The sequence below is a fragment of the Actinomadura kijaniata genome, assembly GCF_014138665.1.
Taxonomy (GTDB): Bacteria; Actinomycetota; Actinomycetes; order Streptosporangiales; family Streptosporangiaceae; genus Spirillospora; species Spirillospora kijaniata.
Genome location: NZ_JACJIA010000011.1, coordinates 58,949 through 169,868, shown reverse-complemented (window position 1 = coordinate 169,868; position 110,920 = coordinate 58,949). Strand labels below are relative to the sequence as shown.

General features: G+C 73.7%; 112 protein-coding genes, 2 pseudogenes and 1 riboswitch (2 of these 115 cut by a window edge). Of the genes and pseudogenes, 51 read left to right on the top strand and 63 right to left on the bottom strand.

The genetic code is table 11. The features are described from left to right. Nucleotides 1-1,341 carry the 5' portion of an ABC-F family ATP-binding cassette domain-containing protein gene (locus tag HNR61_RS34220; RefSeq protein WP_182847277.1) on the bottom strand. Its footprint begins 258 nt before the window's first position, so 1,341 of the gene's 1,599 nt are visible here — the first part of the coding sequence; it begins with the start codon at nt 1,339-1,341; its stop codon lies beyond the left edge, outside the window. A gap of 333 nt (nt 1,342-1,674) precedes the next feature. Between HNR61_RS34220 and HNR61_RS34215 the strand changes: the two genes are divergently transcribed. Then, nucleotides 1,675-2,445, top strand: coding sequence for a VOC family protein (locus HNR61_RS34215; protein ID WP_182847276.1), 771 nt, complete (start codon nt 1,675-1,677; stop codon nt 2,443-2,445). A gap of 65 nt (nt 2,446-2,510) precedes the next feature. Here the strand turns inward: HNR61_RS34215 and HNR61_RS34210 are convergent, their stop codons facing one another. Genes HNR61_RS34210 through HNR61_RS34200 form a run of 3 tightly spaced genes read right to left on the bottom strand, consistent with a single transcriptional unit; the run spans nt 2,511 to nt 4,554 of the window. Then, complete coding sequence (locus tag HNR61_RS34210; RefSeq protein ID WP_182847275.1) at nt 2,511-3,263, bottom strand: AIM24 family protein; 753 nt, start codon at nt 3,261-3,263, stop codon at nt 2,511-2,513. A 2-nt stretch (nt 3,264-3,265) separates the two neighbouring features. Beyond that, nucleotides 3,266-3,916, bottom strand: a complete 651-nt coding sequence (locus HNR61_RS34205) for an AIM24 family protein (RefSeq protein WP_182847274.1) — start codon at nt 3,914-3,916, stop codon at nt 3,266-3,268. Then, nucleotides 3,916-4,554 (bottom strand): AIM24 family protein, encoded by a 639-nt coding sequence (locus HNR61_RS34200; RefSeq protein WP_312898238.1) that lies wholly within the window; start codon nt 4,552-4,554, stop codon nt 3,916-3,918. Before HNR61_RS34200 ends, HNR61_RS34205 begins: the two co-directional genes overlap by 1 nt. An 86-nt stretch (nt 4,555-4,640) precedes the next feature. Here HNR61_RS34200 and HNR61_RS34195 point away from each other — a divergent pair, with 86 nt between their 5' ends. Together HNR61_RS34195 and HNR61_RS34190 are read left to right on the top strand one after the other, a co-directional pair. After that, nucleotides 4,641-5,033, top strand: coding sequence for an ABC transporter permease (locus HNR61_RS34195; protein WP_182847273.1), 393 nt, complete (start codon nt 4,641-4,643; stop codon nt 5,031-5,033). Nucleotides 5,034-5,138: 105 nt separating this feature from the next. Next, a complete protein-coding gene (locus HNR61_RS34190) occupies nt 5,139-6,287 on the top strand; it encodes an EAL domain-containing protein (protein WP_312898237.1) in 1,149 nt (382 codons plus the stop codon). A 16-nt stretch (nt 6,288-6,303) separates the two neighbouring features. Here HNR61_RS34190 and HNR61_RS34185 read toward each other — a convergent pair whose 3' ends face one another. Next, nucleotides 6,304-6,984 (bottom strand): response regulator, encoded by a 681-nt coding sequence (locus tag HNR61_RS34185; RefSeq protein WP_182847272.1) that lies wholly within the window; start codon nt 6,982-6,984, stop codon nt 6,304-6,306. Next, on the bottom strand, nt 6,981-8,201 hold the full coding sequence (locus tag HNR61_RS34180) for a sensor histidine kinase (RefSeq protein ID WP_312898236.1): 1,221 nt from the start codon (nt 8,199-8,201) through the stop codon (nt 6,981-6,983). The genes HNR61_RS34185 and HNR61_RS34180 overlap by 4 nt, the downstream gene beginning before the upstream one ends. Nucleotides 8,202-8,327: 126 nt before the next feature. Between HNR61_RS34180 and HNR61_RS34175 the strand changes: the two genes are divergently transcribed. Together HNR61_RS34175 and HNR61_RS34170 are read left to right on the top strand one after the other, a co-directional pair. Beyond that, on the top strand, nt 8,328-8,939 hold the full coding sequence (locus tag HNR61_RS34175) for a hypothetical protein (RefSeq protein WP_220510131.1): 612 nt from the start codon (nt 8,328-8,330) through the stop codon (nt 8,937-8,939). Between the two features lie 572 nt (nt 8,940-9,511). After that, nucleotides 9,512-10,210: a Crp/Fnr family transcriptional regulator gene (locus HNR61_RS34170; protein WP_182847271.1), complete on the top strand. Its 699-nt coding sequence runs from the start codon at nt 9,512-9,514 to the stop codon at nt 10,208-10,210. 166 nt (nt 10,211-10,376) lie between these two features. On the opposite strand, the gene HNR61_RS34165 is transcribed toward HNR61_RS34170, so the two are convergent. The 16 genes from HNR61_RS34165 to HNR61_RS34090 all read right to left on the bottom strand — a co-directional run bounded on the left by HNR61_RS34165 (nt 10,377) and on the right by HNR61_RS34090 (nt 26,348). After that, the gene (locus HNR61_RS34165) at nt 10,377-10,820 is read right to left on the bottom strand and encodes a metal-sulfur cluster assembly factor (RefSeq protein ID WP_182847270.1); all 444 of its coding nucleotides are present in this window, start codon (nt 10,818-10,820) and stop codon (nt 10,377-10,379) included. After that, the gene (gene sufU / locus HNR61_RS34160) at nt 10,817-11,275 is read right to left on the bottom strand and encodes a Fe-S cluster assembly sulfur transfer protein SufU (RefSeq protein ID WP_182847269.1); all 459 of its coding nucleotides are present in this window, start codon (nt 11,273-11,275) and stop codon (nt 10,817-10,819) included. The genes HNR61_RS34165 and sufU overlap by 4 nt, the downstream gene beginning before the upstream one ends. A gap of 59 nt (nt 11,276-11,334) precedes the next feature. Next, nucleotides 11,335-12,597, bottom strand: coding sequence for a cysteine desulfurase (locus HNR61_RS34155; RefSeq protein WP_182847268.1), 1,263 nt, complete (start codon nt 12,595-12,597; stop codon nt 11,335-11,337). Nucleotides 12,598-12,600: 3 nt separating this feature from the next. After that, nucleotides 12,601-13,359 carry a Fe-S cluster assembly ATPase SufC gene (sufC, locus tag HNR61_RS34150; RefSeq protein WP_067812039.1) on the bottom strand — a complete coding sequence of 253 codons (759 nt, stop codon included), beginning with the start codon at nt 13,357-13,359 and terminating at the stop codon, nt 12,601-12,603. 33 nt (nt 13,360-13,392) lie between these two features. Further along, a complete protein-coding gene (locus HNR61_RS34145) occupies nt 13,393-13,713 on the bottom strand; it encodes a non-heme iron oxygenase ferredoxin subunit (protein WP_067812038.1) in 321 nt (106 codons plus the stop codon). Further along, a complete protein-coding gene (gene sufD, locus HNR61_RS34140) occupies nt 13,710-14,834 on the bottom strand; it encodes a Fe-S cluster assembly protein SufD (RefSeq protein ID WP_182847267.1) in 1,125 nt (374 codons plus the stop codon). Before sufD ends, HNR61_RS34145 begins: the two co-directional genes overlap by 4 nt. Next, the gene (gene sufB / locus HNR61_RS34135; protein ID WP_182847266.1) at nt 14,834-16,246 is read right to left on the bottom strand and encodes a Fe-S cluster assembly protein SufB; all 1,413 of its coding nucleotides are present in this window, start codon (nt 16,244-16,246) and stop codon (nt 14,834-14,836) included. The genes sufD and sufB overlap by 1 nt, the downstream gene beginning before the upstream one ends. Beyond that, nucleotides 16,243-16,968: a helix-turn-helix transcriptional regulator gene (locus tag HNR61_RS34130; RefSeq protein WP_067812183.1), complete on the bottom strand. Its 726-nt coding sequence runs from the start codon at nt 16,966-16,968 to the stop codon at nt 16,243-16,245. The genes sufB and HNR61_RS34130 overlap by 4 nt, the downstream gene beginning before the upstream one ends. A 131-nt stretch (nt 16,969-17,099) precedes the next feature. Continuing rightward, the gene (locus HNR61_RS34125) at nt 17,100-18,530 is read right to left on the bottom strand and encodes an amino acid permease (protein ID WP_182847265.1); all 1,431 of its coding nucleotides are present in this window, start codon (nt 18,528-18,530) and stop codon (nt 17,100-17,102) included. Beyond that, nucleotides 18,514-19,422 (bottom strand): universal stress protein, encoded by a 909-nt coding sequence (locus HNR61_RS34120; protein ID WP_182847264.1) that lies wholly within the window; start codon nt 19,420-19,422, stop codon nt 18,514-18,516. Before HNR61_RS34120 ends, HNR61_RS34125 begins: the two co-directional genes overlap by 17 nt. Further along, on the bottom strand, nt 19,419-20,849 hold the full coding sequence (locus HNR61_RS34115; RefSeq protein WP_312898235.1) for an amino acid permease: 1,431 nt from the start codon (nt 20,847-20,849) through the stop codon (nt 19,419-19,421). Before HNR61_RS34115 ends, HNR61_RS34120 begins: the two co-directional genes overlap by 4 nt. 204 nt (nt 20,850-21,053) lie before the next feature. Beyond that, nucleotides 21,054-21,989: a carbamate kinase gene (arcC, locus tag HNR61_RS34110; protein ID WP_182847263.1), complete on the bottom strand. Its 936-nt coding sequence runs from the start codon at nt 21,987-21,989 to the stop codon at nt 21,054-21,056. A 38-nt stretch (nt 21,990-22,027) separates the two neighbouring features. Then, the gene (gene argF / locus HNR61_RS34105) at nt 22,028-23,029 is read right to left on the bottom strand and encodes an ornithine carbamoyltransferase (protein ID WP_182847262.1); all 1,002 of its coding nucleotides are present in this window, start codon (nt 23,027-23,029) and stop codon (nt 22,028-22,030) included. Between the two features lie 52 nt (nt 23,030-23,081). Further along, nucleotides 23,082-24,323, bottom strand: coding sequence for an arginine deiminase (locus tag HNR61_RS34100; protein WP_182847261.1), 1,242 nt, complete (start codon nt 24,321-24,323; stop codon nt 23,082-23,084). A 60-nt stretch (nt 24,324-24,383) separates the two neighbouring features. Beyond that, complete coding sequence (locus HNR61_RS34095) at nt 24,384-25,808, bottom strand: amino acid permease (protein WP_182847260.1); 1,425 nt, start codon at nt 25,806-25,808, stop codon at nt 24,384-24,386. Nucleotides 25,809-26,081: 273 nt separating this feature from the next. Continuing rightward, nucleotides 26,082-26,348 (bottom strand): DUF3040 domain-containing protein, encoded by a 267-nt coding sequence (locus tag HNR61_RS34090; protein ID WP_182847259.1) that lies wholly within the window; start codon nt 26,346-26,348, stop codon nt 26,082-26,084. Between the two features lie 202 nt (nt 26,349-26,550). Between HNR61_RS34090 and HNR61_RS34085 the strand changes: the two genes are divergently transcribed. From HNR61_RS34085 to HNR61_RS34060, 6 genes are all read left to right on the top strand, one after another. Beyond that, on the top strand, nt 26,551-27,477 hold the full coding sequence (locus tag HNR61_RS34085; protein ID WP_182847258.1) for an ABC transporter ATP-binding protein: 927 nt from the start codon (nt 26,551-26,553) through the stop codon (nt 27,475-27,477). 65 nt (nt 27,478-27,542) lie between these two features. Beyond that, complete coding sequence (locus tag HNR61_RS34080; RefSeq protein ID WP_182847437.1) at nt 27,543-28,259, top strand: ABC transporter permease; 717 nt, start codon at nt 27,543-27,545, stop codon at nt 28,257-28,259. 3 nt (nt 28,260-28,262) lie between these two features. Next, nucleotides 28,263-29,195, top strand: a complete 933-nt coding sequence (locus tag HNR61_RS34075) for an EamA family transporter (RefSeq protein ID WP_182847257.1) — start codon at nt 28,263-28,265, stop codon at nt 29,193-29,195. Between the two features lie 115 nt (nt 29,196-29,310). Continuing rightward, complete coding sequence (gene prcB, locus HNR61_RS34070; RefSeq protein WP_312898233.1) at nt 29,311-30,150, top strand: proteasome subunit beta; 840 nt, start codon at nt 29,311-29,313, stop codon at nt 30,148-30,150. Nucleotides 30,151-30,185: 35 nt separating this feature from the next. Next, a complete protein-coding gene (gene polX, locus HNR61_RS34065; protein ID WP_182847256.1) occupies nt 30,186-31,907 on the top strand; it encodes a DNA polymerase/3'-5' exonuclease PolX in 1,722 nt (573 codons plus the stop codon). Between the two features lie 168 nt (nt 31,908-32,075). Continuing rightward, nucleotides 32,076-32,657, top strand: coding sequence for a Uma2 family endonuclease (locus tag HNR61_RS34060; protein WP_182847255.1), 582 nt, complete (start codon nt 32,076-32,078; stop codon nt 32,655-32,657). A gap of 13 nt (nt 32,658-32,670) precedes the next feature. On the opposite strand, the gene HNR61_RS34055 is transcribed toward HNR61_RS34060, so the two are convergent. The 3 genes from HNR61_RS34055 to HNR61_RS34045 form a co-directional block, all read right to left on the bottom strand. Next, nucleotides 32,671-33,693 carry a COX15/CtaA family protein gene (locus HNR61_RS34055; protein ID WP_312898232.1) on the bottom strand — a complete coding sequence of 341 codons (1,023 nt, stop codon included), beginning with the start codon at nt 33,691-33,693 and terminating at the stop codon, nt 32,671-32,673. 62 nt (nt 33,694-33,755) lie between these two features. Beyond that, entirely contained in the window at nt 33,756-34,964 is a 1,209-nt protein-coding gene (locus tag HNR61_RS34050) for a PrsW family intramembrane metalloprotease (RefSeq protein WP_182847253.1), read from the bottom strand. A 92-nt stretch (nt 34,965-35,056) separates the two neighbouring features. Beyond that, a complete protein-coding gene (locus HNR61_RS34045; protein ID WP_083998801.1) occupies nt 35,057-36,034 on the bottom strand; it encodes a heme o synthase in 978 nt (325 codons plus the stop codon). A 719-nt stretch (nt 36,035-36,753) separates the two neighbouring features. Here HNR61_RS34045 and tkt point away from each other — a divergent pair. The 9 genes from tkt to HNR61_RS34000 all read left to right on the top strand — a co-directional run bounded on the left by tkt (nt 36,754) and on the right by HNR61_RS34000 (nt 50,014). Continuing rightward, complete coding sequence (gene tkt, locus HNR61_RS34040) at nt 36,754-38,823, top strand: transketolase (RefSeq protein WP_220510164.1); 2,070 nt, start codon at nt 36,754-36,756, stop codon at nt 38,821-38,823. Nucleotides 38,824-38,862: 39 nt separating this feature from the next. Next, nucleotides 38,863-39,990, top strand: a complete 1,128-nt coding sequence (tal, locus tag HNR61_RS34035) for a transaldolase (RefSeq protein WP_182847251.1) — start codon at nt 38,863-38,865, stop codon at nt 39,988-39,990. Then, complete coding sequence (locus tag HNR61_RS46995) at nt 39,987-41,648, top strand: glucose-6-phosphate isomerase (RefSeq protein ID WP_220510193.1); 1,662 nt, start codon at nt 39,987-39,989, stop codon at nt 41,646-41,648. Before tal ends, HNR61_RS46995 begins: the two co-directional genes overlap by 4 nt. A 182-nt stretch (nt 41,649-41,830) precedes the next feature. Then, nucleotides 41,831-43,567: a phosphoheptose isomerase gene (locus tag HNR61_RS34025; protein WP_182847250.1), complete on the top strand. Its 1,737-nt coding sequence runs from the start codon at nt 41,831-41,833 to the stop codon at nt 43,565-43,567. Between the two features lie 10 nt (nt 43,568-43,577). Next, on the top strand, nt 43,578-45,191 hold the full coding sequence (locus HNR61_RS34020; protein ID WP_182847249.1) for a hypothetical protein: 1,614 nt from the start codon (nt 43,578-43,580) through the stop codon (nt 45,189-45,191). Nucleotides 45,192-45,306: 115 nt separating this feature from the next. Continuing rightward, nucleotides 45,307-46,839, top strand: a complete 1,533-nt coding sequence (gene zwf, locus HNR61_RS34015) for a glucose-6-phosphate dehydrogenase (RefSeq protein ID WP_182847248.1) — start codon at nt 45,307-45,309, stop codon at nt 46,837-46,839. Between the two features lie 2 nt (nt 46,840-46,841). Further along, the gene (opcA, locus tag HNR61_RS34010) at nt 46,842-47,906 is read left to right on the top strand and encodes a glucose-6-phosphate dehydrogenase assembly protein OpcA (protein WP_182847247.1); all 1,065 of its coding nucleotides are present in this window, start codon (nt 46,842-46,844) and stop codon (nt 47,904-47,906) included. Then, nucleotides 47,903-48,694 carry a 6-phosphogluconolactonase gene (gene pgl / locus HNR61_RS34005; protein ID WP_182847246.1) on the top strand — a complete coding sequence of 264 codons (792 nt, stop codon included), beginning with the start codon at nt 47,903-47,905 and terminating at the stop codon, nt 48,692-48,694. Before opcA ends, pgl begins: the two co-directional genes overlap by 4 nt. Nucleotides 48,695-48,829: 135 nt before the next feature. Then, nucleotides 48,830-50,014 carry a L,D-transpeptidase gene (locus tag HNR61_RS34000; RefSeq protein ID WP_312898231.1) on the top strand — a complete coding sequence of 395 codons (1,185 nt, stop codon included), beginning with the start codon at nt 48,830-48,832 and terminating at the stop codon, nt 50,012-50,014. Between the two features lie 9 nt (nt 50,015-50,023). Here the strand turns inward: HNR61_RS34000 and HNR61_RS33995 are convergent, their stop codons facing one another. After that, the gene (locus tag HNR61_RS33995; RefSeq protein ID WP_220510129.1) at nt 50,024-51,541 is read right to left on the bottom strand and encodes an alpha/beta hydrolase; all 1,518 of its coding nucleotides are present in this window, start codon (nt 51,539-51,541) and stop codon (nt 50,024-50,026) included. Continuing rightward, nucleotides 51,538-51,939: a serine hydrolase gene (locus HNR61_RS33990; RefSeq protein WP_182847433.1), complete on the bottom strand. Its 402-nt coding sequence runs from the start codon at nt 51,937-51,939 to the stop codon at nt 51,538-51,540. The genes HNR61_RS33995 and HNR61_RS33990 overlap by 4 nt, the downstream gene beginning before the upstream one ends. A gap of 257 nt (nt 51,940-52,196) precedes the next feature. Here HNR61_RS33990 and HNR61_RS33985 point away from each other — a divergent pair, with 257 nt between their 5' ends. From HNR61_RS33985 to HNR61_RS33965, 5 genes are all read left to right on the top strand, one after another. Then, entirely contained in the window at nt 52,197-53,360 is a 1,164-nt protein-coding gene (locus tag HNR61_RS33985) for a histidine kinase (protein ID WP_182847245.1), read from the top strand. A gap of 104 nt (nt 53,361-53,464) precedes the next feature. Continuing rightward, nucleotides 53,465-54,136, top strand: coding sequence for a response regulator transcription factor (locus HNR61_RS33980; protein ID WP_182847244.1), 672 nt, complete (start codon nt 53,465-53,467; stop codon nt 54,134-54,136). Nucleotides 54,137-54,294: 158 nt separating this feature from the next. Further along, a complete protein-coding gene (locus HNR61_RS33975) occupies nt 54,295-55,188 on the top strand; it encodes an ABC transporter ATP-binding protein (RefSeq protein ID WP_182847243.1) in 894 nt (297 codons plus the stop codon). After that, the gene (locus tag HNR61_RS33970; RefSeq protein WP_182847242.1) at nt 55,185-55,979 is read left to right on the top strand and encodes an ABC transporter permease; all 795 of its coding nucleotides are present in this window, start codon (nt 55,185-55,187) and stop codon (nt 55,977-55,979) included. Before HNR61_RS33975 ends, HNR61_RS33970 begins: the two co-directional genes overlap by 4 nt. Nucleotides 55,980-56,057: 78 nt before the next feature. Next, nucleotides 56,058-56,936: an alpha/beta fold hydrolase gene (locus HNR61_RS33965; protein WP_182847241.1), complete on the top strand. Its 879-nt coding sequence runs from the start codon at nt 56,058-56,060 to the stop codon at nt 56,934-56,936. Here the strand turns inward: HNR61_RS33965 and HNR61_RS33960 are convergent. Next, nucleotides 56,895-58,331, bottom strand: a complete 1,437-nt coding sequence (locus HNR61_RS33960) for a cytochrome P450 (RefSeq protein ID WP_220510126.1) — start codon at nt 58,329-58,331, stop codon at nt 56,895-56,897. The genes HNR61_RS33965 and HNR61_RS33960 overlap by 42 nt on opposite strands. An 85-nt stretch (nt 58,332-58,416) precedes the next feature. Here HNR61_RS33960 and HNR61_RS33955 point away from each other — a divergent pair, with 85 nt between their 5' ends. The 4 genes from HNR61_RS33955 (at nt 58,417) to HNR61_RS33940 (ending at nt 61,294) form a co-directional block, all read left to right on the top strand. Then, nucleotides 58,417-58,989 carry a TetR/AcrR family transcriptional regulator gene (locus HNR61_RS33955; protein ID WP_182847239.1) on the top strand — a complete coding sequence of 191 codons (573 nt, stop codon included), beginning with the start codon at nt 58,417-58,419 and terminating at the stop codon, nt 58,987-58,989. A 31-nt stretch (nt 58,990-59,020) separates the two neighbouring features. Next, nucleotides 59,021-59,428, top strand: coding sequence for a hypothetical protein (locus HNR61_RS33950; RefSeq protein ID WP_182847238.1), 408 nt, complete (start codon nt 59,021-59,023; stop codon nt 59,426-59,428). 82 nt (nt 59,429-59,510) lie between these two features. Beyond that, nucleotides 59,511-60,311, top strand: a complete 801-nt coding sequence (locus HNR61_RS33945) for a pentapeptide repeat-containing protein (protein WP_182847237.1) — start codon at nt 59,511-59,513, stop codon at nt 60,309-60,311. Between the two features lie 8 nt (nt 60,312-60,319). Then, nucleotides 60,320-61,294 (top strand): ankyrin repeat domain-containing protein, encoded by a 975-nt coding sequence (locus HNR61_RS33940; RefSeq protein WP_182847236.1) that lies wholly within the window; start codon nt 60,320-60,322, stop codon nt 61,292-61,294. Here HNR61_RS33940 and HNR61_RS33935 read toward each other — a convergent pair. After that, complete coding sequence (locus HNR61_RS33935; protein WP_182847235.1) at nt 61,269-62,387, bottom strand: serine hydrolase domain-containing protein; 1,119 nt, start codon at nt 62,385-62,387, stop codon at nt 61,269-61,271. The two genes, HNR61_RS33940 and HNR61_RS33935, sit on opposite strands and share 26 nt — an antisense overlap. Between HNR61_RS33935 and HNR61_RS50560 the strand changes: the two are divergent. Both HNR61_RS50560 and HNR61_RS48530 read left to right on the top strand, forming a co-directional pair. Beyond that, a pseudogene (locus HNR61_RS50560) lies at nt 62,386-62,778 on the top strand (hypothetical protein); the annotation flags it as partial. The gene HNR61_RS33935 and the pseudogene HNR61_RS50560 sit on opposite strands and share 2 nt — an antisense overlap. A gap of 5 nt (nt 62,779-62,783) precedes the next feature. Further along, complete coding sequence (locus HNR61_RS48530; protein WP_376770293.1) at nt 62,784-63,086, top strand: GNAT family N-acetyltransferase; 303 nt, start codon at nt 62,784-62,786, stop codon at nt 63,084-63,086. Here HNR61_RS48530 and HNR61_RS33925 read toward each other — a convergent pair. After that, nucleotides 63,064-63,687, bottom strand: coding sequence for a Maf family protein (locus HNR61_RS33925; protein ID WP_182847234.1), 624 nt, complete (start codon nt 63,685-63,687; stop codon nt 63,064-63,066). The two genes, HNR61_RS48530 and HNR61_RS33925, sit on opposite strands and share 23 nt — an antisense overlap. 49 nt (nt 63,688-63,736) lie before the next feature. Here HNR61_RS33925 and HNR61_RS33920 point away from each other — a divergent pair, with 49 nt between their 5' ends. Further along, nucleotides 63,737-64,270, top strand: a complete 534-nt coding sequence (locus HNR61_RS33920) for a DUF7822 domain-containing protein (RefSeq protein WP_182847233.1) — start codon at nt 63,737-63,739, stop codon at nt 64,268-64,270. Here the strand turns inward: HNR61_RS33920 and HNR61_RS33915 are convergent. Continuing rightward, on the bottom strand, nt 64,246-65,022 hold the full coding sequence (locus HNR61_RS33915; protein WP_182847232.1) for an alpha/beta fold hydrolase: 777 nt from the start codon (nt 65,020-65,022) through the stop codon (nt 64,246-64,248). The genes HNR61_RS33920 and HNR61_RS33915 overlap by 25 nt on opposite strands. Before the next feature lie 86 nt (nt 65,023-65,108). On the opposite strand from HNR61_RS33915, the gene HNR61_RS33910 reads away from it, so the two are divergent. Then, nucleotides 65,109-65,504 (top strand): winged helix-turn-helix transcriptional regulator, encoded by a 396-nt coding sequence (locus HNR61_RS33910; protein ID WP_182847231.1) that lies wholly within the window; start codon nt 65,109-65,111, stop codon nt 65,502-65,504. On the opposite strand, the gene HNR61_RS33905 is transcribed toward HNR61_RS33910, so the two are convergent. From HNR61_RS33905 to HNR61_RS33895, 3 genes are read right to left on the bottom strand one after another with little or no spacing between them, the layout of a single operon-like run. Next, nucleotides 65,488-65,667, bottom strand: a complete 180-nt coding sequence (locus tag HNR61_RS33905) for a DUF397 domain-containing protein (protein WP_220510159.1) — start codon at nt 65,665-65,667, stop codon at nt 65,488-65,490. The genes HNR61_RS33910 and HNR61_RS33905 overlap by 17 nt on opposite strands. Nucleotides 65,668-65,687: 20 nt before the next feature. Beyond that, complete coding sequence (locus HNR61_RS33900) at nt 65,688-65,873, bottom strand: DUF397 domain-containing protein (protein ID WP_312898253.1); 186 nt, start codon at nt 65,871-65,873, stop codon at nt 65,688-65,690. Nucleotides 65,874-65,883: 10 nt separating this feature from the next. Continuing rightward, entirely contained in the window at nt 65,884-66,747 is an 864-nt protein-coding gene (locus HNR61_RS33895) for a helix-turn-helix domain-containing protein (RefSeq protein WP_182847230.1), read from the bottom strand. Nucleotides 66,748-66,909: 162 nt separating this feature from the next. Here HNR61_RS33895 and HNR61_RS33890 point away from each other — a divergent pair, with 162 nt between their 5' ends. From HNR61_RS33890 to HNR61_RS33880, 3 genes are all read left to right on the top strand, one after another. After that, the gene (locus HNR61_RS33890; protein WP_182847229.1) at nt 66,910-67,167 is read left to right on the top strand and encodes a hypothetical protein; all 258 of its coding nucleotides are present in this window, start codon (nt 66,910-66,912) and stop codon (nt 67,165-67,167) included. Then, a complete protein-coding gene (locus tag HNR61_RS33885) occupies nt 67,164-67,589 on the top strand; it encodes an ATP-binding protein (protein WP_182847228.1) in 426 nt (141 codons plus the stop codon). Before HNR61_RS33890 ends, HNR61_RS33885 begins: the two co-directional genes overlap by 4 nt. Before the next feature lie 207 nt (nt 67,590-67,796). Continuing rightward, nucleotides 67,797-68,195: a hypothetical protein gene (locus tag HNR61_RS33880; protein WP_067824522.1), complete on the top strand. Its 399-nt coding sequence runs from the start codon at nt 67,797-67,799 to the stop codon at nt 68,193-68,195. Nucleotides 68,196-68,273: 78 nt separating this feature from the next. On the opposite strand, the gene HNR61_RS33875 is transcribed toward HNR61_RS33880, so the two are convergent. From HNR61_RS33875 to HNR61_RS33865, 3 genes are read right to left on the bottom strand one after another with little or no spacing between them, the layout of a single operon-like run. After that, entirely contained in the window at nt 68,274-69,200 is a 927-nt protein-coding gene (locus HNR61_RS33875) for a zinc-binding dehydrogenase (protein ID WP_182847227.1), read from the bottom strand. Then, complete coding sequence (locus HNR61_RS33870) at nt 69,201-70,232, bottom strand: NADP-dependent oxidoreductase (protein WP_182847226.1); 1,032 nt, start codon at nt 70,230-70,232, stop codon at nt 69,201-69,203. After that, nucleotides 70,229-71,326, bottom strand: a complete 1,098-nt coding sequence (locus HNR61_RS33865) for an alkene reductase (protein WP_182847225.1) — start codon at nt 71,324-71,326, stop codon at nt 70,229-70,231. The genes HNR61_RS33870 and HNR61_RS33865 overlap by 4 nt, the downstream gene beginning before the upstream one ends. 156 nt (nt 71,327-71,482) lie before the next feature. Between HNR61_RS33865 and HNR61_RS33860 the strand changes: the two genes are divergently transcribed. Further along, on the top strand, nt 71,483-72,328 hold the full coding sequence (locus HNR61_RS33860) for a helix-turn-helix domain-containing protein (RefSeq protein WP_182847224.1): 846 nt from the start codon (nt 71,483-71,485) through the stop codon (nt 72,326-72,328). Between the two features lie 9 nt (nt 72,329-72,337). Here HNR61_RS33860 and HNR61_RS33855 read toward each other — a convergent pair whose 3' ends face one another. The 3 genes from HNR61_RS33855 to HNR61_RS33845 are packed head-to-tail and all read right to left on the bottom strand — an operon-like array spanning nt 72,338 to nt 75,086. Next, nucleotides 72,338-72,829, bottom strand: a complete 492-nt coding sequence (locus HNR61_RS33855) for a hypothetical protein (protein ID WP_182847223.1) — start codon at nt 72,827-72,829, stop codon at nt 72,338-72,340. Continuing rightward, the gene (locus HNR61_RS33850; RefSeq protein WP_182847222.1) at nt 72,826-73,602 is read right to left on the bottom strand and encodes an alpha/beta hydrolase fold domain-containing protein; all 777 of its coding nucleotides are present in this window, start codon (nt 73,600-73,602) and stop codon (nt 72,826-72,828) included. The genes HNR61_RS33855 and HNR61_RS33850 overlap by 4 nt, the downstream gene beginning before the upstream one ends. Nucleotides 73,603-73,631: 29 nt before the next feature. Continuing rightward, on the bottom strand, nt 73,632-75,086 hold the full coding sequence (locus tag HNR61_RS33845; RefSeq protein ID WP_220510124.1) for an MFS transporter: 1,455 nt from the start codon (nt 75,084-75,086) through the stop codon (nt 73,632-73,634). A 98-nt stretch (nt 75,087-75,184) separates the two neighbouring features. Between HNR61_RS33845 and HNR61_RS33840 the strand changes: the two genes are divergently transcribed. Beyond that, on the top strand, nt 75,185-75,796 hold the full coding sequence (locus tag HNR61_RS33840) for a TetR/AcrR family transcriptional regulator (RefSeq protein ID WP_182847221.1): 612 nt from the start codon (nt 75,185-75,187) through the stop codon (nt 75,794-75,796). A 19-nt stretch (nt 75,797-75,815) separates the two neighbouring features. Here HNR61_RS33840 and HNR61_RS33835 read toward each other — a convergent pair whose 3' ends face one another. From HNR61_RS33835 to HNR61_RS33820, 4 genes are all read right to left on the bottom strand, one after another. Next, entirely contained in the window at nt 75,816-78,026 is a 2,211-nt protein-coding gene (locus tag HNR61_RS33835) for a xanthine dehydrogenase family protein molybdopterin-binding subunit (RefSeq protein WP_246444385.1), read from the bottom strand. Nucleotides 78,027-78,028: 2 nt separating this feature from the next. Further along, nucleotides 78,029-78,997, bottom strand: coding sequence for an FAD binding domain-containing protein (locus HNR61_RS33830; protein ID WP_182847219.1), 969 nt, complete (start codon nt 78,995-78,997; stop codon nt 78,029-78,031). Continuing rightward, nucleotides 78,997-79,611 carry a (2Fe-2S)-binding protein gene (locus HNR61_RS33825; RefSeq protein WP_182847218.1) on the bottom strand — a complete coding sequence of 205 codons (615 nt, stop codon included), beginning with the start codon at nt 79,609-79,611 and terminating at the stop codon, nt 78,997-78,999. The genes HNR61_RS33830 and HNR61_RS33825 overlap by 1 nt, the downstream gene beginning before the upstream one ends. 114 nt (nt 79,612-79,725) lie before the next feature. After that, nucleotides 79,726-80,703, bottom strand: a complete 978-nt coding sequence (locus tag HNR61_RS33820) for an ArsR/SmtB family transcription factor (RefSeq protein ID WP_182847217.1) — start codon at nt 80,701-80,703, stop codon at nt 79,726-79,728. A gap of 78 nt (nt 80,704-80,781) precedes the next feature. Between HNR61_RS33820 and HNR61_RS33815 the strand changes: the two genes are divergently transcribed. Next, nucleotides 80,782-82,020 carry an MFS transporter gene (locus HNR61_RS33815; protein ID WP_182847216.1) on the top strand — a complete coding sequence of 413 codons (1,239 nt, stop codon included), beginning with the start codon at nt 80,782-80,784 and terminating at the stop codon, nt 82,018-82,020. Nucleotides 82,021-82,042: 22 nt separating this feature from the next. Here HNR61_RS33815 and HNR61_RS33810 read toward each other — a convergent pair whose 3' ends face one another. Both HNR61_RS33810 and HNR61_RS33805 read right to left on the bottom strand, forming a co-directional pair. Continuing rightward, nucleotides 82,043-83,197 carry an MFS transporter gene (locus tag HNR61_RS33810; RefSeq protein WP_220510123.1) on the bottom strand — a complete coding sequence of 385 codons (1,155 nt, stop codon included), beginning with the start codon at nt 83,195-83,197 and terminating at the stop codon, nt 82,043-82,045. 83 nt (nt 83,198-83,280) lie between these two features. Continuing rightward, nucleotides 83,281-83,685, bottom strand: coding sequence for a hypothetical protein (locus HNR61_RS33805; RefSeq protein ID WP_182847214.1), 405 nt, complete (start codon nt 83,683-83,685; stop codon nt 83,281-83,283). Between the two features lie 197 nt (nt 83,686-83,882). Here HNR61_RS33805 and HNR61_RS33800 point away from each other — a divergent pair, with 197 nt between their 5' ends. The 5 genes from HNR61_RS33800 (at nt 83,883) to HNR61_RS33780 (ending at nt 87,022) form a co-directional block, all read left to right on the top strand. Then, entirely contained in the window at nt 83,883-84,773 is an 891-nt protein-coding gene (locus HNR61_RS33800) for a LysR family transcriptional regulator (protein WP_182847213.1), read from the top strand. 33 nt (nt 84,774-84,806) lie between these two features. After that, on the top strand, nt 84,807-85,298 hold the full coding sequence (locus HNR61_RS33795; RefSeq protein WP_182847212.1) for a DUF6624 domain-containing protein: 492 nt from the start codon (nt 84,807-84,809) through the stop codon (nt 85,296-85,298). 103 nt (nt 85,299-85,401) lie between these two features. Continuing rightward, nucleotides 85,402-85,821: a helix-turn-helix domain-containing protein gene (locus tag HNR61_RS33790; RefSeq protein ID WP_182847211.1), complete on the top strand. Its 420-nt coding sequence runs from the start codon at nt 85,402-85,404 to the stop codon at nt 85,819-85,821. Further along, entirely contained in the window at nt 85,818-86,666 is an 849-nt protein-coding gene (locus HNR61_RS33785) for an alpha/beta fold hydrolase (RefSeq protein ID WP_182847210.1), read from the top strand. Before HNR61_RS33790 ends, HNR61_RS33785 begins: the two co-directional genes overlap by 4 nt. Further along, a complete protein-coding gene (locus HNR61_RS33780; protein ID WP_182847209.1) occupies nt 86,663-87,022 on the top strand; it encodes a DUF4180 domain-containing protein in 360 nt (119 codons plus the stop codon). The genes HNR61_RS33785 and HNR61_RS33780 overlap by 4 nt, the downstream gene beginning before the upstream one ends. Here HNR61_RS33780 and HNR61_RS33775 read toward each other — a convergent pair. The 3 genes from HNR61_RS33775 to HNR61_RS33765 are packed head-to-tail and all read right to left on the bottom strand — an operon-like array spanning nt 87,016 to nt 89,687. Then, a complete protein-coding gene (locus HNR61_RS33775) occupies nt 87,016-88,422 on the bottom strand; it encodes an NAD(P)/FAD-dependent oxidoreductase (RefSeq protein WP_182847208.1) in 1,407 nt (468 codons plus the stop codon). The genes HNR61_RS33780 and HNR61_RS33775 overlap by 7 nt on opposite strands. A gap of 34 nt (nt 88,423-88,456) precedes the next feature. Continuing rightward, nucleotides 88,457-89,071 (bottom strand): GNAT family N-acetyltransferase, encoded by a 615-nt coding sequence (locus tag HNR61_RS33770; protein ID WP_182847207.1) that lies wholly within the window; start codon nt 89,069-89,071, stop codon nt 88,457-88,459. Continuing rightward, nucleotides 89,052-89,687: a carboxymuconolactone decarboxylase family protein gene (locus tag HNR61_RS33765; protein ID WP_312898230.1), complete on the bottom strand. Its 636-nt coding sequence runs from the start codon at nt 89,685-89,687 to the stop codon at nt 89,052-89,054. Before HNR61_RS33765 ends, HNR61_RS33770 begins: the two co-directional genes overlap by 20 nt. Nucleotides 89,688-89,832: 145 nt before the next feature. Between HNR61_RS33765 and HNR61_RS33760 the strand changes: the two genes are divergently transcribed. The 3 genes from HNR61_RS33760 to HNR61_RS33750 all read left to right on the top strand — a co-directional run bounded on the left by HNR61_RS33760 (nt 89,833) and on the right by HNR61_RS33750 (nt 92,664). Beyond that, complete coding sequence (locus HNR61_RS33760) at nt 89,833-90,906, top strand: GNAT family N-acetyltransferase (RefSeq protein ID WP_182847206.1); 1,074 nt, start codon at nt 89,833-89,835, stop codon at nt 90,904-90,906. A 6-nt stretch (nt 90,907-90,912) separates the two neighbouring features. Next, nucleotides 90,913-91,698, top strand: coding sequence for a class I SAM-dependent methyltransferase (locus tag HNR61_RS33755; RefSeq protein WP_182847205.1), 786 nt, complete (start codon nt 90,913-90,915; stop codon nt 91,696-91,698). A 75-nt stretch (nt 91,699-91,773) separates the two neighbouring features. After that, a complete protein-coding gene (locus HNR61_RS33750; RefSeq protein WP_182847204.1) occupies nt 91,774-92,664 on the top strand; it encodes a M23 family metallopeptidase in 891 nt (296 codons plus the stop codon). On the opposite strand, the gene glyA is transcribed toward HNR61_RS33750, so the two are convergent. The 6 genes from glyA to gap form a co-directional block, all read right to left on the bottom strand. Next, on the bottom strand, nt 92,631-93,902 hold the full coding sequence (gene glyA / locus HNR61_RS33745) for a serine hydroxymethyltransferase (protein ID WP_182847203.1): 1,272 nt from the start codon (nt 93,900-93,902) through the stop codon (nt 92,631-92,633). The two genes, HNR61_RS33750 and glyA, sit on opposite strands and share 34 nt — an antisense overlap. Before the next feature lie 58 nt (nt 93,903-93,960). After that, nucleotides 93,961-94,046, bottom strand: a riboswitch (ZMP/ZTP riboswitch). A gap of 91 nt (nt 94,047-94,137) precedes the next feature. Then, nucleotides 94,138-94,509 carry an RNA polymerase-binding protein RbpA gene (locus HNR61_RS33740; RefSeq protein ID WP_083999976.1) on the bottom strand — a complete coding sequence of 124 codons (372 nt, stop codon included), beginning with the start codon at nt 94,507-94,509 and terminating at the stop codon, nt 94,138-94,140. A gap of 120 nt (nt 94,510-94,629) precedes the next feature. Beyond that, nucleotides 94,630-94,860 carry a preprotein translocase subunit SecG gene (secG, locus tag HNR61_RS33735; RefSeq protein WP_182847202.1) on the bottom strand — a complete coding sequence of 77 codons (231 nt, stop codon included), beginning with the start codon at nt 94,858-94,860 and terminating at the stop codon, nt 94,630-94,632. Nucleotides 94,861-95,022: 162 nt separating this feature from the next. After that, on the bottom strand, nt 95,023-95,817 hold the full coding sequence (tpiA, locus tag HNR61_RS33730; protein ID WP_182847201.1) for a triose-phosphate isomerase: 795 nt from the start codon (nt 95,815-95,817) through the stop codon (nt 95,023-95,025). A gap of 5 nt (nt 95,818-95,822) precedes the next feature. Beyond that, the gene (locus HNR61_RS33725) at nt 95,823-97,010 is read right to left on the bottom strand and encodes a phosphoglycerate kinase (protein WP_182847200.1); all 1,188 of its coding nucleotides are present in this window, start codon (nt 97,008-97,010) and stop codon (nt 95,823-95,825) included. An 84-nt stretch (nt 97,011-97,094) separates the two neighbouring features. Then, entirely contained in the window at nt 97,095-98,099 is a 1,005-nt protein-coding gene (gap, locus tag HNR61_RS33720; RefSeq protein ID WP_182847199.1) for a type I glyceraldehyde-3-phosphate dehydrogenase, read from the bottom strand. A gap of 470 nt (nt 98,100-98,569) precedes the next feature. Between gap and HNR61_RS33715 the strand changes: the two genes are divergently transcribed. Beyond that, the gene (locus HNR61_RS33715; RefSeq protein WP_182847198.1) at nt 98,570-99,079 is read left to right on the top strand and encodes a hypothetical protein; all 510 of its coding nucleotides are present in this window, start codon (nt 98,570-98,572) and stop codon (nt 99,077-99,079) included. Between the two features lie 151 nt (nt 99,080-99,230). Beyond that, nucleotides 99,231-99,542 (top strand): hypothetical protein, encoded by a 312-nt coding sequence (locus HNR61_RS33710; RefSeq protein WP_182847197.1) that lies wholly within the window; start codon nt 99,231-99,233, stop codon nt 99,540-99,542. Between the two features lie 19 nt (nt 99,543-99,561). Here HNR61_RS33710 and whiA read toward each other — a convergent pair whose 3' ends face one another. From whiA to uvrC, 4 genes are all read right to left on the bottom strand, one after another. Further along, the gene (whiA, locus tag HNR61_RS33705) at nt 99,562-100,542 is read right to left on the bottom strand and encodes a DNA-binding protein WhiA (protein ID WP_067820622.1); all 981 of its coding nucleotides are present in this window, start codon (nt 100,540-100,542) and stop codon (nt 99,562-99,564) included. Between the two features lie 60 nt (nt 100,543-100,602). Continuing rightward, nucleotides 100,603-101,565, bottom strand: coding sequence for a gluconeogenesis factor YvcK family protein (locus HNR61_RS33700; protein ID WP_182847196.1), 963 nt, complete (start codon nt 101,563-101,565; stop codon nt 100,603-100,605). Nucleotides 101,566-101,656: 91 nt separating this feature from the next. Continuing rightward, on the bottom strand, nt 101,657-102,490 hold the full coding sequence (gene rapZ / locus HNR61_RS33695) for an RNase adapter RapZ (RefSeq protein ID WP_220510150.1): 834 nt from the start codon (nt 102,488-102,490) through the stop codon (nt 101,657-101,659). 41 nt (nt 102,491-102,531) lie between these two features. After that, nucleotides 102,532-104,520: an excinuclease ABC subunit UvrC gene (uvrC, locus tag HNR61_RS33690; protein ID WP_182847194.1), complete on the bottom strand. Its 1,989-nt coding sequence runs from the start codon at nt 104,518-104,520 to the stop codon at nt 102,532-102,534. A gap of 147 nt (nt 104,521-104,667) precedes the next feature. On the opposite strand from uvrC, the gene HNR61_RS33685 reads away from it, so the two are divergent. Next, a complete protein-coding gene (locus tag HNR61_RS33685) occupies nt 104,668-105,765 on the top strand; it encodes a mechanosensitive ion channel family protein (RefSeq protein ID WP_312898229.1) in 1,098 nt (365 codons plus the stop codon). Nucleotides 105,766-105,789: 24 nt separating this feature from the next. Here HNR61_RS33685 and HNR61_RS33680 read toward each other — a convergent pair whose 3' ends face one another. The 4 genes and pseudogenes from HNR61_RS33680 to HNR61_RS33665 form a co-directional block, all read right to left on the bottom strand. Then, nucleotides 105,790-106,314, bottom strand: coding sequence for a Rieske (2Fe-2S) protein (locus tag HNR61_RS33680; protein WP_182847193.1), 525 nt, complete (start codon nt 106,312-106,314; stop codon nt 105,790-105,792). A gap of 109 nt (nt 106,315-106,423) precedes the next feature. Then, nucleotides 106,424-106,846, bottom strand: a complete 423-nt coding sequence (locus tag HNR61_RS33675) for a Rieske (2Fe-2S) protein (RefSeq protein ID WP_182847192.1) — start codon at nt 106,844-106,846, stop codon at nt 106,424-106,426. 1,494 nt (nt 106,847-108,340) lie between these two features. Further along, nucleotides 108,341-108,868: pseudogene (locus HNR61_RS50720) on the bottom strand (TerD family protein); the annotation flags it as partial. Nucleotides 108,869-109,089: 221 nt separating this feature from the next. Continuing rightward, entirely contained in the window at nt 109,090-109,578 is a 489-nt protein-coding gene (locus HNR61_RS33665; protein ID WP_182847190.1) for a hypothetical protein, read from the bottom strand. Nucleotides 109,579-110,592: 1,014 nt separating this feature from the next. On the opposite strand from HNR61_RS33665, the gene HNR61_RS33660 reads away from it, so the two are divergent. Next, nucleotides 110,593-110,920: the start of an NAD(P)/FAD-dependent oxidoreductase gene (locus HNR61_RS33660; RefSeq protein WP_182847189.1), read on the top strand. Its footprint extends 872 nt past the window's final position; only the first 328 of its 1,200 coding nucleotides appear in the window; its start codon is at nt 110,593-110,595; its stop codon lies beyond the right edge, outside the window.

Below are 110,920 nucleotides of genomic sequence, written 5' to 3'. Positions count from 1 at the left end.
CTCGCCGCCCGACAGCACCCCGGCGGGCTTGTCGACGTCGTCGCCGGAGAACAGGAACGACCCCAGGATCTTGCGGACCTCCACCGGCGCCAGGTCCGGCGCGGCCGACTGCATGTTCTCCAGCACCGAGCGCTCGGTGTCGAGGGTCTCGTGCTCCTGGGCGTAGTAGCCGATGCGCAGCCCGTGCCCGGCGACCACGCCGCCGGTGTCGGGCTTGTCGACGCCCGCCAGGATGCGCAGCAGGGTGGTCTTGCCGGCGCCGTTCAGGCCGAGGATGACGACCCGGCTGCCCCGGTCGATGGCCAGGTCCACATCGGTGAAGATCTCCAAGGATCCGTACGATTTCGACAAACCCGTAGCGGTGAGGGGGGTTTTGCCGCACGGCGCCGGATCCGGGAACCGGATCTTGGCCACCTTGTCGGACTGCCGCTCCCCCTCGACCCCGGCCAGCAGCTGGCGGGCGCGGCGGTCCATCTGCTGGGCGGCCTTGGCCTTGGTGGCCTTGGCGCGCATCTTGTCGGCCTGGCTCAGCAGCGCCGACGCCTGCCGCTGGGCGTTGGCGGACTCGCGCTTGCGGCGGCGCTCGTCGGTCTCGCGCTGCTCCAGGTACTTCTTCCAGCCGACGTTGTAGATGTCGATCACCGAGCGGTTGGCGTCCAGGTGGAACACCCGGTTGACGACGGCGTCCAGCAGCTCCACGTCGTGGCTGATCACGACCAGGCCGCCCTGGTGCGACTTCAGGTAGTCGCGCAGCCACACGACCGAGTCGGCGTCCAGGTGGTTGGTGGGCTCGTCCAGCAGCAGCGTGTCGGCGTCGGAGAACAGGATCCGCGCCAGCTCGACGCGGCGGCGCTGGCCGCCCGACAGCGTGCCCAGCGGCTGGCCCAGCACCCGGTCGGGCAGGCCGAGGCTGGAGGCGATCGAGGCGGCCTCGGCCTCGGCGGCGTAGCCGCCGAGGATGTGCAGCCGCTCCTCCAGGCGGCCGTACTTGCGCACGGCCTTGTCGCGTTCGGTCCCGGTGGCGGTGGCCATCCGCTCCTCGGCCGCGCGCAGCTTGCGCATCACCTCGTCCAGGCCGCGCGCCGACAGGATGCGGTCGCGCGCCAGCTCCTCCAGGTCCACCCCGCGCGGGTCCTGCGGCAGGTAGCCGATGGTGCCCGAGCGGGTGACGCCGCCCTGCGCGGGCGTGGCCTCCCCGGCCAGGACCTTGGTGAGGGTGGTCTTACCGGCCCCGTTGCGGCCGACGAAGCCGACCCGGTCGCCGGGGTTGACCCGGAAGGTGGCGCCTTCGATCAGCAGCCGGGATCCGGCGCGCAGCTCGATGTCGTTGGCAATGATCACGGTGACGGAGCTCCCTGACGGACGGCTCGGCGGCGGACAGGCGGCCCGCGGGCGGCGCGGCCGCCGGGGGTCGGCGGCGCGGCGGGCACAAAACAGCGCGCCACGGGCCCATGGCCGCGACGCGCTCGAAGCCCTGTCAGCACAGGAGCGAAATCATCTGATCAGTGTACGTGACGCGGGCCGGGGCTCGGCCGGGTCCGGCCACATCGAATTTACTCGAACAACAGTGCGAACGGAGGGTGCCCGCGAGAGGATGGAACCGGCGAACACGCAGGTAGGAGACACGGGCAAGGCACGCAGACACGACGCGAGCGCGACAAAGGAGTGTGCGCAATGGTCCGGAACACGAGCAACGCGCCGGAGGGCACCCCCACCTGGCTGGACCTCGGGATCCCCGACATCGAGCGGGCCCGGCGGTTCTACGGGGGGCTGTTCGGCTGGGAGTTCCACGACGTGGGCCCCGAGGGCGGCCACTACCGGCTGTGCCTGAAGGACGGCCAGCAGGTCGCCGGGGTGATACGCAACGACGAGCCGGACGCCGACTACTGGTGGCAGATGTACTTCGCCACCGACGACTGCGACGGGACGCTCAAGCGCGTCACCGACGCGGGCGGCACCGTGGTGGCGCCCGCCGACGACGTGCTGGAGCAGGGCCGCATGGCGGTCGTGAAGGACCCGACCGGGGCGCAGTTCGGGCTGTGGCAGGGCCGCGCGCACATCGGCTCGGCGATCGTCAACGAGCACGGCTCGCTGCTGTGGAACGAGCTGCACACCGCCCGGGGGGAGCAGGCCCGGGAGTTCTACCGGGCGGTCTTCGGCCTCCAGGCGGAGCCGGTGGCCGAGGCGCCGGGCTTCGTGGTGCTCAGGCGGCCCGACGGGCGCTCCATCGGGGGCATCCAGGACGACCCGCGGGCGGCCCGGTCGACGTGGGTCACCTACTTCGCGGTCGACGACGTGGACGCGGCGCTGCGCGCGGTCCGGGACGGCGGCGGATCGCAGGTGAGCGAGCCGCTCGACACCCCGTGGGGTCGGTGGGCGACGGTCCGCGACCCGTTCGGGACGGAGTTCCGCGTGATGACCCCGGCCCCGGAGCCCGAGGGCTGACCCAGGGCCTCCGGGGACCGATCCGGATGTCCGGGAGGCGGCCGGGGCCGGTCGCCTCCCGGCCGTCACTCCTGGCGTTCGGCCGCCAGGCGCTGGGAGATCGTCTGGTTGAGGCGCTGGAGGCCGCCGACGCCGAGCATGCCGAGCTGGCCCTCCAGGTCGCGCAGCAGCGTGTCCTCGTTGGTGACGACCTCCGAGGACTGCATCAGCACGGTGCCCTGGCCGGTGAAGTCGAACTGGTGCTCCTCGCCGGAGGTCCCGCCGATCCCGAACAGGCCGCGCGCCATGCCGAGCACGCCGCGCATGTAGGAGTGGTCGTAGTGGTGGCACGGCGACGGGCAGTCGGCCCAGCCCAGCAGCGCCTGCGGGTCGACGCGGATCGGCGGCTCGACGAAGTGGACCGGGCCGTTGGAGGCGGCCACGAACCGGCCGGTGCCGATCAGGGTGAGGAACCCCGGGATGATCGACTGCTTGAGCTCCAGGCCCGGCTCGAACGCCAGCAGGTTGCCCGCGCGGATCGTCAGGTTGCCGTTGTCGAGGTCGAAGGAGTTGACGTCGAAGCCGCGGTCGGCCAGCACGAGCTTGCCCCGCCCCTGGGCGACGATCCAGTCGTGGGCGTACAGCGGGGAGTGGAAGTGGGCGCGCACCAGCTGGTCCAGCGGGCCCGCCGACAGGTTCTCGAAGTGGATGCGCCCGTAGTAGGCGATCATCTTGCCCTTCTGGGCGAACCACTGGCCGTCGAGGTCCACGCTGAAGGCGTAGGGGTTGACGTTGTCGTTGGACGGCAGCGTCGTCGCGTTGAACGTCGGGGTGCTCACGGTCAGATCTTCCTCTCACTGGCCTGCACGTAGACGACGCCCTGGCCGCTCAGCTGGAGCTGGAACGCCTCGCCCGAGCCGCGCCCGACCAGGTCCCGCAGGCCCACCGCCGTGGTGAGCTTGTTCTGCACCTGGCCGCGGTGGGCGACGTAGGCCTGCGGGTCCACGTGGACGGGCCGCTGCGGGGTGATGGGCAGCTCCATGACGCCGCCGTGCGACAGCAGCGCGCACGAGCCGCTGCCGGTGAGGGTGGTGGTGAACAGCCCCTGCCCGCTGACGGCGCCGCGCACGATGCCGCCGATGCCGCCCTGCTCGCCCATGAACATGGTGCCGACCTTCAGGGAGGCGTCGTGCACCAGGAGCCGGTCGGCCTCGACGTAGAGGGTGTCGCCGTGCAGGTCGATGACCTGCACGTGCAGCCCGGCGTGCCCGAACATCGCCGTGCCGTGCCCGGTGACGTGCATCATCACGGTGTGCTCGCCCGCCATCGCGCGGCCGATCGTGCCGGTGACGCCCTGCCCGGCCGTGGTCGTGGGCGCGAAGTTCACCTGGCCGGTGTAGGCGAGCATCGCGCCGCGCTTGCTGTAGACCTCCTGGCCCGGTGCGATCGGGACCTGGAGCATCTTCGAGTTGATCGACTGGTAACCGGGCATCAGATCTCCAGGATTCCGGTGCGTTCGGCGGGCTGCACGTAGACGATCCCGTGGCCCTGGTACCGGAACTGCACGCTCTCGCCCGACCCCTGGCCGAGCACGGTCCGCCAGTTCACGTCGGTGACCACGTCCTGCTGGAGCTGTCCCAGGTGGCCGACGTAGGCGTGCGGGTCGACGCACAGCGGCGTCTGGGGGGTGACCTCCAGGGCGATGGCCGGCCCGTGCGACAGGATCGCGGCGGTGCCGTGGCCCTGGACCTTGGTGGTGGCCAGTCCCTGGCCGGTGCCCATGCCGCGCAGGCCGACGAACTGCACGCCGGTCTGCAACTGCCCGTCCAGGGCCAGCAGGCTCTCGGACTCGGCGAACAGGGTGTCGCCGTTCAGGGGCACCAGGGTGACCTCGGTGGCCTCGCTGGCCAGGTAGACGGTGCCCTGGCCGGTGATCTCCATCAGCGTGATGCCCTCGCCCGCGATGCGGCGTTTGAGCGCGCCGCGCAGGCCCTCGCCGCCGGTCATTCCCTGCCGTTTGAAAGTCATCTGGCCCTCGTAGGCGACCATGGAGCCGTTCAGCGCCCTGATCGTCTCGCCGGCCAGATCGACGGCCAGCATCTTGGAGCCGTTCAATCGAAATTGCGCCACGGTCCAGAAACATACCCGTCGATCATGACGGCGGTCCGGCGCGCCGCGCTGTCCGCCTCCCCCGTCCGTCGGAGAGGATGTCGACCATGTGGATCGCGCCCGAACGCCGCAGTGCCAGCCGTTGGATCGTGCCCGGGCTCATCCTGGTCACCGGCGTCGCCGTGGCCGCCGTGCTGGCGGTCGACGACCGGATGACGACCGGGCTGATCGCGGGCGGGGTGCTGGCGGGGTACGCGCTGCTGCTGAGCACCCGCCGCAACGAGACGGGCAGGTCGTCCGGCGGGGCCTACGGCGGGCACCGCTCGCGCGCCCAGCTTCGGGCCGCGGCGGTGGCCGGGGACCTGGTGACGGTCGCGCTGGTCGGCGCGGTGGTGGTGGAGGCGCTGCGGGGCGGGGAGATCCTGCCGTACGCGTGGCCCGCGGCGCTGGCGGGCGTGGTGTACGGGGTCACCGCACTGTTCGGTGACAGCGGTCTGTGACGATCATGACCGGACGCTGTCGAAACGGTCCCCGCTCCGGGGAACACCGTGTGAATTCCACCTGACGACGGCCTTTGCGCCGGTTTTTTGGCGCATGATGCGGCTGTGTCAGCAGCCGTAGATGCCCTGGTTCCGGCGCGGGCGGCCTTCCGGCCGGTCGTCGATCTCGGCACCGGCGCGGTCGTGGCCGTCGAGGCGCACGCCGTTCCGCTGGACCCCCTCCCGGCCGACCCGGTCGCGCGGGACGTGCGGGCGGCGGTGGAGGCCGCGCACGCGGCCGCCGACCTCGGCACCCGGCTGCCGGTGCAGATCGGGGTGCGCGCCGAGACCCTGGCGCAGGGCGATCCGGTGCTGGCCGAGCTCCACCAGGGGCTGACCGCGACGGGCCGCCGGCCGCACGAGGTGATCCTGTCGGCGGGCGGCGGGTTCCCGCCGGCGCTGCGGCTCCCGGTGACGGCGGCGCTGCACGGGCTGCGGCGCGCCGGCTACCTGGTGGCGCTGGACGGGGTCGGCGCGGTGCACGCCCCGCTGGACCTGCTGGTGGACGTGGTCCCCTACCTGGTGCGGCTGGACGGGGAGCTGGCGCGCCGGGCGGGGGCGGACCCGCGCCGGGCGGCGCTGGTGACGGCGGTGGCGGAGCTGGCCGGCCGGATCGGCGCGCACCTGCTGGCGCCCGGCCTGACCGCCGAGGAGCACGTGCTGCGCGCCCGCGACCTGGGGGTGCGGCTGGTGCAGGGCACGGCGCTGGCGCCGCCGGAGTGGCGGCCGGGGATGCCGGTGACCGTCCCGGTGGCGGCGCGGGAGGAGCCGCGCGGGCCGCGGCCGGAGACGACGCTCGGGCCGCGGGTGTCGGAGTTCACGCTCCCGGCGGTCACGATGCCCGACACCGCCACCGCCGACGAGGTCCTGGCGGTGCTGACCGCCGAGGAGGGCGTGAGCGGCGTGGTGCTGGTGGACGAGCGGCGGCGGCCGGTCGCGACCGTGGACCGGGGCCGGTTCCTGCTGCGGCTGTCGGGGGCCTACGGGCACGCCCTGCACGCCCACAAGCCCGCCGCGCGGCTGGCCGACCCGCCCCGGACGGTGCCGCACACCGTCCCGGCGATCGCGGCGCTGCGGGCGGCGGGCAGCTCGGCCGGCGGCGCCACGGGCGGGGAGGGCGACCGGGTCTACGACGACCTGGTGGTGACCGACGAGGTGGGCCGGTGCGCGGGGATCGTCCGGGTCGCCGACCTGATCCGGGGCCTGACGCGCTGAGAGGGCCGTGAGGCGATCAACGCCCGCCCGGCGAGTCCGAGGTCGGGGACGCCCCGGAACGGCCGCCTGCGGCCACCTCCTGCGCGAGGATGGCCGCCTGGACGCGGCTGCGCAGCCCCAGCTTGGCCAGGATCCGGCTGACATGCGTCTTGGTGGTGGTCTCGGCCATGTCGAGGCGGCGCGCGATCTGCCCGTTGGACAGGCCCTCCCCCAGGCAGGCGAACACCTCGCGCTCGCGCGGGGTCAGCTCCGCCAGGCCCGGCGGGGCGGCGGGCGTGGCGGCGGGACGGCCCGCGAACTCGCCGATCAGGCGGCGGGTCACCTGCGGGGCGATCACCCCGTCCCCGGCCGCGACGGTGCGGACCGCCTCGACCAGGCGGTCGGCCTCGACGTCCTTGAGCAGGAACCCCGCCGCCCCGGCGCGCAGCGCCCCGAACACGTACTCGTCCACGTCGAAGGTGGTCAGCACCAGCACGTCGGCGACGCCCACCAGCTCCCGGGTCGCGGAGATCCCGTCCAGGTTCGGCATGCGGATGTCCATCAGCACCACGTCGGGCCGCAGGTGCCGGGTCAGCGCGACGGCCTCCTCGCCGTCGGCGGCCTCGGCCACCACCTGGACGTCGGGGGCGGCGTTGAGGATCAGGACCAGCCCGGCCCGCACCGCGGCCTGGTCGTCGGCCACCAACACCTTGATCATGCGCTCTCCGTCTCCCTCTCCGCCGGAGCCGGCACCGGCTCCACCGGCAGCTCCGCGCGCACCCGCCAGTGGCCGCCGTCGGGTCCCGCCGTGAACGTCCCGCCCAGCACCGACGCCCGTTCCCGCATCCCGATCAGCCCGGCGCCCGAGCCGGGCAGCCGGGCCCCGTCCCGCCCGAGCGGGCTGTCCACCGAGAGCGCGACCCGGTCGGGACGATACTCCAGCAGCACCCGGACGCGGCCGGGACCGGCGTGCTTGAGCGCGTTGGTCAGCGACTCCTGGACGATGCGGTAGGCCGCCAGCTCCACGGCGGCGGGCAGGTCCGGGGGCGTCCCCGCCACCTCCAGGCGGGCCGACAGGTCCGACCGGGCGGTGTGCGCGACCAGCCGTTCCAGCCCCGACAGGCGGGGCGCGGAGGGGGCGTCGGCGTCGGCCCCGTCGCCCTCCCGCAGCAGGGTGATCATGCGGCGCATCTCGGCGAGCCCCTGGACGCTGTTCTCCCGGATCACCTCCATGGCGCGGGTGACGCTCGCGCGGTCCATGTCGGGCAGCTTCAGCACCGCCGAGGAGTGCAGGGCCACGGCGCTGAGGTGGTTGGCGATGACGTCGTGCAGCTCGCGGGCCATGCGCGCGCGTTCGGCGTTGACGGCGCCGCGCCGGTCCAGCTCGGCCAGCCGCGCCACCTGCTGGGCGCGCAGCCGCTCGGCCCGCGCCCGGTCCCGGTGCTCCACCACGATCAGGCCGGTGAGCACCGGCGAGACCCAGGTGGTGCCCGCGACCGCGCCGACGATGACGCCGACCTTGTAGTCGCCGATGAGGGCCCAGCAGGTGACCGCCGTCAGGAGCCCGGCCGCCACGGTTCCCGCCAGCAGGCCCCGGTGCGCCCGGCGCGGGCCGTAGACGGTGCCGGCGTACAGGGCGTCGCTGTAGATGATCGCGCCGCCGAGGCTGGGGCCGACGTACAGCTCCAGCAGGTTGGCGGCGCTGGAGATCCCCAGCCCGGTCGCCGGGGCGGTGCGGCGCAGCAGCATGCCGACGCACAGCCCGGCCAGCGGGAGCAGCCGGACCTGCAGGGAGGGCGCGTGGTCCCGGTCCCAGGTGACGTAGCCGGACGCGAGCAGCAGCAGCACGCCCCCCACGAAGGCGCCCGACGCCAGCAGGGCGTCCTTGCCGGTGGTGAGGCGGCCGAGGGCCTCTCGGCGGATGGTGATGCGCACGGTCCCATCTCAGCATCCTCCGAACGCGCCACGCCTCCGCCGGGTGAAGGGGGGACGCCTACATCGTTCGAAGGACCCCCGATCTCGACGCCGGGGACGATGCCCCGGCCGGGCCCGCGTCCGACGATGGAACCGACGGTCAAGACGAGGGAGAACACCGTGCTGCTCGGCGTCATCGCCGCCTGTGAGGTCGGCTTCTGGATCATCCTGTTCGCCGGGCTGGCGGTCCGCTACCTGCTGCGGCGGCCCCGGCTGGGCGGGCTCCTGCTGCTGTGCGTGCCGCTGGTGGACGTGGTGCTGCTGACCACGACGGTCCTCGACCTGCGCGGCGGCGCGACGGCGAACTTCACCCACGGCCTGTCGGCGGCCTACCTGGGGTACTCGGTGGCGTTCGGCCACTCCTGGGTCAGGTGGGCCGACGCCAGGTTCGCGCACCGCTACGCGGGCGGCCCGCCGCCCACGCCCAAGCCGAAGCACGGCAGGGCCCGGATCCGCTACGAGTGGGTGGAGTTCGGCAAGGCGACGATCGCGTGGGCGATCGGCTGCGGCGTCCTGCTCGCCATGATCGTGATGGTGGGCGACCCGGAGCGCACCCGGGAGCTGATGGGCTGGGCGGCCCGCCTGACGGTGGTGCTGGCGATCTGGGCGATCTGGCCGGTCTCCTGGACGTTCTGGCCGTCCCGGTCCAAGGGGGACGAGCAGGCCCCCACCCCCGGGCCGCCCGCGTCGCGACGGTGACGACCGGCAGGTCGAACTCCCCGTCGCGGGCCTCGCCAGGACCAGGACGCGGGAGTGGGTGCCGGCGGTCGCGGTCGTCGAGGCGGCCGTGCGGCGCTGGGCGTGGGGGAACCCGGCCCGCTCCACCCCCGGGAACCAGTCGGCGGCAGGCCCCTGGGCCGCCACCGCTCGAACGGGACGCCGCTGCGGGCGGCCTCCCTCATCCCGGCGACCCACGGGACGCGGTCGTCGTCCAGGTTCCACGGCCCGGCGAGCACCCCGCCCGGGGCGAGCACCCGGTAGATCTCGGGAAGGGGTCTCCTCCGCGGCGCCGGGCGCGGCGGGGACGTCCGGGAGGCGGCGGCTCGGCTCGGCGGGCGTCCCGCCGCGCAGCAGGACCCGGTGAGCCTGCCGGTCCCGGCCCCGAGGTCGAGGACACGGCGGCCGGGGGCCGCCTCCAGGCACCAGCGCACAGCCGCCGCCGGGTAGTCGGGACGCTCCTCGGCGTACTGCGCCCCCGCCCGCCGGACGACCCGGCCCGGGCGACACAGGCATCTTCCGCTCATGGTCGATAAACGTTACGTTTCCGGCAAATGCCCTCGCCTTCCCCTCGTCCCACGTTCTGGGGCACGCTCGGACCGCCGGAACGGGCCGCGCTGCGCGAGCGCGGCCGGGACCAGAGCTTTCCGAGCCGTTCCGTGCTGGTCCACGAGGGCGACTCCTCCGACCATGTGATGATCATCATGGCCGGGTGGGCGAAGGTGTCCTCGGCGGCCTCCGACGGGCACGACGTCGTGCTCGCCGTGCGCGGCCCCGGCGATCTGGTGGCCGAGTCGGCGCTGCTGAGCGGGCGCCGCCGGTCGGCGACGATCACCGCGCTCGGCCCCGTCCTGGCGCTGGTGCTGACCGCCGAGCGGTTCGCGGCCTTCCTGGAGCGCCACCCGGCGGCCTGGCAGCGGGTCAGCGACACCTTCATCCGGCGCCTCGGGGACGCCGACCACCGCCTCCAGGCGCACGTGAGCGCGAGCGGCGGCCAACGGCTGGCGGCGCTGCTGGCCGACCTGGCCGAGCTGTCGGCCTACCACCGCCCGCCCGGCCCGAACGGCGCGATCGAGATCGGCCCCCCGCTGTCGCAGGAGGAGCTGGGCAGCTGGACCGACACCTCGCGGGAGACGGTCGCGCGTTCGCTGGCGGTGCTGCGCAGGCGCGGCCTGATCCACACCGGCTGGCGGCGCATCACCGTGCTGGACGTGGCGGGCCTGCGCACCTACGCCGCGTCCGACCTCGACTGACCCGGGCGGGGCCGTCGTGGGCCGGGCGGCCGAGCTTCCCCTCTCGGCCGCCCGACTCCCCCAGCCTAACGCGCCGGGCGCCCCGCCGCCCTCCGGTGCCGGGGAACGCGACGAGGCCGCGCCCCGGGCGGGGTGCGGCCTCGTGCGGCGTCGGGCGAGTGCCGGATCAGACGTTGAAGCCGAGGGCGCGCAGCTGGTCGCGGCCCTCGTCGGTGATCTTGTCGGGGCCCCACGGCGGCAGCCAGACCCAGTTGATCTTGACGTCCTGCACCAGGCCCTCCAGCGCGCTGTGCGCCTGGTCCTCGATCACGTCGGTGAGCGGGCAGGCGGCGCTGGTCAGGGTCATGTCCAGGGTCGCCACGCCGTCGCTGATGTCGACGCCGTAGACCAGGCCGAGATCGACGACGTTGATGCCGAGCTCGGGGTCGACGACGTCCTTCAGCGCCTCCATGACCTCCTCCTCGGGCGTGGCGTCGTCCTCCAGGCCCGGGGTGACGGCCGCGTCGGCCGTGTCAGCCGTCTCGGCCGTGTCAGCCGTCGGGGACTGCTGCTCGACCTGCTCGGTCTGCTCCTCCGCCTTCGCGGCGTCGGTGGCGGTGGTGTCGGTCATGATGCCTCTCCGAGAGCGCGGGCGGTCGCGTCCTTCCACGCCATCCAGGCGAGCAGGGCGCACTTGATCCGGGCGGGGTACTTGGAGACCCCGGCGAAGGCGATGGCGTCCTCCAGGACGTCCTCGTTCGGCTCGACGTCCTGGCCGCGTGACTGCATCAGCGCCAGGAACTCGTCGCCGACCTCCATCGCCTCCTTGACGGACTTGCCGATGACCAGGTCGGACATCACCGAGGCGCTGGCCTGGCTGATGGAGCAGCCCATGGCGTCGTACGAGACGTCGGCGACGGTGGCGTCCCGTCCCTCGCCCTCCAGGTGCACGCGCAGCGTCACCTCGTCGCCGCACGTCGGGTTGACGTGGTGCGCCTCGCCCTCGAACGGCTCCCGCAGCCCCTTGTTCAGGGGGTTGCGGTAATGATCCAGGATGACCTCCTGGTACATCGCCTCGAGCTGCATGGACTTCCTTTCTCACGCGGTCCCCCGAACTACAACCGGGGGACCGCCCGGGCTGTTCCTCAGGCGGTGCCGAAGAACTTCTGGGCCTGGCGGACGCCGTCGGCGAGGGCGTCGATGTCGGCCAGGGTGTTGTGCACGTAGAAGCTGGCGCGGGTGGTCGCCGGGATGGAGTACCGGCGGCAGATCGGCCACGCGCAGTGGTGGCCGACCCGGACCTCCACGCCCAGCTCGTCCAGGACCTGGCCGACGTCGTGCGGGTGGATGTCGTCGACGGTGAACGACACCGCCCCGCCCCGCGCCTCGGTGGTGCCCGGACCGATGATCCGTACACCCGCGATGTCCGACAGCCGCTCCAGCGCGTACCCGGTCAGGGCCAGCTCGTGGTCGTGGACGCGGTCCATGCCGATCTCCGACAGGTAGTCCACGGCCGCGCCGAGCCCGACGACCTGGGCGACGTTCGGGGAGCCCGCCTCGAACCGCTGCGGCGGCGGCATGAAGGTGGAGCCCTCCATCCGCACGACCTCGATCATCGAGCCGCCGGTGATGAACGGCGGCATCGCCTCCAGCAGCTCGCGGCGGCCCCACAGCACGCCGACGCCGGTCGGGCCGAGCATCTTGTGCCCCGAGAAGACCAGGAAGTCCACGCCGAGGGCGGTCACGTCGACCGGCATGTGCGGCACCGACTGCGCGGCGTCCACGATCACCAGCGCGCCGACCTCGCGGGCCCGCCGGGCGATCAGCTCGACCGGCGGGACGGTGCCCAGCACGTTGGACTGGTGGGTGAGCGCCACCAGCCTGGTGCGCTCGTTGACCAGCTCGTCCAGGCCGTCCAGGTCGAGGCGGCCGTCGTCGGTGAGGCCGAACCAGCGCAGCGTCGCGCCGGTGCGCAGGCACAGCTGCTGCCAGGGCACCAGGTTGGCGTGGTGCTCCATCTCGGTCACGACGATCTCGTCGCCGGGACCGACCTTGAAGCGCTCGGCCTCGGGGCCCGCGGTGGCGGCGTTGCTCATCGCGTACGCCACCAGGTTGATGCCCTCGGTCGCGTTCTTGGTGAACACGATCTCGCCGGGGACCGCCCCGACGAACGTGGCGATCCTCGTGCGGGCGCCCTCGAACGCGTCGGTGGCCTCCTCGGCCAGCAGGTGCGCCCCGCGGTGCACGGCGGCGTTGTGCCGTTCGTAGAACTCCCGCTCGGCGTCCAGCACCGCCCGCGGCTTCTGCGAGGTGGCGCCGGAGTCGAGGTAGATCAGCGGGCGGCCGCCACGGACGGTCCGCTGAAGGAGCGGGAAGTCCTTCTTGATCTCCTCGGGCAGCAAGGTCATCGGCTACACGCCCGCCTTCACGTACTTCTCGTAGCCCTCGTTCTCCAGCTCCTCGGCCAGCTCGGGGCCGCCCTGGGCCACCACGCGGCCGCCGGCGAACACGTGCACGAAGTCCGGCTTCACGTAGCGCAGGATGCGGGTGTAGTGCGTGATCAGCAGGACGCCGGTGTCGCCGGTGCCCGAGAACCGGTTGACGCCCTCGGAGACGACCTTCAGCGCGTCCACGTCCAGGCCGGAGTCGGTCTCGTCCAGCACCGCGATCTTCGGCTTGAGCATCTCCAGCTGGAGGATCTCGTGGCGCTTCTTCTCACCGCCGGAGAAGCCCTCGTTCAGGGAGCGCTGGGCGAACGCCGGGTCGATGGACAGCGCGTCCATCGCGGCCTTCATCTCCTTGGAGAACTCGCGCAGCTTCGGGGCCTCGCCGCGCACGGCGGTCACGGCCGAGCGCAGGAAGTTCGACACCGACACGCCCGGGACCTCGACGGGGTACTGCATCGCCAGGAACAGGCCGGCGCGGGCGCGCTCGTCGACGCTCATCTCCAGGACGTCCTCGCCGTCCAGGGTGACCGAGCCCGAGGTGATGGTGTACTTCGGGTGCCCGGCGATGGCGTAGGCGAGGGTGGACTTGCCGGAGCCGTTCGGCCCCATGATCGCGTGGGTCTCGCCCGCCTTCACGGTCAGGTCGACCCCGCGCAGGATCTCCTTGGTCTCTTCGCCGTCGCCGACGGAGACGTGGAGGTCGCGGATCTCAAGCGTGGCCATATCTGTAACGCTCTCTCGTATGTCTCTCGGGTGTCAGTCTTCGGAGCCGAGCGAGACGTAGACGTCGCCGTCCTCGACCTTCACCCGGTAGGTGGCGACCGGCTGCGTCGCCGGCGGGTTGGTGGGCTTGCCCGTGCGCAGGTCGAAGCAGGACCCGTGCAGCCAGCACTCGATGGTGCCGTTGTAGATCTCGCCCTCGGACAGCGAGACCTCGGCGTGCGAGCAGATGTCGTTGACCGCGAACACGTCGTCGCCGGTGCGCACCAGCGCGACGGGGGTGTCGTCGACCTCCACGGCCAGCGCCCCCTCGGCGGGGATCTCGGCCAGCGGGCACACCTTCACGAACTCGCTCATCGGGACAGCTCCGCCTCGATCGCCTCTTCGACCTTGACGCGCACGTCCTCGACCTCGATGCGCTCGATGAGCTGGCCGAGGAACCCGCGCACCACCATGCGCTTGGCCTCGTCGGCGGGGATGCCGCGGGCCTGCAGGTAGAACAGGTGGTCGTCGTCCAGGCGGCCGGACGCCGAGGCGTGGCCGGCGCCGGCGACCTCACCGGTCAGGATCTCCAGGTTCGGCACCGAGTCGACCCGCGTGCCGTCGGTGAGGACGAGGTTGCGGTTCAGCTCGTAGGTGTCGGTGCCCTCGGCCTCGGCGCGGATGATCACGTCGCCGATCCAGACCGCGTGGGCGTCCTGGTCCTGCAGCGCGCCCCGGTAGTCGACCCGGCTGCGGCAGTGGGGACCGGTGTGGTCCACCAGCAGGCGGTGCTCCAGGTGCTGGCCGCCGTCGGCGAAGTACACGCCGTACAGCTCGGCGTCGCCGCCGGGCGCGGTGTAGGCCACCGACGGGGAGATGCGCACCAGGTCGCCGCCCAGGCTGATGTTGTGCGACACGAAGCGCGCGTCGCGGCCCAGCCTGGCGTGCTGGTGGGACACGTGCACCGCGTCGTCGGCCCAGTCCTGGAGGCTGATCACCGACAGGGAGGCGCCGTCGCCGACGACGAACTCGACGTTGTCGGCGTAGGTCGCCGAGCCGCGGTGGCTCAGCACGACGGTGGCGCGGGCGTGCCGCTCCACCACGATCGTGGTGTGGCCGTAGGAGGCGCCCTCGACGGACTCGCCGCGGCGGCGGATCACGACCGGGGCCGCGACCTCGGTCTCCTTCGGCACCGTCACCACGACGGCCTCGGTGAACGCGCTCCACGCCTGCGCGCTGACGCGGTCGGCGGGCACGTACGCCTTGCCGAGGCGCTCGTCGTCGCGGCCGACCGTCTCGACGGTCACCTCGCCCGGCGCGTCGACCTCGACGAGGATCTTGCCGTTGGCCTCCGCGGTGCCGTTGTGCAGGCCGCGCAGCCGGCGCAGCGGGGTGAACCGCCACTCCTCCTCGCGGCCGGTGGGCACCTCGAAGTCGGCCACCTCGTACGACGCCTTCTCGTGCAGCGTCGAGAGAGGCTTGGTCTCCAGCCCCATCAGCCGACGGCTCCTTCCATCTGCAGCTCGATGAGCCGGTTCAGCTCAAGGGCGTATTCCATGGGCAGCTCGCGAGCGATCGGCTCGACGAAGCCGCGGACGATCATCGCCATGGCCTCGTCCTCGTTGAGGCCGCGGCTCATCAGGTAGAACAGCTGGTCCTCCGACACCTTGGAGACGGTCGCCTCGTGGCCCATCTCCACGTCGTCCTCGCGGACGTCGACGTAGGGGTAGGTGTCGGACCGGCTGATCTGGTCGACCAGCAGGGCGTCGCACTTGACGGTGGACTTGGAGCCCGCCGCGCCCTCCTGGATCTGGATCAGACCCCGGTAGGAGGTGCGGCCGCCGCCGCGCGCCACCGACTTGGACACGATGGTCGAGGAGGTGTTGGGCGCCGCGTGCACCATCTTGGCGCCGGCGTCCTGGTGCTGGCCCTCGCCCGCGAACGCGATCGACAGCGTCTCGCCCTTGGCGTGCTCGCCCAGCAGGTACACCGCCGGGTACTTCATGGTGACCTTGGAGCCGATGTTGCCGTCGACCCACTCCATGGTCGCGCCCTCGTAGGCGACGGCGCGCTTGGTCACCAGGTTGTAGACGTTGTTCGACCAGTTCTGGATGGTCGTGTAGCGGACGCGGGCGTCCTTCTTCACGACGATCTCGACCACGGCCGAGTGCAGCGAGTCCGACTTGTAGATCGGCGCGGTACAGCCCTCGACGTAGTGCACGTACGAGCCCTCGTCGGCGATGATCAGGGTCCGCTCGAACTGGCCCATGTTCTCGGTGTTGATCCGGAAGTAGGCCTGGAGCGGGATCTCCACGTGGACGCCCGGCGGGACGTAGATGAACGAGCCGCCCGACCACACCGCGGTGTTCAGCGCGGCGAACTTGTTGTCGCCGACCGGGATCACCGTGCCGAAGTACTCCTGGAAGATCTCCGGGTGCTCGCGCAGGCCGGTGTCGGTGTCGACGAAGATGACACCCTTCTCCTCAAGGTCCTCACGGATCTTGTGGTAGACGACCTCGGACTCGTACTGGGCGGCGACACCGGCGACCAGGCGCTGCTTCTCGGCCTCGGGGATGCCGAGCTTGTCGTAGGTGTTCTTGATGTCCTCGGGGAGTTCCTCCCAGGACGCCGCCTGCTTCTCCGTGGAGCGCACGAAGTACTTGATGTTCTCGAAGTCGATGTCCGACAGGTCCGAGCCCCAGGCGGGCATGGGCTTCTTGTCGAACAGCCGCAGCCCCTTGAGGCGCAGGTCGAGCATCCACTCAGGCTCGTTCTTCTTGGCCGAGATGTCGCGGACGACGTCCTCGTTCAGGCCGCGCTTGGCCGAGGCGCCCGCGGTGTCAGGGTCGGCCCAGCCGAACTTGTACCTGTCGAGCCCTTCCAGCTCAGGGTGGGCTGCAGTAGTCATAGGGAGGTCCTCCCGGACTCCTCGTCATCAGTGTTCTGACCGTCGGCCGCGTGCCCCTCGCACAGGGAACGCGAACTGACGTGGGTGGTGCAGATGCCGTCGCCGTGCGCGATCGTGGCCAGCCGCTGGACGGGGAGTCCCAGCAGCCGGCTGAACGCCTCGGTCTCGGCCTCGCACAGCTGCGGGAACTCCGCGGCCACGTGCGCGACCGGGCAGTGGTGCTGGCACAGCTGTTCGCCGCCGCCCGGCTGGGGGGCCTTGGCGGCGGCGGCCGCGTAGCCGTCGCCGGACAGGGCCTCGGCCAGGGTGCGGACCCGCTGGTGGGGCGGGGCCGCCTGGACGACCGGATGGTAGCGGCGTTCGAGGTCGGCGATCTGGCGCCGGGCGAACTCGGCGACCGCCTGCTCCCCTGCCGTCTCGGCCAGGAAGCGCAGGGCGCTGGTCGCCAGGTCGTCGTAGGCGTGCACGAAGGCGCTGCGCCCGGCGTCGGTGATGGCGAACCACTTGGCCGGACGGCCTCGGCCCCGCTGGGCCTGCGGCCGGGCCCGCCGCACCTCGATCATGCCCTCGGCGAGCAGGGCGTCCAGGTGGCGGCGGATCGCGGCGGGGGTCAGCCCGACGCGGTCGCCCAGCGCGGAGGCGGTGATCGGTCCGTGTTCGAGAATGAGCCGGGCCACGCGCGCGCGGGTGTCCCGCTCGCCCTGGCCGGCGACCGACGGCAGGCCGACCGGCCGCGCGGGGGCGGCGGTGGCACGCGTCGGGTTCTCGCTCACGTTTTTCACAACATCAGTGTGCCGTAATTCCTTCCCGGCCACCAACCGAATGACGATGTCGTACCTCACGCAGGTAAGCCTTACCTAACCTGCGGTTTCGTCTCCCCCGAAGCGTCAACGGCGCCGTTTCCCATCCCATTCCGGGCACCGTGCCAGCGCATCCACACATACACCGGAATTCCCGCCAGCAACAGCAGCACCCCCTGGTACACCGCCGCGTATCCGGCCCCGGCGACCAGCCAGAACGTGAACGCCATCGCGACCAGCGTGACGGCCAGATCGCGGCCGAGCCGGGCGGGCGCCACCGGCGTCCCCCGCGGCTCCCGGTCGGTCAGCAGCCACAGCAGTTGCGCCGCGGCCGAGAACACGTACGGGATCGCGGCGGTGAACGTGGTCAGCAGCGCCAGCGCGGTGAACGCGGCCCGCAGCCCGCCGGTGTAGTTGGCGAGCGTGATCAGCGAGGCCAGCGCCCCGGAGGCCACCACCCCGATCCACGGCACGCCGCGGCCGTTGCGGCGGGCGAACACCGCCGGGAACAGCCCGTCCCGCGCGGCGGCGTAGGGCATCTGCGCGCTGATCAGGGTCCAGCCGACCAGGGTGCCCGCGCCGGAGACCACGGCGGCGGCCGCCATCAGCGTCCCGGCGGCCTCTCCCCCGCCGAAGATGGCGCGGACGGCGTCGGCGTAGGGCGCGGTGGAGTGCACCAGCCGCTCGTGCGGCACCAGCCCGAACACCGCGACGGTGCCGAGCAGGTAGACCAGCGCGGCGGCCAGGGTGCCCGCGACGGTGGCGCGCATGATGGTGCGGCGCGGGTTCTCGACCTCCCCGGCGGCGACGGCGGCCGACTCCACGCCGAGGAAGCTGAACATCAGCACCGCGCCCGCCGCCGTCAGCGCGCCGACCGCCGAGCCGCCCTGCCCGGTCGTGAACGGCCCGAAGTTGTCGGCCCGGACGAAGAACAGCCCGACGACGGCGACCAGCACCAGCGGCACGAACTTCAGGACGGTGGTGACGACGGCGACCGCGCCCGCGCCGCGCGCCCCGGCCAGGTTGCACACGACCGCCAGCCACAGCGCGCCGACGGTGACGGCCAGGGCGGGGCCGGTGCCGCGCAGCGGGACCAGCACGTTCACATAGCCCGCCCAGGCCACGACCAGGGCGGCGTTGCTGGCCCACGCGGTGATCCAGTACGACCAGGCGGTGAGGAACCCGGCCAGCTCGCCGAACGCCTCGCGCGCGTAGACGTAGGGGCCGCCGGTGTGCGGCATCCGCTGACCCAGCCACCCGAACACCACCGCCAGCAGCAGCGAGCACACGCTGACCACGGCGAACGCCAGGATGCCGACGGTGCCGTACCCGGCGACGGCGGCGGGCAGCTGGAAGACGCCGACCCCGATGACGTTGCCCATCACCAGGGCGGTGGCGGCGAGCGGCCCGAGCCCTCCGCGCCGCGCGGCGCGGGCCCCGGGCCGGCCTCCGCCGGCGGGCCCGGCGTCAGCGGGTGCGGCCACGGACGCTTCCGCGGGGCAGCACCACGACGGGGCAGGGCGCGGCGCGCAGGATCTTGCCGGAGCTCTCGCCCAGGAACACCTTGCGCAGCGGGCCCTGGTGGCTGGACATCAGCGCCAGCACCTCGCCGGGCCGCATGTCGACGGTGCCGAGGGTCTTGGCGATCCCGGCGCCCTGCACGGCCTCGGTGGTCACCTCCATGTGCGGGGCGAGCAGCCCGGCGGCGTGCGCCAGGTCCTTCTCGGCCTGCTCGTACTGGCGCTGCACGACGTCGTCGGCGCCGAGGAAGCGGGCGGGCAGGCCCGGCGGGCGCAGCACCAGGGTGACCAGCCGCACCGGCAGTCCCAGCGAGGTGGCGATGCGGGCCGCCACCTGGAGCGGCGCCTCGACGTCGCGGCGGCGCCAGTAGGCGACGGTGAGCCGTTCGAACGCGCCGGGCGCGCTGCCGGCGTAGCCGCGCGGGGCGAGCATGACCGGCACCGGCGAGCCGTGCAGCAGCTGGTCGGCGGTGCTGCCGATGGCGATGCGGTCGCGGCGTCCGCGCGGCGCGGAGCCGATGACGATCAGGTCGGCCTCGACCTGCCTCGCCACGTCGATCAGGCCGCGCCCGCTGCCCCGGTGGGCGTGCACCCGGAACTCGACGTCCCTGCCGGGGACCTTCAGCCCGGCGATCCGCTCCTCCGCCTGCCGGAGCGCGGCGGCCGACTGCTCGCGCAGGTAGGCCACCCACTCGGTGTCCACGGCGCCGGGGCCGCGCGAGGGCCAGGCGGGCGGGTGGACGTTGGCGACGGTCATCGGCACCTTCGCGGCGCGCGCGACGAGGCTCGCCAGCGCGAGGGCGTCGTCGCCGCGGTCGTCGGGCGAGTAGCCGACGAGGACGCGCAGGTCGCTCATGACACCTCCTTGGCGGTGGACGCGGTCCGCCCCAGCACGGAGTGGCGGCGGCCGTAGGCGAAGTAGACGGCGAGCCCGAACGCCGTCCAGATGAGGAAGACGACCCAGGTGATGCCGTCCAGGCCCGCCATGAGGCCGATGCAGAACAGCACGCCGAGGATCGGGGTGAGCGGGAACAGCGGGACGCGGAAGCTGCGTTCGAGGCCGGGGCTGGTGCGGCGCAGCACGATGACGCCGACGTTGACCAGCGCGAACGCGAACAGGGTGCCGATGCTGGTGGCCTCGGCGAGCTGGCCCAGCGGGACGACGGCCGCCAGCAGCGCCACGAACGTCGACACGATGACGGTGTTGGCGACCGGGACCGAGCCGCGGCTGACCCTCTGGAACACCCGGGGCACCAGGCCGTCGCGGGACATGGCGAACAGGATGCGGGTCTGCCCGTACAGCACCGTCAGCACCACGGTGCCCATGGAGATCACCACGCCGAACGACAGGACCAGCGCGGGCCAGGTGGTGCCGCCGGTGGCGGCGTTCAGCACGTCGGCCAGGGAGGTCTCGGAGTCGAACTCCCGCCAGGCCAGCGCGCCGACCGCCGCCAGGCCGACGACGACGTAGACGGCGGTGACGATGGCCAGCGACAGCAGGATCGCCAGCGGCAGGTCCCGCTTGGGGTTCTTGGCCTCCTCCCCGGCGGTGGAGGCGGCGTCGAAGCCGATGTAGGAGAAGAACACCTTCGATCCGGCGGCGGCGATCCCGGCCGCGCCCATCGGCGCGAAGTCGGCGAAGTTGCCGGTGCGGAACGCGGTGAAGGCGATCACGCAGAAGAACGCCAGCACCGCGACCTTCAGGAACACCATGATCGTGTTGGCGGTGGCCGACTCGGACGCGCCGCGCAGCAGCAGCAGGGTGACCAGGAAGACGATCAGGACGGCGGGCAGGTTGACCATGCCGCCCTCGCTGCCCGGCGAGGCGCTGATCGCGGCGGGCAGCCGGGAACCGAACGCCGACTCCAGGAAGCTGTTGAGGTAGCCGCCCCAGCTGGAGGCGACCGCCGACACCGACACCGCGTACTCCAGCAGCAGGCACCAGCCGCAGACCCAGGCGACCAGCTCGCCCATGGTGGCGTAGGCGTAGGAGTAGGACGAGCCCGACACCGGGATGGTCCCGGCCAGCTCGGCGTAGGACAGCGCCGAGAACAGGGCGGTGACCGCGGCCAGCACGAAGCCCAGCACGGCCGCCGGCCCCGCCACCGGGACCGCCTCGCCCAGCACGAAGAAGATGCCGGTGCCCAGGGTGGCGCCGACGCTGAACAGCGTGAGCTGGAGCAGGCCCATCGTCCGCTTCAGCTCGCCGCCCTCGCCGTGGCCGCCCTCGGCGGCGATCCGCTCGGCCGGTTTCCTCCGGGTCAGGCTTTGCAGCAGCGACACCGATGATGAGCCTGCCTGCACGGCTGTTACCCCGCTTCCGTTGGTGGGTTCGGTTGTGGCGGGTCCCTGGGCCCCGCCGGAGACGGCGGCGACCGGCGGGCGGAGGCCCTGCGGGTCCGCGCGCCGGTCGGCGTGCCCAGTTTCCCAGCACCGCCTACCCGCTTGCGTCCCGATGACGCAGGTCAGTGAGGATTCGGAGGAAGATCACAGAGTGCTGGCCAGCGGCCAGGTCGCGTTCGGGGTGACGATCGTGCCGGCCTCGCCCTCCAGGATCCGGTGGCACTGGTCCAGCCGCCCGATCGCGGCCATGTCGCCGGTGCGCTCCACGAACCCGGCCACCGCCTCGACCTTGGGGCCCATCGACCCGGCCGGGAAGTCCTCCGAGCGCAGCTCCCAGGGCGTGGTGTGGAAGATCTCCTCCTGCTGCGGGGTGCCGAAGTGCCGCATCACGCGCGGCACGTCGGTGAGGATGAGGAAGGCGTCCGCCTCCAGGGTCTCGGCCAGCATCGACGCGGTCAGGTCCTTGTCGATCACCGCCTCGACGCCCTCCAGCTGACCCCGGTCGTTGCGGACGACGGGGATGCCGCCGCCGCCCGCGCAGACCACGACGGTGCCGTTGCGGACCAGCGTGCGGATCAGCCGGGTCTCGATGACCCGCTGCGGCGCGGGCGAGGGCACCACCCGCCGCCAGTGGTCGCCGTCGGGCCGGACGGTCCAGCCGTACTCCTGGGCGTGCTTCTCGGCCTCCTCCCGGGTGTAGACCTGGCCGACGAACTTGGTCGGCTCGTCGAAGGCCGGGTCCACCGCCGACACCAGCGTCTGGTTGATCATCGCCATGACCTGGCGGCCGGGCAGGGCGTTCTGCAGGGCCTGGAGCATCCAGTACCCGATCATGCCCTGGGTCTCGGCGCCGATGGTGTCCAGCGGGTAGGGCCGGGACAGGTTGGGGTCGTTGACGCTCTCCAGGGCCAGCACCCCGACCTGCGGGCCGTTGCCGTGCGTGATGATCAGTTCGTGCCGTTCGGCCAGCGGCGCCAGCGACTTGACGGCCGTCGCCACGTTGGTCCGCTGGGTGACGGCGTCGGGCCGTTCGCCGCGCCGCATCAGCGCGTTGCCGCCGAGCGCCACTACGACGCGCATGTGTCTCGTCCCCCCGGTTCGTGTCGCCGTGCGCGCGCTCAGCCGAGCGTGGCGACCATGACGGCCTTGATGGTGTGCATGCGGTTCTCGGCCTCGTCGAAGACGATCGAGGCGTCGGACTCGAAGACCTCGTCGGTGACCTCCAGGGCCTCCATGCCGGTCTTCTGGTAGATGTCCTCGCCGACGGTGGTGTGGCGGTCGTGGAACGCCGGCAGGCAGTGCATGAACTTCGCGTCCGGGTTGCCGGTGGCCTTCATGACGTCGGCGTTGACCTGGTAGGGCCGCAGCAGCCGGATGCGCTCGTCCCAGACCTCCTTGGGCTCTCCCATGGAGACCCACACGTCGGTGAGCACGAAGTCGGCGCCCTGGACGCCCTCGGTGACGTCCTCGGTGATGGTGATGGTCGCGCCGGTCCGGTGGGCGACCTCCCGGGCGGGCTTGACGACCATGTCCGCGTCGGGCCACAGCGACCTCGGCGCCGCGATCCGCACGTTCATGCCGAGCAGCGCGCCCATCGCCACGTAGGAGTGGCCCATGTTGTTGCGGGCGTCGCCGAGGTAGGCGAACGTGATCTGGTTGAACGGCCGGTCGCGGTGCTCGCGCATGGTGAGCGCGTCGGCGAGCATCTGGGTGGGGTGCCACTCGTCGGTCAGGCCGTTCCAGACCGGCACGCCCGCGTGCTCGGCCAGCTCCTCCACCAGCCGCTGCTCGGAGCCCCGGTACTCGATGCCGTCGAACATGCGGCCCAGCACGCGCGCGGTGTCCTTCATCGACTCCTTGTGGCCGATCTGCGAGCCGCCGGGGTCGAGGTAGGTGACGTGGGCGCCCTGGTCGTGGGCGGCGACCTCGAACGCGCAGCGGGTGCGGGTGGAGGTCTTCTCGAAGATCAGGGCGATGTTCCTGCCCCGCAGGTGCTGCCGCTCGGTGCCGGTGTACTTGGCGCGCTTCAGGTCCGCCGCCAGGTCGATCAGGAAGCGGAACTCCCTGGGGGTGAAGTCCAGCTCCTTGAGGAAGCTGCGGCCGCGCAGGTTGAACGCCATGGTCGTCTCGTCTCCTTGGAAGTCGTCGCGGGGGCCGGTCCGGGGCGGCCGGTCAGGCGTCCCGCTCCAGCGGGCAGCTCATGCAGCGGGGCCCGCCGCGGCCGCGGCCGAGCTCGCTGCCCCGGATGGTCAGCACCTCGACGCCGTTGGCGCGCAGGTGGTTGTTGGTGGTGGTGTTGCGCTCGTAGGCGATGACGACGCCGGGCTCGACGGCCAGCACGTTGGAGCCGTCGTCCCACTGCTCGCGCTCGGCGGCGAACACGTCCTGGGTGGCGGTGAGGACCCTGATGTCGTCCAGGTCCAGGGCCGCCGCGATCGCCCGGTGCATGTCCTCGGGGGCGTGGTCGGTGAGCTTCAGCTCCTTCTCGTTGTCGCCGGGCTCGACGGTGAACGACGGGAGCATGCCCATGCCGGCGTACTTGGTGAAGGTGCTGTGGTCGACCATGGTCATCACGGTGTCCAGGTGCATGAACGCGCGCTTCTGCGGCATCCGCAGCGCCACGATCCGCCGGGCCGATCCCTGCGCGAACAGCGACTTGGCCAGCATCTCCACCGCCTGGGGCTGGGTGCGCTCGCTCATGCCGACCAGCACCGCGCCCCCGCCGATGACGAGCACGTCGCCGCCCTCGATGGTGGCGGGGGCCATGGCGGTGCCCCGGTTCCAGACGTTGAAGCCGCCGGAGTCGGGGGCGTCGTAGCCGTCGGCGAACAGCGGGTGCCACCGGTAGATGGCCTCGTAGTTCACGGTCTCGCGCATGCGGGCCTTCTTGCGCATGGCGTTGACCGACACCCCGTCGTAGATCCAGCAGGAGGTGTCCCGGGTGAACAGGTGGTTGGGCAGCGGCGGCAGGACGAAGTCGTCGAGGCCGATGGAGTGGAAGGCGATCGACTTGGGCTCCTCCATGCGCTCCAGCAGCTCGCGCTTGGTGATGCCGCCGATCAGGAACGACCCCAGCTCCTCGCGCTGCATGGCGTCGAAGGCGTTGCGGATCGCGTCGGTGGCCAGCGGGCCGAACCACTTGGGGTCGACCGCGTGGTCGAGGATGTGCTTCTTGGCCTCGGGGATCTCGATGGTCTCGCGCAGCAGGTCCAGCAGCAGGTGGACCCGCACGCCGCGGTCGCGCAGGACCCGCTGGAACTCCTCGTGCTCCTCCCCGGCCCGCTGCACCCACAGCACGTCGTCGAACAGCAGGTCGGCGGCGTTGGACGGGGTGAGCCGCTTCAGGGACAGCTCCGGCCTGTGCAGCAGGACCTGGCGCAGCCGGCCGACCTCGGAGTCGACATGGAAGGGCATGGCCTACCTCCTCGTAGGGCAGTGGGTGGTGCGGCGTGGGCGGCGTGGGCGGCGCGGGCGTCAGCCGCCGGGTCCGGCGGGCAGGGCGGGCTGCTGGTCGCGGCTGCCGTACTCGCCGCGCCTGGCCTTGGCCCAGATGAAGACCGGGACTCCGACCAGCATCGCGAGGATGCCGAGCATGACGGCCTGCTCGCCGGAGGCGTAGACGATGGCGAAGGAGAAGACCAGGGCGACGACCGCCACCGTCAGGTCCTTGGCCATCCGCGCCCGGCTGACCGCGCGGCCCCCGGTGACCAGCCAGAACAGCTGGGCGGCGGCGGAGAAGAAGTACGGGATCGCGGTGGTGAAGGACGCGAACAGCAGGATCGTGTTGAAGGTGTTCTCCGACAGGTAGGCGAACACCAGCATCAGCGTGGTCAGCACCGCGCCGACCAGGATGCCGGTGACCGGCGCCCCCCGCCGGGACAGGCGGGCGAAGGCGGCGGGGAACAGGCCGTCGCGGGCGGCGGCCATCGGCATCTCGGCGACGAGCATGGTCCAGCCGTTGAGGGCGCCGATGCCGGAGATGATCGCGCAGACGGCCATGGCGTGGCCGGCCCAGGTCCCGCCGAACATGTTGTTCAGCGAGTCGGCGAACGGGGCGGTGGACCTGGCCAGCTCGCCGTGCGGCACGGTGCCGAAGACCGCCACGGTGGCGAGGATGTACAGGATCCCGCAGGCGAGCACGCCGGAGACGCTGGCCCGGCCGACGTTCCTCGCGGGGTCCTTGACGCGCTCGGCGACGATCGTCACCGACTCCATTCCGGAGTAGATGAACAGGATGAGGCCGAGGGCGAGGGCGACGGCGCTCCAGGCCGAGCCGCCGGTGGCGTTGAACGGGCCGAAGTTCTCGGACCGGACGAAGAACAGGCCGACGATGGCGACGAAGATGAGCGGCACGAACTTCAGCACGGTGGTGACGGTCTGGAACAGCCCGATGTTCCGCACGCCGGTGAGGTTGATCAGCACGGGAATCCAGACGCCGACCAGGCCGATGGCCGTTTTCCCGGCGGTGCTGTCCCAGTGCAGGAAATGGTTGACGTAGCCGACCCAGGCGACCGCGATCCCCGCGTTGCCGCCCCAGGCGGTCAGCCAGAACGACCAGGCGCTCCAGAAACCCATGAATTCGCCGAACGCGTTGCGCGCGTAGGCGTAGGGGCCGCCGGACGTCGGAATGCGCGCGCCCAGTTTCCCGAAGACCAGCGCCAGCGCGATGGCGCCGAGGGTGGTGCCGGCCATCACCGGGAAGCTGATGGTGCCGATCGCCGCGAGCGAGGCCGGCAGCAGGAAGATGCCGGTGCCCACGATGTTGCCCACCACCAGGGCGGTGGACTGCGGGAGCCCCAGTTTCCCCGCGGCGCCCAGGTCGGTGTCGGCCCGGGGGCGCGGATCACCCGTCCGCGTCCGGCCCTTGGCGTGCCGGGGCACCGTGTGAGGCCTTCCCATTCCCGTCCCCCCGACCGAGTGTGAAGCCCGTGAAGCATCGCCGAGCGGCGCGCGACATGCAGGGAATTCCCCTGCGGCTTTCCGCCGAAACTTGATCCGCCGATGACCGCGCCGCGCCGATTCGCGAAGTACGCCCGAACCGTTTTCGCCTTTCCTTCGCGCCTGGCGGGGATTTGGCGCGCACTTGACGGTGATTTGCTTCCGGGATTGTCCGGCGGCGCGAAAAGGGCGGTGGACCCGAGGGGTCCACCGCCCGGCCCGGGTCCCGTGGGGTCAGGGGCGCAGCAGCACGTGCGGGGCGCGGCGGGCCGGCTCCCCGCCGTCCCGGCGCGCGGTCGCGACCGCGAAGGCGGCGAAGGAGGCCGCCAGCAGCACGCCGACCAGCACGACCGGCAGCAGGGAGCGGCGCGCGGGCAGCCCGAGCGCGCCGGCCTCGTGGCCGCCGAACGCCGACAGGCGGCGGGCGTACTCGGGATCCTCGGCGGCGACCCGCCGGGCGATCTCGTCCAGGGTCCGCCTCTCGGCCCGCGACAGCGCCATCGGTCCCCCCGCGCTCGACGACTCGTGCGGAAACGGTTTAACCGATTTGATGCTGACTGTCCAGTTTCTTGACCGGATCCTTGCCCTGCGGCCGGGCGGGTGCCGGCCGGGCGCCGGCCACCGGGGGCCGGGGCGCCCCCGCCCGGGGCCTGCGGGGAGGGTCCGCGCTGATCCCCCGCCACCCCGGCCTAAACTCGACTCCATGACACCCCCCGAGGACAGCGCCGTCGCACTCGACGCGTTGGTCAAGCGTTACGGAGCGACCACCGCCGTGGACGGACTGTCGCTGACCGCCGGGCGGGAACGGGTGACCGCGCTGCTCGGCCCCAACGGGGCGGGCAAGACCACCACGATCGAGATCTGCGAGGGCTTCCGGCGCGCCGACGGCGGCACCGTCCGCGTGCTCGGCCTCGACCCGGTCGCCGACGCCCGCGCGCTGAAGCCCCGGGTCGGCGTCATGCCGCAGTCGGGCGGCGTGCCCGGCACCGCCCGGGCGGGCGAGTTCCTGAGGCTGGTGGCCTCCCTGCACGCCCGCCCGCTGGACCCGGCGGCGCTGCTGGACCGGCTCGGGCTCGCCGAGCACGCGCGCACGCCGTTCCGGCGGCTGTCGGGCGGGCAGCAGCAGCGGCTGTCGCTGGCCGTCGCCCTCGTCGGGCGGCCCGAGCTGGTGTTCCTGGACGAGCCGACCACCGGGCTGGACCCGCAGGCCCGGCACGCCACCTGGGAGCTGGTGGAGGACCTGCGCGCCGCCGGGGTGTCGGTGGTGCTCACCACCCACCACATGGACGAGGCCGAACGGCTCGCCGACCACGTCGTGATCGTCGATCACGGCCGGGTGGTGGCCGAGGGCTCCCCCGCCGAGCTCACCGGCGCCGAACGCCAGCTGCGCTTCCGCGCCCGGCCCGGCCTCGGCCTGGACGAGCTGCTGGCCGCGCTCCCGGCGGGCAGCGCCGCCAAGGAGTCCCCGGCCGGGCACTACCTGGTCGAGGGCGACGTGCGGCCCGAGCTGCTGGCCACCGTCACCGCCTGGTGCGCCTCGCACGGCGTGCTCACCGAGGACCTGCGGATCGAGCGGCGCACCCTGGAGGACGTCTTCCTGGAACTCACCGGACGGGAGCTTCGCTCGTGACCGCCTCCTCCCCCGCCCCCCGGCTGGACCTGACCCCCGCCCCGGGCGCGGCGCCGCCGGCCAGGATGATCGCGGCGCAGACCCGGTACGAGCTGGCGGCGCTGCTGCGCAACGGCGAGCAGCTCCTCCTGACGATCATCATTCCGGTGGTGCTGCTCACCCTGTTCTCGGCGACCTCGCTGCTGGACCTCGGGCCCGGTGAGCGCGTGGACTTCCTCGCCCCGGGCGTGCTGGCCCTGGCCGTGATGTCCACCGCGTTCACCGGGCAGGCCATCGGCACCGGCTTCGAGCGCCGCTACGGGGTGCTCAAGCGCCTGGGCGCCACCCCCCTGCCGCGGTCCGGCCTGATCGTCGCCAAGACCCTCACGGTCGTGCTGGTGGAGGCGTTGCAGGCCGTGGTGATCTGCGCGGTGGCGCTGGCGCTCGGCTGGAGCCCGCACGGCGACCCGCTGTCGGTGCTGGCGCTGCTGCTGGCCGGGACGGCCGCGTTCAGCGGGTTCGGGCTGCTGATGGCCGGGACGCTGCGCGCCGAGGCGACCCTGGCCGCCGCCAACCTGGTCTACGTCCTGCTGCTGGCGGTCGGCGGCGTGATATTCCCGTTGGACGGCTTTCCCGGCCCGGTACGCTCCGCCCTGGAGCTGCTGCCGATCTCGGCGCTGGCCGACGGGCTGCGGCAGGTCCTCCAGCACGGCGCGGCCCTGCCCGGCAAGCCACTGCTGGTGCTGGCCGTCTGGGCGGTCGCCGGACTGGTGCTGGCCGCCCGCTTCTTCAGGTGGGAGTGACCCTTGGCCCTCGCTCAGGCCCCCGGTTCGTTCGGTGACGCGGGGCGGCCGCGCCGCGCCGTCGCCCTGTCGCTGGGGTCGGTGCCGCCCCCGGCGCTGATCCTGCTCGGCATCCTGTCGGTGCAGCTCGGCGCGGGCGTCGCCAAGCACCTGTTCGACCGGCTGCCGCCCACCGGCGTGGTGACGCTGCGGCTGCTGACCTCGGCGATCGTGCTGGCGTTCATCGCCCGCCGGGCGCTGCGGACGGTGCTGCGCGACCACTCGCCGCGCTCGCTGGCGGTGGCGGCCGGGCTGGGCGTGGTCCTGGCGGGCATGAACCTGTGCATCTACCTGTCGTTCTCCCGGATCCCGCTGGGCGTCGCGGTGACGATCGAGTTCCTCGGCCCCCTGGCGGTGTCGATCATCGGTTCGCGCCGCCCCCGCGACCTGGCGTGGGCGGCGCTGGCGGGCGCCGGGGTGCTGTTGCTGGCCCGGGGCGGCGGCGATCTGGACCTGGTCGGCGTCGGCCTGGCGGCGCTGGCCGGGGTCGGCTGGGCCGCCTACATCCTGCTGACCGCCGCGACCGGCAAGAGCTTCTCCGGCTCCACCGGCCTGGCGCTGGCCAGCCTCGTCGCCGGGGTGGTGCTGCTGCCGGTGGGCGCGGCCAGCGGCGGGACCGGGCTGCTGGACCCCCAGGTCCTGCTGCTCGGCCTGGGCATCGGCCTGCTGTCGTCGGTGATCCCCTACTCGCTGGAGATGGAGGCGCTGCGGCGCATGCCCGCCCGCGTGTTCGGCATCCTGATGAGCCTGGAGCCCGCCGTGGCCGCGCTGATCGGCCTCCTGCTGCTGAACGAGGTGCTGTCGGGCCGCCAGTGGGTCGCGGTCGTGTGCGTCATGGTCGCCTGCGCCGGGGTGACGCTCAGCGCCAGGGAGCCGACCGGGGCCCCCGAGGTGTGACCGGGCCTCCGCGGCGCCGGGCGCGGTGCGAGGTGGCGACCGCACCTTCGGGCGTGGAAGGATCGAACGCGTTGCGAGACCAGGGCCAGTGGACGATGCGGGGAGGGGACGCGCCGTGACCGGAACGTTCGAGGACCAGGGGCTGCCGCCCGAGTACTTCGAGGCGGGCGCGCCGTCGTTCGTGGACTTCCTGCGCGTCCACTCGCCGGACCTGCTGCCCGTCAACCGCCTCCCCGAGCGCGAGCTGACGATGGAGCTGCCGCACGGCACCACCATCCTGGCGCTGACCTACCCGGGCGGGGTCATGATGGCCGGGGACCGGCGCGCCACCCAGGGCAACCGGATCGCCTACCGGGAGCTGGACAAGGTCGCCCGCGGCGACGAGTACTCGGCGGTCGCGTTCGCCGGGACGGTCGGGCTGGCGATGGAGATGGTCCGGCTGTTCCAGGTCGAGCTGGAGCACTACGAGAAGATGGAGTCCGCGCCGCTGTCGCTGCCCGGCAAGGCCCGCCGCCTCGGCGCGGTCGTGCAGGCCAACCTGGGCGCGGCGCTGCAGGGCCTCGCCGTGGTGCCGATGCTGGCGGGCTACGACCCGGGCGAGGGCGTCGGCCGGATCTACGGCTACGACATCACCGGCGCGCCGCAGGAGGCGCGCCGCTTCCACGCCGACGGGTCGGGCTCGCCGTGGGCGCAGGGCGCGTTGAAGAAGCTCTACCGCGACGACCTCACCGAGCGCGAGGCCGCGGCGGTCTGCGTGCACGCCCTGTACGACGCCGCCGACGACGACTCGGCGACCGGCGGCCCCGACCGGACCCGCCGGATCTACCCGACGATCGCGGTGGTGGACGCCGACGGCTTCCGCCTCCTGCCGGAGGACGAGATCCAGGGGATCGTGGAGGAGGTCGTCGAGGGCCGCTACGACCGTCCCGACGGCCCGGTCGCCCCACTGCGCTGATCAAGAGTGTCGGTGCCGCCTCGTAGGCTTGCCCCATGGCACGGGCGAACGACGAGGCGGCGGCCCTCATCCAGGAACTGGCGGACCTGCTGTCCATCACGGGCGGCGACGCGTTCAAGATCAGGGCGTACGAGAAGGCGGCCCGGGCGATCGCCGGCCACCCCGAGGACATCTCCACGCTGGGCCTGGCCGGGCTGAAGAAGATCCCCACCGTGGGCGAGGCGATCGCCAAGAAGCTCGCCGACTACAACGCCACCGGCACGATCCGGCAGGTGGAGGAGCTGCGCGCGCAGATCCCGGCCGGGGTCCGCGCGCTGACGGCGATCCCGACCCTCGGCCCCAGGAAGGCCCTGGTCCTCTACCAGGAGCTCGGCGTCTCCTCGGTGGCGGAGCTGTCGGAGGCCGTCGAGCGGGGGCGGCTGCGCGGGCTGAAGGGCTTCGGCGCCAAGTCCGAGGAGAACATCCGGCACGGCATCGAGCTGATGCGGCAGGCCGGGGAGCGGGTCCTGGTCGACGTGGCCGCCGAGCTGGCCGACGGGATCGTGGCCGCGCTGCGGGACGTCCCGGGCTGCCGGAAGATCACCCACGCGGGGTCGCTGCGCCGGATGCGCGAGACGATCGGCGACGTGGACGTGCTGGCCGCCTCCGACGACCCGCGCCCGCTGATGGAGGCGTTCACGGCGCTGCCCCTGGTGGCCGAGGTCATCGCGGGCGGCGACAAGAAGACCTCCGTCCGCACCACCACGGGCCTCCAGGTGGACCTGCGCGTGGTCCCGCCGGAGGCGTGGGGCGCCGCGCTCCAGTACTTCACCGGGTCCCAGGCCCACAACATCCGCACCCGCGAGATCGCCTTCCGCCAGGGCCTGAAGCTGTCGGAGTACGGCCTGTTCGACAGCGACTCCGGCGAGCTGGTCGTCTCCGAGACCGAGGAGGAGGTCTACGAGCGCCTCGGCCTGCCCTGGATCCCGCCGACGCTCCGCGAGGACGGCGGCGAGATCGAGGCCGCCCGCGAGGGCCGGCTGCCGCGCCTGGTCACCGCCGAGGACATCCGGGGCGACCTGCACACCCACACCGACCTGACCGACGGCACCGCCCCGCTGGAGCGGATGGTCGCGGCCGCCGCCGACCGCGGCCTGGAGTACTACGCGATCACCGACCACGCCCCGAACCTGGTCATGCAGCGCATGACCGACGAGAAGATCCTCGCCCAGCGCGAGCGGATCCGCGAGCTCCAGAAGGAGTACCGGGACCTCACGATCCTGCACGGCGCCGAGCTGAACATCGACCCCGACGGCGGCGTGGACTGGGACGCCGACTTCCTGGCGGGCTTCGACGTGCTGGTGGCGTCGGTCCACTCGCACTTCACCCAGGACCGGGCGGCGATGACCCGCCGGTTCGTCACCGCCTGCGAGAACCCGCACGTCCACGTGATCGGCCACCCCACGGCCCGCGGCATCGGCCGCCGCGCCCCGGTGGACGCCGACTGGGACGAGGTCTTCGCGGCCGCCGCCCGCACCGGCACCGCCATGGAGATCGACTGCTTCCCCGACCGCCTCGACCTGCCCGCCGACCTGATCCGCCGCGCCCTGCGGTACGGCGTGAAGTTCTCCATCGACACCGACGCCCACGCCGTCGCGCACTTCCGCAACCTCCGCTACGGCGTCGGCACCGCCCAGCGCGGCTGGCTCACCCCCGACGACGTGATCAACACCTGGCCCCTGGACCGCCTCCGCGAGTTCCTGTCCAAGAAGCCCTGACCGATCGCGCCCATCTTCGCTCACTCCAGGTGTTCACCTGTTTACGATATGACTGCGGAAGGGCGGTGGGAGTCTGCGCGGCGACCTGTAAGACTTGAAAGCGGTCGGATTTGAGCGCTGGCCGCGGCTCCTCCCCTGGAGAGCCGCCCCACTCCCCTGGAGAACCCGATGACCGCCGCCGCAGACTGGCCCTACGGCCCGTACACCATCGAGGATCTGGACGCCCTGCCCGACGAGGGCGTCCGCCGCGAGCTCGTGAACGGATGGATCGTCATGGCCCCCTGGCCCAGCACCGTGCACGACCACGCCGCCAAGGTGCTCGAACGTGCGCTGGATCGCGCCGCGACGGATGCCGGGGCCGACATCTATGTCAAGGGCCCTCTGGACATCAATACGGGCCCGGCCTTCCGGGTGCCGGACGTCGCGGTCGTCGACGGCCCCGCGGCCCGTGCCGCCCGGAGCCGTGGGGCGCGCGCCTACGACGCCGTCGACACGCTCGTCATCGTCGAGATCGTTTCTCCCGGCAGCGGCAGCGAGCGTACCGACCGAGTGGACAAGGTGTTCGAGTACGCCCAGGCCGGAATTCCCCAGTACTGGCTGGTCGACCTACAACCGAGCCCGGCGATCACCGTACGGGCGCTCGGAGACGACGGGCGTTACCACGTCACCGGCTCGTTCCCCGAGGGGACGCCTCTGAAGATCGATGATCCGTTTCCGTTCACCCTGGACCCGGCCGCGCTCGTGGAGTGACGACCGGAGCGGGTCAGGCGGGCTGGGGGGCCGGGGTGTCGGTCGGGTGCGGGGTGGGGGTGGTCGTGGCCAGGGGGCCGCGGTCGCGTAGTGACAGCAGCAGGCGCAGGGCCGCGATCCACATCAGGACCGAGCCGAGCATGTGCAGCACCACCAGCGGCGCGGGGACGTTGGTGAAGTACTGGATGTAGCCGACCAGGCCCTGGGCCATCTCCAGGGCGAACAGCTCCACGGCGCGGCGGCGGACCGGCGCCGGGGCGTTGGAGCGGTACGCCCAGGCCAGCGCCAGGACCGTCAGCGCGACGGTGATCCAGGCGAGGACGCTGTGGAGGCGGGTGACGTCCTCGATGTTGAAGGGCCAGCGCTGCACGCCCTTGCTGTCGTCGCCCGCGTGCGGGCCGGTGCCGGTGACGACCGTCCCGGCGACCATGACCGCGCCGCAGGCGGCCAGCAGGGCCCAGGTCAGGCGGCGCAGGCCCGCCGGGACCAGCGGGCGGGGGGCGCCGTCGCCCTCCCCCGCGCGGACCCACAGCGCCACGCAGAAGATCAGCAGGACCGGGGAGACCAGGAAGTGCAGGCCCACTGAGGCCGGGTGCAGCTTGGTGAGCACGACGATGCCGCCGATGACGGCCTGGGCGACCACGCTCATCGGCTGGGCGAAGGCCAGCCGCACCAGGTCCCGGCGGCGCGGGCGCAGGCGCAGCGCGGCGACGAACACCGCCAGGCCGACCGCCAGCACGGCGAAGGTGAGCATCCGGTTGCCGAACTCGATCGCCATGTTGATCGCCGGGTGCTCGGGGCTGTGCGTGGGCACCAGGCTGTCGCCGGTGCACTTGGGCCAGGTCGGGCAGCCCAGGCCGGACTTGGTGACGCGGACCGCGCCGCCGGTCGCGACGATCCCCGCGTTGCCGATCACGCCCAGCAGCGCCAGCAGCCGGAACGACGCCGGGGTGGGGTGCCACACGGCGTCCCGTGCCCTGGTCAGCGGGTTGCGGGAGGTGGGTGCGCCGGAGACCGGCTCGGTTCGCGTTGCCACGGTCATCCATCGTATGGGCGGTCTCCGGCCACCGTGACCCGGCCCCCGCGCAGGCGCGTCGCTCAGCCCCGGTAGGGGCGGTCCGGCGGCTGCGAGAAGCCCGACAGGCCGGGCGGGGCCCAGGGCGGGGGGCTCGGGCGCTGCTGCGGAACGCGCAGGAACGTCTGCCGCGCCAGCGCCATCAGGTCCAGCAGCGCGTCGCGGCGCTGGACGAACCAGCGCGGCTCGGCCACGCCGCGTTCGGCGCGCTTGTGCAGCAGCGCCAGCTCGGTCGCGGCCAGCTGGTAGTCGCCCATGGCGCGGGCGGCGGCGTGCCCGCCGACCAGCCGGGCCCAGCGGCGCGCCGCGCGGCGGGTGGGGATGGTGCGCAGCATCCGCACGTCCTGCGGCGTGACCAGGCCGGTGGAGGCGTACATCGGCAGGTACGCCTCGATGCGGTGGACGTTGTGGCGGCGCTCCACCCAGACCACGACCAGCAGCGTCAGCAGCAGGCAGAAGTCCAGCGCGTACACCACCAGCAGGCCGCCCGCGCCGAGGGTGGTGGAGCCGTTCCACAGGCCGTGCAGCACCATCGCGGCGGCCAGCCCCAGCAGCGGGGCGGCCCACTGGCCGCGCCGGTGGGTGGCGGCGTAGGCGACGCCGAGGCCGGTCATGGAGGTGAACAGCGGGTGGCTGAGCGGGGCGATCAGGCCGCGCAGCACGAACACCGCCTGCAACTGCTGGGCCCCGCCCTCCTCGTAGGCCCGCATGTAGTAGGTGACGTTCTCCATCATCGCGAAGCCGAGGCCGACCAGCGCCGCGTAGATGATCCCGTCGACGAACCCGTCGATCTCGTTGCGGCGGAACCACAGCAGCCCGAACAGCGCCGCGCCCTTGAGCGTCTCCTCGATCAGCGGCGCGCCGAAGGTGGCGCTGACGAAGTGCCCCTTGCCCTCCCCGAAGATCGGCACGGTGATGTACAGCATCCCGAGGGTGTTGAGGACCAGCGCGCCCAGCACCGCCACGCCCGCGCCCCACATGAACGACAGCAGCAGCGTGCGGGGCGGCTCGGGCTCCATCCGGTCCAGTGCCAGCACGAGCGCGACCAGCAGCGGAATGGGCAGGAACGCCAGCACCAGCCCCATCCAGAAGCCCGAGCCGCCGTACAGCGCGTCGATGCCGAGGGCGATCACGGCGCACAGCGAGCAGCCGAGGAGTCCGAGGACGAGGGCGATCGGGGGCCGGCCCGGGATGCGCCCCTCCAGCACCGCCTTGGGATCTACGCGTGCCATGTCGTGAGCGTAACCGTCCGGGGGTGACCGCGCTCACACCGGTGCGGCCGCCCCGCGGGTTCCGGGACGGCCGCGACCGGCGAGAGGGGACGTCAGTACAGCAGCGGGTCCACCGCGACGGCGGTGAACAGCAGCGCCAGGTACACGTTGGACAGGTGGAAGAACCGCATCGGCCGCAGGTGGACACCGGTGAGCCCGGTGCGGACGGCGTGCAGCAGGCGGTGCCCCTCGGCCAGGAACACCGCGCCGAGCACCAGCGCGGAGACCCCGTAGACCGGGCCCATCCCGGCCACCGGCCACAGCGCCAGCGAGCAGGCGACGGTGGCGTAGGTGTAGACCAGCGACTCGACGATGACGCGCGTCTCGGAGGCGACCACCGGCAGCATCGGCACCTTGACCGCCGCGTAGTCCTCGCGGTACCGCATCGCCAGCGTCCAGGTGTGCGGCGGGGTCCACAGGAACACCACGCCGAACAGCACCAGCGGCGCCCAGTCCAGCCCGCCGGTGATCGCGGCCCAGCCGATCAGCACCGGCATGCACCCGGCGATGCCGCCCCACACGATGTTCTGCGAGGTGCGCCGCTTGAGCAGCAGCGAGTACACGAAGATGTAGAACAGGATCGCGAACAGCGACATCGCCGCCGACACGAGGTTGACCGCCAGGGCGAAGCCGACCGTGGACACCACCGCCAGGGTGATCCCGAACACCAGCGCGCGGGCCGGGGTGACCTGCGCGCGGGCCAGCGGGCGGCGCCGGGTGCGGCGCATCTTGGCGTCGATGTCGCGGTCGATGTAGCAGTTGATCGCGTTGGCCGCCCCGGCCGACATCCAGCCGAACGCGAACGTCAGCAGCACGGTGGACAGCGGGGGCACACCCCCCGCGGCCAGGAACATCACCGGGATGGTGGTGATCAGGAGCAGTTCGATCACGCGCGGCTTGGTCAGCGCCACATAGGCGCGCACGCTCGCGCCGATCGACCGGCTGGCCGCCGCCGGTTCGAGCGCGGCCACAGGCGCCCCCGGCACCTGGTCGTCGAGCTCGACCGCGAGCTTGTTACTGAGCACCGTCACAATCGGGTCCACGTCCAACTAGGCATGAGTAATCGCGATCACCTGGCGGTGCCCCCGCGATTCACCCGCACCGTCCTGCGGTGCGGGTTCGGCTTGCGAAACGACGAGCGGCCGTTGTTGTCAACCGCGCAATCACTGTAGTCCGCCCCCCGCCGGGGTCGAGCACCGGGGCACCGGACGCGCCGTTTCGGCCTGTCACGGCCGGATCGGCGGGATCGCGCCGGATGCCGCCGGAGGGGTGGCCGCGTTCCCCCCGCGGGCTCACCCGCGCGAGGGGTTAGCCCCGCGGCGATCGGGCAGGGGTCCCTGTGCGCGTCGGCCGTACGCCGGCGTCCCGTCGACGCACGGCCGGTGCCGCGCCGACCCCGCGTCGGGGCCACCTCGGCGCCATCTCGGCGCCGCCTCGGCGTCGATGGCGGCGGCCGCCGGTCCGATAGGCTCGGAACGGGCACGGCACGATCTTCGCCGGGTCCCGGCGGGTAGGGCCGTTCCGGGGGTTCGACGGTGACCGCCGTCCCGGCCGCGCGTGGTGGCCGGGGACGACGGGGAATCCGGACATCTCAGGGAAGACACCCGGCGTCGGCGGAGTTGCCACCAGTAGGGCTCGGCGACGGCCGGGGCAGACATTGCGACAGAGCGGTTCGAGAGGAGCCTGGCGTTCCGTGAGTGGGGACAACAGCACGTTTGAGTGGTCCGACCAGGACCGGCGGGCGGTGGACATGGTCCGCGCCCTCGCCATGGACGCGGTCGAAGAGGCGGGCTCGGGCCACCCCGGCACCGCGATGAGCCTGGCTCCGGCGGCGTACCTGCTTTTCCAGCGGTTCCTGAAGCACGACCCGACCGACCCGAACTGGGCGGGCCGGGACCGTTTCGTCCTGTCCTGCGGTCACTCCAGCCTGACCCTGTACATCCAGCTCTACCTGTCGGGCTACCCGCTGTCGCTGGACGACCTGAAGTCGCTGCGCAAGTGGGACAGCCGCACGCCGGGGCACCCCGAGCACGGGCACACCGCGGGCGTGGAGACCACCACCGGCCCGCTCGGCCAGGGTCTGGCCAACGCGGTCGGCATGGCGATGGCGGCGCGCCGCGAGCGCGGCCTGTTCGACCCCGACGCCGCGCCGGGCGCCTCGCCGTTCGACCACACGGTCTGGGCGTTCGTGTCCGACGGCGACATCGAGGAGGGCATCAGCCACGAGGCCAGCGCGATCGCGGGCCACCAGCGGCTGGGCAACCTGGTCGTCCTGTACGACGACAACCACATCTCCATCGAGGACGACACGCAGATCGCCCTGTCGGAGGACGTGCGGGCCCGCTACGAGGCCTACGGCTGGGACGTCCACTCGGTGGACTGGACCGAGGACGGCGAGTACGAGGAGAACGTCGCCGCGCTGGCCGCCGCGCTGGAGGCCGCCCGCGGCGAGACCTCGCGGCCGTCGTTCATCGCGCTGCGCACCATCATCGGCTGGCCCGCGCCCAACAAGAAGAACACCGGCAAGATCCACGGCTCGGCGCTGGGCGCCGACGAGGTCGCGGCCACCAAGCAGATCCTGGGGCTGGACCCGGCCGAGACGTTCCACGTGCCCGCCGAGGTGCTGGAGCACTCCCGCAAGGTCGTGGAGCGGGGCCGCGCCGCGCACGCCGAGTGGGACAAGGCCTTCCGGTCCTGGCGCGAGGCCAACGCCGACCGCGCCGCCGACTTCGACCGCATCTCCACGCGCACGCTGCCCGAGGGCTGGGCCAAGGCGCTGCCGGAGTTCGAGGCGGGCAAGGACCTGGCGACCCGCGCCGCGTCCGGGCAGATCCTCAACGCCCTGGCCCCGGTGCTGCCGGAGCTGTGGGGCGGCTCGGCGGACCTGGCCGAGTCCAACAACACCACGATGAAGGGCGAGCCGTCCTTCGTCCCCGAGGAGTTCCAGACCAAGGAGTTCCCCGGCGGCCCCTACGGCCGGACGCTGCACTTCGGCATCCGCGAGCACGCCATGGGCGCGATCCTCAACGGCATCGCGCTGCACGGCGGCACCCGCCCCTACGGCGGCACGTTCCTGGTGTTCAGCGACTACATGCGCCCGGCGGTCCGGCTGGCGGCGCTGATGAGGCTGCCGGTCACCTACGTGTGGACGCACGACTCGATCGGCCTGGGCGAGGACGGCCCGACCCACCAGCCGGTCGAGCACCTGTGGGCGCTGCGCGCGATCCCGGGCCTGGACGTGGTCCGCCCGGCCGACGCCAACGAGACCGCCGTGGCGTGGCGGACCGTGCTGGAGCACACCGACCGCCCGGCGGGCCTGTGCCTGACCCGGCAGAAGGTGCCCACGTTCGAGCGCGGCAACGGCATCGCCGCGGCCGACGGCGTCGCCAAGGGCGGCTACGTGCTGGCCGACGCGTCCAACGGCCAGCCCGAAGTGATCATCATGGGGACCGGCAGCGAGGTGCAGATCGCCCTGGCGGCCCGCGAGGTCCTGGAGGCCGAGGGCACCCCCACCCGCGTGGTGTCGATGCCGTGCGTGGAGTGGTTCGAGGAGCAGGACGACGCCTACCGGCAGCAGGTCCTGCCGCCGTCGGTGAAGGCCCGCGTGTCGGTCGAGGCCGGCGTGGCGCTGGGCTGGCGGACCTACGTCGGCGACGCCGGCGAGTCGGTCGGCCTGGAGCACTTCGGCGCCTCGGCCGACTACAAGACGCTGTACCAGCAGTTCGGCCTGACCGCCGAGCGCGTGGTCGCGGCGGCCAAGTCCAGCCTGATCAAGGCGGGTGTGGCGGGCGCCGGTCGTGGTACCACCACCGGCAACTGACCGGTGACCGACCCGACATCCGCCGAGGAGGAGGAAGCGATGAGCGAGACGTTGAAGAGGCTCTCGGACGAGGGCGTGTCGATCTGGCTGGACGACATCAGCCGGGAACGGCTGCGCTCGGGCAACCTGGAGAAGCTGGTCAAGGAGAGGAACGTGGTGGGGGTCACCTCCAACCCCACGATCTTCGAGAAGGCGCTGGGCCAGGGCGACGCCTACGACGAGCAGGTGCGTGACCTGGCGGTCCGCGGCGTCGACGTCGAGGAGGCGGTCCGCGCGATCACCACCTACGACATCCGCTGGGGCTGCGACGTGCTGCGCCCGGTGTACGACCGCACCGAGGGCCTGGACGGCCGCGTGTCGATCGAGGTCGACCCGCGGCTGGCCCACGACGAGATCAAGACCGTCGCCGAGGCGCGGGCGCTGTGGTGGATGGTGGACCGGCCCAACCTGTTCATCAAGATCCCGGCGACCGAGCGGGGCCTGCCCGCGATCACCAACGCGCTGGCCGAGGGCATCAGCGTGAACGTGACGCTGATCTTCTCGCTGGAGCGCTACGGCAAGGTGATCGACGCGTTCTTCACCGGCCTGGAGAGGGCCAGGGAGAACGGCCTGGACATCTCCAAGATCGCGTCGGTGGCGTCGTTCTTCGTGTCCCGCGTGGACACCGAGATCGACAAGCGCCTCGACAAGATCGGCTCGGAGGAGGCCAAGGCGCTGCGGTCCAAGGCGGGCGTCGCCAACGCCCGGCTGGCCTACGCGCTGTACGAGGAGAAGTTCGCCTCCGACCGCTGGAAGGCGCTCAAGGCCGCCAACGCGCGCCCGCAGCGCCCGCTGTGGGCGTCCACCGGCGTGAAGGACCCGGACCTGCCGGCCACCCTGTACGTGGACGAGCTGGTCGCGCCCGGCACCGTCAACACCATGCCCGAGGCGACCCTGGACGCCGAGGCCGAGAAGGGCGAGGTGCGCGGCGACACCGTCACGGGCGCCTACGACGAGGCCCGCGCGCACATGCGGGCGCTCAAGGACGTCGGCGTGGACTACGACGACGTGGTGCGGGTGCTGGAGGAGGAGGGCGTCGAGAAGTTCGAGACGTCCTGGACCTCCCTGCTCGGCACGCTGGCCGACGAGCTGAAGGCCAAGGCGGGCGGTCAGGGGTCCAACGCGTGACATCGGTGGTGACCGCCGGGGGGACATCGGTCACCATTCGCGGCGTCGTCGTCGACGAGAGCGAGGCGGTCCTGAACCGCCTCGTCTCCGACGGCGTGCCGCGTTCCCTGGCGAGCGGCAACGCCAAGCTGTGGGGCCCGGACGCCGCGCCGGAGGCGGCGCGGCGGCTGGGCTGGCTGCGGCTGCCCGAGTCGTCCCGCCCCCTGGTGGGGCGGCTGGCCGAGCTGACCGGCCGGGCCCGGGGGGCGGGCCTGGACCGGGTCGTGCTGGCCGGGACCGACGGCTCGACGGTGGCCGCCGAGGCCGTGGCGCGGAGTTCCGGTGCTCCGCTGACGGTGCTGGACACGACCGACCCGCACCGGGTGGCGGCGGTGCTGGCCGACCGCCCGGACCGGACGCTGGTGGTGCTGTCGGTCAAGCAGGAGACGGTCGGGACCGACGCGCTGCGCCGGGTCTTCGAGGAGGCCCTGCGCGCGGCGGGCGTGCCCGACCGCGAGCTGGCGCGGCGCTTCGTCGTGCTCGCCGACCTGGGGACGCCGGTGGCCGACCTCGCCGAGAAGGCCGGGTACCCGGTGGTGCCCGGCGCGCCGGACACCGGCGGGCGGTTCGCGGCGCTCAGCGCGTTCGGGCTGGCCCCGGCCGCGCTGGCGGGAGCCGATGTGACGCTGCTGCTGGACGCGGCGGCGGCGCTGCTCCCGGCGCTCCAGCAGCCCTACGACAACCCGGCGCTGGCCCTGGGCGCGGCGCTGGGCGCGTCGGCGCTGGGGGGCCGCGACAAGCTGGTGCTGGCCGACCAGGGCTCGGGGCTGCCGGGCCTGGCCGACTGGGTGGAGCAGGTGGTCGCCGAGTCCACCGGCAAGGACGGCAAGGGCGTCCTGCCGGTGGTCGTGGAGGGGGTGGCCGCGCCCGGGTTCGCACTGACCGGCGACATGCGGCGGGTCATCCTGGGCAGCCGCCCCGACGAGCCCGGCCCGGCGCGCGAGGCCGGGGTGAGCGTGGCGGGGCCGCTGGGCGCGCAGTTCCTGCTGTGGCAGTACGCGGTCGCGGTCGCCGGGCGGGTGCTGGGGGTCAACCCCTTCGACCAGCCCGAGGTGCGCGAGAGCGAGGACAACACCGCCGCGCTGCTGCGCTCGGCCGAGGGCGAGGCGCCCACGGTCATCCACGGCGCGCCCGCCGTGGTCGACGACGCGGTGGAGGTGCACGGCCCGGCGGAGCTGTTCCGGGGCGTCCAGGGCCTGTCGGACGCGATGGACCGGCTGGTCGAGCGCGTGCCCGAGCACGGGTACCTGGCCGTCATGGCCTACCTGGACCCGGTCGGGGACGCGGGCGCGGCGGAGGCGCGGGCGCTGCTGGCGGCCCGCGCCGCGCGGCTGCGCAGGCAGCCGCCGCCGGTCACCTTCGGGTGGGGGCCGCGCCTGCTGCACACGACGGGGCAGTACCACAAGGGGGGCCGCCAGAACGGGGCGTTCCTGCAGATCACCGGCGAGACGACGACCGACCTGCCGGTGCCGGGCCGCCCCTACACGCTGGGGCAGCTCCAGCTCGCGCAGGCGTTCGGCGACCTGCGGGCGCTGCGGGCGCGGGGCCGCCCGGCGGTGCGGCTGCACCTGCGCGACCGGGCCGCGGGCGTCGAGCAGCTGCGTTCGGCGCTCGCCTGATCCGGATCTTCGGGCCGCCGTGGTCGGACGACCGCGGCGGCCCCACCGTGTCCGGTGCCGGGTCCGGAGATATGTCCGTAGCCGTAACGAAACATCACTTGTTCACAAATTCCGCCCCGAAGATCGGGGAGATGGTCGCGAATGCCGGTTGTCTCCTGAAACGATAGGGGCGGGAGGAGACGGTGTCCGGATTCGACGTACTGACGCGCGGTGAGGTGCTGCACGCCGCGCTCCAGGCGCGTGACTACCTGGTGGACTGTGGCGTGCCGGCCGCGCTGGCGGCCAAGGACCCCCGCCTGTGGGGGCGGCGCTCGGTCGACCACAGCCGCCTGGGCTGGCTCGACCTGCCCACGGCGTCGCGCGGGCTGCTGGACCAGATCGACGGGCTGGTCGCCGAGGCCCGCTACTCCGGACTGGACCACATCGTGCTGATCGGGGTGGGCGCCGAGACCTACGCCGCCCAGGCCGTCATGGAGGCCCACGCCGCGCACACTCCCGCCCTGACCGGCGGATCCCCGGGCGGGTCCCCGGGCGGCGCGGCCTCCGGCGGCGCGCTGACCGTGCTGGACGGCGGCGACACCGCCGCGCTGGCGACGGCGCTGGAACGCCTGGACCGCACGCTGGTGGTGCTGTCCAGCAAGGCCGGGGTGTCGCTGGAGGGCGACGCCTACCGGCGCGTGTTCGCCGCCGCGTTCCGCGACCACGGCCTGTCGGACCGCGAGATCGCGGGCCGGTTCCTGGTCATCACCGACCACGGCAGCCCGCTGCACGACTTCGCCCGCCAGTGCGGCTACCGCATCGGGCTCACCGACCCCTACCTGCCCGGCCACTTCGGGGCGCTGTCGGCCTACGGGCTGGTCCCGGCGGTGCTGGCCGGGGCCGACGCGCACCGCCTGCTGGACGAGGCCGCCGCGCTGGCGCCCGCGCTGGCGGGCCACGACGACAACCCCGGCCTGCTGCTGGGGGCGATCCTGGGCGGCTCGGCCCAGCAGGGCGAGGGCGGGCTGGCCCGCGACAAGGTGGTGCTGCGCGAGCCGGGCGGGTCGGGCGCGCTGACGGCGTGGATCGCGCAGCTGCTGGCGGTCGGCACCGGCAAGCGCGGCCGGGGCGTGCTGGCGTTCGAGCCGCCGGGCGTCCCCCGCGGCTGCCCCGACGCGCACGGCATCGCCCTCAACCCGCGCGCGGCGACCTCCGAGGACGCCGACACCTCGGTGTGGGCGCCGCTGGGCGCGCAGTTCCTGCTGTGGGAGTACGCGACGGCGGTGGCCGGATGGCTGCTGGGCGTCAACCCGTTCGAGCCGGGCGGCACCTCGGTGCAGGAGGCCGAGGACGACGCGGCGGCGCTGCTGCGCGCCGCCGCCGGGGGCCGGCTGCCCGGCGGCGACCCGGTGCTGGTGGACGGCGACATCGAGATCCACACCGCGCTGCCGTTCCGCACCGACATCGGGCTGGAGGCGGTGGTGGCGGCGCTGCTGGACCGCGTGCCGGGCACCGGCTACCTGTCGGTGGAGACCTACCTGTCCGGGGAGTTCTCCGGCCGTTACCTGGCGCCCGCGCTGGCGCGCGGCGCGCTGCGTCCGGTGGGCTACGGGCACGGCCCCGGCCACCTGCACGCGACCGGCCCGGTCCACAAGGACGGGCCGGGCACCGGCGCGTTCCTGATCGTCACCGGGGACCCCGCGCCGGGCGACGCGCTCGCCGACCTGCCGGTGCCGGGCCGCTCCTACGGGCTGGGCCGGCTGCGGACGGCGCGCGGGCTGGCCGAGGAGCGGGCGCTGCGCCGCCGCGGCCTGCCGGTGGTGCGGCTGCACCTGCGCGACCCCGCCGCGGGCGTGGAGCGGCTGGCCGAGGCGGTGCGCGCCGTCACCGCGACCGACCCCTCGGGAGCCGCGGGCCCGGAGGACACGGGTAAGGCGTAGTGATCCGGTAGTGACGAGCTTCACCGCGGTCGTCTCGGGACCGACGACCATCACCGCGCGCGGCGCGGTCCGCCAGGCGGCCGAACGGGTGCTGGGCCGGCTGTGGATCGACGAGGTCCCGGTCCGGCTGGCCTCGGAGGACCCCGGGCTGTGGCCGTCGACCGCCGCCGCTGCCGCCGACGCCGCCGGGCGGTCCTGGTGCTGGCCGGGCCAGCCGGGCCCGGCGCGGCTGCTGCTGGACCGCGTCGCCGCGCTGCGCGCCGCCGCCCGCGCGGCGGGGACGCCGGAGGTGGTGCTGATCGGCGACGGCGCCGCCGCGCGGGCCGCCGCCGCGATCGCCGCGCACGCCGCCGTCCCGCTGACGGTGCTGGGCGGCACCGAGCCGGGCCCGCTGCTGCGGCTGGCCGACGACGCGGCCCGGCTGGCGCGCGCGGTGTTCGTGCTGACCGGCGACGACCCCGACCACGAGGCCGCCGCCCGGGTGCTGGCCGGGCTGCTGCGCGAGCGGGACCTGTCCCCCGCCGACCGGTTCGTGACCGTCGCCGAGCCGGGCACGGCCGCCGCCAAGTACGCCGCGGAGGCCGGGCACCCGCTGGTCGAGGCGCCCGCCGCGGCGCCGTTCGCGGCGCTGTCGCCGCAGGCGCTGGTGCCCGCCGGGCTGGCCGGGGCGGACGTGGCGGGGCTGCTGGACCGGGCCTCGGCGATGCTGCCCGCGCTGACCCGCCCCGAGAACAACCCGGGCCTGGTGCTGGGCGCGATCCTGGGCGGCGCGGCCCGCGCGGGCCGCGGCACCGTCGTGCTCGGCGGCTACGCCGCGGCGCTGCCGGAGCTGGCCGACTGGATCGCGCTGCTGCTGACCGACGCGACGCGCGGGCGGCTGCTGCCGCTGGTGCAGCACGGCGGCCTGCCGGTGCAGCCCGCCGACGACCTGTTCCTGGTGACGCTGGACGGCCGTCCCCGCCAGGACGACGCGACCGTGTCGGGGCCGCTCGCCGAACAGCTGGTGGTGTGGGAGTACGCCGCCGCCGTCGCCGCCTACCTGGTGGGCGCCGACCCGTTCGCCCCCGTTCCGCTTCCGGTCCCGTCCCCGGTCCCGGGGACGGGCGCCGGCCGGTCCGCGTCCGCCGCGGACCCGGTGTCCCCCTCCGGCCCCTCCGCGCGCGAGGTGGCCGTCTCCACCGCCGATCCGGCGTTCGCGGCCGCCGCGTCGCTGGACGATCTGGTGGCCGAGGTCGCCGGCCGGGCGGCCGGTGAGGGACACCTGACGATCGTCGCCTTCCTGGACCCCGATCCGGTCCACGGGGAAGGCGCGCAGGTGCGGCGGCTGGCCGCGCTGCTGGCGGCCCGGTGTGCCCGCCCCGTGACGATCGCCTGGGGTTGCCGTTACCCCGCGTTCGGGAATGATCGTCGCGAGAAGGGCGTATACCTGGTGTTGACCGGCGACGCCGCCCGCGACGTCCCGGTGCCGGGACGTCGCGGGACGCTGGGCGCGCTGGCGCGCGCCCGGGCGTCGGGCGTGGCCCGCGCGGCGAGCGCCGCCGGGCGGCCGGTGCTGCGGCTGCACCTGCACGACCGCCGGGCGGGACTCGCCCGGCTGCTGGACTCCGCTCGAGGAGAGGCATGAGCCCGTCGCCACCGGCGATACGTACCGATGACACCGATGACAGCCGTTCGGATAGCACAACGAAACAGTGGGCAGGAACGGTCCACGGCATGACGCGAGAAGAGGGGGCCGCCACGTGACCAACACACCCAATCCGCTCAGGGATCCGCGCGACAAGCGGCTGCCCCGGGTGGCCGGGCCGAGCGTGCTGGTGCTGTTCGGGGTCACCGGGGACCTGTCCCGCAAGAAGCTGCTTCCGGCGATCTACGACCTGGCCAACCGGGGGCTGCTGCCGCCGGGCTTCTCGCTGGTCGGGTTCGCCCGCCGGGACTGGGACCACCAGGACTTCAAGCAGATCGCCTACGAGGCGGTCAAGGAGCACGCGCGCACGCCGTTCCGCGAGGACGTCTGGACGCACCTGTCGGAGGGCATGCACTTCGTGCCCGGCGAGTTCAACGACCCGGGCGCGTTCGAGGCCCTCGCGATGGCCGTCAAGGAGCTGGACGCCAACCGCGGCACCGGCGGCAACTACGCCTTCTACCTGTCGATACCGCCGAAGTTCTTCGAGACGGTGGTGGAGCAGTTGCAGGCCAGCGGGCTGGCCGACCCCGCCAACGAGCACGGCGGCTTCCGCCGGGTGGTGATCGAGAAGCCGTTCGGGCACGACCTGGCCAGCGCCAAGGAGCTCAACGACACCGTGCACCGCGTCTTCCCCGAGGAGTCGATCTTCCGGATCGACCACTACCTCGGCAAGGAGACCGTGCAGAACATCCTGGCGCTGCGGTTCGCCAACACGATGTTCGAGCCGATCTGGAACCGGCACCACGTCGACCACGTGCAGATCACCATGGCCGAGGACATCGGCATCGGCGGCCGGGCCGGGTACTACGACGGCATCGGCGCGGCCCGCGACGTCATCCAGAACCACCTGCTCCAGCTGCTGGCGCTGACGGCGATGGAGGAGCCGACCTCCTTCAGCGCCGAGGCGGTCCGCGCGGAGAAGGCCAAGGTCCTGTCGTCGGTGCGGGTGCCCGGCGACCTGTCGCAGGCCACCGCGCGCGGCCAGTACGCCGCCGGGTGGCAGGGCGGGGTGAAGGTCCGGGGGTACCTGGAGGAGGACGGCATCCCCGCCGAGTCGCGCACCGAGACCTACGCCGCGATCAAGCTGGAGATCGACAACCGGCGGTGGGCCGGGGTGCCGTTCTACCTGCGCACCGGCAAGCGGCTCAGCCGCCGGGTGACGGAGGTGGCGATGGTGTTCCAGCAGGCGCCGCACCTGCCGTTCTCCCAGACCGACACCGAGGAGCTGGGGCAGAACGCCCTGGTGATGCGGGTCCAGCCCGACGAGGGCATCACCGTGCGGTTCGGGTCGAAGGTGCCGGGCACCTCGATGGAGATCCGCGACGTCAACATGGACTTCGCCTACGGCGAGTCGTTCACCGAGTCCTCCCCCGAGGCCTACGAGCGGCTGCTGCTGGACGTGCTGATCGGCGACCCCCCGCTGTTCCCCCGGCAGGAGGAGGTCGAGCTGTCCTGGAAGATCCTCGACCCGATCGAGGAGCACTGGGCCACGCGCAAGAGGATCGAGCAGTACCGGTCCGGCGGCTACGGCCCCGACAGCGCCGACGAGCTCATGGCCCGCGACGGACGCGCCTGGAGGCGACTCTAAGCATGAACATCGACCTCACCGACACCAGCACCCGCCGCATCCAGGACGCGCTGACCCAGGCGCGGCACCTGATGGGCGGCCCCGCGGTCGGCATGGTGCTGACCCTCATCATCGTGACCGACGAGTCGGCGCAGTACGACGCGGTGCGCGCCGCCACCGAGGCCGCGCGCGAGCACCCGTGCCGGGTGCTGACGGTCATCTCCCGCGACGCGCGCGGCTCGTCCTCGCGGCTGGACGCCGAGATCCGGATGGGTGAGACCGGTCCGGGCGAGACCGTGCTGCTGCGCATGTACGGCCCGCTGGCCGAGCACGCCGACTCGGTGGTCGTGCCGCTGCTGATGCCCGACACCCCCGTGGTGACGTGGTGGCCGGGCGGCAAGGTCCCCAAGGCCCCCGCCGAGGACCCGCTGGGGCGGCTGGCGCAGCGCCGGGTCACCGACTCCTACGCCGCCCGCGACCGGCTGGGCACCCTGGCCCGGCTCGCCGAGGCCTACAGGCCCGGCGACACCGACTTCACCTGGACGCGGCTGACGTCGTGGCGGTCGCTGCTGGCCGCCGCGCTGGACCAGCCGCACGACGACATCCTGTCCGGCTGCGTGTCGGCCGAGCCCGACAGCCCCAGCGCCGAGCTGCTGGCCGCGTGGCTGTCGGTGCGGCTGGGCGTCCCGGTGACCCGCGAGGTGTCCGAGGGGCCCGGCATCACCGGGGTGCGGATGACCACCGGGGAGGGCGACATCGAGGTGTCGCGCCCCGACGGGCGGGTGGCGACGCTGTCGCGGCCCGGCCAGCCCGACCGCCAGGTGTCGCTGATGCGCCGCCCGATGTCGGAGCTGCTGGCCGAGGAGCTGCGGCGGCTCGACCCCGACGAGGTGTACCAGGACGCGTCGGCGCGGTTCGCCAAGGACCTGGCCGCCGCGCAGTCCAAGGGCGACTCCGCGGGCGGCTCCCCCGACGTCGTCGCCGAGAGCAGGCCCGAGGAGGGCGGGCCCGCGGAGGGGAAGTCCGAGGCGGGCAAGCCCGAAGCAGGCGCTAAGAAGTCGTCGCGCGGGAAGGCGGGAGGCAGGTGAGCACCCCGGTGGTGGTGGTCCACGCCGACCAGCAGTCGCTGGCCGAGGCGGTCGCGGCCAAGCTGGTGACGCGGATCGCCGAGGCGCAGGCCCAGCGCGGGTCGGCGTCGATCGTGGTGACCGGCGGCGGCGTCGGCACCGCCGTGCTGGCCGCGCTGAACGGGGCCCGCAACCGCGGCTCGGTCGACTGGCGCAGGCTCGACGTCTGGTGGGGCGACGAGCGGTTCCTGCCGGCCGGGGACCCCGAGCGCAACGAGACCGGCGCCCGCCAGGCCCTGCTGGACCATGTGGACCTGGACCCGTCGCGCGTGCACGCCATGCCCGCGACCGACGGTCCCGACGGCGACGACGCCGAGGCCGCCGCCGGGCGTTACGCCGCCGAACTGGCCGCCGCCGCCCGGGCCGAGGGGGCGGACGGCGGGGCGGGGCTGCCGACGTTCGACGTGCTGATGCTGGGCGTCGGCCCGGACGCCCACGTCGCGTCGCTGTTCCCGAAGATGTTCGACCCGTCCGAGGAGCGGACGGTGGTCCCGGTGCACGACTCGCCCAAGCCGCCGCCGACCCGGATCTCGCTGACCATGTCGGCGATCCGGACGGCCCGCGAGGTGTGGATCCTGGCGGCCGGTGAGTCCAAGGCCCAGGCCGTGGGGCTCGGCCTGTCGCCCGCCGCCGACCCGCTGGAGGCCCCGGTGGCCGGGGCGCGCGGCGCGGAGCAGACGCTGTTCCTGCTCGACGCCGCCGCGGCGGGCGGGCTGCCGCCCGGCGTGGCGGGCTCCGACGCCCCCTGACCTGCGGGCGCCCCGGCGACGAGGGCCGGTCCGGGATCCGTCCCGGACCGGCCCTCCGATCGTTTGCATAGTCCCGGCAGGTGGGGAAGACCCGTGGTGACAGGGGAAGGGCCGAGGACCGACGAGGAGGACACGGTGCTGAGGAGTCGGACGGCGACGGCGGGAGCGGCGGTCACCGGGGCGCTGACACTCGTCCTGGCCGGATGTTCGTCCGGCGGGGACGGCGGCGAAAAGGGCGGCAAGGGCGGCGACGCCAAGGCCGCGCCCCCGGTCATCACCCCGGCCAACGGGACCAGACAGGTCGCCCCGGACCGGCCCGTCACCGTCAGGAGCGACAAGGGCCGGATCACCAAGGTCACGGTGACCGGGCCCAAGGGCGACAAACCCGAGGGCGCGCTGTCCGCCGACGGCAGGTCCTGGCAGACCCGCTGGGGGCTCCAGCCGGACGCCACCTACACCGTCACCGCCCAGGGCGAGGGCGGCACCGCCACCTCGACGTTCACCACCCTGAAGGCGCGCCGCAAGCTGGAGACCGGCATGTCGCCGCTGGAGGACGAGAAGGTCGGCGTCGGCATGCCGGTCCAGCTGCTGCTGAGCCTGCCGGTCACCACCAAGCAGGCCAAGGCCGAACTGGAGAAGCGCCTTGAGGTCCGCATGTCCAGGCCGGTCCAGGGCGCCTGGTACTGGATCAGCGACAAGGAGGTGGACTTCCGCCCCAAGGACTACTGGCCCGCGGGACAGAAGGTCCAGGTCGTCGCGCGGCTGGCCGGGCTCAAGGTCGCCGAGGGCACCTACGGCGCCAAGGACCGCGTCCTGAACTTCACCGTCGGACCCCGCCACGTCACCACCATCAACGCCAAGAAGCACGAGGCGACCGTCACCGACGGCGGCAAGGTCGTGCGCCGCATGAAGGTCAGCCTGGGCAAGCCCGGCGACGACAGCTACACCGGCGTGATGATCGCCCAGGAGAAGAACCCGGCGATGGTGATGGACTCGGCCACCACCGGCAACCCCGGCGAGTACCGCACCCCCACCAAGTGGAACGTCCGCATGACCTACAGCGGCACCTTCATCCACTCGGCCCCCTGGTCGACCGGCTCGCAGGGAAGCGCCAACGTCAGCCACGGCTGCGTCAACGCCTCCCCCTCCGACGCCAAGTGGTTCTACGACTTCACCCAGCGCGGCGACGTCATCGAGGTCACCGGCACCACCCGCAAGCTGCGGTTCGGCAACGGCCCCACCCCGTGGGCCAAGTCCTGGCAGGACTGGCTGAAGGGCAGCGCGCTGGGCGCCCCCGTGACGGGGACGCCCCTGAAGTGACGCGCCGGATCACTTCTCGCAGGTGATGTTCCGGGCGGGCGTCCGGCCGGTGAGCACGTAGCGGTGCACCGCGTCGTCCACGCAGGCGTTGCCGTAGCCGATCTGGTAGGGCGCGTGGACGTCGGCGCCGCGCAGCGTGACCAGCCGCGAGCCCCGCAGCAGCCCGTGCAGGATCCGCGTGCCCTCGTAGGTGGTGCGGGTGTCGCCGGTCGCGCCGACCAGCAGCGCCCGCGCGTGCGCGCCGATCCGCGTCATCGGCTCGCGCGGCTCGACGGGCCAGAACGCGCACGGGTTGATGTTGTGCCCGATGCCCCCGAAGATCGGGGCCTCGGCGCGGTTCCGCTCGATCTCCCGCCAGTAGTACTCGGGGTCGCCGGGCGCGCCGCCGTCACCGCAGATGAGGGCCGACTGCGCGCTGCCGTACCGCGACTCGGCCCCGGTCAGCAGGAACTCCAGGTTCTCCTTCAGCGCCCCGGTGGGCGGCGCGGGGCGCCCGGCGGCGGCGCGGGCCAGCTGCGCCGCCGCGTCGGCCAGCGTGGCGCGCGCCGGGTCGCGGTCCTCCTGGAGGAGGTTCAGGAGGACGACGGGGGTCACCGTGTCGTCCACCCGGTACCTCCCGAGCCGCAGCGGCTCGCGCCCCGACTCCGCGATGGTCCTCCGCACGGTGCCCAGGACCGCGCCCCGGGTGGTGCCGAGCCCGTAGGTGCGGTGCCGCCGCGCCGCCCAGCCGGCCCAGCGCGCGAACGCCCGCTCGTTGGCGCCGACCATGCTCTTGGCCAGCAGGCCGCCCCACACGGCGGGGTCGATGCCGCTGTCCAGCACGGCCCGGTCCAGGCGGCCGGGGAACATCGTCGCGTACACCCCGCCCAGGTAGTTGCCGTAGGAGCCGCCGCTGTAGGAGATCCGGCGCTCGCCGAGCGCGGCGCGCACCACGTCCATGTCGCGGGCGACGTTGCGGGTGGAGATGTGGGGCAGCAGGTCGGCGTGGCGTTCCCCGCAGCGCCGTGCCAGGTCCCTGGCCAGCGCGGTCGCGCGGTCGAACGAGGCCCGGCCCAGCCCCGCCGAGCGGATCCACGTCGCCGTCGGCCATCCGCAGTCCACCGGGGTGCTGCGCCCGATGGAGCGCGGATCCATCCCCACCAGGTCGAACCGGGTCCCCGCCTCCTTCATCAGGCCGCGCATGTAGGGCGGCATGTCCAGCGCGGGACCGGGCCCTCCCCCGTTGAGGACCATCGTGCCGATACGGCGCTCGGTGGCCCTCAGCCGGGAGATCGCGATCGTGATGGTGCGGCCGCCGGGGTTCGCGTAGTCGAGCGGCACGGTGATGTCGGCGCAGCGCGCCCCGGCCTTGTCCAGGTCCCTGCCCACCTGGTCGTCCGGGCCCAGCGTGCACTTCTTCCAGACGACGGGCTGGTGGTGGAAGCGCTCCAGCCCGTCGGTTCGGGCCGGTCCGCCGGCGCGCGCCGGGGCCGCCGGCCCCGCCGCCGCGACACCGAAGGCCGCCAGGGTCACGATGGTCTTCTTCACGATTCCTCCCCGCACAGCGCGGTCTGCAACAGCTCCAGCTCGTCCTTGGCGGCGGCCTCGGTGGCGGTGTTCTCGTCGAACATCACCGCCGCGCGCCGCCCGTCCGGCCCGACGACCGCGAACGCGCTCCATCCGTACAGGTGGCCGCCGTGCCCGTACCATTCGCCGCCGCACCGCGGCGGCGTGCTCATCAGCCCCAGCCCGTACCGCGCGCCCGGCCAGGTCCGGTCCGGGTCGGCGCGAACGGTGCGCTTCATCTCCCCGAGCAGCCGCCCGCCCAGCAGCGCGCCGAAGAACCGGCTGACGTCGGCCGTCCCCGACACCAGCGCTCCCCCGGCCGAGGCGTTCAGCTCGGTGACGTCCCGCCAGCGCACGGCCCCGTCCCTCTCCTCCCGCAGGTAGCCGCGCGGGTGCGGCCCCCGCCACCAGGACGGCGGCGGCCGTGCCCGCCGTCATCACATGTCCGACCCTCATGCCCTGTGACGCTAGGCACCCGGGAACGCCCGCACAGTAGAGCCGCCTCCCCGATCGGACGTTCGGCCAGCCGGTGCCCCGCACGGGTGCCAGCCCCATGGACAACCCCGTCGACCAAAGTCGCACCCGCCTCGACCGGCGGTTACTCCCACCGCCCCCCGACCTGGGTAGCGTGGCATCCGTGAGTCTCCGGCGATCGGCGCACCAGTGGCTGAACGACGCGGGCGTGGCGGTCCTCGGGCTGCTGCTCGGCCTGCTCGTGCTCGCCGGGTCCCTGGAGGACTTCCCCGCCGAGGAGATCCGGGTGCCCCGCGACCTGCTGCTGGGCCTCGTCGCGGCCGTGGTCCTGCTGCTGTACCGCCGCCGCTGGCCCGTCCAGATCGCGCTGGTGCTGGCGTTCGCCCTGTTCTACTCCTCCACCGCGATGGGCGTCGGCGCGGTGGCGCTCTACAACGTCGCCTCCCAGCGCGGCTGGCGGACCTCCGTCACCCTCGGCCTGCTCAACGCGGCCCTCGTCGTCCCCCTGTTCTCGCTGATGCCCGACCAGTCCACCAAGGACTACCTGACGTCGGTCGCGGTGTTCCTGCTCGGCTACACCGTCCTGATCGTGGCCGGGATGCTGGCGCGGTCCCGGCGGCTGCTGGTGGAGTCGCTGCGCGAACGCGCCCGCCAGGCCGAGGAGGGCCAGCGGCTGCGCGTCGAGGAGGCCCGCCTGCTGGAACGCGAGCGCATCGCCCGCGAGATGCACGACGTCCTCGCCCACCGCATCTCCCTGCTGGCGGTGCACGCCGGGGCCCTGGAGTTCCACGCCGACGCCCCGGCCGACCAGCGCGCGGCCGCCGGGGTGATCCGCCGCAGCGCCTACGAGGCGATGGAGGACCTGCGCGAGGTGATCCACGTGCTGCGCGACGGCAGCCGCGCCGAGGACTCCGAACGCCCCCAGCCCGCCCTCACCGACCTGCCCGCCCTGCTGGAGGAGGCCCGCGCCGCCGGGACCCCCGTCGACCTGGACGACCGCGTCCCCGACCCCGCCGAGGTCCCCGCCCGGATCGGCCGCGACGCCTACCGCATCGTCCAGGAGGGCCTGACCAACGCCCGCAAGCACGCCCCCGGCGCGCGGGTGACGATCACCATGGACGTGCCGGGCGGCGCGGGCCTGTCCCTGGAGATCCACAACCCGATCCCGCCGGGCCCGCGCCCCCCGAAGCCGCCCGGGGCGGGCGCGGGCCTGCTCGGACTGCGCGAACGCGTCACCCTGCTCAAGGGGATGCTGGAGCACGGCGTGACCGCCGATGACCGGTTCCGGCTGTACGCCTGGCTGCCGTTCCCGGTGGAGAAGCCGTGACGTCCCGCGCCTTTACGATGTAGATCATTGCAGGTCGCGCCGGCCGTCCCCGGCGGTCGCCGCGCGTTCCTCGGGCGGGGCGCCGGGGCTCTAGAGTGGCCCGTATGGACTCACCCATCCGCGTGCTGATCGTGGACGACGACGCCCTCGTGCGCGCGGGCCTGTCGATGATGCTGGCCGGGGCCGAGGACCTGACGGTCGTCGGGGACGTCGCCGACGGCACCGAGGTGATCCCGGCGGTCAACGAGCTGCGCCCCGACGTGGTGCTGATGGACATCCGGATGCCGCGGATGGACGGCCTGGCGGCCACCGAGCGGCTGCGCGCCCGCCGCGAGCCGCCCGAGATCATCATCCTGACCACGTTCGACTCCGACGACCACATCCTGCGCGCGATGCGGGCCGGGGCCAGCGGGTTCCTGCTCAAGCACACCCCTCCCCCGGAGATCATCCGGGCGATCCGGCAGGTCGCGGCGGGCGAGCCCATGCTGTCGCCGGCGGTGATGCGCAAGATGATGAGCTATGTCGCCGACACCGGCGTGGACCCGCGCCGCGACCGCGCCCGCGCGCTGCTGGACCGGCTCAGCGAGGGCGAGCGCGCCGTGGCGGCGCTGGTCGGGCGGGGCCGCACCAACAGCGAGATCGGCAGGGAGCTGTCGCTGAGCGTGGCGACCGTCAAGGCGTACGTGTCGCGGCTGCTGACCAAGCTGGAACTCAACAACCGCGTCCAGATCGCGCTGCTGGTCCACGACGCCGGGCTCACCGAGCCCACCGAGTGACCCGGGCCGGCTGACCGGCCGGCCGGCCGGTGGGGCGGTGGGGCGGTGGGGCGTCCGCCGGAGGATGCCTTTCGGACGCCGGGAAATCGACTTCGGTCACCGTTGGTCGCGACCATCGGCCGACGCGGCGCCCCGGCCGGGGCCGCGACGCTGGACCCATGATTGAAGCCATCGGTCTGAGCAAGCGGTACGGGGACGTCCCGGCCGTGCGCGACGTGTCGTTCCGGTGCGAGCCGGGCACCGTGACGGGCTTCCTCGGCCCCAACGGGGCGGGCAAGTCCACCACCATGCGGATGATCTGCGGGCTGACGCCGCCGACCGGCGGCGCCGCGACCGTCAAGGGCGTCCCCTACCGCCGCATCGCCAACCCGGGACGGCACGTGGGCGTGCTGCTGGACGCCGCCGCCCAGCACCCGGGCCGCACCGGCCGGGAGGTGCTGACGCTGACCGCCGACCTGCTGGGGGTGGAGCGGGCGCGCGTCGGGCGGATGATGGAGACGGTCGGGCTGTCGCCGAAGGCCGCCCGGCGGCGGGTCGGGGGGTACTCGCTGGGCATGCGGCAGCGCCTCGGCATCGCGCAGGCGCTGATGGGCGACCCGAGCGTGCTGATCCTGGACGAGCCCGCCAACGGTCTGGACCCCGAGGGCATCTTCTGGATGCGGACGCTGCTGCGCGACTTCGCCGACCGGGGCGGGACGGTGCTGCTGTCGTCGCACCTGCTGCGCGAGGTGGAGGCGGTCGCCGACCGGTTCGTGGTGATCGCGGGCGGCCGGATCGCGGCGCAGGGCACCAAGGCCGAGCTGCTGACCGCGCCCGGCGGGATGGTGGCGCGCGGGCTCGACCCGGAGGCGCTGGAGGGGGCGCTGCGGCGGGCGGGGCTGGCCGCGGAGCCGGACGGCGCGGGCGCGTTCGCGGTGCGGGCGACCGCCGAGCAGGTGGGCCGCGCCGCCGCCGAGGCGGGCGTGGTGCTGCTGGAACTCCGTCAGGCCAGCGGGGGCGGCCTGGAGGAACTGTTCATGACGTTGACCTCGGGCCCGCAGGAGACGCGATGACCGCCACCACCACGACGCCGACCGCCGTCTCCGTTCCGTCGCTGGACGAGCCCGCGCGGCCGTCGCTGCCGCGGCTGGTCCGCGTCGAGATCCGCAAGATGGTCGACACCCGGTCGGGCCGCTGGCTGCTGATCCTCATCGCGCTGAGCGCCGTGGCGCTGATGCCGGTCATGCTGTTCGCGGCGCCGCGGCACGAGCAGAGCCTGACGGCGATGGTCGAGGCGGCGCAGATCGGGATCGCCCTACTGCTGCCGGTGCTGGGCATCCTGTCGGTGACCACCGAGTGGTCGCAGCGCACGTCGCTGGCGACGTTCACGCTGGTGCCCGACCGGCACCGGGTGGCCGCCGCCAAGCTGGTGGCCGGGTGGTCGCTGGCGCTGGCGCTGACGGCGGCCTCGATGCTGGTGGCGGTCGCGGGCCGCGCCGCCGGCGAGGTGCTGGACCGCTCGGGCGGGAGCTGGGAGCTGACGCCCGAGCAGCTCGGCAAGACCCTGCTGCTGGCGCTGATCGCGGTGTCGATGGGCACGGCGTTCGGGATGCTGTTCATGAACACCCCGCTGGCCATCGTCCTGTTCTTCCTGCTGCCGAACCTGTGGACCATGGTCGGCGCGATGGTGGAGAAGCTGAAGACGGCCGCCGCCTGGCTGGACACCAACAGCACCATGACGGCGATCAACGAGCCGGGCGTCACGGCCGTGGAGTGGGCGCGGCTGGCGGTGTCGCTGGCGGTGTGGCTGCTGATCCCCCTGGCGGTGGGGCTGGTGCGGCTGCACCGCCGCGAGGTGAAGTGACCGGCCCGGACCCGGCCGCCGCGCCCTGCCCGGCCGGCCGCCCGGTTTGAACTCCGGGCGACCGGCCACAGGGCGGTCATGGGATCCATCGTCGAACACCACCGCATCGAGATCGACGGGTACGGGGTCTTCTACCGTGCGGCCGGGCCGCCGGACGCGCCGGTGGTGCTGCTGCCGCACGGCTACCCCTGCTCCTCCTACCAGTTCCGCGGCCTGATGCCCGCGCTGGCCGACCGCTGGCGGCTGGTCGCGCCCGACCTCCCGGGCTTCGGTTTCAGCGACACCCCCGAGCCGTCGCGGTTCGCCTACGACTTCGACGGCTACGCCGCCTTCCTGCGCCGGTTCGCCGACGCCCTCGGGCTCGGCCGCTTCGCCCTCTACCTGCACGACTACGGCTCGCAGATCGGGCTGCGGCTGGCCATCGCCGAGCCGGACCGGATCGCGGCGCTGATCGTCCAGAACGGCGACATCTACGCGGACCAGCTCGGCCCCAAGTACGGCTACCTCCAGCGGTACTGGGAGAACCCCACGGCCGAGGGGCGGGCGCGGCTGGCCGCCGCCGTCAGCGAGGAGGGGTTCCGCGACGAGTTCCGCAACGACGTCGCCCCGCACCTGGCCGCGCGCATCAGCCCCGACCTGTGGACGCTCAACTGGGCGCTGCTGAACACCCCGCCACGGCGGGAGATCATGGTGGGGCTGATGGAGGGGCTGCGCGCCAACCTGGACTGGTTCCCCAAGTACCAGTCCTACCTGCGCGACCACCGTCCCCCGACGCTGATCGCGTGGGGGCCGCAGGACGGCTACATGCCCGAGGGCGCGGCCCGCGCCTACCTGAGGGACCTGCCGGACGCCGAGCTGCACCTGCTGGACGGCGGGCACTGGGCGCTGGAGACGAACCTGCCCGAGATCGTGGCGCTAGCGCGCGGCTTCCTCGGCCGCGTCCACGCGGTCCCGTGACCGTTCGGCGGGGACGCGGCGGGTCAGGGTGAGCCGGAAGCCCTCGGGCTTGAGGGTGAGGGTCTCGGTGATCCGCAGGTCGTAGCCGGGATCGGGGACCGGGTGGTAGCGGTGCAGCACCAGGCCGAGCGCCATCACCGCCTCGTGCAGCGCGAACTGGCGGCCGATGCAGGCGCGCTGCCCGGTCCCGAACGGCCGGTAGGCGTGCGCGGGCCGCCGCCTGGCCGCGCCGGGCGCGAACCGGTCGGGGTCGAAGCGCTCGGGGTCGGGCCAGACCGCCGGGTCCCGGTGCAGCAGCGGCAGCATCACCACCACCCAGTCGCCGCGTTCCAGGCGGTACCGGCCGCCGAGCACGGTGTCCTCGCGGGCGGCGCGGAAGTAGCCGGGCGCGGTCGGCCACAGCCGCAGCGCCTCGTCCAGCACGGCCCGCACGTACCGGAGCCGGGGGATGTCGGTGAACGCGGGCACGGGGTCGTCGCCCTGCCCCCACAGCGCGTCCACCTCGGCCTGCGCCCTGGCGAGGGCCTCGGGATGACGGGTCAGGTGGTACAGCGCGAACGACAGCGCGCCGGAGGTCGTCTCGTGGCCCGCGACCATGAACGTGATGACCTGCCGCCGGATGTTCACCGGGTCGAGCGTCCGCCCGGTCCCGGGGTGGGCGGTGCGCAGCATCAGCCCCAGCAGGTCGTCGCGGTCGGGCGTCTCGCCCCGGCGGCGGGCGTCGATCACGTCGTCGACCAGGCGGTTCATCAGGTCCATGTCGGCGCGGTTGCGGCGGGCGGACCCGGCCAGCAGCCGCCGGACCGAGACCAGCGTCGGGGACACCGACAGCTGCGCGAACCGCAGCACGCGGGTCATCGCGGTCACGAACGGGTGCGGGCGGTCGTGCTCGAAGGAGCCGAAGCGGTGGCCGAACCCGGTGCGGCCGATGGTCTCCATCGTCAGGCGGGTCATGTCGGCGGCGACGTCGACCTCGGCGCCCGCCCGCGCGGCGGCGTCCCAGGAGGCCAGCAGCTCCCGCGCCACGTCGAGCATGGTCGCGTGGTAGCCGCGCATCGCCTCGCGGGTGAACGCCGGCCGCAGGATGTCGTGGGCGAGCCGCCAGTTCGGCTCGCCGTCCTCGGCGGTGAACAGGGCGTCGCCGACCACCAGGCGCAGCGGGCGCAGGCCGAGGCCGACGTGCTTGGCGAAGCGGCGGTCGTCGTCGACCTCGGCGGCCAGGTCCGCGCCGCCGACGGTGACGATGTCGGTGCCGAGCACCCGGCGGACCGAGATCGGCCCGAGGTCGCGGACCAGCCGCAGCGAGGACTGCACGGGGCGGCGGGGGCTGAGGCCGACGACGTCGCCGAGCAGCGGCAGGCGGTGCGGCGGATGGGGGATGGCGGCGGTGTCCACGGGACCTCCGGCTTGCTGAATCGAGTTCAGTAGGCCCCACGATGCGCGCGTTACTGAACTCGTGTCAATAGGTAGGATCCAGGCCATGCGGACCCGGCTGAGCACCGAGCGGCGTCGCGCGCAGCTGCTGGCGATCGGCGCCGAGCTGTTCGCCAACCGCCCCTACGACGAGGTGTGGGTCGAGGAGGTCGCCGAGATCGCGCAGGTCTCGCGGGGGCTGCTGTACCACTACTTCCCGAGCAAGCGGGCGTTCTTCCTGGCGATCGTGGAGGCCGAGTCGGCCCGGCTGCTGGAGGCCAGCGCCCCGGATCCGGCGCTGCCGCCGGCCGAGCAGCTGCGGGCGGGCCTGGAGATCTACGTCGACTACGCCGAGCGCAACCCCGACGGGTTCCGGGTCGCGCAGCGGGCCGCCGACACCGACGCCGACATCCGCCGGGTCAAGCGGGCCCGGACCGCCGCCCAGCGCGACCGCATCCTGGCGGGCCTGGCGGCGGTGACGGAGGTCGACGACACCACGCGGATCGCGGTGAACGGGTGGCTGGCGTTCGTCACGGCGGCGATCCTGGACTGGCTGGACCACCGCAGCGTCACCCGCGAGGAGCTGCTCGACCTGTGCGCGCGGACGCTGTGGGCCGCCGTGGGGGCCGACGGTGTTTGACGTTCACCGCCGACCCTGATGACCTGGAGCGGTGAACGAGACGGTGGAGTTGCGGCTCGGTGTCTACGCGACGCCGGGCGACCGGGACCGGCTGGTCGACCGGCTCGGTTCCTGGCTGCGGGAGCGGCGGGGGGTGCGGGACTGGACCGTGGAGGTCCGGGAGGCCCATGTGCGCCTGGACGACGCGCTGACCGTCGCCGAGATGTACGAGGACCTGGTCGATCAGTGGCGGATCGAGCAGCCCGGCCGCGATCCCGGCGACCGCGCCCTGTACGAGCTGTACGCCGAGGCCGACGTCGATCCGGTGCTGCTGCCCGCCCCGGCCGACGCGCTGGGCGCCGAGCTGCCCCGCCTGGCCTGCTCGGACCTGGAGCACCCCGGCCCGTGCCCGGTCCCGTGGTCCTCGGCCTGCTGGGTGCGGGAGCCCGACGGGCGGTGACCGGCGGGCCGATGCCGCGTCCGGGGCCCGAAGCGGCCACAATGGGGGTTCCGGCCCGCCCCGTGACAGGAGACCGTTCAGTTTGTCCCGCCAGGACCTTCACGCCGACTGCTCCCGCTGCTTCGCCCTGTGCTGCGTGGCGCTCCCCTTCGCCTCCTCGGCCGACTTCGCGGTGGACAAGCCCGCCGGCAGGGCGTGCGCGAACCTGCTCGCCGACTACGGCTGCGGCATCCACGCCGACCTGCGCGGCAAGGGGTTCCAGGGCTGCACGGTCTTCGACTGCTTCGGCGCGGGGCAGAAGGTGTCCCAGCACACGTTCGGGGGGCGCTCCTGGCGGGCGGACCGGGCGACCGCGCGCCTGATGTTCGAGGTCTTCCCGGTGATGCGGCAGCTCCAGGAGTTCCTGTGGTACCTGACCGAGGTCCTGGAACGCTCCGAGGCCCGTCCCGTCCACGGTGACGCGCGCCGCGCGCGGGAGGAGGTGGAGGCGCTGACCCTCGACACCCCCGAGGCGCTGCTGAAGGCCGACGTCCCCGGCGTCCGGGCCGGGGTCAACGAGATCCTGCTGCGCGCCGGCGACCTGGTGCGTTCCGCGCTGCCCGGCCGCGCCCGGAACCACCGGGGGGCCGACCTGGTGGGCGCGCGCCTCAGGAACGCCGGGCTGCGCGGGGCGAACCTGCGCGGCGCCTGCCTGATCGCGGCCGACCTGTCGGGGGCGGACCTGCGCGACGCCGAGCTGATCGGCGCGGACCTGCGCGACACGAACCTGGCGGGCGCGGACCTGACCGGCGCGCTGTTCCTCACCCAGGCCCAGGTGAACGCGGCCCGCGGCGACGCGAAGACCCGGATCCCCGCCACGCTGACCCGGCCCGCGCACTGGTAGGGCCCAGGATGGGGCTGCGGATCGACCGGACGCGGATGGCGGAGCAGGTCCGCGCCGCGTTGACGGCCGCCTGCCCCGGGTCGCGGGCCGAGCCGACCGGGTCGCCGGCGGCGGGCGGGGGCGACCTCTACAGCGGCATCGACGTGCGGTGGGTGGTCCCCGACGAGGCGTTCACGCGGGCGGTGGCCGAGGCTCCGGACGTTCTCGGGACGGTGCAGCCGGTGGACGAGGTGCGCGCGGCCCCCGGCCCGCCCCCCGGTGACCGGTGGCTGCTGTCGGTGCGGTTCCGGGACGTGCCGTTGTTCTGGCGGCTGGACCTGGACGTGCGGGCCGCGTCGGCCGCCGACGGCCCGGACCACGGGTCCGCCGGTGCCCTGGACGACGTTCTGGACGCGGTCCGGGCGCTGGCCCGCGAACGGCCCGGGGAGGCCCGCGGCCTGCTCGACCGCGGGTTCGCCCGGCTCGGCGCCGGCGACCGCGCCACCGGGCGGTGGCTGGACGACGTCGCCCGGCTGGCGCGGGCCGCCGGCGGCGGTCCCGCGTTCACCGGACGGGTCCTCGCGCTGGCCGCCGAACGCCTCGCCGCTCCCCTGCACGCCGCGTTCTTCGAGGCGGTCGGGCGCGGGGACGCCGACGGGGCGCGTGCGCTGCTGGCGCGGGGAGCCGACGTCGAGGCGCTCGATCCTCGTTCCTGGCCGCTCGACGGGGAGACCGCGCTGATGCTCGCCGCCTCCCGCGACGACGTCGCGATGGTGCGGCTGCTGCTGGCGGAGGGCGCGGACGTCGACGCGCAGCCGCCGGCGGGGTGGACGGCCCTGATGCGCGCCTGCAACGCCGGGGCGACCGCCGCCGCGCGGGCGCTCCTCGAGGCGGGCGCGGACCCCGACCTTGAGAACGCCGAGGGCTACACGGCGTACGGCCGCACCCCGGTCGCCCGCACCGAGCTGCTGGATCTGCTCAGTCGCCGCACAGGGCGGCCGTGACGGCGGCGCGCAGGCCGTCCTTCTGGGCCTGGGTGCCGCCGGGGGCGAGGTTCACCATGACGGTGGCCTGGCGCCCGCCGGTGGTCGCCCCGGCGATGGTCGAGAAGCCGAGGATGTCGCCCGAGTGGCCCCAGTACTCGCCGCCGCAGGCCAGGGGGACGCGCATCAGGCCGAGACCGTACTCCGCGCCGCCGGGGTTGCCGGTGGGCCGGGCCTGCTTCATCGCGCGCAGCTCGGCGGGGCGCAGCAGGCGCCCGCCGACCAGGGCGGCGAAGAACCGGTTGAGGTCGGGGGCCGTGGAGATCATCTCCCCGGCGGCCCAGGCCACCGAGGGGTTGATCCGCGTGTAGTCGCGAGGCTGCTCGCCCGGCGTCGTGCGCAGGTAGCCCCTGGGGTGCGGGGCGGGGATGCCGGCGCGGTCCCCGGGGACCGAGGTGCCGCGCAGGTCCAGCGGCCGCAGCAGGCGCCTCCGGACCGCCTCGCCGTAGGGGCGGCCGGTCACCTTCTCGATGAGGAGCCCGGCGAGGACGTAGTTGGCCCCCGAGTACTTGTAGCCCTCGCCCGGCTTGAACAGGCGGGGGTGGGCGAGCGAGTACCCGAGCAGCTCGCGGGGCTCGCGGTGCTTGAGCGGGTGCTCGACGGCCTCCCCGATCCCCATGTGCTCCACGTTGTCGGGCAGGCCCGAGCGGTGCCCGAGCAGGTGCCGGACGGTGATCTCCCGTCCGTCGTTGCCGTTGCCCCGCACCAGGCCGGGCAGGTAGCGCTCGATCGGCGCGTCGAGGTCGACCCGGCCCTCGCCGACGAGCTGGAGCACCACGGTCGCGGTGAACGTCTTGGTCACGCTGCCGATCCGGAACCGGCTGCCCGGCGGCACCGGGGTGCCGCGCCGCAGGTCCCCGACGCCGCTGCGGACCTCGGTGGCGCCGGTCCGGTCCCGCACCACGGCCAGTGCCCCCGGCGTCCCGGCCTCGGCGGTCAGCCGCCGCAGCGCGTCCCGCAGCCCGGCGTGCCCGGTGTCCGCCGAGGCCGTGCCCCCGCCCGCGGCCAGCACCAGGACGAGTGCTCCGCCAACGGCCTTCGTGCTTCGCATCATGACGCCTCCCTTGGATCTTGTGGGACGTCACGTTAGGAATCCGGGACGCGGAGGCGCTTCACCCGTGAGCGTTGTCCGGCTTCTGGCACTCAGGGGCCAGGCGTCCCCGGGCGGACGGGTCCGGCCGGCCAAAATGGGAAGCTCGGCGGCCTCGGGGAGTGCCAGGCTACGCGGCATGAACGTTCGTCTGGTGCCCTGGTCGGAACCCGCGCTCGATCTCCTGAGGCGGACCAACACCCCGGAGATGCGCCGCTGGGTCGGCGGCCCCGAGTCGGAGGAGGAGCTGCTCGCCCGGCATCGCCGCCACCTCGCCATGACGGAGGCGGGCGACGGCCGCGTGTTCGCCGTCCTGCTCGACGACGAGATGGTCGGCAGCATCAACTACCACCGGCACGACTGGCGGGGCGAGCAGATCTACGAGACCGGCTGGAGGTCCTGCCGCCCTACCAGGGGCGCGGCGTCGCCGCTGCGGCCGGTGCCGCCCTGGTCGACGTCGTGCGGGAAGCCGCCCGCCGCCCCGGCGCGCCCCGCACGCTGCACGCGTTCCCCTCGGCCCGGAACGCCCCCTCGAACGCGCTCTGCCGCCGCCTCGGCTTCACCCTGTCAGGCCCCTGCGACTTCGAGTACCCCAGGGGCAGCGGCACGCTGATGCGCAGCAACGCCTGGGTCCTCGACCTCACCGGCCCGGCCCGCCGGTGAGGTCGAGGACCCAGGCGTTCCAGAGGCTCGCCACGCTCACGCCCAGTTCGGTGAACAGGCGGCGGAGGATCGACAGGGACAGGCCCTGCACGTTGGTGGGGTCGCCGTCGATGCCCTCCACGAACCAGCCACCCCTGTGGGAGCTCTTGAACGCCCCGGCCACCGCCAGTGGCTCGCCGGTCTTCACGTACTCGGCGATCTCCTCGTCCGACAGCTTCGCGAAGCGCACGGTCGTGGTGCCCAGCGCGGTGACGGTCCGGCCCGCCGCGACGTCGATCACGCAGTGGCCGGTGTGGAAGGCGGCTTCCCTGCCGGAGATGCGCCGCCAGACCTCGACGGCGGTCTGCGGGTCGCCCGGCTTGCCGTAGACGGTCCCGTCGAGCTCCAGGACCGAGTCGCCGCCGATGACGAAGCCCTCGGTCACGCCGCGCGCCACCGCCGACGCCTTCGCCTCGGCCAGCCGCAGCGCGAGCCGCGACGGAGTCTCGCCCGGCAGTGGCGTCTCGTCGACGTCGCTCGGCATCACCACGGGCTCCACGCCCGCGCGCCGCAGGATGTCCAGGCGCGACGGGGAGCCCGACGCGAGAACGACCTTCGTCATGTTCCGCCCTTCCACGATCTTGTCGGCGCGCGCTGTTATGGTCGCGGCCGTGGCCAATCGTTCCTACCTCTACTCCGCCGACGGGCTGCCCACCGAGCAGAGCAACCCGAAGCCGATCCGGTGCGTCTCCGAGCACAACTGGAGCATCCCGCTCGCCCACAAGATATTGGTCGGACGCGGCACCGCCGTCGTCCCGTCCATGATCTGGAACCCGCGCATCGGCATCGCCGGGGACTACGACGCCGGGGCCGAACTGCTGACCGACCTGCTGCGGGTGGTGGGCCAGGGACTTCCGGACGGAGACTTCGCCGAGTGCGTCGCCAGGACCACCGCGCACCTGGACAAGCAGCGCGCGAAGTACTTCCTGCTGGAGACCGGCGAGATGATCTCGCTCGGGGACGAGGACCCCGAGGAGGCGGTGCGCGGCCTGGTCGAGTACGACATCCCCGCTGAGGTGGCCCGGGCGGAGGCGGCCATCGCCGGGGACGACGACGCCTGGCTCGCCTCCGTCCGCACCGGGTGGCAGGACCACTTCGCGTCGTTCTACAGCGACTGGCTCTACTTCTCCTTCCCCGAGGACTGAGGGGCGTCCAGGAAGGGCCGGACCCGGCGCAGCACGTCGGCGGCCCGGTCCCAGCCGCCCTGGTGGTCGGCGTCGGGCACGGAGAAGAAGGCGGTGCCGGTGCGTTCGGCGAACGTCCGCATCGGCTCGTGCCAGGGGTCGGCCGTGCCCGCGTACATCAGCGTCGGAACGCCGGAGGCCGCCAGCTCGGCGTGCAGGCCGGGTTCGCGGGAGAACGCCGCGTAGTTCGCGCGCAGGGCCTCGGGGTCGCCGTTCTCGATGACCGCAGCCTGGGCGGGGTCGGCGGCGGCCCCCCGCTCCATCAGCGGGTAGGGGTCGGTGTCGGCGGGCAGGCCGAGGTGGTCGAGGGTCGGGCCGACCGCCGAGCGGAAGCCGTCGAGGGGGTCGAAGGCGCCCGCGACCAGGCGGGTGAGGCGTTCGGGCGCGTGCGCCGCGACCGCGTAGCCGGTCAGGGCGCCCAGCGAGTACCCCCAGAACGCGGCCCGGCCGATCCCGAGGTCGTCGAGCACGGCGACGACGTACGCGGCCCGGCGTTCCAGCGCGTACGCCGCCGGGTCACGAGGGGCGTCACTCGCTCCCAGCCCGAGCGGGTCCACCGTGACGACGGTGTGCGCGGCCGCCAGCGGAGCGGTGTAACCGGCGCGGTCCCAGTGCGCGCCGATCTGGAACATGCCGGGGTGCAGGAGCAGCGGGGGCCCCTCCCCCGCCACCTCGTAGGCGATTTTGAATCCGTTGCTGCGCGCGACGGGCATGCCGAACCTCTCTGTCCAGGAACGTTACGACTTGTAACGGGCCCCATCCTGAGCCATGATCGAAAACTCCGGAAGGAGGCACTTTCTTGTCGCAACGGAACACCGCCGTAACGGACCAGGTCACGGACTGCCCGATCCGCGAGGTGCTGGCCCTGATCGGTGACAAGTGGAGCGCGCAGGTGCTCGTCGAGCTGGGCGACGGCCCCCGCCGCTTCACCCAGCTGGAGCGCGCGATCGAGGGCGTCAGCCGCCGCATGCTGACGTTGAGCCTGCGCAACCTGGAACGCAACGGCCTGGTCACCCGGACCGTGCACCCCGACTCCCCGCCCCGCGTGGAGTACGCGACCACGGCGCTGGTGGAGGAGATCCGCGAGCCCCTGGAGGCGCTGTCCGCCTGGGCCCGCCGCGCGGCCCCCGCCATCACGGAGGCCCGCCACGCCTACGACACGCGCCGGGAGGAGCCCGTCACCCCTCGCGCTTGACCATGGAGAGAAGCCCACGCCACCCGGCCGGGGAGAGAACGAGCACCGGCCCGAACAGATCCTTGGAGTCCCGCGCGGCGATCCCCTCGGCGTTCACCAAGACGGCGACCTCCACACAGTCCGTACCCGCTTGCGCACTGCGGCTGCTCTTCCGCCAGCGCATCTCAGGGCTCGACAGCGCGCTCATTTCCCGGACACCAGCCGCTCGACCAACCCGCGCCAGTCGGCAGCCGAGAAAGCGAGGACCAGTCCGGACGGATCTTTGGAGTCGCGCGCGGCAACCCCTCGGGCGTTCATCAGAGCCGCGACCTCCACACACTCCGTGCCCGCGCCCGAACTGTGGCTGCTCTTCCGCCACAAGCCCCTCATGCTCTGCCATTCATGCATAGCTGGACGCTATCCGCTCGATCAACGCCACGGAGTCCGCTTGCGGCAAAGCCAGTTCCCTCAGGCTGTCGAACGCTGAACGGTAGTGGCCGATGTTCTCGGCATCATCGATGTACTGACTCATCGTGAGACTGTGCACTGTCACGACTTGAAGCTCGTTCCGCCCAACTCCCACGTCCAGGATCGAGAACGCTCCGTTCGTCCCCGGATGCATGCCAGCCTTGAACGGCAGCACCCGAAGGTCAATGTTCGGCGCGGCGGCTGCCCCTAGCAGGCGATCCAGTTGAGCCCGCATGACAACGGGACCCCCTACTTCCAGATGCAGCGCCCCCTCACCGAGCACCACAGCCAAGTGGGGCGGCCTAGCGCAGCGGAGAACGCGCTGACGACGCATCCGAAAGTCGACCTCAAGCTCACAGTCGAGGGACGGGCTAAGCCGTTCGACATAACACTTGATGATCGTCCTGGCGTATTCCTCTTGAAGAAGGCCGTGAACCAACTGCGGCTCAAAGGCGCTGATGCGTGACGCGTCGCCCTCCAGCGACGCGTAGTCGACGGCGTTGGGATCGAGTCGTTCCTCGAAACCCCTCCACCAGCCGTCGCGGCGGCCCTTGTCGGCCAGGTCGAGGAGTTGGGCGCGGAGTCTGTCGTCGGTGACGCCGTAGCCGTCGAGGATCTGCGCGAGGTCGCGGGGGCGGATGGCGCGGCGGCCGTTCTCGTACTCGCTCAGTGACGCCTGGGAGCGGCCCAGCAGCCGCGCCGCGCTCTCCTGCGTCAACTCCCGCTCCTCGCGGATGCGCCGTAGCTCGATCCCGATCCTTCGCCGCCGGTAGAGTCCGCGCCCCTCTGTGGACATCTCTTCACTGTCGTCACGCTCCGTCGTCGCGGCAACCTGTTCCGCGAAGGCCGATAAATCGGCGTTCGATTCATCGACGGCCGATCCATCGGGGATCCGTGCGATGCGTTGCGACGGTCACGGTGTGCGACGACGCTGGCGGGGACGGTGAGGAGGTCGGTGATGGGGCCCAGTGAGGCGCGGTTCGCGTTGTTCGTTCGGCTGATGTGGGAGATGCGGGCGGTTCCGGCGACGACCGTGATGGTGTTCCCGCACAACGCCGAGCCCGTGCTGTTCGTGCCCTGCCGGGCCGGGCACCGGGAGCCCGTTCTCGCGGTGCGGCGGCGCGGGTGCTGGCGGTTGGTCTGGCGGGGCGTGGAGCTGGAGGCCGACCGCCTGGAGCTGGTGGCGCGGCGGATCGCGACGGAGGCGGCGGCGTGAACGGGGCGCTGCTGGCGGTGCTGACGCTGCCGGGCGTCGAACGGTCGGCGCCGCTCGCGCGGAGTTTCCTGCGCGACACCCTCGTCCCCGGCCATCTCACCGAGCGTGACGAGACGCTGGACGACATGGCGCTGGTGGTGGACGAGCTGGTGGGCAACGCGATCCGGCACGCCGCCTCCGGGCAGGGCGGCAAGGTCACGATCGCCCTGTCCCGGGAGGCCGGGACGTTCCGGGTGGAGGTCACCGACGACGGCGCGGGCGGGGCGCGGCCGGCACCGCATCCCCGTCCCGAAGGGGAGAGCGGGCGGGGCCTGCACATCGTCGCCGCGCTCGCCTCCCGCTGGGGGCACCACGCCGACGGGCCCCGCACGCTGGTGTGGGCGGAGTTCCCGTCCCGCCGTCCGGGCGCAAGGCCGCAGTAGCCCGGGGCGACGGCGGACGCGCACCCGTTCCCACCTGCTTCTTTCGCCCTACCGCGTGCGGTACTTGCGGATGTGACGCTACGTGATCAACTCCACCTGAAGTACGGAAAATTCTCATTCTGCGTGACGATGTATGTGCGGACGGTGATTTCTACGCTCGGTTACGAGTGGCGGTCGAACGAGCACCACGTCGAGAAGGGGAACACCATGCCTTTCAGTAAGCGAACGGCCCTCAAGGCGGGCGTCGTCGGCCTGGCCGCCGGTGCCTGCCTGGGCGTCACCACGGGTGGCGCTCTGGCGGCGGCCCCGGCGGACACGGCCGACAAGGCGGCCCGTACCTGTCACGTCCGTCCCGACGGCAAGCTGTTCTGCGAGAACAAACGCGACGCCAACCTGTTCGAGCACCCCAACAGCACCAGCCGGGTCGTCGACACCCTCAAGACCAGTCCCAGCGTCTTCGCCTGCTACAGGCGCGGGGAGTGGCACCACGGAGGCAACGACGTCTGGTACTACACCAACGGCGACGTCACCAAGAGGTGGGGTTACATCCCGGCCGTGCACCTCTACACCACCACCGACCCGCCGGCCGGTATGAGGGCGTGCTGACCTGACCGGTCACGACGTCAGAACCCTGGGGGCTCCGAGGCGCATCGCCTCGGAGCCCTTCCGTCGCCGCGCTGGGCGTCAGGCGTGGTGTTCGGGCAGGTCGAGCACGACCTTGCCGGGGACCCGGCGGGCGAGAAGGGCCTCGGCCGCCTCCGACACCTCCTCCCAGGGGCCGCGCCAGCCGATCTGCGGGTCGAGCCGTCCCGCGCGCAGCAGCCCGACCAGGTGGTCCAGGTCGGGGCCGAAGGGCCCGGCGACGTTGAAGTTCTCGATCCGCCCCCGCGCGGTCCGGGTGCGGGCGGTCTCGAAGTCGATGAGCGTCGGGCGCCGGGACGCCATCCCGATCGCCTGGACCACCCCGTCGTCCTCCAGCCGCATGAACGCCTCGGCCAGCAGGTCGCCGCCGACGTTGTCGAGCACCCCGTACACCGGCGCGGACAGCCCCTCGACGCCCACGGTCACCTCGGCCGCGCCCAGGTCCGTCAGCCCCACCGCGCGGGCGGGGTCGCCGACCGAGGCCACGACGTGGGCGCCCGCCAGGGCGGCCAGTTGCACGGCGAAGCGCCCGACTCCCCCGGACGCGCCGGTGACCAGCACGCGCCGCCCGATCACCGAGCCCAGCCGGCGCAGGGCCTGCAGGGCGGTCACCCCGGCGACCGGCAGCGCGCTCGCGGCGCCGAGGTCCACCTCCTCCGGGACCACCGCCAGGTCGGCGGTGCCGGCGGCGCGCAGCTCGGCCCACGCGCCGCTCCAGCCGAAGGACACCACCCGGGTGCCCACCGGCGGACCGGACCCGTCGGCGGCGGCCTGGACGACGTGCCCGGCCGCGTCCCAGCCGGGGACGAACCCCGGCGGCGCGTCCGCCGGGCGGAAGGCGATCTCGCCGAAGTTCAGGGAGACGGCGGCGACCCGCACCAGCGCCTGGGAGGGGCCCGGCCGCGGGTCGGGCGCGGTGCCGAGGCGGAGCCGCAGCGGGGCGGCGGCGTCGTGGATCAGGGCTTGCATCTAGGGTCCCTCCTGGAGGTGGACGAGCATCTTGCCGATGTTGGCGCCGCGGAGCACGCCGAGGAGCGCCGCCGGGGCCTGGGACAGCCCCTCCACCACGGTCTGGGCGGTGCGCAGCGAGCCGTCGGCGAGCCAGGCCGCCGCCCGTTCGGTCCACTCGGGGAGCAACGGGAGGTAGGAGTCGACCAGCAGGCCGCGCAGCGTCAGCTCCCGGCCGTAGGCGGTGTAGAGGTTGCGAGGGCCGGGGACCGGCCCGGTCGCGTTGTACTGCGAGATGGCGCCCACCAGGGCGAACCTCGCCCCGGTCCGGGCCGAGGCGATGGCGGCCTCCAGATGGTCGCCGCCGACGTTGTCCAGGTAGACGTCGATGCCCTCGGGCGCCGCCCGGGCGAGCTGCCCGGCGATCGGCCCGGCGTCGCGGTCGAGGGCGACGTCGAACCCGAAGTCCTCCACCAGCCGGGCGGCCTTCTCCGGCCCCCGCGCCGAGCCGATGACCTTGACGGCGCCGTACCGGCGGGCGAGCTGCCCGGCCACGCTGCCGACCGCGCCCGCCGCCGCCGAGACGTAGACCGTGTCGCCGTGCCGTACCGGGGCCACCCGGGTCAACGCGGCGTAGGCGGTCAGTCCCGTGGTGCCCAGCGGACCCAGGTAGGCGGGCGGCGGCGCCAGGGCGGTGTCCACGACGGTGGCCTCGGACGCGTCGAGCACGGCGTAGTCGCGCCAGCCGAGGAAGTGCGAGACGGTCGTGCCGGGCGGGACCGCCTCGGCGCGGGAGGCGACCACCTCCCCGACCGCGCCGCCGTCCATCGCGGCGCCGAGCGCGAAGGGCGGGATGTAGGAGGGTGCGTCGTTCATGCGGCCGCGCATGTACGGGTCGACCGACATCCAGGTGTTGCGCACCAGGATCTGGCCCTCGCCGGGTTCGGGGACCTCCCGCTCGACCAGGGCGAACTGGTCCAGGCGCGGTTCGCCGTGGGGACGGGCGCGGAGATGGACCTCCCGGCCGAGCCGGGCAGGGGCCCGCGCGGTCACGGCCGGGCCTCGGCCGGCCGCGGGTCGTCCAGCGTCGCGTAGTCGGTGTAGCCGCGGTGGTCGCCGCCGTAGAAGGTGTCGGGGTCGGGCTCGTTGTACGGCCCGCCCGCGCGGATCCGGGCGTCCAGGTCGGGGTTGGCCAGCCACATGGTGCCGAGCGCGACCGCGTCGGCGACCCCCTCGGCCAGCGCCTCCCGGCCGGTCTCGGGCGTCGCGGGGAACGAGTCGGCGGTGGGGTGCGGGCACAGCACCAGCCCGCCCGGCCACTCCCGGCGGATCATCCGGGTCACGTCGCGGGTGAGGATCTCGAAGACGTGCAGGTACGCCAGGGGCGTCGGCGCCAGCGCGCGGACGAGCGCGCGGTACAGCTCCGGGGTGTCGCCCTCGGCCATGCCGTTGAAGGTGATGCCCGGGGAGATCCGCAGGCCGACCCGCTCGGGGCCGACGGCCTGGGCCACGGCCGCCACGACCTCCTCGGTCAGCCGGATCCGCCCGGCGACCGAGCCGCCGTAGCCGTCGGTGCGGCGGTTGGTGGAGTCGGCCAGGAACTGGTGCAGCAGGAACCCGTTGGCGGCGTGCAGCTCCACCCCGTCGAAGCCGGCCTCGACCGCGTTCCGGGCGGCGGTGACGAAGTCGTCGATCGTGGCGGCGATGTCGGCGGTGGTCATCTCCTTCGGCACCGGGTGCTCCAGCAGCCCGTCGGGGGTGAACAGCCGCTCGCCGGAGGGGATCGGCGAGGGGGCCAGGGGCAGGGCGTGGTCGCCGTACAGGCTCGGGTGGCCGATCCGGCCGCAGTGCACGAGCTGCGCGACGATCCGGCCCCCGGCGGCGTGGACCGCGTCGGTCACCGTCCGCCACGCCCCGACCTGCCGGGCGGTGTGCAGCCCGGGCGTCTGGATGTAGCCCTGGCCGATCTCGCTGACCTGGACGGCCTCGGTGATGATCAGCCCGGCGGAGGCCCGCTGCGCGTAGTACGCCGCGGTGGACCGGTCCACCAGCCCGCCGTACGCCCGGCTGCGCGTCATCGGGGCCATCACCAGCCGGTGGGGCAGCTCCAGCTTGCCCAGGGTCAGCGGCTCGAAGAAGTCGTTCACGGATGCGTCCGTTCCTCGTTGGAAGGGGTACGCGCCCAGCCTGCTGTCCGGCGGCGCCGCTACCCAGAGGCCGGTTCCGGCTATCCAGTCGTTGACCAGTCAGCGACGGGGCGGGCGGGCTCCGCCGCGCGCGGTCCTCCCCCATAAGCTCGCCGGATGGATGTGCGTGCCGAACTGAGCCAGTTCCTGAAGTCGCGCCGGGCCCGGCTGCGCCCGGAGGACGTCGGGCTGGTCCGCTACGGTGAGCGGCGCCGGGTGCCGGGGCTGCGCCGGGAGGAGCTGGCGCAGCTCGCGGGGATCAGCATCACCCACTACACCCGCCTGGAGCAGGGCCAGCGCCAGCACGTGTCGGCCCAGACCCTGGACGCGATCGCCGACGCGCTCCGCCTCACCGGCGACGAGCGCGCCCACCTGCACCACCTGGTCCGCCCCGCCCGGCCGGGCGGGGCCGCCGGGTCCCCGGCCGTCCGGGAGGGGGTGCGCGACCTGCTGGACTCCCTGGAGATCGTCCCCGCCGTGGTGACCGGCCACCGCACCGAGCTGCTGGCCTGGAACCCCCTGATCTCCGCGCTGGTGGGGGGCATCGAGAGGCTGCCCCCGGAGCGGCGCACCATGTCCCACTGGGTGTTCTTCGACGAGGACGCCCGCCGGGTGCTGGGCGACACCTGGGAGGAGCACGCCCGCAACAACGTCGCCTTCCTCCGCACGGCCGCGGTCCGGCGCCCCGGGGACGAGCGGCTGCGCGGGCACCTCGCGGTGATGCGCGTCCAGAGCCGGGAGTTCGAGGACCTCTGGCGGGAGCACGAGGTGCGGGAGTGGAGCAGCGGGGAGATGCGGATCCACCACCCTCTGGTCGGCCCCCTCGAACTCCGCATCGAGCGCCTCCACTTCCCCGCCGATCCCGACGTCAGCGGGATCGACATGTGGCCGGCCCGTTCCGGTTCCCCGTCCCAGGCCGCCCTTCGCCGCCTGGCCGCCCGCCTCCGGCGCCCGGACTCCTGAGGAGGTTCGTCACCCGGCCCGCGGTGCGCTGGCGGGGATGACGCGGTAGTCGCGGAGGAAGACGAGGTTGTGGGCGTCGGCGGCGGCGATGGCGCGCAGCGTGGGCAGTTCGGCGGCGGCCTGGTCGGGGGTGAAGACGTTCAGCGGCCAGTCGCCGACGGTGCCGCCGCGCAGGTGCGGGTGGTGGAACCCCGCGCCGTAGAAGGCGTGCAGGGTGATCGGCGGGATCCCCGCGCGCCGCTGCCGGGGCCAGGACAGCGTCCAGCGGGCGTGCAGGCCGCCGTCGGGGTCCCGCCGGACGCCGGTGGCCTCGATCCGGCCCCCGCCCAGCAGCAGCTCGGCGTCGGCCTCGGCCAGCGCGCGGCGGGCGTGCGGGTCCAGCAGCGCGACCGCCCGGTGGAACAGCGCCTCCTTGTCGGCGCGGCCGCGGGCGTGGTCGCCGTGGGTGCCGTCGCGCAGGTCGGCGAAGTGGCGCAGGAGCGCGTCGTGAACGGTGGTCATCGGGGGTCCTCCAGTCCGGTGTAGGCGGCGGCGAGGCGGCGCCGGAAGAGGGGGCTGGTCAGGAACGCGCCGTGGCCGAGGCCGGGCAGCTCCGCCAGCCGGACCGCGACGCCGTCGCGCCGCAGCCGGTCGGCGTGGGCGCGGGTGTCGTCGGCGACGGGGTCGGCGTCGCCGACGGCGATCGCGGCCGGGGGCGCGCCGCGCAGGTCGGCGGCCTCCAGCGGGGTGCTGTAGAGCCGTCCGGGCCATCCGCCGGGGCCGCGGTGGTCGGCCCAGGCGGCGCGCAGCACGGCCGGGGTGGGGAACGCGGCGGGCTCGCGGCGGTAGGAGGCGGCGCGGCAGGCCGGGTCGATGGGCGGATAGGCCAGGACCTGGGCGGCGAGCCGGACGCCCCGGTCGCGCGCCACCAGCGCGGCGGTCGCGGCCAGGGTCGCTCCGGCGCTGTCGCCGCCGACGGCCACCGGCAGGGCGGTCCGGGCCCGCGCCCAGTCCACGGCCGCCAGCACGTCCAGCAGGGCGGCCGGGTGGCGGTGGGCGGGGGCGAGCCGGTAGTCCAGGCTGACGACGACGGCGTCGGCGGCCAGTGCCAGGTCGGCGACGGGGCCGTGCCAGGCGGCGGCCGAGCCGGTGCGCCAGCTCCCGCCGTGCGCCCACACCAGCCACCGCCCGGGGGCGGCGGGCCGGTGGACCCGGGCGGGAACGATCCCGTCGGCGCCGGGAACGGCGGCCTGGTGCCAGGTGAGCCGGGCCGGTGTGGTGCGCGTGGCGGACATGGTGGGTGTGACCTTTCGTACGGGGGCGGTCAGGCGTTCTCAGGCGCGGAACCGGCGGTCCGGGAGCGTCCGAGGAACGCCGCCGCCAGCAGGGACCCGGCCACGACCAGGGCGGCGTTGACGCCGATGGCGGTCCGCACCCCCGACAGGACCGCGTCCGCGCCGACGGCGCCGGCCATGGCGGCGGTGGCGATCGCGCTCATGATCGGGGTGCCCATGGTGATGCCGACCTGCTGGGTCATGGTGGCGATCCCGGTGGCCCGGCCCTGGTCGGCGTCCGGCAGCCCGGAGGTGGCGCTGACCATGAAGGCGACGATCACCAGCATGTTGCCGACGCCGCCGACGAAGGTGGCGGCCAGCAGCAGCCACAGCCACGCCTGGTCGGCGCCGAGCGCGACCAGGGGCACCGTCGCGGCGGCCTGCACCAGGCCGCCGCCCAGGATGGTGGCGCGGGTGCCGAAGCGGCCGACGACGCGGCCGCCCAGGGTGCCGCCCAGCACGGTGCCGAGGCCGAGCACCCCGAACGCCAGCCCGGTCGCCAGCGGCGAGTAGCCCAGCACCTTCTGCAGGTAGAGGGTGAGCAGGAAGACCAGCGAGGTCTCGGTGACGAAGGCGACCAGCCCGGCGGCGTTGCCCCAGATCACGTTGCGGCGGCGCAGCAGCGCGACGGGGATCAGCGGCGCGGCGGCGCGCTTCTCGACGAACCAGAACGCCACGGTCAGCGCGGCCCCGGCGGCGAGGGCGACCAGGGTGGCGGGGGCGGTCCAGCCGTGCTCGCCCGCCTGGGTGAGGCCGAACACCAGCAGCAGCAGACCGGCGGTGACGGTCGTGGCGCCGGGCACGTCGAGGCGGGGCCGGTCGCCCGACCGGTCATCGGTGATCACGCGGGGGGCGAGCGCGACGACCAGGGCGGCCACCGGGACGTTGACCAGGAACGCCCAGCGCCACGACAGCAGGCTGGTCAGCAGGCCGCCCAGGATCGCCCCGGCGGTGAACCCGGCCGACATCAGCGCGCCGTTGAGGCCGAGCGCCCGTTCGCGCAGCGGCCCCTCGCGGAACGCGGTGGTCAGCAGCGCCAGCCCGGCCGGGGTGACCGCCGCGGTGGCCAGCCCCTGGAGCACGCGGGCGGCCAGCAGCACCGCCGGGTCGGTGGCCAGCCCGCCCAGCAGCGAGGACAGGCCGAGCACGGCCATGCCGCCGACGAACAGCCGCTTGCGGCCCACCAGGTCGGCGACGCGGCCGAACAGCAGGGTGAAGCCGGCGGCGGCCAGGGCGAAGGAGGTGGCGATCCACTGCAGGTTCGCCAGCGAGAAGCCCAGCCCGGCGCCGACCTCGGGCAGCGCGACGTTCAGGATCGAGAAGTCCACGGCGACCATGAACTGGGCGCCGAGCAGCAGGGTGAGCAGCAGCCGTTCCCGGCCGGTCATCCGGGTCCTGGACCCGGACGCGGCGACCGGCGGCGCGGCTGTGGTGGATGCGGCCATGGTTCTGCCCCTTCGACGAAGTTAACGGTTCTGTGGTTCCGTTAAGATGTCGGGGAGCCTAGCAGAAGATCCGACCTAAATGAAACTGGAGACCCGTTATGACGGATGCAGCGTCCGCCCCCGGCACCGTCCGCCCCGGCGGCCGCACCGCCCGGATCCGCGCCGCCGTGCTGCGCGCGGCCGAGGACGCGCTGATCGAGTGCGGTTTCGCCGGGGTGGACCTGGCCGAGATCGCGCGCCGCGCCGAGGTGGGCAAGACGACCGTCTACCGCCGGTGGGGCACCCCGCAGGGCCTGGTCGCCGACCTGCTGGCCGACATGGCCGAGCAGTCGGTCCGCCGCACCGAGACCGGCTCGCTGGACGGCGACCTGCGCGCCAACGCCCGCCTGGTGGTGAGCACCCTCACCGACCCGCGCCAGGGCGTGCTGTTCAAGGCGGTGATCTGCGCGGCGACCACCGACGAGCGCACCGCCCAGGCCCTGCACCGCTTCTACGCCACCCGGATCGCCGAGTGGGCGCCCTGCGTGGACCAGGCGGTGCAGCGCGGCGAGGCCCCCCACGGCACCGACGCCGCCGAGGTGATCCGCGCGGTCTCGGCCCCGCTGTACTACCGCTTCCTGGTCAGCGGCGACCCCCTGGACGCCACCGTCGCCGACCAGGTCGCCCGCACCACCGCCCGCGCGGCCGGAACGGGCGCCTACGTCCGCTGACCGCCCCCGGCCGTCCGGCTCACAGGAGCTTGTCGGGGGTGATCGGGAGACTTCTGATCCGCCGGCCCGTGGCGTGGTGGACGGCGTTGGCGATCGAGGCGCACACGCCGACCGAGGAGATCTCGCCGAGCCCCTTGGAGCCGACCGGGTTGGCGTTGGTGTCGGGTTCCTGGACGAAGACGACGTCGATCTCGCCGATGTCGGCGTGCACCGGCACGTGGTAGTCGGTGAGCGCCGGGGCCAGGAAGCGCCCCGACACCGGGTCGGGACGCTGGTCCTCCATCAGGGCGGCGCCCATCCGCATGATGATCCCTCCCTGGGCCTGGTTGCGGGCGGTCCGGGGGTTGAGGACGCGGCCGACGGCGAACGCCGCGACATGGCGGACCACCCGGACCCGGGGCAGGTTCCGATCGACGCGCACCTCGGTGAAGTGCGCCGCGAACGTCGCCATCGCATGCGGGCCGTGCTCGCCCGCCGGGCGGAAGTCGCCGTCGCCGCGCAGGGCGTTCACGCGGTTGCGGCGCAGCAGGGTCCGGTAGGACTCGCCCCGGTCGGGGTCGTCGCGCAGGTACAGACCTCCGGCGCGGGCGACGACGTCACCGGGGTCCGCACGGTGCAGGGGGGACCGCCGGTCTCGGACGGCCAGCCCGATCGCGGCGCGGCGGGCGTCCAGGGCGGCCAGGTGCACGGCCGACGCGCCGCTGCCCGACATCATCGACCCGAAGGTGGGCGGGCCCGCCGGGAGGTCGGTGTCGCCGTGCCGGATGCCCACCCTCGCCGCGTCCAGCCCGAGCGCCTCGGCGGCGACCTGCGTCAGCGTGGTGAGCGTGCCGCCGCCGATCTCGACGACGCCGCTGCGCACCACCGCCGTCCCGTCGTCGGTCAGGTCGACCGAGGCGCGGGCGGGCCGCTGGTGCTCGGTGCGCTGGCCCCCGGCCATGCCGTAGCCGACCAGGTCGTCGCCCGAGGTCATCGAGCGTGGCCGGGGGTCGCGCCGGTCCCATCCGAACCGCTCGGCGCCCTGCTCGTAGCAGGCCAGCAACTGCTTGCCGCTCCAGGGCCTCCCCGAGACCGGGTGCCGGTCGGCGTGGTTGCGGCGCCGGACCTCGACCGGGTCGACGCCGAGGCGGTGGGCCAGCTCGTCCAGCGCCGACTCCAGCGCGAACGCGCCCGCGCTGTCGCCCGGCGTCCGCATCGCGCCCGAGGTCCCGGTGTTGACCTTCGCCACCCGGATCCGCGTGGCGACGTTCGGGACCGCGTAGACCTGCGGCGTGTTGCCGGGCGCGCCCTCCTGGCGGTCGTCGACGAACGAGGTCTGGTTGACGCTGTCGTGGACGATCGCGCGCAGGCGGCCCGTCCGGTCGGCGCCGAGCCGCACCGTCTGCACGGTCGCGGCCATGTGCCCGGTCCCGGTGAACACCTGCCTGCGCGTGATGACCACCCGGACGGGACGGCGGACGACCCGGGCGGCCAGGGGCGCCAGCAGCACGTGCGGCCACAGGAACGACTTGTTGCCGAACCCGCCGCCCACCAGCGAGGAGATCATGCGGACGTTCTCCTCGGGCAGCCCGAACGCGGTGGCGACGAGCGCGCGGTGCAGGTGGACGGCCTGGGTCGAGTCGTGGATCGTCAGCCGGTCGCCCTCCCAGCGCGCCAGCGTCGCGGACGGCTCCATCGGCGCGTGGCTGAGCGTGGCCGTCCGGTACTCCAGGTCGAGCCGGACGGGCGAGTCGGCCAGCGCGCGGTCGGGGTCGCCCCGCCGGTATTCGGGAGGGAACCGGATGTGCCCGCCCTCGCGCGCGACGTACGCGTCGGGCAGCGCCGCGTCCAGCGTGGGGACCGGCGTCTCCTCCCGGTAGTCGACCCGCAGCAGCGCGGCGCCCCGCTCGGCCTGCTCGCGGGTCTCGGCCACGACCACGGCGATGTACTGGCCCGCGTAGTGGACGCGGTCGTCGGCCAGCGGCAGCCGCCCCTCGGCGGTGTAGGGCGTGGGCGGCAGCGCCGCCCACGCGGGGCGGTTCCGGTGCGTGATCACCGCGAGGACGCCGGGTGACCGCTCGGCCGGTCCCGTGTCGATGCCCAGCACCCGGCCCCGCGGGATCGCGCTGCCGACCAGCACGGCGTGGGCCGCGCCCGGTGTCCGCACGTCGGCGGTGTATCGGGCGGCGCCGGTGACCTTGTCGCGGCCCTCGACGCGTCGCATCGGGTCTCCGATCCGGTCGTCGGTCATGGTCACCCCAGTTCCGTGAGGGCCTGGCGGACCACGCGCCGGACCAGCTCGACCTTGTGGCCGCCGCCGCGCCCGGGCCGCGCGCCCGCCGTGGCCGCGTCGCCCGCCGCGGCGATGGCCGCCTCGTCCAGCCGCCGTCCGACCAGGGCCTGCTCGGCGGCCGTCGACCGCCAGGGCTTGGCCGCCACGCCGCCGAGCGCGATCCGCGCCGACCGCACCGTCCCCCCGCGCTCCTCGACCGCGACGGCGGCCGACACCAGCGCGAAGGCGTAGGAGGCGCGTTCGCGGAACTTGACGTAGCGGGAGCGCCGGGCGAACGGCGCGTCCGGCAGCTCGACCGCCGTGACGACCTCGTCGCGGCGCAGCTCCGTCGTGATGTGCGGGGTGGCGCCGGGCAGCCGGAAGAACCGGTCGACCGGGATGCGCCGTCGTTCGCGGGGCCCCTCGGTCACGACGACCGCGTCCAGCGCCTGGAGCGCCACGGCCAGGTCGGACGGGTGGACCGCCACGCAGTGCGGGCTCGCCCCGAAGACGGCCTGGAGGTGCCCGTCGCCCCGGGCGGCCGAGCAGCCCGCGCCGGGCGCGCGGCGGTTGCACGCGAACTCCGGCAGCCGGAAGTAGGCGCAGCGGGTCTGCTGGAGCAGGTTGCCGCCGAAGCTGGCCCGATTGCGGATCTGCGGGGACGCGCCCGAGCGCAGCGCCTCGACCAGCACCGGGTACGCGCGGCGCAGGCGGGGGTCGTCGACCGCGTTGCGGCACAGCGCGCCGATCCGGACGCCGCCGCCGCGCGGCCACTCGATCCCGTCCAGGCCGAGGCCGTTGACGTCGACCAGGTGGGTCGGGGCGACGATGCCGTCGCGGACCAGCGTGGACAGGTCGGTCCCCCCGGCGACCAGGCGCGCGCCCTCGTCGCCCGCCAGGATCCGCAGCGCCTCGGAGACGTGCCGGGCACGCGTGTAGTGGAAGGACATCACCGTTCCCCCGTTTCGCGCGCCGCCGCCTCGACCGCCGCGACGATGTTCGGGTAGGCCGCGCACCGGCACAGGTTCCCGCTCATCAGTTCCCTGATCTCGGCGCGGGACGGCCGCGGGTTCTCCTTCTCCAGCAGGCCCACCGCCGAGGTGACCTGGCCGGAGGTGCAGAAGCCGCACTGGAACCCGTCGTGCTCGACGAACGCCCGCTGCACGGGGTGCAGCCGGTCGCCGTCCGCCAGCCCCTCAACGGTCGTGATCTCGGCGTCGTCGAACATCGGCGCGAAGGTCAGGCACGCCAGGATGCGCCGCCCCTCCAGCAGGACCGTGCAGGCCCCGCACGCGCCCTGGTCGCACCCCTTCTTCGGCCCGGTGACCGCCAGATCCTCCCGGAGCGTGTCGAGCAGGCTGGCGCGGGGGTCCACCCGCAACGACCGCCGTGTCCCGTTCACGGTCATCGTCAGCGGCACCGTCTCGGGCGGGGCCGCCGGAGCCGCCGGCGCGGCCTCCGCGGGCCGTGCGCCCGTGCCGAGGGCCGCCGCTCCCGCCAGCCCGGCCCCCGTCGAGAGGAACACGCGGCGGCTGGGCCGTCCTTCCCGTTCCGGATCATCCATGAAGCCGTCCTTCCCACCGTTTTCGCCGGGCGGAATGAAAGGGCGAGTACGCCGGAGATCATTCAAGGCGCGCCGTCATAAAAACGGCCGAAAGGAACGGGGGCCGGACCGGGATCACCCCACGGGGGCGGTGAGCAGGGCGTCGGCCGTGGCGGTGCGGGCGTACAGGACCGAACGGCCCGCGCGGTGCGCGCTGACCAGGCCCGCCGCGCGCAGCGCCGTCAGCTGCTGGGACACCGCCGGGGCCGACAGGCCGGTGCGGGACGCCAGCTCCGTCGTCGACGCGGGGGCCTCCAGCTCGGTCAGCAGCGTCGTGCGGGAACGCCCGAGCACCGCGGCGACGGCCTCGGTGGAGGCGGGGGCGCGGCGTTCCCACAGGGTGCCCGCGCCGCGCGCCGGGTAGGCGAGCTGCGGCGGCCCGGCCGGGGAGGCCAGGGTCAGCACCCGCGACCACACGAACACCGACGGGGCCAGCACCAGCCCCGCGCCCGTGCCCGTGCGGTTCAGCACGCAGTGGCGGCGCACGATGCGCAGGGTGTCGTTGTCCCAGCGGACCCCGGCGTGCAGGTCGTTGAGCAGGTGCGCCGCGCCGTGCTCGGCGACCTGGCGGGCGCGGTGGAACACGTCGGCCTCCAGGACGGTCCGGATCCGCGCCCAGTACGGCCCGAGCGCGACCTCCCAGTACCGCTCGACCTCGGCGACGACCTGGCCGAGGGCGGTGTCGGGGTCGTCGCGCAGCAGGGCGCGGCGCTCGGGGTCCAGCCCGGACAGGTGGGGCACCTCCGCCCGCAGGATCTCCCGGTCGCCGGCGCGGATCGCGGCGAGTTCGTCCGCGAGCGTCGGGAAGGGGCCGTCCGGCGGCGGGGTGAGGAAGTCGGCGAGGTGCCCGGTCGCGGGGAGCAGCCGGGCCAGCCACCCGTCCGGCGGCACGGCGCCCAGGCGCGGGCGGACCTGGCCGGCCCAGCGCCGGTGGATGTCGGGGACGGTGTCGGCGGCCAGGGCCCGGTAGCTCGCCACGACCTCCCACATCGGCGACACCACGAAGCGCGTCTGCGCCAGGTCGCTCGCCGAGAACGCCAGTTCGGCCAGCATGTCCGCCTCCCGGGGCCGAGGATTTCGCCTGATCTTAATCAATGGAGCCCCGGCCGGGCCGAGGGCACGATCTCCGCCATGCCCTTCCTGCGTTCCAGCGTGTCCGCCCAGTTCGGCGGGCTTCCCCGCGACATCTACGTCGTCTTCGCCGGCACGGTCGTCAACCGGCTCGGCTACATGGTCACCCCGTTCCTGGTCTTCTTCCTCGCGGCGCGCGGCGTCACGCCCGAGCAGACGCCGTGGATCCTCGGCGCGCTCGGCGCGGGCAACCTGCTCGGCCCGGCGCTCGGCGGGCTGCTCGCCGACCGGCTGGGGCGCCGCCCGACGATGCTGACCGGCCTGGTCGGCACGGCGGCGGCGCAGGGCGCGCTGTTCGCCGCCCCCAACGCGGTGACCCTGGCGCTGGCGGCGGTCCTGCTCAGCGCGACCGGCGCGATGGTCAGCCCGGCCGCGTACGCGCTGCTGGCCGACCGGGTCGGCCCCGAACGCAGGCAGAGCGCGTACGCGCTGTTCGGGTGGGGCGTCAACATCGGCACGGCGATGGCGGGCGTGCTGGGCGGGTTCCTCGCCGAGCGCGGCTACTGGCTGCTGTTCGCCGTGGACGCCGTCACCGTCCTGCTGTACGCGGCGATCGTCGTGTGGCGGCTGCCCGCCGACCGCGCTCCGGGCCGTGCGGCCGGGACCGGCGTCGGCTACGGCGTCGTGCTGCGCGACCGGCTGCTGATGCTGCTGCTGCCCCTGCTCGGCCTGCAGCTCGCCATCTACTCGCTGACGGAGGTGGCGCTGCCCCTCGCCATCCGCGACGACGGCCTGTCCCCCGCCGTGTACGGCACGATGGCGATGCTGAACGCGCTGCTGGTGGTGCTGGTCCAGCCGGTCGCGACCGGTGCGCTGGCCCGGTTCCCGCAGCTTCCGGTGTACGTGGCGACGAGCCTGCTGATCGCGGCGGGCGTCGCGGCGACCGGCCTGGCCGACCGCCCCGGGGAGTACGCGGCGACGGTCGTGCTGTGGTCGCTGGGCGAGGCCGGGATGAGCGGGATCGCGGCCTCGGTCGTGGCGAACCTCGCGCCCGCCCACGCCCGGGGCCGCTACCAGGGGGCGTTCCAGTGGACCTGGGGCCTGGCCCGGTTCACCGCGATGACCGCCGGGACGGCCCTGTACACCCACGTCGCCCCGGCGGCGCTGTGGTGGACCGCCGCCGTCGCGGGCGTCGCCGCCGCCCTCGGCGTCCTCGCCCTCGCGCCGCTCCTGGCCCGCCGCGCCGCCGCCCCGGAGCCGGTCCCGGCGGTCCCGGCCGCCGAGCCCGCGGCCGTGTGACCGGCCCGGTCGGGCGGGGCCGTCAGCGGGCGGCCCACCGTCCCGTCAGCCAGGTCAGCGGCAGGCAGGCCAGGCACATCGCCAGGCCGGCGAGGACGACCGCCGGCAGGCCGCTGCCGGACAGGGCCCGGCCGCCCAGCAGCGCCCCGGCCGCGATACCGGCGTTGACCGCCGAGGCGGGCAGGCTGGCGGCCAGGTCGCGGGCGGGACCGGCGAGCGTCGCCACCCGGTACTGCAGGGCCGGTACCAGCCCGAACCCGACCAGGCCCCACACCAGCAGCGCCACCGCGACCAGCGCCGGGACGGCCCCGGCCACGTACAGCAGGCCCAGGGCCAGCACCAGGACGACGTTGGCCACCACCAGGGCGCGGGAGGCGTCGCGGTCGGCCGCCCAGCCGCCGGCGAACGTGCCGACCGCCGTGGCCACGCCGTAGGCCAGCAGGAAGCCGCTGACGGCGGCGTCCGACAGGCCGGTCACCTTCAGCAGGAAGGGCGTGATGTAGGTGAAGACGGTGAACTGCCCGCCCAGCAGCAGCACCCCGATCGCCAGCATGACCAGGACGCGCGGCGCGAACGCGGCCCGGGCCTGGGAGCGCAGCCCCTGCGCGCCGCCGGTACTGACCGCGGGCATCAGCAGGAGCAGGCCCGCCAGGACGACGGCGCCCACGGCGATGATCGCGACGAACGCGCCGCGCCAGCCCAGGCTGCGGCCCACCAGCGTCCCGATCGGGACGCCCATGGCGGTGGAGACGGCGATCCCGCCGAGGATGACCGCGATGGCCCGCCCCATGCGCTCGGGGGGAACGAACGAGCCGACCGCGACGAAGGCCGCCCCCACGAACACCCCGTGCAGTGACCCGGCCACCGCCCGGGCCACCAGCAGGAACGCGAAGCCGTCGGTGACGACCATCGTCAGTGTGGCCAGCAGGAAGGCCAGCATGGAGATCCACAGCAGGGTCCGCCGCCCCAGGCGGATGGTCGCCGCGGTCAGCGCGGGCCCGCCGATGGCCAGGCCCAGGGCGTAGGCGGTGACCAGGACGCCCGCCGTGCCGACCGTCACGCCGGTGTCGGCGGCGATCAGGTCCAGCACACCGACGATCACCAGCTCGGTGCTGCCGAGGACGAACGTGGCCAGGAACAGCGAGAGCAGGGCCAGGTTGCCGCGGGCGCGGCTCACGGCCGGGGGGCTCGGGCTCACGGTCGGGGAGGGATGCATGGTCGGACTCCGGTTCGCGTTGTTCTGGGCGTGCGTGACGAGGGTCAGGCGGCCTTGATCAGCCCGGCCGCCAGGGCGATGAGCGCGGCCGCCAGCAGCAGGGCGCCGACGCGGATGAGCGCCGTGCCCGCCGAACGCCGTCCCTCCTCGCCGACGCCCAGGTGGAGGAAGAACCCGCCCGACTGCGCCAGCACCCCGACCAGCAGGACACCGCCGCACAGCCACTCCAGGCCGTCGGAGAAACCGGCGCGGGGCAGGTACAGCAGGTAGACCAGCGAGAGCACCAGCAGCACCCCGGCGTGCGCGTGACCGGCCCGGAAGAACCGCTCGCGGAACGCTCCGAGCCGGTCCCGGTCGGTGGTGGCGGAACGCAGCAGCGCGTGCCCGCCGAACTCGACCGTCACCAGCGACAGGATCGCCACGGTCGGCAGGATCTCGGTGGGCTCCATCAGCTCTCCTCGCTCGCGGGACGGCCTCTTCCGTGACCGGCGCGCCGCCCGGGCGGGCACATGTCACAATTCCTTCGAAAATGCCTTTCGGTCGCGGTCCCGGCGCGACCAGGTCGAGCATTCCGGCCGGTCACGGAGAGAACAACGGCCGTCTCCGCAACGTCGGTTAACACCGCGGTTCACGATCGAGGGGCGCCATGGAGCTGCGTGACATCGAGATCTTTCTGACGCTCGCCGAGGAGCTGCACTTCACCAGGACCGCCGACCGGCTGCACGTGAGCCCTGCGCGGGTCAGCCAGGCCATCAGGAAGCAGGAGCGCGAGGTCGGCGCCCGGCTGTTCGAGCGCACCAGCCGCAGCGTCCGCCTCACCCCGATCGGCGAACGGCTGTACGCCGACCTGCGACCCGCCTACCGCGAGATGCGCGAGGGCATGCGGCGGGCCAGGCTGGCGGCGCGGGGCGAGACCGCGGTGCTGCGCGTCGGCATGCTGCCCGGCAACGCCCACGACCTGCGCCCCTACTGGGAGGCGTTCCGGGACCGCCACCCCGACTGGGGGCTGCGCATCCGCCACAACCCGTTCATCGACCCGTTCGACCCCCTGCGCAACGGCGAGGTGGACGTCCTGGTCTCCTGGCTGCCGGTGGAGGAGCCCGACCTCACCGTCGGCCCGGTCGTCTTCACCGAGTCCCGGGTGCTGCTCGCCACGCCCGACCATCCGCTGGCCGCGCGCACGTCCGCCTCGGTCGAGGACCTGGGCGACTTCGGCGTCCTCGGCCCGGCGGCGCCCCTGCCCGACTACTGGGAGGACGCCTTCCTCCCGTTCGAGACCCCCAGCGGGCGCCCCATCGAGCGCGGCCCGGTCGCCCGGCAGATGGACGACATCCTCACCACCGTCAGCACCGGGGAGGTCGTCCATCACCTGGGCGCCCACGCCGCCCGCTACTACAACCGCCCGGACGTCGCGTTCCTGCCCCTCCGGGACGCCCCCCGCCTGCGGTGGGGCCTGGTCTGGCGGAGCGACGCCCGGTGCGAGCGGATCCGCGCCCTGGCCGGGGTGGTCCGCGACCTGGGCACCGCCGACCTCTGAGCCCGGTCCGCGCGCGATGGCACAATACGGCAAATGATCAAGAAACTCGCCGACGAGCTCACCGCCATGGCCGCCGCCGACCACGCCGCCTCCCCCATGGCCAACAGCGACGACTTCGCCGAGCAGCTGGAGCGGCGGCGGCTGACCGCGCGGCACGCCGACCGCCTCACCGAGATCCTCGACGAGCACGGCTGGCCCACCGTCCCGGCGGTCGGCGCGGACGCGGCGCGCGCCGCCTGGCTGATCGCCCAGCACGCCGACCGCCAGCTCGACGTGCAGCGCCGCGCCGTGGCGCTCATGGGCGAGGCCGTGGCCGCCGGGGAGGCCGACGCGGCGCAGTACGCGTTCCTGCGGGACCGGACGCTGGTCAACGAGGGCCGCGAGCAGGTCCACGGCACCCAGATCGCCGGGATCCGCGACGACGGGCCCGTGCCGTGGCCGTGCGTGGAGCCGGAGAGGATGGACGAGCGCCGCGCCGAGGTCGGCATCCCGCCGTTCGAGGAGTACATCGCCCGGTTCTCCTGACGCCCGGCCACCACCTCCGGTGACCCTGACACTCCCCAACATTACCTGTTAGCCCATACATATGGCAGGATAGGTAACGATAGAGAGTCTCGGGGTGGGGTGTATGGCGCAGCAGTACTACTCGGTCGAGCAGGTGGCCGAGCTTCTGGATCTCCACGTGCGGACCGTGCGGGGCTATGTGCGGGACGGGAAGCTGAGGGCGACCCGGATCGGCAAGCAGTACCGGATCGCGCGGGAGGACCTGGAGGAGTTCACCGGTGCTCCCGCGCCGGCCGCGCCGGCGGCGGAGACGTACGCCGAGGCGTCCACGGTCGTGCGGGTCGACGGGATCGGCCGGGACGCCGCCAACCGGGTCGCCAACACCGTCGCGGCCCTGCTGAACGGCCCCGGCGCCCACGGACTGCACGTCCACACCGTCCACGACGAGCCCCGCTCCGCCCTCAAGGTCGTCGTCACGGGCGGCCTGGAGGGCACCGCCGAGATCCTGAAGGTCGTCCACGCGCTGACGGAGGGTCCCTCGTGAACGAGGTCTACCGATCCCCCGAGGGGCGGCGTCTCGTCGAGGGGCGTTACCGGGAGCTGCTGGCGTCCTGGCCCGTCCCCGTCGAGCGCCGGCACGTGCCGACGCGGCGGGGCGACACGTTCGTGGTGTCGGCCGGGCCGCCGGACGCGCCGCCGCTGGTCCTGCTGCACGGCTCCGGCGGCAACGCCCTCACCTGGCGCGACGACATGCCCGTGTGGGCCGGGCGGTTCCGCGTCCACGCCGTGGACGTGCTCGGCGAGCCGGGCCTGAGCGAGCCGGTGCGGCTGCCGCTCGCCGACGAGGAGCACGCGCTGTGGCTGGACGAGGTCCTGGGCGGGCTGGAGGTCGACCGCGCCGCCGTCGCGGGCATGTCCCTGGGCGGCCGGCTCGCGCTCGACTACGCCGTCCGCCGCCCCGGGCGCGTCGAGCGCCTGGTCCTGCTGTGCCCCGGCGGCGTCGGCAGGCAGAAGACCGGCGCGGTGCTGCTGGCGTCGCTGCTGCTGCCGTTCGGGCGGCGGGCGAGGATCAGGGCCATGGACCTCGTGCTGGGGCCCCGGCCCGCGACGCCGCAGGACCGCGAGATCGGCGAGTACGTGGCGTTCGTCCACGAGAACTTCCGGCCGCGCCGCGACCGGCTGCCGGTGTTCTCCGACGCCGACCTGGCCTCGCTGACGATGCCGGTCCTCGTCATCGTCGGCGACCGGGACCCGATGTTCGACTCCCGCGCCACGCTGCGCCGCCTGCCCCGGGCCGAGCACGTGCTGCTGGAGAACACCGGTCACCTCATCGTCGGGCAGGCCCGCCGCGTCCTCGACTTCCTCGGCCCCGAAAGGCGGCGCGCGTGAACGACGCCCTCACCGACCTCGGCGGCACGTCCGTGCTGGTGTGCGCGCCCGGCGGCCCGGCGGTGCGCGGGGAGCAGGACGCCGTCGACCTGGTCGGCAACGCCTTCTACCTCGGCGCGCACTGGGTCGCCCTCCCCGTGGAACGCCTCACCGGCGACTTCTTCCGCCTGCGCACCCGGCTGGCGGGCGCGGTCGCGCAGAAGTTCGTCAACTACCGCGTCGGCCTGGCCGTCGTCGGCGACGTCCCCGAGGGCGGCGACGCGCTGGAGGCGTTCGTGCGGGAGAGCAACCGGGGCCGCCACCTGTGGTTCGTCGCCGACCTGGAGGAGCTGGAGGCGCGGCTCGGCCGTCAGTGACCGGTGATCGTGTCGGCGACGCGGGCGAGGACCGAGGGCCTGCCCGTCGCCGCCTCGCGGGCGTCGGCCACCCGGTACAGCGCGTACATCGACTGGACGCCCAGCCAGCGCAGCGGCTCGGGCTCCCAGCGCCGCACCCGCCACCCCACCCACGGCAGCGCCGTCAGCTCGGTGTCGCGGCGCAGCGCCAGGTCGCGCAGCGTGCGCCCGGCCAGGTTCGCGGCGGCGACGCCGTGCCCGGTGTAACCGCCCGCGTGGCCGAGGCCGGTGCGGTGGTCCACCACGGCCGTCGCGCACCAGTCGCGCGGCACGCCCAGCACGCCCGACCAGGCGTGGTCGACGCGGGCCTCGCGCGCGGCGGGGAACATGCCGGTCAGCGTCCGCCACAGCGCCGCCACCGTCTCCGGCGCGGTGCGTCCCGCGTCGTCCACGCGCGAGCCGTACCGGTAGGGCCTGCCGCGCCCGCCGAACGCGATCCGGTCGTCGGCGGTGCGCTGGGCGTACATGTAGTAGTGCGCCATGTCGCCCAGCACCTCGCGGCCCTCCCAGCCGATCCGCTCCCACGTTCCGGGCGGCAGCGGCGTGGTGACGATCATGGAGCTGTTCATCGGCAGCCAGTCGCGGTGGTGCCCCCGCACCAGGGCGGTGAAGCCCTCGGTGCAGCGCAGCACGAGATCGGCGGTGACCGTGCCGTGGGGGGTGACGGCCGCCGCCGGGTCGCTCCCCCGGCGCGGCCGGATCCCGGTGACGGGCGTCCGCTCGAAGATCTCCACGCCGAGGTCGCGGACCACCCGCGCCAGCCCCCGGACGAGCCGGGCGGGCTGGACGCGGGCGGCGTGCGGGCTCCAGGCCGCGCCCGCCGACCCGGCGACGTCGACGCGTTCCCCCGGCCCGAGCAGGACGATGTCGTCCTCGTCCCAGCCCCACGCGTGGCACTCGCGCACGGTGTCGACCAGGCGCGCCCGCTGCGGCGCGTTGCGGGCGACGGTCAGCACGCCGCCCTTCACCAGGTCGGCGTCGACGCCCTCGGCCTCCGCGACCCGCAGCACCTCGTCCACGGTCGCGAACATCTCCCGCTGCAACGCCACCGCCGCCGCGCGCCCGTGCCGCCGCGCGTACCGCTCCCGCGACCCGGCGATCTCCCCGACGACCCAGCCGCCGTTGCGGCCGGACGCGCCGAACCCGGCGTGCTCCTTCTCCAGCACCACCACGCGCAGGTCCGGCTGGGCGCGCTTGAGGTAGTAGGCGGTCCACAGGCCCGTGTAGCCCGCGCCGATCACGCACACGTCGGCGGTGCGCGGTCCGGGCAGCGGCGCGCCGGGCGGGACCCGGTCGAGATCGCGGTACCAGAACGAGACGTCGCCATTGACGAAGCCGGGGGCGAGCGGTGCTGAATCCATGGCCCTATTGTGCAGCGTTCGACTGATTCTGTCGTCACACGTCGGCAACACGACTGGATCCGCGCCAGCGCAGGCGGTCGGCGGCGTACAGCAGCGTCCCGTCGGGACCGTCGGGTCCGTCGGGACAGCGCCGCATCCCCAGGTGCTCGGCCACGCGCGCGCTCGCGGGGTTGCCGGTGTCGATCTCGGCGGTGATCCGGCGCAGGCCCACCACGTCGAACGCGTACCCCAGCACCGCCCGCGCCGCCTCGGCCGCCAGGCCCTGGCCCCAGCGCGCCGGTTCCACGCTGTAGACGATCTCGACGTCGGCCCCCACGGGGCCCAGATGGCGGCGCAGCCCGCTCACCCCCGCCAGCGGCACCGCGTCCGCGCCGCCGGGGTCCAGGTCCACGCCGCGCGCCATGCCCCGCACCGCGGGCCGCACCGTCCACAGCCCGTAGCCCTCGGTGGCGAAGTCCCGCTGGCTCGCCGCGATGATCTCGGTGACCTGCTCGGGGGACACCCCGCGGCCGTCGAACAGGTGGCGGCGCACCAGCGGCCCGTTCCAGTGGGCCAGCAGCGCCGCGTGGTCGCTCATGCTCACCGGGCGCAGCACCAGCCGCCCGGTCCGCAGGGTCTCGCCGCGCCCGTCACCCGGGGTGCCCGCCATCGTCCCCCCACTCGGGCGCCGGCTCGCCGTCCGGCACCCCCACCCGGAACGCCCGCAGTTGCAGGGCCAGGGCCGCGTAGTAGCCCACCAGGGTCACCAGCTCCACCAGCGCGGTGCGGCCGAGGGTGGCGACGGCCTCGGCGTGCACCGCGTCGGACAGGTCGTGCTCGGCGGCCAGCTGCCGGGCCGCCTCGTGGACGATCCGCTCGCGCGCGTCGGCCAGCAGCGGGGCCCGCCCGGCGCGCAGCGCCGCCAGCTCGCCGTCGGTCAGCCCCGCGCGGCGGGCGATGCCCTCGTGCGCGTACCACTCGAAGTCGCTGCGCCAGTGCGCGGCGACGACCAGGATCGCGATCTCCCGCTCCCGGCGGGTGAAGGCGGTCCGGAACCGCAGCGCCGCGCCCAGCTCCTGCAACGGCATCCCGACGGCGGGGCTGTAGAGCATCGCGTTGAACGGCCCCTGGAGCCGCCCCGCGCCGTCGGTCAGCCGGAAGGCGGGCGGCCGCTCGCCGCGCGGCCCCTCGGTCAGCGCGTCGTAGACCTCGCGCTGGCGCTCGCTCAGCAGTCCGGGCGGCAGCAGCGGCAGCCGCTCCACGTCCCCGTTCGGAGGGTCGATCACCCACCGCACGGTAGGCCGCCCCGGCCGATCGCTCAAGCCTCGTCGGCAAGGTGAAACCGTGGCCTCACGGGGACGTAGCCGCCGCGTAACACCGCCCGCCCATCGTGACGGGGTACGCACCCGCCCCCACAGACGGGAACGCTCCATGCCGCTGCTGCGCATCCGCACCGAGATCGACGACCGTCCCGGCCGGCTGGCCCTGCTCACGGCCGCGCTCGCCGCGCGGGGCGCCAACATCCTCGGCCTGTCGGTGCAGGTCGACACCCAGGGGGTGGTGGACGAGTTCATCGTCGCCGCGCCGCCCGGCGGGCCCGGCCCCGAGGGGCTGCGCGCGGCCCTGGAGGAGGCGGGCGGGACGCGCACCGCCGTCGTCCCGGCCCGCCCGCACGAGCTGGTGGACGAGCCGACCCGGGCGCTGGCCCTGGTGGCGCGGCTGCGCGCCGAGCCGCACGCGCTGCCGGAGGTGCTGGCCGAGCTGCTGCGCGCCGACGAGGCCGGCTGGGCGACGGCCGCCGCCGCGGGGGACGAGGAGCCCGACGTGCTCGTCGTCGCGGCCGGGCAGCGGCGGGCGGTGCGGCTGCGGCGCGGCGGGCTGCCGTTCACCGCGACCGAGGCGGCGCGGGCCGACGCGCTGGTCCGCGCGGCGCTGCCGCACCCCTCCCCGCCGCCGGGGTCGCGCGCGGTGACGCTGCGCGACGGCACGCGCGTGCTGGTGCGGCCGGTCACGCGCGGCGACGCCGACGCGGTGCGGGCCATGCACGAGCGGTGCTCGCTGGACAGCCGGCGGATGCGGTACTTCAGCCCCAAGCCGTCCCTGTCGCGGCGGTCGTTCGAGCTGTTCTGCGACCCGGCGCACGGGCTGACGCTCGTCGCGGAGGGCCCCGACGGGTCGGTGCTGGCGCTGGCGCACCTGATCCACGTGCTGGACCCGGGCGTGGCGGAGCTGGCGTTCCTGGTGGAGGACGCCTGGCAGGGCCGCGGGCTCGGCCGGGCGCTGGCCGGGCTGCTGCTGGGGCTCGGCCGGGAACGCGGCCTGGTCGAGCTGCGGGCGACCGCGCTCGGCGAGAACGTCCGGATGCGGCGGCTGCTGGCCTCGCTGGGCGGCCGGACCCGCCGCACCGGGGAGCCCGGCGTGCTGGAGGTGCGGATGCGGCTGGACGGCCGCTCCGCCGCGCCGGGCGCCGTGGACCCCGGCCCCGGGGGCGCGCTGGCAGGATAGGGGCCCGTGAGCGGCATCTACGACGACCCCTGGGCCTACGAACTGGCGTGCGCGTTCCGCGACGTGACCGCCGAGGTGGACGTGCTGCTGGACTGGTGCGGGCGGCACCGGCCGGGCGGCGCGCCGCCCCGCACCGTGCTGGAGCTGGCGGCCGGGCCCGCCGAGCACGCCCGCGAGTTCGCCCGGCGCGGGCTGCGGGCGACCGCGCTCGACCTGCACCCGGCCATGTGCGCGCACGCCGACCGGGCCGCGCGGACGGCGGGGCTGGAGATCGAGGTCGTGCAGGAGGACATGACGGCGTTCGCGCTGGGCCGCCGGTTCGACCTGGTGGTGACCATGCTGGACTCCACCTCGCACCTGATGACGCTGGAGGCGTTCACCGCGCACCTGGACCGCGTCGCCGAGCACCTGGCCGACGACGGCCTGTACGTGCTGGAGATGTCGCACCCCCGCGACCGGCTCGGCGACGACCCGAGCGTGTCCACCGCCTGGACGGTGGAGCGCGACGGCGTCCGCGCCACGGTCCGCTGGGGCGAGCCGGCCGACCGGCTGGACCCGGTCACCCAGATCGCCGACGACCACGTCACGATGGTGATCGAGGAGGCCGGGACGACCCGGGTGATCCGCGACATGGTGCCCTACCGGTTCTGGTCGGCGACCGAGCTGGCGGCGGCGGTCCGGCTGTCGGGCGCGCTGGAGCCGGTGGCGCGCCACGGCGACTTCGCCGACGTGGACCTGCGCGACCCGAAGGCGTGGCGGATGATCACCGTGTTCCGGCGCGCGGGCCGGTGACGGGCCGGGCCGGGGATCGCGCCCCGTCCCGCCGCGACGTTGACATCAATTCCGAAATTCCGTAATTTCGGAGACATGAGAATACCGCGCGCCCTGTCCCGGTTCGGAACGCCGTCGGTGCTGGCGGGCATCGCGATGACGCTCACCCAGCCGCTGCACGGCGTCGGGGGGCTCGGCGCGGCCGGGTTCGCGCTCATCCTGGCCGGCCTGGTGCTGGCCTTCCTGCCGACCCGCCCCGCCGGGCGCGCCCCGGTCCCGCTGCGCTCCCCCGTCGAGGGGCGGTGGGTCCCGGTCAACAGCCCGGCCGACAAGGTCCCCAGCCACGGCACCCACGAGCTGGGCCAGACCTACGCGATCGACCTGGTGCACGCGCCCGACCCGGACGCGGAGTGGAGGCCGGTGCGGCCCGGCGTGGTCGGGGCGCGGGCGGAGGCGTTCCCGGCGTTCGGGCGGCCCGTCCACGCGCCCGCCGACGGCGTGGTGGTCGCGGTCTCGGGGTGGCAGCGCGACCACCGGGCCCGCAACACCTGGCCCGGACTGCTCTACCTGCTGGTCGAGGGCATGCTCTTCCGGTCGCCGCTGTCGCTGGCGACGCTGTCGGCGGGCCGGTTCGTGATCGGCAACCACGTCACCCTCGACCTGGGCGACGGCGTGCACGCGGTCCTCGCGCACCTGCGGCGCGGCTCGGTCCGGGTCCGCAGGGGGCAGCGGGTGGCGGCGGGCGAGGTGCTGGGCGAGGTCGGCAACTCCGGCAACTCCTCCGAGCCGCACCTGCACTTCCACCTGATGGACCGGGCCCGGCCGATGCTCGCGCAGGGGCTGCCGTTCGCCTTCGAGTACCTCGACGACGACGGCGCACCCCACACGGGCGTGCCGGGCGGGCGCAGACCGTTCACCGCGCCCGCCGCGGACACCGCCCGGCGGGACGGGGCTCAGGAGGCCGGGGCCCAGCCCGGCATCGGGTAGGCCGCCAGCAGGTCGCGGACCTCGCCCGCGACGCGCGCGAGCACGCTCTCGTCCCGCTTGGCGGCGGCCCGCACGACCTCGTCGATCCACGCCGCCACGCGCGGCATGTGCTCCTCGGTCAGCCCCCGCGTGGTGATGGCGGCGGTGCCCAGCCGCAGGCCCGAGGGGTCGAAGGGCTTGCGCGGGTCGAACGGGACGGTGTTGTGGTTGAGCTCGATCCCGGCCCGGTCCAGGGCCTGCGCGGCGGGCTTGCCCGGCACGCCCCGGCCGGTCAGGTCGATGAGGATCAGGTGGTTGTCGGTGCCGCCGGAGACCAGGTCGAAGCCCCGCTCCACCAGCGCCTCCGCCAGCGCCCGGGCGTTGGCCACGATCTGCGCGGCGTAGGCGCGGAAGTCGGGCCGCGCGGCCTCCTTCAGCGCCACCGCGATCGCGGCGGTGGTGTGGTCGTGGGGGCCGCCCTGCAGACCGGGGAAGACGGCCTTGTCGATCCGGGCGGCGTGCTCGGCCGTCGACATGACCATCGCGCCGCGCGGGCCGCGCAGCGTCTTGTGCGTGGTCGTGGAGATCACCTCGGCGTGGCCGACCGGCGACGGGTGCGCGCCGCCGGCGATCAGCCCCGCGATGTGGGCGATGTCGGCGGCCAGCACCGCCCCGGCCTCCCGGGCGATCTCGGCGAACGCCGGGAAGTCGATCGTGCGCGGGATCGCGGTGCCGCCGCACCAGATCAGCTTGGGCCGCTCCCTCAGCGCCAGGTCGCGGACCTCGTCCATGTCGACGCGGCCGGTGTCGGCCCGCACCCCGTACCGCACCGGCGTGAACCACTTCCCGGTCGCCGACACCGACCAGCCGTGCGTCAGGTGGCCGCCCATCGGCAGCGACAGGCCCATGACCTTGTCGCCGGGCTCCAGGAACGCCAGGTAGACCGCGAGGTTGGCGGGCGAGCCGGAGTAGGGCTGGACGTTGGCGTGCTCGACGCCGAACACGGACCTGGCGCGCTCGATCGCCAGCAGCTCGATCGGGTCGACGTTCTGCTGGCCCTCGTAGTAGCGGCGGCCCGCGTAGCCCTCGGAGTACTTGTTGGTCAGGACGGAGCCGGTGGCCTCCAGCACCGCCGGGGACACGTAGTTCTCCGACGCGATCAGCCTGATCTTGTCGTGCTGGCGCTGCGCCTCGGCCTCGATCAGCCCCGCCAGGTCGGGGTCCTCGGCCAGCAGATGGGGAAGGGACGGCTGGTGCATGACTGCCTCCGCGCTGGGTCACGCCGGAGGCGCGTGGCGGGCACCCCCGGCTGAGGGGCCCGTCCACCCAGGCGCGCGGTGTCCGGACATGGTTCGCTCCCCGGTGGTGTCTCCACCTTGACCGCGCCAGTCGCGTCCGGCAAGCATAGCGGGCCCTCGCGGCGCGGGGACGCCGACGGCCCGGTTCCCTCCCCCCGTGCGGGGGCGGGACCGGGCCGTCGTGGGGCTGGCGGGCTCAGCGGCCCGCGGCCTCCATGGCGCGCTTGACGGCGGCGCGCTTCTCGCGGAGCTTGGCGAGCGCCTCCTCCAGGATCGCCTCGCCGTCGGCGTCGCTGCGGCGCTCCTTGACGTACGCCAGGTGCGTCTTGTAGGGCTCGGTCTTCGGCGGGGCCGGGGGGTTGTCCTTGTCCTGCCCGGCCGGGAACCCGCAGCGCGGGCAGTCCCACGTGTCGGGGACCGCGACGTCGGTCGCGAAGCTCGGACGGGTCTCGTGCCGGTTGGCACAGTAGAAGGTCACCCAGACCCGGGGGGCCGCGTCGCCGCGCTCGGCCTCTCCCATCGGGCCGGCCCCGACACGGCTGCCCCGAATCGCGTTGCCACTACCCACGGACTACTCCTCGCATCTGTATGCCGCCCGTCCGTCCGCGCCTCCCGAGGGAGAGGCGCGGACGGGCGCGGCGATCGTACGTGTTCTTCGGCCGCTCGGCCGACGTCCCGGCCCGCCCCGTCAGCTCTTGAACAGCAGTCCGAGCGTGACGATCGAGGCGAACCAGATCACGCCGGTTCCCACCGTCAGCCGGTCGAGGTTGCGCTCGACCACCGACGATCCGCCCAGGGAGGACGAGATGCCGCCGCCGAACATGTCGGACAGCCCGCCGCCCTTGCCCTTGTGCATCAGGACGAGGACCACCATCAGCAGGCTCGTGATGATGAGCACGATGGACGTTGCGATGATCACAGTTCAGCGCCTTTTCTGGCCACCCCCGCTGGCGCGGGGTTTCTCATATGCAAGGACGGAGGATCGAGCCGGACGGTTTACCCGTCAGCTACGAAGGGTACGACGAACTCTTCGCTGGTTCGGCAGGAACCCCCGGGACACGCCCGAATTGATCAGATCTGATCAGACCGGGAGGTCCCGGTACCGGCAGATCTTGACGAATTCACCCGCGTCGAGGCTGGCACCACCGACCAACGCGCCGTCCACGTCGGCCTGGGTCATGATCCCGGCGACGTTGCTCCCCTTGACCGACCCTCCGTACAGGATACGCACCTGGTCGGCGGTCTCGGCGTCGTAGAGCTCGCCGACACGGCCGCGGATCGCGGCGCAGACCTCCTGGGCGTCCTGCGGGGTGGCGACCTCGCCGGTGCCGATCGCCCACACCGGCTCGTAGGCGATCACGAGGGTGCGGACCCGGTCGGCGGGGATCTTCTCCAGCGCGCCGTCGACCTGCTTGAGGCAGTACCCGACGTGCTCGCCCGCCTGCCGGACCTCCAGGCCCTCGCCGACGCAGACGATCGGGGTGATCTCGTTGGCGATGGCGGCCCGGGCCTTGGCGTTGACCAGGGCGTCGTCCTCGTGGTGGTACTGGCGGCGCTCGGAGTGGCCGACGGTGACGTAGGCGCAGCCGAGCTTGGCCAGCATGGCGCCGGAGATCTCGCCGGTGTAGGCGCCCGAGGCGTGCGGGGAGACGTCCTGCGCGCCGTACTGGATGCGCAGCTTGTCGGCGTCCACCAGGGTCTGCACCGAGCGGATGTCGGTGAACGGCGGCAGCACCGCGATATCGACGGCGTCGTGGTCGGTGTCCTTCAGGGCGAACGCCAGCTTCTGCACCAGCGCGATCGCCTCGAAGTGGTTGTTGTTCATCTTCCAGTTGCCCGCCATCAGCGGCTTACGGGAAGGGGTCTTGGGTGCCATGGGGGTCAGTCCTCCAGAGCCTGCAGGCCGGGCAGCGCCTTGCCCTCGAGGTACTCGAGGCTGGCGCCGCCGCCGGTGGAGATGTGGGAGAAGGCGTCCTCGTCGAAGCCGAGCCGGCGTACGGCCGCGGCCGAGTCGCCGCCGCCGACCACGGTGAACGCGCCGGAGTCGATCAGGCCCTGCGCGACCGCGCGGGTGCCGTGCGCGTAGGGCTCCATCTCGAACACGCCCATCGGGCCGTTCCAGAAGACCGTCCGGGCGTCGGCGAGACGGGAGGCGAACAGCTTGCCGGACTCGGGGCCGATGTCCAGGCCGAGGCGGTCGGCGGGGAGGGCGTCGGCGGGCACCGCCTCGTGGTCGGCGTCGGCGGCGAACGCGGTGGCGGCGACGACGTCGACCGGGAGCACGAACTCCACGCCGCTGCCCTCGGCGCGGCGCAGGTACTCGCGGACGGTGTCGAGCTGGTCCTCCTCCAGCAGGCTCTTGCCGACCTCGTGGCCCTGGGCCTTGAGGAAGGTGAAGACCATGCCGCCGCCGACCAGGATGCGGTCGGCCTTGCCGAGCAGGTTGTCGATCACGCCGAGCTTGTCGGAGACCTTGGAGCCGCCCAGCACGACGGCGTAGGGGCGCTCGACGTCCTCGGTGAGCCTGCGCAGCACCGCGAGCTCGGCGGCGATCAGGTCGCCGGCGGCGTGCGGGAGGCGCCGGGGGACGTCGTAGACGCTGGCGTGCCTGCGGTGCACCGCGCCGAACCCGTCGCCGACGTACAGCTCGGCGAGGGCGGCGAGCCGGTCGGCGAACGCGCCGCGCTCGGCGTCGTCCTTGCTGGTCTCGCCCGCCTCGAAGCGCAGGTTCTCCAGCAGGGCGACCTGGCCGTCGGCCAGCCCCTCGGCGGTGGCCCCGGCGGAGTCGCCGACCACGTCGGAGGCGAAGGCGACGTCGGTGCCCAGCAGCTCGCCCAGGCGCGCGGCGACCGGGGCCAGCGAGAGCTCCGGCCTCACCTCGCCCTTGGGGCGGCCGAGGTGGGCGCAGACGATGACGCGGGCGCCCCGGTCCAGCAGCTTCTTGATCGTGGGGACGCTGGCCCGGATCCGGCCGTCGTCGGTGATCCGGCCGTCCTGCAGCGGAACGTTCAGGTCGGTGCGGACGAGCACCCGCTTGCCGCTGACGTCCAGGTCGTCGATGGTGCGCATCGAACGCGAGGTCCTTCCGTGAAAAGACGGGTGGAGACACGACCGCCGTGCCCGCGGCGTCCACGGGCACGGCGGGTCAGCGGCTCAGAGGCCGGCGCCGACGAGCTTGACCAGGTCGGCCAGGCGGTTGGAGTAGCCCCACTCGTTGTCGTACCAGCCGACGACCTTGACCTGGTTGCCGATGACCTTGGTCAGGCCGGCGTCGAAGATGCAGGAGGCCGGGTCGGTGACGATGTCGGAGGACACGATCGGGTCCTCGGTGTAGGTCAGGATGCCCTTCAGCTCGCCCTCGGCGGCGGCCTTCATGGCGGCGTTGACCTCCTCGACGGTGGTCTCGCGGCCGACCTCGACGGTCAGGTCGGTGGCCGAGCCGGTCGGGATCGGCACGCGCAGCGCGTAGCCGTCGAGCTTGCCCTTCAGCTCCGGGATGACCAGGCCGATGGCCTTGGCGGCGCCGGTGGAGGTCGGGACGATGTTCAGGGCGGCGGCGCGGGCGCGGCGCAGGTCCTTGTGCGGCGCGTCCTGGAGGTTCTGGTCCTGGGTGTAGGCGTGGATCGTGGTCATCAGGCCCTTCTCGATGCCGAAGGTGTCGCGCAGGACCTTCGCCATCGGGGCCAGGCAGTTGGTGGTGCAGGAGGCGTTGGAGATCACCGTGTGCGCGGCGGCGTCGTACTCGTCGTGGTTGACGCCCATGACGACGGTGACGTCCTCGTTCTTGGCGGGCGCCGAGATGATGACCTTCTTGGCGCCGTTGTCGGCGTGCACCTTGGCCTTGGTCGCGTCGGTGAAGAAGCCGGTGGACTCCACGACGACGTCGACGCCGAGGTCGCCCCACTTGAGGTTGGCCGGGTCGCGCTCGGCGAACGCCTTGATCGCGGTGCCGCCGACGATGATCTCGTCTTCGGTGGCCTTCACCTCTTCGGGGAAGCGGCCCAGGATGGAGTCGTACTTGAGCAGGTGCGCGAGGGTGGCGTTGTCGGTCAGGTCGTTGACCGCCACCACCTCGATGTCGGCTCCGCTCGCCTTGACCGCGCGGAAGAAGTTACGGCCGATCCGGCCGAACCCGTTGATGCCTACTCGGATGGTCACGGAACGGCTCTCCTCGTACGTCGTCTCGCCCGGTGCGCACCGGGCCCGCTAACTACCGTGGATCAGGGGTCTCCCCCGCCTCCGACCCTATCGAATGCGCAGGCCGCGTCCCCACACCGGTGGCCGTGACGCGGCGGGTGAGTCGCCCTCCCCCGGCCGGGTGACCCCACCTGCGCCGATGGGGGTCTAGACCACGTCGTCTAGACCATTGGCCCGCCGTCCCTGAAAACGCGGGTCGCACCGCCCTGCTTTTCCGACAAACCACTCTTTTCGCAACACAACGGCCTGGTCGGCGGAACGTTCGGCGTCCGTCCGGAAAACTTTTCGTCCCGCCGCCCGGTACCGGCCGTTTCCGGCGGCCGGGGCAACCTCCGGGGCCCTGCGGGGGTCTCCCGCACGTGTACTAACGATCTTGGTACGCCGTCCTGTGCGGCGCCCTCGCCGCCGCCGTCCCGGCCGTCGCCGGAGTGGTGGCGCTGCTCCCGCCGGAACGCGCCGTCTCCCCGGCGCTGCCGGTGGCCGCGCCCCCGCACGCGCGCGTCGCGCCGGTCGTCCCCGGGTGCCTGGGCTACAACGGCCTGGACCGCCTCAACCCGCCCGCCCAGGTCCGCGCGGGCCGGTTCGCCGTCCCCGGCGCCGCGCCGGTCACGGTGGCGCGCGGCGGCCGCGTCGACCGGGGGGTGGACTGGGCGCTGGCCCCCGGCGGCGACCGGACCTGGCAGCTGTGGCTGCACTCGCTGGAGTGGCTGGGCGGCCTGGTCCGCGCGTACGAGCGCACCGGCGACCGCGGCGCGCTGGACCTGGCCGCGCACGTCGTGCGCGACTGGCTGGCGGCCAACCGCCGCCCCGCGCGCTTCGACGCCCGCCGCCGCGAGGCGATCGAGGAGGGCACCAGGTTCCGGCTGATCACCATGGTGTGCCTGCGCGCGCACCTGGCGGCGGGCCGGCTGGACGGGGCCATCGCCGAGCACGCCCGGTGACTGTCGGACCCGCGCCACTGCTCGGGCGCGTGGAACCACGGCACCGACGAGCCGGACCGTCGAGCAGCTGTGGCACCTGCCGCCCGCGTTCAGCGCCGTCGCCGCCCCGCACGGCGCGGTCGCGACGGCGGGCAGGACGCGGGTCGACTTCGTGCGGGTGCCGCTGCCCGGCGACGGCGCCGAGGCGTTGCCCGCGCAGGTGGTGGCGGGCTCGCGCGCGCCGTTGCAGGGATGGGTCGCCACCGCCCACCGCACCGCCCGCCCCGCGCCGGTGGTCCGGCTGGGCGGGCGGGGCGAACGCGTGCGGATGCTCACGGTGATCGCGCCGTCCCGGGAGCCGAGGGCCGCGCGGGTGCGGACCCGGCCGTCACCGAGCGGCGGCCTGCGCATCGGGATCACCGCCGCCGGGCGGCCCCTGACCGTCGAGGCGTCCCCGGACGGAACGCTGCGCCGCCTCCCCTGAGGCCGCGTCCCGGCGGCCGTCAGGGGGCGAGCATGTCGGCGGTGAGGTTGGCCTCGGTGCCGGGGATGCCCTGGTCCTGGGCGCGCTTGTCGGCCATGGCCAGCAGACGCCTTATACGGCCCGCGATGGCGTCCTTGGTCAGCGGCGGGTCGGCGAGCTGGCCGAGCTCCTCCAGCGACGCCTGCTTGTGCTCCAGCCGCAGCCGGCCGGCGCTGACCAGGTGCTCGGGGGCCTCGTCGCCGAGGATCTCCAGGGCGCGGGCCACGCGGGCCCCGGCGGCGACGGCCGCGCGCGCCGAGCGGCGCAGGTTGGCGTCGTCGAAGTTGGCCAGCCGGTTGGCGGTGGCGCGGACCTCGCGGCGCATCCGCCGCTCCTCCCACGCCAGCACGCTGTCGTGCGCGCCGAGACGGGTCAGCAGGGCGCTGATGGCGTCGCCGTCGCGGACCACGACGCGGTCCACGCCGCGCACCTCCCGCGCCTTGGCGTGGATCTTCAGGCGGCGGGCCGCGCCGACCAGGGCCAGGGCCGCCTCCGGGCCGGGGCAGGTGACCTCCAGCGACATGGAGCGGCCCGGCTCGGTCAGCGAGCCGTGCGCCAGGAACGCCCCGCGCCAGGCGGACTCGGCGTCGCAGGCCGCCCCCGCGACCACGTGCCGGGGCAGGCCGCGCACCGGGCGCCCGTTGTTGTCGATCAGCCCGGTCTGCCGGGCCAGCGACTCGCCGTCGCGGTAGACGCGCACGACGTAGCGGTTGCCCTTGCGGAGTCCGCTGGGCGCGAGCACGACCACCTCGGAGGTGTGCCCGAACACCTCGGCGATGTCCTTGCGCAGCCGCCGCGCCGCCACCCCGGTGTCGATCTCCGCCTCGATCACGATCCGGCCGCTGATCAGGTGCAGACCGCCCGCGAACCGCAGCAGCGTGGAGACCTCGGCCTTGCGGCAGCACGGCTTCATCACCGTGAGCCTGCTCAGCTCGTCCTTCACCACACCGGTCATCGCCATATACGAACCCTCCCCCTATCGAACTCCCAGCAGTCTGGCCGATCCCGGCCGCGCTGGGCGTCAGTCAGCGAATATCTGTACGAAGGCTTGGGCCAGCAGGGCGGGATCATGACGCGGCGAGCCGTCCGGGGCGGCCACGTCGGCCAGCACCAGCCGGCCGCCCAGCATGTGCGCCGCCTTGTCGAGCGCGACCGGGTCGTCCACCACGCCGCGGTCGGCGACGACCACGTCGACGCGCAGGTCGGGGGCGTGGGCCTGGAGCACCTCCAGATGGGTCTGCGGGGAGAAGTCGTCGGTCTCCCCCGGCTGCGGCACCAGGTTCAGCGCCACGATCCGGCGGGCCTTCGTGGCGGTCAGCGCGCGGGCGAGCGCGGGGACCTTCAGGTGCGGCAGCACGCTGGTGAACCACGACCCGGGCCCGAACACCACCCAGTCGGCGTCCTCGACGGCGGCCAGGGCCTCGGGGCAGGCGGGAGGGTCGGCGGGCACCAGCGAGACGCCCAGCACGCTGCCGGGCGTCTTGGCGCACGCCACCTGCCCCTTCACCTGGGTGACCGCGTCGGGCCGGGACGGGTCGGCGCCGCGCACCTGCGCGACGATGTCCAGCGGGACCGCCGCCATCGGCAGCACCCGGCCGTGCGCGCCCAGCAGCCGCCCGACCCATTCGAGCCCGGCGACGGTGGAGCCGGGGGCCTGCCCGTCCAGCAGCTCCCACAGCGCGACGATCAGCAGGTTGCCGACGGCGTGGTCGTGCAGCTCGCCCTGGCTGCGGAAGCGGTGCTGGACCACGTCGCGCCAGGTCTGGCCCCACTCGTCGTCGCCGCACAGGGCGGCCAGCGCCATCCGCAGGTCGCCGGGCGGCAGCACGCCCAGCTCGCGGCGGAGCCGGCCGCTGGAGCCGCCGTCGTCGGCGACGGTGACCACGGCGGTCAGCCGGTCGGTGACGCGGCGCAGCGCCGACAGCGAGGCGTACAGGCCGTGGCCCCCGCCGAGCGCGACGACCTTCGGTCCGGGGGGGTTCACCGGGGTACCGCTCTCCTCGTAGGTGTGTCCGGATCGTCAGTGGGTCCGGGTCGTGGGTGGGTCCGGGACGGGCGCGTCGGGGCGACGCGGCTCACTCGCGGCCGAGGTCGCGGTGGGCGACCTGGACCTCGATGCCCTCGTCCCGCAGGCGGGCGCCGAACTGCTCCGCCATGGCCACACTACGGTGTTTGCCGCCGGTACATCCCACGGCGAGCGTCACGTAGTGCTTGCCCTCGCGCTCGTAGCCGTCGGCGAGCAGCCGCAGCACCTCGGTGTAGGCGTCCAGGAACTCCTTGGCGCCGCGCTGGCCCAGCACGTAGTCGCGCACGTCGGTGTCGCGGCCGGTCTTGGGCCGCAGCTCGGGCACCCAGTGCGGGTTGGGCAGGAACCGGCAGTCCACGACCAGGTCGGCGTCCACCGGCAGGCCGTACTTGTAGCCGAACGACACCACGGTGGCGCGCAGGCTGGACTCGCCGGTGTCGTTGCCGAAGAACCCGATGATCTTGGCGCGGAGCTCGTGCACGTTGAGCCCGCTGGTGTCGAGCACCAGGTCGGCCTCGGCGCGGACCTCGCGGACCAGCTCGCGTTCCCGGGCGATGCCGTCGACCAGGCGGCCGTCGCCCTGCAGCGGGTGCGGGCGGCGCACGCTCTCGAAGCGGCGCACCAGGTCGGCGTCGCCGGCCTCCAGGAACACCACGCGCGGGTGGACGCCGCGGGCCTCCAGCTCGCCGATGGCGGTGTGCAGGTCCTCGGTGAACGCGCGGCTGCGCACGTCCACCACGACCGCGATGCGCGGTACCGCGTCCTTGACCCGGCCGCCCAGGTCGGCCATGGTCGCCAGCAGGCCCGGCGGGAGGTTGTCGACCACGAACCAGTCGAGGTCCTCCAGGGCCTTGGCGGCCGTGCTGCGGCCCGCCCCGGACATGCCGGTGACGATCACGATGTCCGGGATCTTCGTCTCGGTGGTCACTGCGTCTTCTCTCCCCCGTGCGGCGTGCTGTCCCCGGAGCGGGTCGCCCCGGGCCCGGTCTCCCCGTGCAGGGCCCTGACGATCTCCTCGGCGCTGCGCGGGCCGATGCCCGGCACCTCGGCGATCTGTTGCGCCGTCGCCTCTTTCAAGCGCTTGACCGACCCGAAATGTTTCAGCAGGGCGGTACGGCGCGCGGGCCCCAGCCCCGGGATCTCGTCGAGCTCACTGACGATCATGGCCTTGGAGCGGCGCTGCCGGTGGAAGGCGATGGCGAACCGGTGCGCCTCGTCGCGGACCCGCTGCACCAGGTACATGCCCTCGGAGTTGCGCGGCAGGATCACCGGGTCGTCGTCGCCGGGCAGCCACAGCTCCTCCAGCCGCTTGGCGATGCCGCACACGGCGATGTCGTCGATGCCGAGCTCGTCCAGGGCGCGCTGGGCGGCGGCGACCTGCGGCGGGCCGCCGTCCACGATCACCAGGTTCGGCGGGTAGGCGAACTTGCGGGGCTTGCCGGTCTCGGGGTCGAGGGGCTGGTGCCCGCCGGGCGCGCCGTCCTCCTCCGCGTCGCCGAGGGCCAGCTCGCCGAGCTTCTCGCTCTCGGCCAGGTACCGCCGGAACCGCCGGGTGATCACCTCGTGGATGGAGCGGACGTCGTCCTGCCCCTCCACCGCCTTGATCGAGAAGCGGCGGTACTCGCTCTTGCGGGCCAGCCCGTCCTCGAACACGACCATCGACGCCACCACGTTGGTGCCCTGGAGGTTCGACACGTCGTAGCACTCGATGCGCAGCGGGGCCTCGTCCAGCTCCAGCGCCTCCTGGATCTCGCGCAGGGCGTGGCTGCGGGTGGTCAGGTCGCCGGCGCGGCGGGTCTTGTGCTGCCGCAGCGTCTCCCGGGCGTTGCGCTCGACGGTCTCCAGCAGGGCCTTCTTGTCGCCGCGCTGCGGGACGCGCAGGCGCACGGGGCCGCCGCGCTGCTCGGTGAGCAGGTCCGTCATCGCCTCCACGTCCGGTGGCAGGGCCGGGACCAGCACCTCGCGGGGGACCGCCTCGCTCTCGCCGTAGATCTGGAGCAGGAACTGCTCGACCAGGTCGGTGGTGTCGACGTTCTCGACCTTGTCCACGACCCAGCCGCGCTGGCCCCGGATGCGCCCGCCGCGCACGTAGAACACCTGGACGGCGGCCTCCAGCTCGTCCTCCGCGAACGCGATCATGTCGCAGTCGGTGTTGTCGCCGAGCACGACGGCCTGCTTCTCCAGGGCGGCCTGGAGGGCGCGGACGTCGTCGCGCAGGCGCGCGGCCCGCTCGTACTCCTGGGCGACGGCGGCCTCGCGCATGTCGGCTTCGAGGCGCTTGATGAACCGGCCGGTGGTGCCGGCCATGAAGTCGCAGAAGTCCTCGGCCAGCAGCCGGTGCTCCTCGGGCGTGACCCGGCCCACGCACGGCGCCGAGCACTTGTCGATGTAGCCCAGCAGGCAGGGCCGGTCCAGCTGGCGCTGGTGCCGGAACACCCCGGCGCTGCAGGTGCGGACCGGGAACACGCGCAGCAGCAGGTCCACCGTCTCCCTGATCGCCCAGGCGTGGGAGTAGGGGCCGAAGTAGCGGACGCCCCGGCGCTTGGCGCCGCGCATGACCTGCACCCTCGGGAACTCCTCGTTCAGGGTGACGGCCAGGTAGGGGTAGGACTTGTCGTCGCGGTACTTGACGTTGAACCGGGGGTCGAACTCCTTGATCCAGGAGTACTCCAGCTGGAGCGCCTCGACCTCGGTGCCGACGACGGTCCAGTCGACGCGGGCGGCCGTCCGCACCATCGTCTGGGTGCGCGGGTGCAGCCCGGCGAAGTCGGCGAAGTAGGAGTTCAGCCGGGAGCGCAGGTTCTTGGCCTTGCCCACGTAGACGACCCGGCCGTGCTCGTCGCGGAAGCGGTACACGCCCGGGGACTCGGGGATGGATCCCGGTGCGGGTCGATAGGTCGCCGGATCTGCCACAACGGCAAGCGTAGTGGGCGCCACCGACAACGCGTGATGGTCCCGCCGCGCCGCACGGGACGGAAGTGACATGAATCTCGTTCAGCGACAGATCATCCGGAAACGGTCATCGGGATAGCACGTCACCCCGAGGAGGTCGTCACCATCGTGTCCGCGTTCTGGTCCTGGATCGTCTTCGCGGCCGTCGTCGCCGCGTCCGTGACCTTCGTGGAGGGGGCCAGACGCCTGCTGGCGGGCCCGCTGTCGGCGCGCTGGCCGCAGATCGGCGGGGTGGCCCGCCGCTGCACCGCGCCGGCGTTCACGTTCGCGGCCGTGGTCAGCGTGAGCGGGGCGCTGCCCTACCAGTTCCTCACCGACTCCTTCGACGGGCCGGTCCGGCACGCGCTGCGGATCGCCGCGATCGGGGCCACCACCTGGCTGGTGCTGCGGATCTCCTACGCCCTCACCGACCCGGCGCTGAACCGGCTGACCCGCGTGGAGGGCGAGCGCAACCGGCGCGCCCGCCGGGCCCGCACCCAGATGCTGCTGCTGCGCCGGATCACCGCCGCCGTGATCGTGATCGTGGCGGTGGGCGCGGCGCTGTTCACGTTCCCGGCGGTGCGGGCGCTGGGCGCCGGGGTGCTGGCCTCGGCCGGGGTCGCCGGACTGGTCGTCGGCATCGCCGCCCGCCCGGCGCTGGGCAACCTGTTCGCCGGGCTGCAGATCGCCTTCAGCGACGCGCTGCGGCTGGACGACGTGGTGGTCGTCGAGGGCCAGTGGGGCCGCATCGAGGAGCTGACGCTGTCGTACGTGGTGGTGCAGCTGTGGGACGAGCGGCGGCTGATCCTGCCGGTGTCGTACTTCACCGAGCGGCCGTTCGAGAACTGGACCCGGCACAGCAGCCGCGTGATCGGCGCGGTCGAGGTGTACGTGGACTGGTCGGTGCCGGTCGAGGAGCTGCGCGCCGAGCTGCACGCGTTCCTGCGGGACAACCCGCTGTGGGACCGGCGCGACTGGGTGCTCCAGGTGACCGAGGTGACGCCGAACGGCCTGGTGGGGCTGCGGGCGCTGATGAGCGCGGCGGACTCGGCCAGCGCGTGGGACCTGCGCTGCGACGTCCGCGAGCACCTGGTCGCCCACATCCGCGAGCACTACCCCCACGCGCTGCCCCGGTTCCGCGCCGAGATGTCCGGGTCGGAGGTGTCCGGGTCCGAGCGGTCCGCCCCGTTCCACCCGGACCCGGTCCCGAACGGCCGCCGGGGGTAGGCCCGGCGGGGAGGCCGGCGCCGGTCAGCTCAGCCTGATCCGGTCGCCCTCGACGGAGATCTGCTTCTCCTGCAGGGGCTTGTCGGCGGGCCCCTGTGCCACCGAACCGTCCGTGATCTTGAACTTGCTGCCGTGGCACGGGCAGTTGATCGTGCCGCCGGACACGTCCCCGACCGGGCAGCCCCGGTGGGTGCAGGTGGCGTCGAAGGCCTTGAACTGCCCCTGGGCGGGCTGGGTCACCACGACCTTCTTGTCCTTGAAGACCTTGCCGCCGCCGACCGGGATGGCGGACGCGGCGCCCAGCCCCTCGCCGCCGCCGCTGCCGTCGCCGGCCCCCGAACCGGTCTGGTCGCCGGCCTTGCCACCGGTCTGGCCCCCGTTCTGGCCGCCCTGGCCGGCGTCGTCCCCGGATCCGCCGCACGCCGCCGCCAGGGTCGCGGCGCCGACGATCCCGGCGCCGAACAGGACCCCGCGCCGGGTCGCGTCCCGCGCCGCCCCCTCCCCCCGGGGTGTCGTGCCGTCCGGTTCCACTGCGGGATCCTGAGCCATGGGTCGTCCTCCACGTGTCGCGTTCCGTTCTCAACGGTTGACACGTACGCCGAACCGGAAAGGTTCAAACTTGAAGGTTCGATTCCGGGGAGTATCGGAGCCGTGACGGTCAGACGACGACGATGCCGTCGCCCCTGACCTGCACGGAGTACTCCAGCAGGCCGCGGCTGGCGGGGCCCTGCGCCACCGAGCCGTCGGCGACCCTGAAGTGGCTGCCGTGGCAGGGGCACTCGATGACGCCGTTGTTCACGCGGTTGCACAGGCAGCCCGAGTGGGTGCAGTTGGCGCTGAACGCCTTGAACTGCCCCTGGGCGGGCTGGGTCACCACCAGTTTGGTGTCGGCGTACACCTTGCCGCCGCCGACCGGGATGTCGGCGGTCTTGGCGATCTCCTTACCCCTCAGGTCGGCGGCGGGCCGGGCCCTGCGCGGCTGGGACGCGCAGCCCGCCGTCACCGCGGCCGCCCCCAGCGCCCCGGCCCCGCACAGCACGGCGCGGCGGCCGATCCCCCCGGTCGTCACATCGTCGTTCATGGTCCTTCATGATCCTGTATGCCCCCGCGGCCCCCGAACCGGGGCGGCCGTTCAGGACGCGGCCCCGGCGGGAGCGGGCGCCTCGATCCGAAGCGCCCGCAGAACCCGCTGGTGGAAGCGGTCCATCGCCATGTCCACGCTGCGGACGAAGCCGGACTCCTCCGTTCCCCGCTTCGCGCCCATGGGGGTCGGCAGGGTCAGCCGGAACGTGGCGATCTCCGCCCCCGCCTCCGGGACCAGCAGCCCGGGCTCGGACACCAGGTTGGCCAGCAGCTCGCACGGCCCCGTCCGCTCCCCCGGGCCCAGCGCCTCGACGCGCAGCTCGGGAGGGGCGTCGGTGAGCTGCCGCAGCAGCCACTGCACGCGGGTGAGGGCACGGGCCCGCGCGGCGGCGGGGACCTCGACGGTGGTCTCGATCTGCCCGGTGCGCAGGTCGGCCTCCACGAGGACGGGTCCGGCGGCGCCGGGCAGGCGGATCTCCGCGCTCATCCGCCCCCTCTCCACGAGGGAGGCCACGGTCTGGAGCCGCCGGACCGCCGCGTCGCCGTCCCGGCGCCTGCGCAGCACCGGCGCGATCGTCACGCCGGTCTCCCCGCTCAGCCGCAGGCACAGCTGCCGGATGAGCTTCTCCCAGCTCTCGGCCACCGGCATCGCGCGCTTGTCGCCCAGCCGCAGGGTGCCCGCGGTGACGGCGTTGCGGACCGGCACCCAGGCGGGCCCCATGTCCTGGAAGCCCTGGCAGCCCGCGCCGGGCCGGCGAAGGTAGTGCAGCAGCTCGTTGAGCAGCCACGCGTGCGCGGGGTCGGCGACGCCGTGGTGGTGGCACAGCATGTGGGCCTCGTGCGCGACCTCGGCCCACGACAGGTGGCGCAGGGCGACCTTGCGCAGCCTCCTGCGGTCGAGGTCCAGCGGGTGCTCGCCGTCGATGCCCAGGTCGTTGGAGAGCGTGATCACGGTCTCGTAGCCGTGCCGGGCCGCGACCTCCAGATAGGACTCGATCTGCTCGCGGCGCAGCGGGTTGCCGCCGGTCTTGGTCTCCACCAGCGCCGTCCAGATGCGCCCCGCCCGCGCGACCCGGATGACGCCGTCGGGGCGCACCCTGCCATCGCCGTGCCTGAACGAGGTCTCGGTGAACGTCTGGACCGTCCCGGCGGGGGCGTTGAACCGCGCGGTCATGCGGCGGCCGAACTCGGGGACCTGCGCCATGACCGCCAGCAGCGTCGCGGTGGCGCGGGCCTCGCGTTCCTGGTCGTTGCGCAGTCCGGTGACGGGGAACAGCCGGGCCGCCTGCCAGGCGGGGTCCTCGGCGAGGTCGATCCGGGCCGCCTTCGGCAGGGTGACCCTCCTCTTCGCGGTGCGCACCCGTTCCCGCCGCCGCGGCGCGGGCTCCGGCGCGGGCTCGGGAACGGGCGCCGGGGCGGGCGCGGGCTCGGCCCGCGGAGCCGTCGCGTCGGCGGGCGCGTTCTCGTCGCCCGCGTCCTCGTCGCTGGAGTCGACGTCGATCCCGAAGTCCGCCGCCAGGCCCGCCAGGCCCGAGTCGTAGCCCTGGCCGACCGCCCGGAACCTCCACTCCCCGCCGCGCCGGTACAGCTCGCCGAAGATGAAGGCGGTCTCGGCGGCCGCGTCGTCGATGTCGAACGCCAGCAGCGCCTCGCCCGTGCCGTCGAGCAGGGTGAGCCGCAGGTCGTTCAGCCCGCCGAACGTCGCCCCGCCGTACCGGCTCGCGGCGACCACCGCGCGCTCGACGGTCTCGGGGAAGGCGCCGACGTCCACCAGGATGCGGTCCTCGGTGCCGCTGCCGGTCGGGACCTTGCCGAGCAGCCGCACGGACTCGTCGGGCGTGACCGGCTGGTTGTAGAAGACGAGGTCGGCGTCGCCGCGCACCCTGCCGTCGGCGCCGAGCAGGAGCACCGACACGTCCGCCTCGCCGGCGCCCGAGGGGTCCGACCAGCCCAGGCTGACGGTGATCGGTCCGGTGGTCCCGGTCAGTTCGGCCAGGCCGACGTTGGCGCCCTTGCTCATCTGTCGCATGCACGGACGGTAAGCGGCCGTCACGCCCGAGAGTCGGCTTTCGGTGGCCTTGACCTCATTCGGTCAAGAACGTGATCTCGCAGGCTCGCCGGGTCTGGCGAACTTCGCGTGGAGCCCATCACGCATGGTGTCCGGGGACGGGCCCGGCTCTTCCGCAGGGATCTCGCTGGACTGAGCGGAGGTGCTGCGTGAAGCGAGCCGTCCCCCTCCGCTCAGGCAGCGCCCACCGCTGCGCGATGGCGACCATCCATGAGCCAGTCCGCCAGGTCGTCGCAGAGCCGCAGCATGCTGCCGGCCGCGGCTTGAGCGGTCTCATCCCGGGCCTCGACATCGCCATCGAGGCGCTCCAACGCGCGCCGCGCCTCACCCAGAGCGTGCGACATACGAGTACCCAGGTCACGGTCGAAGGCGAACATCGCGATTTCCAGACTGGTGGCGTTGATCAGCCAGTCTCGGCCGTCGGTCGTCGGAACCGGTGCCCGCTCACCACTTGCGAGGCGGGACAGCTGACCATACATCTCGCCTGCCAGGTGATACATGCGCACCGCCGATGCACGAGCCTCGGCCCGCAGCGCGGACCGGCGTTCATGCCGCCGCGTCGCCGCCACCACCGCCCAAGCGGTCAGCGCAGCCACAACGCCGCCGACGACCGCCGAAATGGTGCCTTGAAGCAGGATGCCCCACCAGCCTTGCGGGTTCACATCACACCCCCAACACGGCCTATGGAACCGGGCCGCCTCGTATTGGACGGCTGAACCGTGACTCCCGGTTCCGGTCATCCTCCGCTTGGCCAACGGCACCAGATGATCGTCCGGCGCAGCCCAGGGCCGATGACGCAACCGCAGAACGCCCGCTGCTCGGAGGCCGACCTGCCCATCTGCAGGTACCTCATTCACTTGCGTGCCGCATTGCCGAACTCGACGGATGGCTCACCGAGAACGATGTGACAACCACGACTGCCGGGGCGGACGTTCGCCGAGCCGATCACGGCGGCGTCCCGGGTGCTGGGCCTGATGGGCGTGCGCATCGGCCGTGACACTCTGATCGCGCTGGTCCACGCGCTGTCCGACCCCAAGGTCGGCCCCCTGACCGTGATGGGGGTGGATGACTTCGCCAAACGGCGCGCCGCATCAAGGCCATCAAACGCAGCCGCTACGGCCGCGCCAAACCCGACCTCCTCCAAAAGACATCCTCTGCGCCGACCGAAACGATGCCCACAGCGCGTGACGGCACCACACGAAGTTCGCCAGACCCCGCTCGCTGTCGTGATTTTTTGCAGGCTTTCGTGTCGTGCCCCTGAGACTGGTGCGGGGCACCGTTCGCAGAAATGACCCCTTCCGCGAACCGCACACCGTCACCCGGAGCCGCTTGGGGTTGGGGCCAGGTTCCTGTCATGTGAGCCTGGCGGTAATGCCGCAGGGCGGTCCACCTGATCTCGTGGATGGCTCGGTGTTCAGCGCGCAGGCCGTGGGAACGGTCGGTCGGCAACTGGTCCAGCCGGACGCGCGGGATGGCGCGGTCGCCGCGGCAGGTGTGCGGCGCTATGACACGCAACGCCGAATCCGTGCCGCACCTCTTCAGCGCCGGGACGGCGGCGGCGCCGGAGGGTGGGGCCGGGCACACCCTCGGGCGCGACGGTGATCTACCTCACATGCTGTCACAGCGATCGGTGACGCCGTGTCTTGTGCCGAATCCCCTGAAGTGGAGGAGACCCCATGAGTGAGAAAACCGCGGTGGTCGTGGTCGGCGGCGGATACGCCGGTGTCATGGCCGCCAATCGCCTGACCCAGCGCGACGACGTGACCGTGACGCTGGTCAACCCGCGTCCGGCCTTCGTCCACCGGATCCGCCTGCACCAGGTGGTGAGCGGATCCGACGACCCGGTCGTGGACTACCGGGAGATCCTGGCCGACGGCGTCCGGCTGGTCGTCGACATCGCGACACGGATCGACGCGGCCGGGCGCAGCGTGAGGTTGGCGTCCGGCGACGCGGTCGGCTACGACTACCTGATCTACGCGGTGGGCAGCGGCAGCGCCGACCCGC

What these genes read in the sequence shown, in the direction of transcription:
- HNR61_RS34215 (WP_182847276.1), top strand. Translation starts at nt 1,675, where the DNA reads ATGGTCCGGAACACGAGCAACGCGCCGGAGGGCACCCCCACCTGGCTG.
- HNR61_RS34205 (WP_182847274.1), bottom strand. Translation starts at nt 3,916, where the DNA reads ATGCCCGGTTACCAGTCGATCAACTCGAAGATGCTCCAGGTCCCGATC.
- HNR61_RS34195 (WP_182847273.1), top strand. Translation starts at nt 4,641, where the DNA reads ATGTGGATCGCGCCCGAACGCCGCAGTGCCAGCCGTTGGATCGTGCCC.
- HNR61_RS34185 (WP_182847272.1), bottom strand. Translation starts at nt 6,984, where the DNA reads ATGATCAAGGTGTTGGTGGCCGACGACCAGGCCGCGGTGCGGGCCGGG.
- HNR61_RS34175 (WP_220510131.1), top strand. Translation starts at nt 8,328, where the DNA reads ATGGAACCGACGGTCAAGACGAGGGAGAACACCGTGCTGCTCGGCGTC.
- HNR61_RS34170 (WP_182847271.1), top strand. Translation starts at nt 9,512, where the DNA reads ATGCCCTCGCCTTCCCCTCGTCCCACGTTCTGGGGCACGCTCGGACCG.
- HNR61_RS34165 (WP_182847270.1), bottom strand. Translation starts at nt 10,820, where the DNA reads ATGACCGACACCACCGCCACCGACGCCGCGAAGGCGGAGGAGCAGACC.
- sufU (WP_182847269.1), bottom strand. Translation starts at nt 11,275, where the DNA reads ATGCAGCTCGAGGCGATGTACCAGGAGGTCATCCTGGATCATTACCGC.
- HNR61_RS34155 (WP_182847268.1), bottom strand. Translation starts at nt 12,597, where the DNA reads ATGACCTTGCTGCCCGAGGAGATCAAGAAGGACTTCCCGCTCCTTCAG.
- sufC (WP_067812039.1), bottom strand. Translation starts at nt 13,359, where the DNA reads ATGGCCACGCTTGAGATCCGCGACCTCCACGTCTCCGTCGGCGACGGC.
- HNR61_RS34145 (WP_067812038.1), bottom strand. Translation starts at nt 13,713, where the DNA reads ATGAGCGAGTTCGTGAAGGTGTGCCCGCTGGCCGAGATCCCCGCCGAG.
- sufD (WP_182847267.1), bottom strand. Translation starts at nt 14,834, where the DNA reads ATGGGGCTGGAGACCAAGCCTCTCTCGACGCTGCACGAGAAGGCGTCG.
- sufB (WP_182847266.1), bottom strand. Translation starts at nt 16,246, where the DNA reads ATGACTACTGCAGCCCACCCTGAGCTGGAAGGGCTCGACAGGTACAAG.
- HNR61_RS34120 (WP_182847264.1), bottom strand. Translation starts at nt 19,422, where the DNA reads ATGAGCGACCTGCGCGTCCTCGTCGGCTACTCGCCCGACGACCGCGGC.
- arcC (WP_182847263.1), bottom strand. Translation starts at nt 21,989, where the DNA reads ATGCGCGTCGTAGTGGCGCTCGGCGGCAACGCGCTGATGCGGCGCGGC.
- argF (WP_182847262.1), bottom strand. Translation starts at nt 23,029, where the DNA reads ATGGCGTTCAACCTGCGCGGCCGCAGCTTCCTCAAGGAGCTGGACTTC.
- HNR61_RS34100 (WP_182847261.1), bottom strand. Translation starts at nt 24,323, where the DNA reads ATGCCCTTCCATGTCGACTCCGAGGTCGGCCGGCTGCGCCAGGTCCTG.
- HNR61_RS34095 (WP_182847260.1), bottom strand. Translation starts at nt 25,808, where the DNA reads ATGGGAAGGCCTCACACGGTGCCCCGGCACGCCAAGGGCCGGACGCGG.
- HNR61_RS34090 (WP_182847259.1), bottom strand. Translation starts at nt 26,348, where the DNA reads ATGGCGCTGTCGCGGGCCGAGAGGCGGACCCTGGACGAGATCGCCCGG.
- HNR61_RS34085 (WP_182847258.1), top strand. Translation starts at nt 26,551, where the DNA reads ATGACACCCCCCGAGGACAGCGCCGTCGCACTCGACGCGTTGGTCAAG.
- HNR61_RS34080 (WP_182847437.1), top strand. Translation starts at nt 27,543, where the DNA reads ATGATCGCGGCGCAGACCCGGTACGAGCTGGCGGCGCTGCTGCGCAAC.
- polX (WP_182847256.1), top strand. Translation starts at nt 30,186, where the DNA reads ATGGCACGGGCGAACGACGAGGCGGCGGCCCTCATCCAGGAACTGGCG.
- HNR61_RS34060 (WP_182847255.1), top strand. Translation starts at nt 32,076, where the DNA reads ATGACCGCCGCCGCAGACTGGCCCTACGGCCCGTACACCATCGAGGAT.
- HNR61_RS34050 (WP_182847253.1), bottom strand. Translation starts at nt 34,964, where the DNA reads ATGGCACGCGTAGATCCCAAGGCGGTGCTGGAGGGGCGCATCCCGGGC.
- tkt (WP_220510164.1), top strand. Translation starts at nt 36,754, where the DNA reads ATGGTCCGCGCCCTCGCCATGGACGCGGTCGAAGAGGCGGGCTCGGGC.
- tal (WP_182847251.1), top strand. Translation starts at nt 38,863, where the DNA reads ATGAGCGAGACGTTGAAGAGGCTCTCGGACGAGGGCGTGTCGATCTGG.
- opcA (WP_182847247.1), top strand. Translation starts at nt 46,842, where the DNA reads ATGAACATCGACCTCACCGACACCAGCACCCGCCGCATCCAGGACGCG.
- HNR61_RS33980 (WP_182847244.1), top strand. Translation starts at nt 53,465, where the DNA reads ATGGACTCACCCATCCGCGTGCTGATCGTGGACGACGACGCCCTCGTG.
- HNR61_RS33975 (WP_182847243.1), top strand. Translation starts at nt 54,295, where the DNA reads ATGATTGAAGCCATCGGTCTGAGCAAGCGGTACGGGGACGTCCCGGCC.
- HNR61_RS33970 (WP_182847242.1), top strand. Translation starts at nt 55,185, where the DNA reads ATGACCGCCACCACCACGACGCCGACCGCCGTCTCCGTTCCGTCGCTG.
- HNR61_RS33965 (WP_182847241.1), top strand. Translation starts at nt 56,058, where the DNA reads ATGGGATCCATCGTCGAACACCACCGCATCGAGATCGACGGGTACGGG.
- HNR61_RS33955 (WP_182847239.1), top strand. Translation starts at nt 58,417, where the DNA reads ATGCGGACCCGGCTGAGCACCGAGCGGCGTCGCGCGCAGCTGCTGGCG.
- HNR61_RS33940 (WP_182847236.1), top strand. Translation starts at nt 60,320, where the DNA reads ATGGGGCTGCGGATCGACCGGACGCGGATGGCGGAGCAGGTCCGCGCC.
- HNR61_RS33935 (WP_182847235.1), bottom strand. Translation starts at nt 62,387, where the DNA reads ATGATGCGAAGCACGAAGGCCGTTGGCGGAGCACTCGTCCTGGTGCTG.
- HNR61_RS33925 (WP_182847234.1), bottom strand. Translation starts at nt 63,687, where the DNA reads ATGACGAAGGTCGTTCTCGCGTCGGGCTCCCCGTCGCGCCTGGACATC.
- HNR61_RS33915 (WP_182847232.1), bottom strand. Translation starts at nt 65,022, where the DNA reads ATGCCCGTCGCGCGCAGCAACGGATTCAAAATCGCCTACGAGGTGGCG.
- HNR61_RS33905 (WP_220510159.1), bottom strand. Translation starts at nt 65,667, where the DNA reads ATGCGCTGGCGGAAGAGCAGCCGCAGTGCGCAAGCGGGTACGGACTGT.
- HNR61_RS33900 (WP_312898253.1), bottom strand. Translation starts at nt 65,873, where the DNA reads ATGAGGGGCTTGTGGCGGAAGAGCAGCCACAGTTCGGGCGCGGGCACG.
- HNR61_RS33895 (WP_182847230.1), bottom strand. Translation starts at nt 66,747, where the DNA reads ATGTCCACAGAGGGGCGCGGACTCTACCGGCGGCGAAGGATCGGGATC.
- HNR61_RS33890 (WP_182847229.1), top strand. Translation starts at nt 66,910, where the DNA reads ATGGGGCCCAGTGAGGCGCGGTTCGCGTTGTTCGTTCGGCTGATGTGG.
- HNR61_RS33880 (WP_067824522.1), top strand. Translation starts at nt 67,797, where the DNA reads ATGCCTTTCAGTAAGCGAACGGCCCTCAAGGCGGGCGTCGTCGGCCTG.
- HNR61_RS33875 (WP_182847227.1), bottom strand. Translation starts at nt 69,200, where the DNA reads ATGCAAGCCCTGATCCACGACGCCGCCGCCCCGCTGCGGCTCCGCCTC.
- HNR61_RS33860 (WP_182847224.1), top strand. Translation starts at nt 71,483, where the DNA reads ATGGATGTGCGTGCCGAACTGAGCCAGTTCCTGAAGTCGCGCCGGGCC.
- HNR61_RS33855 (WP_182847223.1), bottom strand. Translation starts at nt 72,829, where the DNA reads ATGACCACCGTTCACGACGCGCTCCTGCGCCACTTCGCCGACCTGCGC.
- HNR61_RS33850 (WP_182847222.1), bottom strand. Translation starts at nt 73,602, where the DNA reads ATGTCCGCCACGCGCACCACACCGGCCCGGCTCACCTGGCACCAGGCC.
- HNR61_RS33845 (WP_220510124.1), bottom strand. Translation starts at nt 75,086, where the DNA reads ATGGCCGCATCCACCACAGCCGCGCCGCCGGTCGCCGCGTCCGGGTCC.
- HNR61_RS33840 (WP_182847221.1), top strand. Translation starts at nt 75,185, where the DNA reads ATGACGGATGCAGCGTCCGCCCCCGGCACCGTCCGCCCCGGCGGCCGC.
- HNR61_RS33835 (WP_246444385.1), bottom strand. Translation starts at nt 78,026, where the DNA reads ATGACCGACGACCGGATCGGAGACCCGATGCGACGCGTCGAGGGCCGC.
- HNR61_RS33830 (WP_182847219.1), bottom strand. Translation starts at nt 78,997, where the DNA reads ATGTCCTTCCACTACACGCGTGCCCGGCACGTCTCCGAGGCGCTGCGG.
- HNR61_RS33825 (WP_182847218.1), bottom strand. Translation starts at nt 79,611, where the DNA reads ATGGATGATCCGGAACGGGAAGGACGGCCCAGCCGCCGCGTGTTCCTC.
- HNR61_RS33820 (WP_182847217.1), bottom strand. Translation starts at nt 80,703, where the DNA reads ATGCTGGCCGAACTGGCGTTCTCGGCGAGCGACCTGGCGCAGACGCGC.
- HNR61_RS33815 (WP_182847216.1), top strand. Translation starts at nt 80,782, where the DNA reads ATGCCCTTCCTGCGTTCCAGCGTGTCCGCCCAGTTCGGCGGGCTTCCC.
- HNR61_RS33805 (WP_182847214.1), bottom strand. Translation starts at nt 83,685, where the DNA reads ATGGAGCCCACCGAGATCCTGCCGACCGTGGCGATCCTGTCGCTGGTG.
- HNR61_RS33800 (WP_182847213.1), top strand. Translation starts at nt 83,883, where the DNA reads ATGGAGCTGCGTGACATCGAGATCTTTCTGACGCTCGCCGAGGAGCTG.
- HNR61_RS33795 (WP_182847212.1), top strand. Translation starts at nt 84,807, where the DNA reads ATGATCAAGAAACTCGCCGACGAGCTCACCGCCATGGCCGCCGCCGAC.
- HNR61_RS33790 (WP_182847211.1), top strand. Translation starts at nt 85,402, where the DNA reads ATGGCGCAGCAGTACTACTCGGTCGAGCAGGTGGCCGAGCTTCTGGAT.
- HNR61_RS33775 (WP_182847208.1), bottom strand. Translation starts at nt 88,422, where the DNA reads ATGGATTCAGCACCGCTCGCCCCCGGCTTCGTCAATGGCGACGTCTCG.
- HNR61_RS33770 (WP_182847207.1), bottom strand. Translation starts at nt 89,071, where the DNA reads ATGGCGGGCACCCCGGGTGACGGGCGCGGCGAGACCCTGCGGACCGGG.
- HNR61_RS33760 (WP_182847206.1), top strand. Translation starts at nt 89,833, where the DNA reads ATGCCGCTGCTGCGCATCCGCACCGAGATCGACGACCGTCCCGGCCGG.
- HNR61_RS33750 (WP_182847204.1), top strand. Translation starts at nt 91,774, where the DNA reads ATGAGAATACCGCGCGCCCTGTCCCGGTTCGGAACGCCGTCGGTGCTG.
- glyA (WP_182847203.1), bottom strand. Translation starts at nt 93,902, where the DNA reads ATGCACCAGCCGTCCCTTCCCCATCTGCTGGCCGAGGACCCCGACCTG.
- tpiA (WP_182847201.1), bottom strand. Translation starts at nt 95,817, where the DNA reads ATGGCACCCAAGACCCCTTCCCGTAAGCCGCTGATGGCGGGCAACTGG.
- HNR61_RS33725 (WP_182847200.1), bottom strand. Translation starts at nt 97,010, where the DNA reads ATGCGCACCATCGACGACCTGGACGTCAGCGGCAAGCGGGTGCTCGTC.
- whiA (WP_067820622.1), bottom strand. Translation starts at nt 100,542, where the DNA reads ATGGCGATGACCGGTGTGGTGAAGGACGAGCTGAGCAGGCTCACGGTG.
- rapZ (WP_220510150.1), bottom strand. Translation starts at nt 102,490, where the DNA reads ATGTCCGGGGCGGGCCGCAGCACGGCCGCCAAGGCCCTGGAGGACCTC.
- HNR61_RS33680 (WP_182847193.1), bottom strand. Translation starts at nt 106,314, where the DNA reads ATGGCTCAGGATCCCGCAGTGGAACCGGACGGCACGACACCCCGGGGG.
- HNR61_RS33675 (WP_182847192.1), bottom strand. Translation starts at nt 106,846, where the DNA reads ATGAACGACGATGTGACGACCGGGGGGATCGGCCGCCGCGCCGTGCTG.